This is a genomic window from Halomonas sp. 72, assembly GCF_052379785.1.
GTDB lineage: Bacteria > Pseudomonadota > Gammaproteobacteria > Pseudomonadales > Halomonadaceae > Vreelandella > Vreelandella citrativorans.
This window is the reverse complement of the sequence record NZ_JBQSYY010000003.1, coordinates 170,916-282,569: the sequence shown is the minus strand read 5'-3', so window position 1 is coordinate 282,569 and position 111,654 is coordinate 170,916. Positions and strand designations below refer to the sequence as shown.

Here is a 111,654-nt window from a genome sequence, read left to right as displayed (position 1 = left end):
TACACGGCCGTAGTGCAGGCCAGCCAGAACGATGTCGCCTTTCTGCAGCGTACCGTTTTGAACCAGTACGGTGGCAACGGGGCCACGACCTCGGTCAAGGCGCGACTCAACGACAACGCCTTTAGCAGGTGCCGACGGCACTGCTTTCAGCTCAAGCACTTCAGAAACCAGCTGAATCGCCTCCAGCAGCTCTTCAATACCGTCACCGGTCTTGGCGGAAACGTGTACAAACTGCGTATCACCGCCCCACTCTTCGGAAATCACGCCGTGCTGCGAGAGTTCGTTACGAATGCGGTCAAAATCAACACCAATCTTATCGACCTTGTTCACCGCAACGACCATGGGTACTTCAGCCGCTTTGGAGTGCTCGATCGCCTCAATGGTCTGGGGCATCACGCCGTCGTCAGCAGCGACCACCAGGATAACCACGTCGGTTGCCTTGGCACCACGAGCACGCATGGCGGTAAACGCCGCGTGGCCAGGGGTATCCAGGAAGGTCACGCCACCATGGCTGTCTTCAACGTGGTAGGCACCGATATGCTGGGTGATACCACCCGCTTCACCGGTGGCCACTTTGGCACGGCGAATGTAGTCCAGCAGTGAGGTCTTACCGTGGTCAACGTGACCCATAACGGTCACGACGGGAGAGCGGGTGATCTCTTCGCCTTCATAGGAGATGCCTTCAAGCATTTCCGTTTCCAGCGCATCATCTTTCACCAGCTTGACCTTGTGGCCCATCTCTTCCACTACGATGGCCGCTGTATCCTGGTCAATCGTTTGGTTGATGGTCACGGCCGCGCCCATGTTAAACATGGCCTTGATGACTTCGTTGGCCTTGATCGACATTTTGTCGGCAAGCTCAGCCACGCTGATTGACTCAGGGATCGATACTTCACGTACAATCGGCTGAGTCGGCTTTTGGAAGCCGTGCTTGCCATTGCCGCTCTGACTTGGGCCACGGCGGCCGCCACGACGCTCGGCACGTTTTACTTTCTTCGCCCCGCCGCCGCGCTTACGCTCTTCGCGATCACCACGGTCATCTTCGTCATCACGACCTTTTTTCTTCGCGACAGCTTTCTTGGGCGGTGCAGTACGACGGTCGGTACGGCCTTCTTTCGGCGGTGCTGGCGGCATTTCCTCTGTCGCTGGCGCAGCTTCGATCTGAAGTTCGGGCACTTCAAGTTTAGGCTCAGCCGCTGCTTTCGCTTCGGCTTCTTTACGCGCGGCGTCTTCCGCTGCCTTGGCTTTAGCGGCGGCTGCTTTCTCGGCAGCTTCACGTGCTTCGCGCGCTTTACGCTCGGCTTCGGCTTCGGCCATATCGCCTACCAACTGACGCGGACCTGAATGCTTAGGCTCAGCGACTTTCGGCTTATCCTCTTCGGCGCTTTTGACGTACGTTTTTTTCTTACGTACTTGCACTTCAATCGTTTTACCGCGTTCGCCGGTTTTAATACGGCTGCGCGTTTTACGGGTCAGCGTGATACGGTTTTTGCTTGTATCAGTGTCGCTGTCGCCGCCATGGCTTTTCTTCAGAAAAGTCAGCAGTTTCTGCTTGTCTTCTTCAGACACGGCATCGCCTTCAGAGGCGTGCTTCAAGCCAGCTTCTTTCATCTGTTCTAGTAGGCGGGGCACATCACGGCCCACCTTTACTGCAAAATCTTTAACTGTCATATCTGACATAGTGACCCTCCTCAGCCCGTGACCTGTTTACTGTGTGTTCGAATCCGATGCGTTATCGTCTTCAAACCAGGGCGCACGGGCAGTCATGATCAGTGCCGCTGCGCGCGCTTCGTCCAACTCCTCGATATCGACCAGATCGTCGACAGACTGCTCGGCGAGATCTTCCATAGTGACAATGCCACGGCTAGCCAGAATGAAGGCCAGATGGCGCTCCATGCCGTCCATTTCCAGCAGATCAGTTGCTGGCTGGGCACCGTCTAGCGCTTCTTCCGAGGCAATCGCCATCGTCAGCAGCTCGTCTTTCGCACGTGCACGCAGCTCTTCAACCAGATCTTCATCGAACTCTTCGATCTCGAGCATTTCTTCAAGCGGCACGTAGGCAACTTCTTCCAGGGTAGTAAACCCTTCTTCTACCAGCAGGCGGGCCACGTCTTCGTCCACTTCAAGGTGCTGAACGAACGTGTCCACCAGGCTATCAATCTCCTGCTCGCGCTTGGAGTCAGCTTCTTCTTCGGTCATCACGTTGATACGCCAGCCGGTAAGCTCTGACGCCAAGCGTACGTTTTGACCACTACGCCCAATTGCCTGTGCCAGGTTATCCTGAGCAACCGCCACGTCCATTGCGTGGGCATCCTCGTCGACAAGGATAGACCCAACATCAGCGGGCGCCATGGCATTAATGACCAGCTGGGCGGGATTGTCGTCCCACAGCACGATATCGACACGCTCATTTTGCAGCTCAGACGAAACAGCCTGAACGCGTGAACCACGCATCCCCACACACGCCCCTACCGGGTCGATGCGGCGATCATTGGTCTTAACGGCAATTTTGGCACGTGAGCCAGGGTCGCGCGCAGCCCCTTTAATCTCAATCAGCTGTTCAGCGATTTCAGGTACTTCAATTTTAAACAGCTCGATAATCAACGCCGGGTTGGTACGCGACAGCTGCAGCTGGGCACCCCGTGCATCCGGGTCAACTTTAACCAGCAGTGCGCGAACCCGCTCGTTCATGCGGTAACGCTCGCCGTGGATCATCTCATTGCGCGGCAAGAAGGCTTCAGCATTCTCGCCCAAATCGATAATCAGGCCGTCGCGAGTGGTCTTTTTGACAATACCGGCCACCAGCTCGCCTTCACGGTCCGCATATTGGCGAACCACTTCAGCGCGCTCAGCTTCACGCACTTTTTGTACGATGACCTGCTTGGCAGTTTGGGCGGCAATACGTCCAAACATCGCGTTTTCGATCTGCTGTTCAACAACGTCGCCAAGCTTCAAAGGCGGGTCGCGCTGCTCGGCGATGGTCTCTTTGATTTCGTAATCTGGCGTTTCGAATTCGTCATCTTCAACCACTGTCCAGTAGCGGAAGGTGTCGTATTCCCCTGTACGGCGGTCGATACGCACCCGTACATTGGCTTCTTCATTTTCAAAACGCTTGCGTGACGCGCTCGCAAGAGCCGCTTCTACCGCCTCGAAGATGACATCCCGGGGGACGCCTTTTTCGTTGGAGATCGCGTCAACGACCATTAAAATTTCTTTACTCATGCGTTTGCCTCGCCAGAAAACCTGTCCTTTTGTGCATCACCCCGGCAGCCTGCCGGCAGCGCCGCCACCCGGTTAATCGTCGAACTGCGGTACGATGTGCGCTGAATCAATGCTTTCAATCGGAAAGCAGAACTCCTCGCCATCCAGTTGTAGCAGTACTTCATCACCCTCGACACCTGCCAAGAGCCCCTGGTATTTGCGCCGTCCATCAAACGCCACGCGCAGCTTAAGTGCGACATGGTGGCCTTGATAGCGGGTAAATTGATCCAGGGTATATAAAGGGCGTGCCATACCGGGCGAAGAGACTTCCAGCCGGTACTCACCGGGAATGGGATCTTCCACGTCCATCACAGCACTGACTTGGCGACTAATATCAGCGCAATTTTCCACACTGACACCGCTTTCGCTTTCGATGTAAACCACCAACCGCGAATGCTTGCCTTGGGAAACATGATCGATGCCCCATAGCTCAAAGCCCATGGCGGCGACGACAGGTTCAATTAGCGCATGTAGCGCTGCGTGTTTAGTGGCCACAGACAAAGCTCCTATAGCCGTTGCATCAGGCACCTGGCCAGGAGTTATTAGAGAAGCCAGGAGGCTGATTGGCGTTACCCGGAATGTGTCTCCGGCAACTCGGACGATATCCGCTCTTGAGACACGCTTGTTAACAAAAAGCTTGCTAACAAAAAGCCCCTTCACAGGAAGGGGCTTTTCATAAGAAACCTGTAATACCAACCAGGAAACACAGCGCAGGATTTACCTACTTGGCAATTAACCCTTATCGACATCTCATTACCATGATCTGTCAGGCTAGTCGCCTATCTAACGTGCTACCAGGAAATGGTAGCGGGGACCGGATTTGAACCGATGACCTTCGGGTTATGAGCCCGACGAGCTACCAGACTGCTCCACCCCGCATCAATCTAGGTCGACGATAATAGACACTTGAACCACTTACGTCAAGAACTCTTTTCGTCTCAGGCGCTAAACCTGGGTTTCTTTATCAAAACGTTTTTTGACGAACGTTGTTTGATAAAGAGTCTGGGAAGCTGGCGAGCCAGCAAAACAGATGGTGCCGAAGGCGGGACTTGAACCCGCACGACCATACGGTCACTACCCCCTCAAGATAGCGTGTCTACCAATTCCACCACTTCGGCATCAGGGGAGGCTAAAGAAAGCGACATCAAGCATTTACTCGCTGCTTTCCTCTAGCACTGGCGCGGTATTATCCACACTTGCAGGGCTATCGTCAAGCGTTGGAACGCTTTGCTGTTGCTCGATCAGGCGTGAATCAGGAATACCCGCTTCCGGCGCCTGGCCTGCTTGCGTTGCAAAGTACGCCAGCGCCATAGAGGTTACGAAAAAACCTGCTGCCAGAACCGCGGTGGTACGCGACAAAAAGCTACCGCTACCGCGCGAGCCAAATACCGTTTGCGAGGCACCGCCTCCAAACGCGGCACCCGCTTCGGCACCTTTACCCTGCTGAAGCAGGATCAATACAACCAGGGCGACCGCAATCACCACGTGGACCATAAGAATTGCAACTTGCATGGCGTTATCCTGCTGACTGACAAATGGCGTAAAAATCATCGGTTTTGAGCGAAGCACCGCCCACTAAACCGCCGTCGATATCCGGCTGGGCAAGTAGCTCAGCCGCATTTTTTGCGTTCATACTGCCGCCGTAGAGCAACCGCATCTGCTCAGCGAGCGCTGCACTAAACTCTGCGAGGTAGGCGCGGATTCCGGCCATTACGTCCTGCGCCTGCTCGGGCGTTGCTGTCCGCCCGGTACCAATCGCCCATACGGGTTCATAGGCAATCACGACCGCTTGGCGCTGCTCGGGCGCTAAACGCGTCATCGCATAGCCTACCTGGCGCAATACCACATCCATGGTCTTCTCGGCATCGCGTTCGGCAAGTGACTCACCCACACACAGAATGGGTGTCAGGCCATTATCCAGCGCCGCCAATAAGCGATCAAACACCTGCTCATCGCTTTCACAGTACAGCTCGCGACGCTCGGAGTGACCCACCAGCACATACGCCACTTCGAACTCTTTGAGCATACATCCGCTCACTTCACCCGTGTGTGCACCAGACTCGATAGGATTGAGCGTCTGGGCGCCTAACGCTAGCGGTGTATTGCGAAACGCCTGACGCGCCGCGTCCAGATAAGGAAAGGGGGGAATAAGCACAACGTCCAAGGCTGCAGGTAACGAGACATCAGCAAACGCGCTGCCAAAATCATTTATCAGTGCAGCGGACCCGTTCATTTTCCAATTACCGGCAATTAATGGCGTACGCATGAACTCTCCTCACTCAAGGTGGAGCGAAATGGTATAGGAGCGGCCTTGACAAGACAACCGCTGACAAGCACAGCTGCCTTATTTGAGCAAGGCTTGAACACGATCAGCCAGCCCCTGAGTCAACTGATCAACATTCAAGTGACCGCAGCCTTCTACCATCACGCGAATCAATGGCTCGGTGCCGGAGGGCCGCAACAGCACCCGCCCTTGATCACCCAGCTGTTTTTCAACGTCAGCAACAGCGTCCTGCAGGGCGCTTAATGCCATGACATCATGCGCCAAGGTCCCAGCGGGCAAGCGCACATTCACCAAGGCCTGCGGGACTTTCTCAAACCCTTTCAGCAATTCCGGCAGCGATGCTTGCTCACGGATCATCAATGCCAACACCTGTAGAGCAGCGACAATGCCGTCTCCAGTGGTTTGCACATGACCGCATACAATATGCCCCGACGCTTCGCCACCCAGCTCCCACTCGTTAGCCGCCATCATCTCCATGACAAAGCGATCGCCCACCTTGGCCCGTTTAAAGGGGATACCCAGCTTTTCAAGCGCGACAGCAAGGCCAAAGTTACTCATTAAGGTGCCGACCACGCCGCCTGCTAACAGGCCTCGCTCATGACGGTCACGAGCAATCAAATAGAGAATATCATCGCCATCAATTTCGCGGCCATCACTATCCACCATCAACACTCGGTCCCCATCACCATCAAATGCGATGCCTAAATCGGCCCCCCGGTGGATGACCGCAGCACGTAGCGCCGCAGGATGTGTAGAGCCTACTTGATGGTTAATATTCAAGCCATCAGGTGACGCGCCGATAACGCTGACCTCTGCGCCTAGCTCGCGAAACACGTTTGGCGCAATGTGATAGGTCGCACCGTGGGAGCAATCCAGCACAACGTTTAGCCCATGCAGGCTTAAGCGGTCTGGCAGTGTCGATTTGCAAAATTCAATATAGCGACCAGCGGCATCACCGATCCGAGTTGCCTTGCCTAGCTGGGCCGCTTCAGCGGTCGTTAACGGCGCCTCCAGCATGGCTTCGATACGGTCTTCTGTCTCATCGGGGAGCTTTTTACCCTCTGCCGAGAAAAACTTGATGCCGTTATCATCAAACGGATTATGTGATGCTGAAATCACGATCCCTGCATCGGCACGAAACGTGCGGGTGAGATACGCAATACCTGGTGTCGGCATGGGCCCCAAAAGCGACACATCAACGCCTGCTGCTGAAAGCCCGGCTTCTAACGCCGACTCAAACATGTAACCTGAAATACGCGTGTCTTTACCAATCAACACCCGCGTCCGCCCCTTTTCGCGGCGCAATACCTGGCCCGCTGCCCAACCAAGCTTGAGCATAAAATCGGCAGTGATTGGTGCCTGTCCGACCGTGCCCCGAATCCCGTCGGTACCAAAATAGCGTCGTGTCATGAATATTTTTCCTCGTTTAGCGGCATGTCGCACCCCTCCTGGAGTACCGCCCAGGCCATATTAACGGCATCGACCGTCGGCCCCACATCGTGCACACGTAGAATTTTAGCGCCACGCTCAACGGCCATGGCAGACAGCGCAAGACCACCCGCCAAACGCTCTTCAACCGGACGCCCCAGCACTTTGCCAATCATGCTTTTACGCGACATTCCCACCAACAGCGGCAAACCAAGCGCCTGCAGGGCATCCATATATTTTAGCAGGCGCAAATTGTGTTCAACCGTTTTACCAAACCCAAAGCCCGGGTCGAGCAGCAAACGGCTGCGACGCAGGCCAGCAGCCTCGCACTCCGCGACACGCTGCGCTAGATAATCAGCGACAGCCGCTTCCACCGGCTGGTCATAAGAAGGTGACTGCTGCATATCCTGCGGCTCACCCTGGCGGTGCATTAAACAGACAGGAAGCCCGCTGCCAATGGCCGCCATTAAGGCATCTTCACGCTCAAGCGCACGCACGTCGTTAATCATTCCAGCGCCCAGCGCGCTTGATTCGCGCATCACCAGCGAGCAGCTGGTATCGACTGATACCAACGCATCCAGCTCACGAACCAGCGCTTCAACAACCGGCCCGACCCGATCAAGCTCCTCTTGAGCACTTAGCGGCTCAGCCCCGGGGCGCGTCGACTCACCGCCCACATCAATAATCGCGGCACCTTCGGCAAGCATACGCTCGGCATGACGCAGCGCGTCATCCAGCGCTACGTGCCGACCACCATCAGAAAAAGAGTCGGGCGTAACATTTAAAATCCCCATAACGCGAGGAAAAGAGAGATCCAGTACATGGCGCCCGCAACGCATGTGCACATTCTCATTCATTGCGGGTGATAAAGAGGGGTCAATTATTGATTTCATGCGGCTGCCTATTAAAAAGAAGCACTGCTACTGCCTGAATAACAGCATAACAAAAAGGCGCCCCATATTGGGGCGCCTTTGCAGTGGCCGGAGCGTATCAGGAGCCCGTTGAACCACCTAGCGGGTCAGAGGGGCGTCGGCGAGGCTTGTCATCATCCTCGTCACCCTCATCCCCTGAAGCACCACCACCAGACGCATGATCAGTGGCGTTCGGTGAATCGTTCTGCGTCGTCGGTGCGTCATCGCTAACGGGCGTGCCACCACCAGGTGAATCACCGTCGTTCCAACCTTCCGGCGGACGCGGGTCACGGCCCTCCATGATATCTTTCAACTGGTCGGCATCGATGGTTTCGTACTTCATCAACGCTTCGGTCATGGCTTCCAGCTTATCGCGATTATCGGTCAGGATCTGACGCGCCTGCTCATAACAATCGTCAATAATCTTACGTACTTCTTTATCAAGACGCGTCGTTGTGTCACCCGACTTCATCTTGCTGCCGCCCTGGCCCGGGCCACCGAGAAACTGATGTGACTCATCTTCGTCGTACATGATCGGGCCCATCTCGTCTGACAGCCCCCATTTCGCGACCATGTTATGAGCCAGTTCGGTAGCGCGCTTGATGTCATTAGAAGCGCCGGTGGTGACACCGTTGGCCCCCAGCGTCATCTCTTCGGCGATACGGCCACCGAACAGCGAACAAATCTGGCTAAGAATCTGCTGACGCGACAGGCTATAACGGTCTTCCTCGGGCAGGAACATGGTGACACCCAATGCCCGACCGCGCGGAATAATCGTTACCTTGTAGACCGGGTCGTGCTCAGGCATCACCAGGCCGATAATCGCATGGCCCGATTCGTGATAAGCCGTATTCAGCTTCTCTTTATCGGTCATGACCATCGATTTGCGCTCAGCACCCATCATGATCTTGTCTTTGGCAAGCTCTAGCTCTTCCATGCTGACCAAGCGCTTGTTACGGCGCGCGGCGAACAGTGCTGACTCATTCACCAGGTTAGCCAAATCGGCACCTGAGAAACCTGGCGTTCCACGCGCAATAATCGACGGTTTAACGTCTTCTGCCAGCGGCACCTTACGCAGGTGAACGCCCAGAATATGCTCACGGCCACGGATATCTGGTAAGCCAACGGTCACCTGACGGTCAAAACGGCCTGGACGCAGCAGCGCTGGGTCAAGTACGTCCGGACGGTTGGTCGCGGCAATCACGATAACGCCTTCGTTGGCTTCAAAGCCGTCCATCTCAACCAGCAACTGGTTAAGCGTCTGCTCACGCTCATCATTACCGCCGCCCATACCGGCACCGCGTGAACGACCTACCGCGTCAATCTCATCGATAAAGATAATACAGGGCGACTGCTTCTTGGCCTGTTCGAACATGTCACGTACACGCGATGCACCGACACCCACAAACATTTCAACGAAGTCGGAACCGGAAATCGAGAAGAACGGCACCTTGGCTTCACCGGCAATCGATTTTGCCAGCAGCGTTTTACCGGTACCCGGCGGGCCCACCATCAATACACCGCGAGGGATCGTACCGCCCAGGCGCTGGAACTTGGTTGGATCGCGCAGGAAGTCGACAAGCTCCTCCACTTCCTCTTTCGCTTCATCACAACCGGCTACATCGGCAAACGTGGTTTTGATCTGGTCCTGAGAAAGCAGCTTGGCCTTGGACTTGCCAAAGCTCATCGGGCCGCCTTTACCGCCACCAGCGCCGCCCTGCATCTGGCGCATAAAGAACATAAAGATGGCCAGGATCAACAGAATCGGGAAGCTTGCGATCAGCAGGCGCATCCAGATGCTTTGCTGCTCTGGCGCTTTACCCACCACCGTTACATTATTGCTTAGCAGGTCATCCATCAGCTTGGGGTCTTCAGCCGCCGGACGAATCGTCTGGAACTGCGAACCGTCCGTACGCTCACCGTTAATGGTATAGCCATCAATGGTAACGCTACGCACCTGCTGATTTTGCACCTGCTCCACAAACTGGGAGTAATTGGTGCTTTGGGGAGCACTTTCGGTACTAAAATTGTTGAACACTGTCAGTAGCACAGCCGCGATGACCAGCCACAAAATCAGGTTCTTCGCCATATCGTTCAAGGGGCTACCCTCATTACAAGAATCCGTCAGTTAAACGCCAATACTGAGACCTTACACCAGTACCTGGCGTTCAACCATTGCCAAAGCACTATTAACTTTGGGCCATCTGTATCACGCTTATCTCATGCGTATAATGTGACACACCTTGCGCCTGCCTGTCTGGCAATCGCGATGATAAATCTTTGCTATGCACGACCTGTCAGTTTAGCCGCGAAACCCCTCCGCTAAAAAGTAGACTTCCCGCGAACGAGCCCGCGAGGCATCTGGCTTACGGATCACGACACGATCAAAACTGCCGCGCAATTCTTTAAGGTAGGCGTCAAATCCTTCCCCCTGAAACACCTTGGCCAGAAAGCGGCCTTTGGGGGGCAGTGTCTCACGGGCGAGCTCTAGTGCCAGCTCTACAAGGTACATAGCCTGAGGCTGGTCAATCGCAGCCATACCACTCATATTGGGGGCCATGTCGGACATCACAAGGTCTACCTGACGATTTCCCAGCCGTTCAAGAATCGCATTAAGCACCGACTCTTCCGTAAAATCGCCTTGAATAAAGTCCACCCCTGCCAGCGCGTCCATCTCCAGTATGTCAGAGGCGATCACCACACCGTCCATACCGACTTTTTCAGCGGCGATCTGACTCCAACCGCCAGGCGCCGCGCCTAGATCAATGATCGTCATGCCCGGGCGAAGCAGCTTATCTTTTTCATCCAGCTCCAGCAGTTTATAGCTTGCGCGAGAGCGATAACCATCCTGCCAACTCTGTTTCACGTACTGGTCGTCAAAGTGCTCTTTCTTCCAGTTGTTGCTGGTTTTGCTCACTGAATGTTTACGACTCGGGGGCTTTTGCTGCATATCAGAATCTAACACTGCAATATAGAGATGGGCGCGTTAACGCGATAGCTTTCACTTGGTGGCATTTCACCGTAAGATGGAACGTTAAGCGCTAACCGGGATACCGCAAGATACCATGAGCTTGTCACAGGCACAAAAGAAAGCATTTCGCAGCATTGGCCACCATTTGAACCCAGTGGTCACCGTTTCTGAAAACGGCGTCTCCGAAAATTTGCTCACAGAACTCAACCGCGCGCTCAACGATCACGAGCTTATCAAGGTGAAACTTGCCCTGCCTGAGCGTGACGACCGTGCGGCCATGCTAAACGAACTGGTCACCGGCAGCCGCGCCGACGTCGTGCAAACGATTGGCAAAATGGCACTGCTTTATCGCAAAAACCCTAAAGCCAATCCGAAGCTCTCTAACGTTTCACGCTTCGAGGGTCACCACGGCCGCCACTAACGCGTTACTGTCTGGCTGTTACAAAGAGCGATAAAAAGCCCGCGATTCGGTTGATATCAACCTGATAAGCGGGCTTTTTTTATGGGCGCCCATTAAGTTGGGCACCCACTAGCTCTATAGACCTAGCGCTTAGGCATATTCAACGCTTTCGATCTCATACTCAACGTCGCCACCGGGTGTTTTCACCACGGCAACGTCGCCCTCTTCTTTACCGATCAACGCACGTGCAATAGGGGACGTGACAGAAATGCGGCCAGACTTAATATCTGCCTCATCTTCGCCCACAATGCGGTAGGTCACGCTGGCATCCGTATCCAGGTTGAGCAGAGCGACCGTGACACCAAAGATCACTTTCCCTGTATTCGGCAGCTTGGTGACATCAATCACCTGCGCTACCGAAAGCTTGCTCTCGATTTCCTGAATACGGCCTTCGATAAACCCCTGTTGTTCACGGGCAGCGTGGTATTCGGCGTTCTCCTTAAGGTCGCCGTGCTCACGCGCTTCGGCAATCGACGCAATCACTCGCGGGCGCGCTTCGCCCTTCAAATGATTGAGTTCTTCGCGAAGACTTTTTTCACCCGCAACCGTCATCGGGACCTTGTTCATTGACTTGCTCCTGCATGCAGATCCTGAAGGCGACGCACCGTAATCTCCCTACCGTACTCAAGTGCCATACAAACGGCATTAGCGCCCGCCAAGGTGGTTGCATAGGGCACCTTGCGCGCAAGAGCAGTACGGCGAATGACCGAAGAGTCATTAATAGCCTGACGACCTTCGGTAGTGTTCACGATGTAGGCGATTTCGTCGTTCTTAAGCAGATCGACGATATGGGGACGACCTTCATAGACTTTATTGACGTGCTCGACCGCAAGCCCAGCGGCTTCCAGTGCTTCGGCTGTGCCGCGTGTCGCGCATAGTGTGAAGCCTAATGTTAGCAGAGAACGAGCGACTTCGATAATCCCCGCCTTGTCCGGCTCACGCACGGAAAGGAACGCCTTGCGGTCACCCTCAAGCGCCGGGATTGCTTCGCCAGCACCCAACTGCGCCTTAAAGAATGCTTCGGCAAAGGTCTCGCCTGAACCCATTACTTCACCGGTGGACTTCATTTCTGGCGACAGAATCGGGTCAACGCCCTGGAACTTATTGAACGGGAAAACCGCCTCTTTCACGCTATAGAAGTGCGGAATGATTTCGCGCTCAAAGCCCTGCTCGGCAAGTGTCGTGCCCGCCATGCAGCGTGCCGCAATCTGGGCCAGCGAGGTACCAATGCACTTGGAGACAAACGGTACGGTACGCGACGCACGCGGGTTAACTTCAATCACGTAGATCTCGCCATCCTGCCAGGCCAGCTGCACGTTCATTAAGCCCTTTACGCCCAGCTCCACGGCCATCTGCTTGATCTGCTCGCGCATCTCATCCTGTACATCGGCGGGTAGCGAGTAAGGCGGCAGCGCACAGGCGGAGTCACCGGAGTGAACGCCCGCTTGCTCGACGTGCTGCATAATGCCGCCAATGACTACCTGCTGGCCGTCTGAAACCGCATCAATGTCGATCTCAATGGCAGCACTCAGGAAGTGGTCCAGCAGCACCGGTGAGTCGTTGGAAACCTTGACCGCATTGGTCATGTAGTTCTCAAGCTCAGAGGCGTCGTAGACGATCTCCATGGCCCGACCGCCCAACACGTAGCTCGGGCGCACGACCAGCGGGTAACCAATGGTTTCCGCCTTGGCGAAGGCTTCTTCAAAGCTGCGTGCGGTAGCGTTAGGCGGCTGTTTCAGGCCGAGCTTGTCGATCATCACCTGGAAGCGCTCGCGGTCTTCAGCACGGTCAATCGCATCCGGTGTGGTGCCGATAATTGGCACACCAGCCGCTTCCAGCTCACGAGCCAGTTTCAGCGGCGTTTGACCACCGAACTGAACAATCACGCCAACCGGCTTCTCTTTGTCAGCAATTTCAAGCACGTCTTCAAGCGTCACCGGCTCGAAGTAGAGGCGATCAGAGGTGTCATAATCCGTCGACACGGTTTCCGGGTTGCAGTTGACCATGATGGTTTCATAGCCGTCATCGCGCATGGCGAAGGCGGCGTGCACACAGCAGTAGTCAAACTCGATGCCTTGACCAATACGGTTCGGCCCGCCACCCAGCACCATGATCTTCTGGCGATCAGATACGTCCGCTTCACACTCCTCTTCATAGGTGGAGTACATGTAGGCGGTATCAGAAGCGAACTCAGCGGCGCAGGTATCCACGCGCTTGTAGACCGGACGAACACCAGCGGCCTGACGCGTTTGGCGGAACTCTTTTTCGCTCACGTTCAGCAGCGTGGCCAGGCGCGCATCGCCAAAGCCTTTGCGCTTGAGCTGATAGAGTTCGCGCGCAGAGAAATCGCTTAGTGAGCGCTTGGCAACGGCGGCTTCGGTCAATACCAGGTCTTCCATCTGGACCAGGAACCAGGGGTCGATATTGGTCAGTGCGAAGACGTCATCCACGCTCATACCTGAACGCATGGCATCGGCCACATAGAAGATACGCTCAGCGCCTGCCGCCTGAAGTTCTCCCTTGATCAGGGCCATATTTTCCGGGTTGAAATCGGTAATAATCGGGTCGAGACCGTCGTTACCGGTTTCCGTACCGCGCAGCGCTTTTTGCAGCGACTCTTGGAAGGTACGGCCAATGGCCATGACCTCGCCCACCGACTTCATCTGAGTCGTCAGGCGATCATTGGCCTGCGGAAACTTCTCAAATGTGAAGCGCGGGATCTTGGTGACCACGTAGTCGATAGACGGCTCGAACGACGCTGGCGTGCGTCCACCGGTAATATCGTTTTGCAGCTCATCCAGGGTGTAGCCAATCGCCAGCTTGGCGGCAATTTTGGCAATCGGGAAGCCGGTGGCCTTGGATGCCAGTGCGGAAGAGCGTGACACCCGCGGGTTCATCTCGATCACGACCAGGCGGCCGGTTTTCGGGTCCATACCGAACTGCACGTTGGAGCCACCGGTTTCTACGCCAATCTCGCGCAGCACCGCAAGGCTTGCGTCGCGCATGATCTGGTACTCTTTGTCCGTCAGCGTTTGCGCCGGTGCGACAGTAATCGAGTCGCCGGTATGCACACCCATCGGGTCAAAGTTTTCAATCGCACAGACAATGATGCAATTATCTTTTTTGTCGCGAACGACCTCCATTTCGTACTCTTTCCAACCCAGCAGCGACTCATCAATCAGCAGCTCGTGGTTGTTGGAAAGCTCGAAACCACGCGTACAAATCTCTTCAAACTCTTCCTTGTTGTACGCCACGCCGCCGCCGGAGCCGCCCATGGTGTAGGAAGGCCGAATAATGGTCGGAAAGCCAAGCTCGGCTTGAATTTCCCACGCTTCGTCCATGGTGTGCGCGACTTTCGCTTTCGGGCACTCAAGGCCAATACGCTTCATGGCCTGGTCAAACAAGTCACGGTCTTCGGCCATGTTGATGGCGTCGGCGTTGGCGCCGATCATCTCCACGCCGTGCTTTTCCAACACGCCATGTTTTTCCAGATCCAGCGCACAGTTAAGCGCGGTCTGACCACCCATGGTGGGCAGAATAGCATCGGGCTTTTCAGCCTCGATGATCTTCTCAACGGCCTGCCAGGTAATCGGCTCAATGTAGGTAGCATCCGCCATGGCCGGGTCGGTCATGATGGTGGCCGGGTTGGAGTTCACCAAAATAACCCGGAACCCCTCCTCGCGCAGCGCCTTACACGCCTGGGCGCCGGAGTAGTCGAATTCGCAGGCCTGGCCGATAACAATCGGGCCAGCGCCAATGATCAAAATACTGTTTAAGTCGGTACGCTTAGGCATAACGGTTCCCGCAAAAAATGGTGACGAAGAGCGACAAAAGCGGCATACAGTGATGAAGCAGAGCCTGCGTTAGCGGCGTGCCTGCATCATCGTGATGAAGCGATCAAACAGCGGCGCTACATCACGCGGGCCGGGGCTGGCTTCCGGGTGACCCTGAAAACTAAATGCGGGTCGGTCGGTGCGCTCAATACCCTGCAGCGTGCCGTCGAACAGCGAACGATGGGTGGCGCGCAAATTGGCCGGCAGGCTCGTTTCATCGGCGGCAAAACCATGGTTCTGGCTGGTGATCATCACAGCGCCCGTGTCCAAATCCTGAACCGGATGGTTAGCACCGTGGTGGCCATGGTTCATTTTGACGGTTTTGGCACCCGAGGCGAGCGCGAGCAACTGGTGGCCCAGGCAAATACCGAACACCGGCGTGTCCGTTTCGAGTACGTCCTGAATGGCTTTGATGGCGTAATCGCAGGGTTCGGGGTCACCTGGGCCGTTGGCCAGGAAAACGCCGTCCGGATTCATCGCCAGCACATCAGCGGCGGGCGTTTGCGCGGGCACCACCGTCAGGCGGCAGCCGCGGGCAGCCAGCATGCGCAGAATGTTGAATTTCACGCCGTAATCAAACGCCACAACATGGTAAGGGCGCTCGCCTTTCGTTGCATCCGCATAGCCTTCGCCCAGCGTCCACTCACCTTCTGTCCACTCATAAGCCTCTTTGCAGGAGACTTCTTTGGCCAGGTCCATACCTTTCAAACCAGGAAAGGCGTTGGCGGCCGCCAACGCGCGCTCAACGGCGTCATCACCCTGTGCGTCTTCGCCTGCCAAAATCGCCCCGTTTTGGGCACCTTTATCGCGCAAAATACGCGTCAGGCGGCGGGTATCAATATCAGCGATACCCACAACGTTTTGGCTTGCCAGGTAGTCAGACAGCGTTTGCTCAGAGCGGAAACTGCTGGCCATCAGGGGCAAGTCGCGGATAACCAAACCGGCGGCGGCAATAGAAGCTGACTCAATGTCTTCAGCGTTAATGCCGGTATTGCCGATATGGGGGTAAGTGAGCGTTACGATTTGGCGGGTATAGGAGGGGTCAGTCAGGATTTCTTGATAGCCGGTCATGGCTGTATTGAACACTACCTCACCGCTTGTTAATCCGTCCGCGCCAATGGCGATTCCATGAAACACGCTGCCGTCTTCCAGGGCCAAAATCGCAGGTTTGCTCAATGCGGGGTTATTCAAGTCAAGGTCCTCCCATGCTGGTGGGAGCCTGTGGGCGCAGGCTCAGCGATGCTGGTTGAAAACATCCGCAGGATGCCCTCACCAGAATCGAGATTAATGTTTGAAGTCTGGTTTTTTTAAACCCGGCGTTGAAACCCAGCTACCAAAACTTCAGTATCAAATGCTTAAAACTCGGGTCGTAAAAAAGCGGGACGAAGCCGATAAAGAAAAAATCGGTTTCATCCCGCTTGTTGTTCTGGGCATCTCAGGTCTGTGATCAGGCCTATATGCCAAAGGCAATACAGACGCTGTAGCTAATTTCGCTGTCACTAAATTCGCACTAACGAACCTGAGCAGGCAGTGGGCTGACCAACGCAACAAGCGCGCCGTCTGTTTTTCATGGGCCACCCGGCCAAAATTTATGGAATGTTACAGCATATTCTGGCCTTTGACTACCCATAAAAACCCGCAACGCGTGGTGCGCTTCTAAAGCGGGCCAAGATCGATGCGATGCTTCTCACTAAAGCCCTAACACATCCTGCATGTCGTAACGGCCATGCTTTTGGCCTGCGACCCAGCGCGCCGCACGTACAGCGCCTTTGGCAAACGTCATGCGGCTGGAAGCCTTGTGGGTAATTTCGATGCGCTCGCCTTCGGTGGCGAACATCACCGTGTGCTCGCCGACGATATCGCCCGCACGTACAGTGGCAAAGCCAATCTCTTTATCGGTACGCGGACCACACTGGCCTACTCGCTCAAACACGCCGTGCTCTTTTAAGGTACGACCGAGGCTATCGGCCACCACTTCGCCCATTTTAATCGCAGTGCCGGAGGGCGCATCCACCTTGTGGCGGTGATGCGACTCGATAATCTCGATATCGTAGCCTTCATCGCCCAGCGCTTTAGCGGCGGTTTCCAGAAGCTTGAGCGTGAGATTAACCCCAACGCTCATATTAGGTGCGAACACCATCGCCACTTTATCGCGGTAGCTATCCAGCTGGGCAAGCTCATCATCGCTCATGCCCGTGGTGCCGATCACCATGCACTTATCGTGCTTGGCACAAAATGCCAGATTCGCCAGCGTTACCTGGGGCGCGGTAAAGTCGATCAGCACATCGAAGTCGTTAACGATTGCGTCAAGGGAGTCGACTGCGCTAACACCGCACTTGCCCACGCCCGCTAACTCACCAATATCCGCACCTGCCAACGAGCTGCCTGGCTCGACAATTCCACCGGCGAGCGTCGCGCCAGCATCCTGTTCAATAGCGCTTACCAGCGTACGGCCCATTCGGCCAGCCACGCCTACAATGGCAACTCGGGTCATGCGAACTCCTGCATTTTGCGATCAATTACGTCGAATCAAACTGAATAGTAACCAAGCGGTGATTATAACAGACGCTTCAAGCAGTGCTGTGCTTGTGTTTCAGGCGGCCTGACTTTCCTTGCCGCTGGTTTTCAACGCTCTAGCATCTAAAGGCATGTCTTCTAAAAGCGTCAGTTTTGCCAAACGACAATCAGTTCCTCGTCTTTCGCCATGCGCACAAGGTGATTTTCCACCACGCCTTCCAACTGATCCAGATGCTCCTCTTCCAGGGCTTCGATAGACACCAGCAACTTGTCAGCTTCTGCGTGCAACAAGCAGGTGCCTTTGTCAGGAAATACAATCCTGCCCTCCTGCTGGCTGTGCTCAACCTCCAACTTATGCGCCCAGTGCTTGCAAAGCCGGTTAATGATGCGCTCGCCTGATGCAGTCGCAATTTCAGCACGTGATAAAGGCATAGTATTCTCCACTGGATAAAGGGTGTTACCTCTAGCTTATGGGTAACAGGGATAGCCGCCAAACAGTTAAATGCCTTGATAGCGCAACAGCGTGTTCAGCACCGTCTGAAAAATGTTCTTACCGTAACAGATGTCATCTCGACAGCTACATCGGATTCCATGATAATGCATCACTATGAGAATGCGAATTATACCCAAAAACTTCATATTCGATGCTATGCGCTGACACCAGCTCCAGCTTGGCGCACTGACAACCGACCCACCCACAAGTGATCAATACGCTTATGACGTCCTCTCTTTTAAAAACGCTGATAGGTACGGCAGCGGTTGTGAGCTGCACTACGGCAGCGGCAGACCCTGTTACCGTTACCGATGTTACCGGCCGTGAAGTCACACTGGAGGCGCCCGCTGAGCGTGTTATCCTGGGTGAGGGTCGTCAGATCTACATGCTCGGCCTACTGGAGCCTGAAGCCCCGTTTGCGCATATCGTCGGCTGGCGCGAAGATTTTTTCCAAGCAGACCCTGATAACTACGCCCGCTACGCGGAACGCTTTCCTGAAATTGAAGCTCTGCCAACGTTTGGCGGCTTTAAAGACGGCACCTTCGACGTTGAGCAGGCCGCCTCGCTTAACCCTGACGTGGTCTTTATGAACCTTGAGGCCAAAGCCGCCACCGAAGATGCCGCCTATGATGACAAACTTGCTCAATTGGGCATTCCGATCATCTACGTCGATTTTCGTGAAGACCCCATCGAGCACACCATCCCCTCCATGCGCATCATGGGCCAGGTCATGAACGACGAAGCGGCGGCTGAGGAGTTTATTGACTTCGCTGAGGCGCAGCTGGCGCGGGTGACCGATGTCATTAACGAAGCGAACCCCGAGCGCCCCAGCGTCTTTATCGACCGCGCGGGCGGCTACTCGGATGAGTGCTGCATGAGCTTTGGGCCCGGTAACTTCGGCGAGTATGTGACACTGGCAGGCGGCACCAATATTGCCGACGGCATCATTCCCGGCAGTTTCGGCACGCTAAATCCTGAGCAGATCATTGCTGCAAACCCTGATCACGTTGTTGTGACCGGCGGTAATTGGGACGCCTACGTACCCGGCGGTGCCTGGGTAGGCGTAGGGCCCGGCTCTGATATGCAAGCCGCTCACGCCAAGCTTGAAGCGCTGACCTCGCGTACCGCCATGACCGGTATCCAGGCGGTGGAAGATGGTAACTTCCACGCTATTTGGCACCAGTTTTACAACAGCCCCTACTACTTCGTAGCCATTCAGCAGCTCGCCAAATGGCTGCACCCAGCGCTGTTTGAAGATTTAGACCCTGAAGCCACCCTGCAAGAGCTTCACGACCGCTTCTTGCCTATTGATTACGAGCCGGGTTACTGGGTATCGCTCCATGACGACTGAGACTATTGCCGCCGACAGCTACTCACAGGGGCGCGCCTTCTACCGCACTCAGGTATTCCGCCGCCAGATGATTCTCTTGGTGCTGGTGGTGGCGCTGTTATTTAGTCTCTGCGTTGATTTGGCACTGGGGCCAGCCCGCTATAGCTTGGGCGAAGTGGTCGCCGCTCTGCTGACACCCCAAAGCGTCAGCCAGCAGGCACGTGTCATTCTCTGGGAAATCCGCATGCCGGTGGCGCTGATGGCCCTGGTGGTGGGCGCCAGCCTTTCGGTAGCCGGCGCGCAGATGCAAACCATTCTAAGCAACCCGCTGGCCAGCCCCTTTACGTTGGGCATTTCCGCTGGGGCAAGCTTTGGCGCCGCCCTTGGGCTAGCCTTCGGCGTGGCGATTGTGCCCACTGCCATTGAGTTCGTGGTGCCGCTTAACGCCTTTATCATGGCCATGTTCACCGCGTTTCTCATCCACGCGCTGAGCCTTAAACGCGGCGTGACGGTGGAAACCATCGTACTGCTCGGCATCGCCATGGTGTTCATCTTCAACTCACTAATGGCGCTGATCCAGTTTTTTGCAAGCCAGGAAGCCGTCTCGGCAGTGGTGTTCTGGACCATGGGCAGCTTAACCAAAGCGACATGGCCCAAATTCTGGATTGCGCTGGGCATTCTTGCCGCCGTTATGCCGCTGCTTGCCCGTCACGGCTGGGCGCTTACCGCCATGCGCCTGGGCGATGCCAAGGCCGAAAGCATGGGCGTTAACCCACGTGCGCTGCGGTTGGAAGTGCTGGTGCTGGTATCGCTGCTTGCCGCAGTGGCCGTGGCGTTTGTGGGCACTATCGGTTTTATCGGCCTGGTAGGACCGCATATTGCACGCATCCTGCTGGGTGAAGATCAACGCTTCTTCCTGCCGGGTTCAGCACTTTGCGGTGCACTGATTCTTTCGGTGGGCTCGGTGATCTCCAAGATTATTATTCCAGGCACGATTATTCCCATCGGTATTATCACGTCGCTGGTGGGCATTCCCTTCTTCCTGTTTCTGGTGCTCAACCACAAGAAGGCTTCATGGTAACCCTACAGCTAACCCGCGTCTCGGCCCGCTACGGACGCCGCTCAATTCTGGAAGATATCACGACGCCCTGCTTTCAAGGCGGTCAAGTCGTTGCCCTGCTGGGCCCTAACGCTGCCGGGAAATCGACGCTTTTCAGGCGTATTCTAGGCCTGCTGAAAGGCGAAGGTGACGTCGCTATTCGCCATACAAGCGCCGGGCGCCCGGTGGCCTATATGCCCCAGGACACCGGCGCCAAAGCGGTATTGACGGTTTATGAGTCGGTGCTGCTCGCACGCATGCAAGGACGCAGCCTGAAAGTGCAGCCAGAGGATCTGGCCCAGGTGGACCGGGCACTTGAAGAGCTTAATATCACGCCACTTGGCGAGCGTGACATTGGCGATTTAAGCGGCGGCCAACGCCAGTTGGTCAGCGCGGCGCAGGCACTGGTACAAGAGCCCGAGATTCTGATGCTGGATGAACCCACGTCGGCGCTGGACCTTAACCGCCAGATCAACCTGCTAACGGTGTTGCGCCGCTTGGCAGATGAGCGCCAGATGCTGATTCTGGTGGCACTCCACGATTTAGGCCATGCGCTGCGCTTTACCGATGCCTCCATGGTGCTTGAAAACGGCCGCCTGATCGCATGCGGCCAGACCAAAGATGTCATTACCCCTGAGCTTTTGCGCCAGGTGTACAAGGTGGCGGCGCGTATCGAGCCGTGCTCGAAAGGCCGCCCCCAGCTTATCGTCGAAGAAGCTGTCTAAACCGCCGCCCTTCCAGGGCGGCGAGCGCCACCCCACTGAGCATCAAGGGAAGCGCCAGCAAGAAATTACTTGATACCGGAATACCGAACAGCACCCAGTCGGCGGCTACTGGCCAAATCAGTGCAATGTATTCAAACGGTGCAAGCCGCGATGCCTCGGCATAGCGCAGTGCCAGCGTCATGGCAATATGCGCCGCACCACCAAACAGCCCCGAGAGCACCAACAGCCAAAGGGCCTTTGTATCCAGCGCCGCCCACCCCAACGGCAGCGTGGCCAGCCCCGCAAGCGCAGACACCAAAATAAAGTAAAAAGCGATAGAAGCTGCTGTTTCAGTGCGTGAAATGCGCCTAACGGTAAGCAGCGCCCCTGCCGTTAAAAGTGCGCTTAGCGCGCCCAACACATAGCCGGTCATCAGGCCACTTTCAGAGCTGGCATTAAGGCCTGGCAACACCAGCACCGCCATACCGGCAAGCGCCAACAAAATAGCCCCAGCGCGATAAAACGAGAACCGCTCACCCAGCAATAGCACCCCGCCCACTGCCATAAACACCGGCGTTAGCTGAGCCAACAGCGTTGCCTCGGCAACGGGCAGCAGTGCGACCGCCGCAAACGAGGCAAACATCGCCGCCGCCCCCAACCCCGAACGCAGCGCATGGCCCAACGGACGACGCGTCGCCAGTCCTCCCGGGAATTCCCGGCGAATCATCAGAAAAACCATAATCGGCAACAGCGCAAACAACGAGCGGAAAAACACCGACTGCCCCACCGGCACGTCATCACTCACCGCTTTAATACACACCAACATGCCGGTAAACAGCAGACCGGAAAGAATTCTGAGCCAAATGCCCAACGTGGGTTTGTCCTGCAAGCTATCCATTACGCTTTATGTTCCTTAAACGTCAAAAACCCCCGGCCTGGGCCGAGGGTCTACGGAACCTAACATTGTACAATTACGTTAGGGCAGTCACACTAATATCAGGACTTCATCTCTTCAAAGAACTTCTTCACGCTGTCGAAGAAGCCAGTTTTCTTGGGTGAGTGGCTATTGCTGCCTTCCAGGCTTTCCTGGAATTTACGCAGCAAATCGCGCTGCTCTTCACCCAGGTTGACCGGGGTTTCGATAACGACTTTGCAGAGCAGGTCGCCCGGCGCACCACCGCGCACTGGTTTGACACCTTTGCCGCGTAGACGGAAGAGTTTGCCGGTTTGCGTCTCCGGTGGAATCTTCAGCTTCACACGGCCATCAAGCGTGGGCACTTCAAGCTCGCCACCCAGCGCGGCATCAACAAAGTTGATCGGTACGTCGCAGTGCAGGTTTTTACCATCGCGCTGGAAGATATGGTGCGCTTTGATAGAAACCTGAACGTAAAGGTCGCCCGCTGGGCCACCATTAACGCCGCTTTCGCCTTCGCCGTTCAGACGAATGCGATCACCGGTATCAACACCCGGCGGAATCTTCACAGAGAGCGTACGCGTTTCACGCACACGGCCTTCGCCGTTACATTTGTGGCACGGCACTTTGATGTGCTGGCCGCTACCGTGACAGGTCGGGCAGGTTTGCTGTACTGCGAAAAAGCCCTGCTGCATACGCACTTGGCCGTGGCCATGACACGTGGGGCAGGTTTCCTTGGAAGAACCTGGCTCAGCGCCATCGCCATCACAGCGGTCACACTCAATGTGGCGTGGCACACGGATGTCGACAGTGGTACCGGCTACCGCACTCTCAAGGTCCAACTCCAGGTTGTAGCGAAGGTCGGAGCCACGTGCGGGCGCATTAGGACCACGACGGCGGCCGCCGCCCGCGCCACCGAAAATATCACCAAACACATCGCCGAAGATGTCGCTAAAGTCACCCGCGCCACCACCACCGAAACCGCCGCCGCCAAAGCCACCGCCCTGGCCATCAACACCGGCATGACCAAACTGGTCGTACGCCGCACGTTTTTCGCCATCGCTAAGCACTTCGTAAGCTTCTGACACTTCACGGAATTTTTCCGAGGCAGTATCATCGTCCGGGTTTCGATCAGGGTGGAATTTTTGCGCCAGGCGGCGGTAGGCCTTTTTGATCTCTTTCTGATCGGCCCCTTTATCGACACCCAGGACTTCGTAATAATCGCGTTTGGACATGGGTCCTACGCCTCCTGGTTAACTATGCTCTTGATTAGGCGTCTTGACCGCGGAAACAGCAACGCGGGAGTCTCCTCCCGCGTTACCTTCTTCCTTGGTAGAAAGAGGATGTTACGACTGTTTTTTGTCGTCGTTGACTTCTTCGTACTCGGCGTCAACCACGTCATCTTCCTGCTTGGTGCTGGCATCCTCAGCACCTTCATCCGCCTGCTGAGCAGCTTCCGCCTGTTCGGCGTACATCTTCTGCGCCAACTGACCAGACGCTTCGGTCAGTGCATCCAGTTTCTTCTGGATGTTGTCCGTGTCGTCAGTCTTGACGGCTTCTTCCAGCTCGCTGATGGCGGTTTCGATGGCCTGTTTCTCATCATCCGTCGCTTTGTCGCCCGCTTCTTGAACGGTTTTGCGCGTTGCGTGGATCATGCCGTCAGCCTGGTTACGCAGCTGTACTAACGCTTCGAATTTTTTATCTTCGTCAGCGTGGGCTTCAGCGTCGCGTACCATTTGATCGATCTCTTCATCCGTCAGACCGCTGGACGCTTTAATGACAATCGACTGCTCTTTACCGGTCGCTTTGTCTTTGGCAGAAACGTTCAGAATACCGTTGGCATCCAGGTCAAACGCCACTTCGATCTGCGGAACACCGCGCGGCGCAGGCGGAATATCAGACAAGTCGAAACGACCGAGCGACTTGTTCTGCGTCACTTGCTTACGCTCACCCTGAACGACGTGAATGGTCACGGCCGTCTGGTTGTCATCCGCCGTGGAGAAGGTTTGCGTCTTCTTCGTCGGGATGGTGGTGTTCTTGTCGATCAACGGCGTCATCACGCCACCCATCGTTTCGATACCCAGAGTCAGCGGGGTAACGTCCAGCAGCAGTACGTCTTTCACGTCGCCGCCCAGAACGCCACCTTGAATCGCTGCACCTACGGCAACCGCTTCGTCAGGGTTAACGTCTTTACGCGCTTCTTTACCGAAGAAATCAGCGGCTTTCTGCTGCACCATCGGCATACGTGTCTGGCCACCGACCAGGATCACTTCGTCGATTTCAGACGCAGACAGACCCGCATCTTTCAGCGCCATTTTGCAGGGCTCAAGTGAACGCTGAACCAGCTCTTCTACCAGCGATTCCAGCTTGGCACGAGTCACCTTAACGTTAAGGTGTTTCGGGCCAGTGTTGTCAGCCGTGATGTAGGGTAGGTTAACGTCGGTCTGCTGGGCGCTTGAAAGTTCAATTTTGGCTTTTTCAGCGGCTTCTTTCAGACGCTGCATGGCCAGGTTGTCACCCGACAGATCAATACCGCTGTCAGACTTGAACTGGTCGACCAGGTAGTTGATCAGCGCCAAGTCGAAATCTTCACCGCCCAGGAAGGTGTCGCCATTGGTGGCGAGTACTTCAAACTGGGTTTCGCCTTCAACGTCGGCAATTTCGATGATCGAGATATCGAACGTACCGCCACCCAAGTCATAAACGGCGATGGTTTTATCACCGCGTGACTTGTCCATACCGTAGGCGAGTGCGGCTGCGGTCGGCTCGTTGATAATACGCTTAACGTCCAGACCCGCGATGCGGCCTGCATCTTTAGTGGCCTGACGCTGGCTGTCGTTGAAGTAAGCCGGTACGGTGATAACCGCTTCCGTTACCGCTTCGCCGAGGTAATCTTCGGCGGTTTTCTTCATTTTCTTCAGCACTTCCGCACTTACTTGCGGCGGCGCCATTTTTTTACCTTTTACTTCTACCCACGCATCGCCGTTGTCTGCTTCAGCGATTTTGTAGGGCACCATCTTGATGTCTTTCTGAACAACGTCGTCTTTAAAGCGACGGCCGATCAGACGCTTGATGGCGTAAAGCGTGTTTTCCGGGTTGGTAACGGCTTGGCGCTTGGCGGCCTGGCCTACCAGAGTTTCGCCGTCATCGGTGTAAGCGATGATCGAAGGCGTGGTACGGCCACCTTCAGCATTCTCGATAACTTTAGCACTGTCGCCATCAAGTACTGCCACACAAGAGTTGGTAGTACCCAGGTCAATACCAATAATGCGTCCCATAGCAAAAACCTCGAATTCAGTTGTCTCAATACTTAAAACGTGTGCGGGATTTCCCCGCGGGGTTGACCTTTATCTGGGGGCCGCCAGTGACTTTTCAAGGGCTTTTTTACGCTTTACGTCACTAAATCGGCTTAATTTGCCTTCTGACTGACCACGACCATCGCAGGACGAACCAAACGACCATTGAGCAAGTAACCTTTCTGCATCACTTCCATTACGGTGTTGGGCTCAAGTTCGGGGTTCGGCACCATCGCCATGGCTTCGTGCACTTGGGGGTCAAAGGGCTCACCTTGGGGCTCAACGCTTTCAACACCAAACTTATTGAGCACCCCTAGCTGCATGTTGAGCGTCATGGAAACGCCCTCGCGGTGCGCCTCAGAGGCGTCGTCCTGCATGGATTCAAGCGCTTTTTCCAGGCTATCCACCACCGGCAGCAGCTCTTTTACAAATTTTTCCAAGGCAAACTTACGCGCCTTGTCTGCTTCCTGTTCGGCACGGCGGCGAACATTCTGCGCTTCAGCGGCGGCGCGCAACGCCTGGTCCTTGGCTTCTGCCAGGTTTTGCTCCAGCTCATTTACCTGAGCGGCGAGTACATCGGCCTCCGGGTCGGCGAAGCTGCCTTCAAGCGGCGCCTCGTCGTTAATCAGGCCTTCCAGTTCCCCATCAATCAAGCGCTCTTCAGACTCCTGGTCCATATCGGCCTCACGCTGTTGGCGAGCGAGTTCGTCATCTAATGGAGTTTGCGGTTCTTTTGCCATGCCATGCTCCTCAAAAGGGTTCGGGCTTTTTCTGCCCAACACTGCTCATAAAAAGTAATCAATAAATCAGTTTTAAAACAGCCTTAAACACGTATAGAGGCTATATGGGGGCCATAAAAGCCATCTCAAGAGGAGCATTGAAGTCAGTTATCGACTACTGTATAAAACAACATTTATTGGATAAGTATCCAGCTTCTGTGTCGCACCGCCTCAGGAGGCATCATGCTTACTCAGCTAGCGATTCAAGATTACGCCATTGTCGACCGCCTTGAGCTTGACCTGACCCACGGCATGACGGCCATTACGGGGGAAACAGGTGCAGGCAAATCCATTCTCCTAGGCGCACTGGGCCTGTGCCTGGGTGAGCGTGCCGATGCTGGCAGCGTGCGCCACGGCTGCGAGCGCACCGACCTATCGGCGCGTTTCGACATTCAACACCTGCCCGCCGCCGTCGAGTGGCTAACGGCCCGCGAGCTCCCCACCGACGAATGCCTACTGCGCCGTGTAGTGACCGCCAGTGGACGTTCAAAAGCGTGGATTAACGGCCAACCAGCGACCATTTCGGACTTAAAATCGCTTGGCGAGCAGCTCATTCAAATTCATGGCCAGCATGCCCATCAAGCGTTAATGCGTGAAGAGGTGCACCTGGCCCTGCTGGATGACTATGCCGGGCTACGGGAGGCTCGCCAGCAACTGGCAGAAACCTTCCACGAATGGCGCAATGCGCGCCGACGGCTTAAAAAGCTCAGTGAAGAAGGCAGTGAAGTAGAAGCCAAGCGCCAACTGCTGCGCTACCAGGTTGAAGAGCTGGACCAGTTGGACCTGGGCGAAGGCGAACTACAGACGCTTGAAGAGGAGCAACTGACCCTTGCGCATGCCGAAGAGACGCTGCGTGAAACCCAGTTGGCTGCCGACTGCTGCGCCAGCGATGACGGCGGCGCGCTGTCGCTTCTTAATCAAGCTTATGCACACTTAAGCGCCCTACCGGGCAGCGATAAGGGCACACTTGCCAATACGCTCGCCATGCTCAGCGATGCGCGCATTCAGGTGGAAGAGGCCTCAAGCGAGTTGCAGCGCTTTGCCAGCAGCACCGAGCTCGACCCAGAGCGCCTGATGTGGGTGGAAGAGCGTTTGACGGATATACACCGCATTGCGCGCAAGCATCACGTCGCCCCTGAAGAAATTTACGCCCTGCATAGCACCCTTCAACGTGAAGTGGCTCAGTTGGAAGCCAGCGATGAGGACCTTGAAGCGCTGAGTGGACAGGTCGCCGAGTATCGTGAGCGCTACCGCAGCGAAGCCAAGAAAATCAGCGATACACGTCAAAAAGCTGCCCTGCGGCTGGGCAAAGAAGTTCAGCAGCAGTTGGCCTTTTTGGCCATGGGTAAGGCGCGCTTTGAAGTGGCCGTTGCTTCGCGTGAAACGCCTACGCCTGAAGGGCTGGATAGCGTACAGTTTTTGATCAGCGCCAACCCAGGCCAGCCTGCTCGCCCGCTCGCCAAAGTTGCCTCTGGGGGTGAGCTTTCGCGTATCAGCTTGGCGATTCAGGTGGTGGCCGCCTCGCACTCGACGATTCCAAGCCTGGTGTTTGACGAGGTGGATGTGGGTATTTCAGGCGCCACGGCGGAAATTGTCGGCCAGTTACTGCGCAAGCTAGGTGAGAACGGCCAGGTAATGACCGTGACGCACCTGCCCCAGGTGGCCGCGCAGGCGCATCAGCACCTGCATATTGAAAAGCGTGCCAAGCGGGATACTACGCGTACCTATATGGCCTTGCTGGACGAGCGAGGCCGCATCAGCGAGCTTGCACGCATGCTAGGCGGAGTGACGCTCTCTGACCAAACACTGGCTCATGCCCAGGAAATGCTGCATGCCAGCCAGCGCCCGCCTCATTAAGAGCTTTCTCAAATCACTATCTAATTAACGGCTACCACGCAAAATACCCCCATGCTGCTCCCTGTAGTAACAAGGAGCGGCATGAGGGTTTGCATCACGGCCAAAACAGGTTTTGCGGGAAACCCTATTTTTTATTGATCGGCACGTTAACCTGGCGCGTTACGTCCGACCCGCGAGGGCGTACGTAGAGTACCAGAGCGTGATCGACAAGCTCGTAGCCGTGCTCTTCTGCAATTTCTTGCTGGCGTCGTTCAATGATGTCATCAAGAAACTCGATGATTTCACCACTTTCTAAACACACCATATGGTCGTGATGATCTTCTTGCGTCATCTCAAAGACTGCGTGGCCACCGTCAAAATTATGACGAATTACCAAACCTGCTGATTCAAATTGCGTCAGCACGCGGTAAACGGTTGCCAAGCCAACATCCTCGCCCGCATCAATCAGTGTTTTATACACTTCTTCTGCGCTAAGGTGGTGTTGACCCGAAGCATTTTCGAGAATCTGAAGGATCTTGACGCGCGGCAGGGTCACTTTCAGCCCGGCTTTGCGCAGTTCATGGTTCTGATCGGCCATGGTTGCTCTTCGCAGTAACAGGTTAGGTCGGGTATGATCGACCGAAACCACGATAGTGAAGAACAGGTCCAAATGCAAAAATTGACTCGCATCATTACGCTTTCCGTTGCCCTTACTGTTGTAAGTGGCTGTAGTTACGTCGGTGTTTACAAACGTGACATCCCTCAAGGCAATCTGGTAACCGAAGAAATGGTTAGCCAGCTTCAGCCGGGCATGACGCAGGAGCAGGTCACCTACGTTATGGGCCGCCCTTTGTTGGAAGCCCCGTTTGATTCAAACCAGTGGGATTACGTCTATCGATTGGACGAAGCGTACGGTGGCGTTGTACAGCGACGCGTCACACTTACCTTTGACCCGATGGGCCGCTTAGCCAATGTTCAGCAGCAGGGCGATTTTTCCACCGATCTTCCGCTAAGCACCGACACCAGCCTGGGGCCTGCCGTTGAAGGCGCTGACCCGCTGAATGCGCTTCCCCAGGAGAATGTAAGCACGCAAACACCGGAGACAGCACCCGCGCCTCAGCCCGTATTGCGCGCTGAGTAACAGCGTTACTGGCCGCTTGCTTGGCGTTTGGCACGTTCCAGACGGGCGGCTTTAGGGTCGATCTCAAGCGGGCGATAGACTTCGACACGATCCCCGGTGCGCAATGTGTGCGTCTCGGGGTTGCGTAGCGCTTTGCCAAAAATACCCAGCGGCGCCTTGCTGAACGTGTCTTCGGGCAACTCCGGAAATAGTTGAGGCAGGTTGGCAAGTGCTACCGCCTGCCGGGCAGTGGTGCCCTCAGGCACTTCCAGCGCCACCAGGCGCTGTTTGGCAGGCAACGCAAAGGCAACCTCTACCTGAAGTCGATCACCGCCCATACAGCTCGTCAGCACGCTTAGTGAAGGCATCTACCAATTGACCGGCGATTTGCTGGAACAATCGACCAAAGGCCATGCTGAGCAGGCGGCTGGCAAACTCAAATTCCATTTCCAGACTCACCTTGCAAGCATCATCTCCCATCGGAGTGAACCGCCAGTGGCCTTTCAAGCGCTTAAATGGCCCTTTTACCAGCGACATCTCGATTTGCTCGGGGGCAAACAGGTCGTTACGTGTAGTGATCGTTTGCTCTATCCCCGCACGGCCCAGCGTCATTTCCCCAATTAAATGGGTGGCGTCACGCTCTACCAGACGCGCCTGACGACAGCCTGGTAAAAACTCGGGGTAGTGTTCGAAATCGTTGACCAGATCGAACATTTGCTGGGGGGTGTGCCGCACCAAGGCGGAACGATTGACGGTTGGCATTGACCTCTCCGCTGACTTCACAGTGCCCAAAGCGTATCATGGGAAACATTTATTCAGACCTTGAATGGTATCACGCCTCCCCATATAACGAAGGGGGTGCCACCGACAGATTATAGATGAGGTTTCATGGCCACTAAGAAAGGTAACAGCAAGGGCCCCGGCAGTAGCGTTATTGCCCAGAACAAGAAGGCAAGATTCGAATACCATATCGATGAGACCTTTGAAGCAGGGTTGGCACTCGCCGGCTGGGAAGTCAAAAGCCTGCGTGCGGGTAAAGCTCAGCTTACCGACACCTACATTCTGGTGCGTAACGGCGAGGCCTTCCTGCTTGGCAGCCACATCATGCCGCTTAATACAGCAAGCACTCATGAAATTGCCGACCCTACCCGCACACGCAAACTACTGCTGCATCGTAAAGAAATCGCCAAAATCTTTTCGATTACCCAAGACAAGGGCCACACCTGCGTACCGCTCAAGCTTTACTGGAAGCGCAATAAGGTGAAGTGTGAATTGGCGCTGGTGACCGGTAAGCAGCTGCATGACAAGCGGGCGACAGAAAAGGATCGTGACTGGAGCCGTCAAAAAGGACGAATTATGCGGGAACATAACAAGGCTTAACTGGTCAATCAGGTGTGAGCACGTTAGAATGCTCATCTGAAAGAAGGGGGCGACATGGTTTCGACGCCGGTGACAACCCTTGCGGTGCATGCCGAGAGCGTGATGTATCTCGTAAATCCCACATCACGAAAAAATAGTCGCAAATGACGAAAACTACGCTCAAGGCGCGCTAGCAGCTTAAACTGTTAGCTTCTTGTCTGGCCCCAAGGTGATGTGCCTATTCATCATTGAGGGGATACGAGCTAAAGCTGATAGGACCGCGTTTGGTGGTGTCTTCTCGCCAAGCGTTAAACTTTAGAAGGCTCGCGTTGCTGAATCCTGATCGTCGGAGTCAGTGGCGTTAAAACAAATGACGAAATCTAAGCATGTAGAGCCAATAGGCGCGTGCTGGCGGACGCGGGTTCAATTCCCGCCGCCTCCACCACCTACCTAAATTCAGATGCTTCCATATAGGTCTGAATGACGCTGAAAAGCCCGCCCCGTGCGGGTTTTTTTGTGTCTGTATGCTTTCACATATACCCATACAGCATTGCGCACCGTGTATGCCTGTGTGTATGCTTTACGATATTGTGAACCAGAGGCATACAAGCATGAAACGCTCACAGATTAAGCGCCGCCCGCTGGCTGATACGGTATTGGCGACACTGGAACCAGAGGCCAAGGCATACAGGGAACTGGACGGCAGCGGCCTTTACTTCAGGGTGAAGCCCAATGGCTCCAAGTCTTGGGAACTGCGTTATAAGAAGCCAGACGGCAAGTGGTCGTGGATTGGCCTTGGAGGGTATCCAGAGACTAGCGGCAGCTTAGCGCGTGAGAAAGCCGACCAGCTTAGGGCAGACGCAGCGAAGGGAGAGAACCCCATCGTCTCCAAGCGTACAAGGGAAGCTGCAACCCTAGAGGCAGCTAACAGCACCTTTGAAGCGCTGGCGAGGGAGTGGCACACCAACAAGCGCCAGAACTGGACGGACGGCACCTCTACCCGCGTCATTGGCTCGCTGCAAAAGCACGTATTCCCCAAGTTTGGTAAGCGCCCTTTCACCGACATAACGCCGATGGAGTGGCTAGAGTTCCTGCGCAGCCTGGAAAAGACAGGCATCGTTGAGCAAACCAGCCGCATACGCGCTATCTGCCGGGAAGTGTACGACCTGGCGCTAGTGAGTGGGCGCATCCAGTACAACCCATTGGAGAGCCTGCATAAGCACCTGACCACCCGCCGAGCGGCCAACTATTCCCACGTTAGCCAAGACGAACTGCCCGCCCTACTTCGCGCCATTGGCTCTTATCCCCATGCTGAAGATGTACGCCTTGGCCTGATCCTGCTATCACGCCTCGCTGCCCGTCCTTCAGAGCTAAGGGAGGCCCGCTGGGAAGAGTTCGACCTAGACAAAGCACTATGGACGATCCCCGCCGAGCGGATGAAGCGCCGCCGGGAACATACCGTTCCACTACCCAAGCAAGCCATAGAAGCCCTTCAGAGCCTTCATCTACTGACCGGATACCAGCCCCTTCTATTCCCAGGACGCAGCGACAAAACAGCGCCACGCTCCAACACGGTATTCATCATGGCGCTACGTCGCCTTGGCTATGAGGGACGCCAGACCGCCCACGGCTTCCGGCACATCGCTAGCACGATCCTGAATGAGCACGGCTATAACGCTGACCACATTGAGGCCCAGCTATCACACGTTAAAGACGGTGTGGCAGGCGTCTACAACAAAGCACAGTACATCGAACAGCGCCGCGTAATGATGCAGTGGTACGCCGATCACCTGGACAACTTGCAGCGTGGAAACGTGGTGGAGATGAAACGGGCATGACAGAAAGTAATTGGTGGGCAAGCACACCGGGATGGGCCACCCGGCTCCCAACCCGCTTATCAGATACTTGGCGCTGGTTTGAAGCAGTGTGGTCTTACGATTATGGAGACCCGAGACAGCTTACTGAGCTGGTTCGGAGCGAGCCTATACCACCGGAATACACCAACGCGGTTGCAACAATAATTGCAGGTGAACGCTTACCTAATCGCAAGGCAGTAGCTAAAGCTAAAATACCTGCTAAAGAACGAGCGGAAACCGCTGTGTTAGTTTCAGTATGTCTTGGCATCCGCGATGAGGTGAAATATCGAGCATTCGATCCTGACCTAGACCCCGACAGGGAGCATGGAGTCGGCGCAGCGGCTGTAGCAAGTAGTATCGAACCAATAGAGCTGATGCGTAATGCTGACGAGCTTGGAAGAGAGTGTATTCAGATCGCTGCCGATGCATGGGGAGTAAGTACCGAAACTATTGAAAACCTAATACGCGAAGCCAAAACCAGACTAGCCGCTTGGCCTACTGTGTAGAACAACGGGCTTTGTACTACACGGGCAGTTTTTGGCGAACAATTGATATGTGAATAATTAGGTATGTACCCACGACGAGTGCATACCTATGAATATCGAAGCCCTACCCCAAGACCAAAAGCTAATCACCAAGCCCAATCTATGCCGCGCTATGGATATGACCCGTAGCGGCATCGACAAGTTGCTGAAGAATGACCCCGGCTTTCCCCGCCCTCTGAAGTTCAGTGATAGCCAGCAAGCACAATGCTACTTCCCTATTGCCGAGGTTAACGCCTGGCTAGATGCCAAGCTGGCCGAGCGAGGTGCAGCATAATGACCTTGCAACGCTCACCAATGCCGTTATATGCTTCAAGGGCTGGCGCAAAATCGTCAGCCGGGTTTAGCGGCCCGAATACTTCTAGGCGCACTAGCGCCCCCATTGACGGCGCTTTTTTAGTGCCCGTCAGTTATGGCGGCTGTGCGTGGGACACCTTCGGGTGTGCCGGTTTCCTAGAGTGCCGGTCCGCTAACCTGCGTACAGTCGCCCCCATTAGTTGTTTAGCGGCAACCGGGGACGACTCCACAACTCTAGGAGTCACACCCATGAAGCTATTCCCTACCCGCAATCCGTCTGCACGCGCCGCCGCCCATCGGGCAATGGCGAAATCTGCGCTGTTTTCAGACTCAAGCGCCGCCGTCCGGCTCAAGCGCTACAACCACCACATCGAAAAAGCCCGCGCCCTAGAGGCCGAGCAAGTCCATATTCGTCGTAGCCGTCTGATGAAGGCTTACGACACCTTACGCGCTGAAAACGCGGAGGTGAGCCAATGAGCCTATTCAAAATCACCTTCGCCCGCACTGGTCAAGAAACCGTCGTTGAAGCTACCGATTGGCGTGATGCTGTGCGCCAAACTGGCCGTAGTGACGCTTGCTATATCACCCACCACGAAAAGGCCGTTGTTCCGGTGGCTGCTTGGTTTGACGCCGATGTGCCGCAAGGTATCGGTGCCCACACCGTAGAGAGCGCGCTGGCTGGAGCTGTTGCCTACCTGGATTCTCAGGAGGTGGCCCAATGATGCCCATAGCCATTAACTGCGACCTACGCACCCGAACTATTCGCTTCCAGTTCACTAACCCGGATCGCTTCTTAACAGCCGAGCAGGCGCTTGCTAGCGGTTTAGTCAATCACCTTGAGTTCAAGGAGATGCAGCGCGAAGCCCAAGCATTTAGCAAGGAGACAGGTCTATGACACCTCAAGATCAAACCTACCTGCTGAAAGCCGCCCTTACGGGTGACGTTCGCCAGATGGAACAGGCGTCCAAAATCCTCGCTGGCGTGGCGATGTTGCTGAACGACCATGACCTTGATGGCCTGAAACGTGAGGGACTGATTGAAACGCTGTGGCTGCTATCCAGCACCTTTGAGGAGCGCCGTGACTGGCTTCAAGAGGAGGGCTATTTATGCAGCGAGCAATAAAAACGCCCGACCGGAGCCGAGCGCAAAATAATACTGTTCAAGCCAATAATAGCATCCGCGCTGACGTTCACGCCATATTGAATCGACTCGACAAGGTAAAGGAAAACGGGCTGGGCCGCTGGCTGGCATGTTGTCCTGCACACCAAGACCGCTCGCCTAGCTTGGCGGTGCGTGAAACCTCAGACGGCACAATCCTGATGAAGTGCTTTGCAGGATGCCCGACTGGGGACGTGCTAGCCGCTATCGGCCTTGAGCTTAAAGACCTGTTTCCTGAGCGTGACAACGACGCATACACCGCTAGCAAGCGCCCTGGTGAACGATGGGTTCCCCGTGACGTATTGGCAGCGGTGGCGCGTGAAGCCCTGATTGCGCTGTTAGCGGCTGAGGATGTGCATAGAGGGGTGCTGTTATCTGATGACGACCGCAACCGCTTGGCGGTGGCCGCTGGTCGTCTGAGGGCTGCCGCAAAGGAGGTGGGCGCTTATGTCTAACACGGCTGAAACTTGCTGGCTAGATCAGAGAGTTGATGAAGTTTATAGCAACTTTGACCCAATCCCCTTGGTTGATCGCATCGTCGCGCCAGAGTATCCACTGGAAGCGTTGGGGTCGATTCTCGGTGAAGCTGCCGAGCGCTTGCGCTATTACGTGCAGACGCCGCCAGGGATGGCCGGGCAATCCGTACTTGCCGCCGCTGCGTTGGCGATACAAGGCACCACGGACGTACAGCGTGGCCCTATCGGTGATGGGCCGGTATCGCTCATGTTGATGACGATTGCCGAATCTGGCGACCGTAAATCAAGTATCGACCGCCTAGCATTATCTCCAATCAGGGCTTGGGAAGCCGAGCGCCGCGAAGCCTTGCCCAATCTGCTGGCTGATTATCGCGCCGCTATCGAAGCATGGCAGTTGCGCCGCGAGTCAGTCGTCAATGGCGCAAAGCCCAAAAGCAAGGAGCCTATGAACCATGACCAGCAAATGCGGCTGAGAGACCAGTTGCTAATGCTGGATGCCGAGAAGCCCGAGCCGCCACCGCGCCCAAACATCACCTTCGAGGAACCTACTGCTGAGGGAAGCTGGAGGCACTTCCACGAAGGCGAGCCCAGTGCCGGGCTTTTCTCTGACGAGGCCATAGGGTTCTTTGGCGGTCACGGTATGAGTGAGGAATCAAGAGGCCGTACCATCGCTATGCTGTCCAAGCTGTGGGATGGCTCACCTATCACTCGCACCCGAGGGACATCTGGCGAATCCGGCATTATGGCAGGCCGTCGCCTATCGGCTCACTTGATGCTGCAACCCGTGGTATCCGCCAAGGTGCTGGGCGACCCGCTGCTAATGGGCCAAGGCTTTCTTGCTCGGTTCTTGGTGTGCCATGAACCCAGTATGGCCGGAACCCGGTTCTTAAAAGGCCGCGACTTGTCCCGAGGTGCGCAGCATGACCCGGCGATAGGCCGCTATTGGCAATCTCTATCTGAGACGATCCGCACCCCACTGGATGTAGACGATCAGACCGGAGAGCTGCGTTTACGCATGGCTAAGATTGAGGGCGACGCCTTCACTGCTTGGTGTGCATTGCATGACAGCATCGAGCACCACTTATCGAGCAATGGCCGTTTTATCGAAGTTAAGGCGTTCGCCTCGAAGGCTGCCGACAACGCCGCCCGCATCGCCGCCGTACTGGCGTTAGTAGAAGGTCACGATTCACCGCAACGCGAGCATATCGAGCGTGCTGGCAAGCTGATGGCGTACTACCTCGAAAGCATGGCGGTACGCACTGCCGAGGCCCAGCAAGATATGCAGGAGGTGAAAGCCCGTGAGCTACTGGAGTGGATTACTGACCATGGGGGAGAGTTGCACGCTGGCGACTTCAAGCGACTACCCAACGCTTATCGCAGCGCCAGTAAGGCACGGCCATTACTCACCTTTCTGATGGATATGGGGCACATCGAAATTAGCGCGACGAATCACCATGGCAAGCCTAGCGCGTGGCGTATACGGGAGATTCATCATGATTGATCTGATGGCCGAAGGATACCGCCTATGGGGACTGGAATCGAAATCCGACAAACAACCTTCTGCGGAAGTTGCGGAAATTGCGGAAAACGCTCAACCACGGGCTTTGCCGCTTGCGGATGAGTTGCGGACAACTTGCGGATTACCGCAACCCGCAGCCAATCCGCAACCGATCCGCAGCCAATCCGCAACCCACAACCCGCACGGTTACGGGAAATCCGCAGAATCCGCAGAATCCGCAGCCCCCTCCCCTAGAAATGCTGATGGTTGGCTAGAGTGGATCGCTGAACGCTGCCCCCTGGTGCCGGAAGATCGCCGCCATGTGGCTACTGGTCTTCTACGCCTTCACCCACGAATGCAGCAACGCCTGGCTGAACGCTATGTAGAAGAGTGGCGCGCCGCTGCCGACGATGAACCTACCTATCACAAACGCGACAACGCTGGCCGTCATGCCGCCAACTTGATTATCACTCGACTAAAAAGAGGTGCCGAGTATGTCTGAAGTCACTATTGAGCAACTACAAGCCAATAACGAAAACCTGACCGCTGAACTGGAAAAGGTGAAAGCCAAAAATGCCGAGCTATTGGGCAAGGTTAAGAAGGCCCAGCAAGGTAGCGGCGAAAACTCTGAACGCCTGGAAGCCCTGGAAGCGGAAAACGCAAACCTCAAAGGTGAGCTACGCACATACACTTATGACGCCCCGGTTAACGCTGTGTTTAAGGAAATCAGCGGTGCTGGCTCAATCTTCCGAGAGTCGTTTGAAAAGCACTTCAGCATTATTCAGGATGAATGCGAGGGCCGTTTCTGGATTCACGATAAAGATGGCAATCCCGTTTATAAAACAGTGAAGCAAGGGAAGTACGGCAATAAAGAGGAGCCGCGAGAACTAACGTTTAACGATATTCGAGATGTAATAGATGAACATGGCTTAGAGGAGCTAGATTTTTTCCTACCCAAGCCTAAGGGCGGTGGCGCACTAGGCAGTAATGGCCGTCATTATTCCCGCCCCGCTCCTACAGATGAAAAGCCTAAAGAAGCATCGGATAACGTGCCAACCTTTGGTATGCGGTGATATAATGAACGGGTAGCCCTAATGGGGCTGCCCTTCTCGCCCTAATGGGGCAAAGCCCACTAACCGCTTAGCGTTAGTAACTTAGCCCTGATGGGGCACCCTCCAAGACTAATGGTCTGTGAGAATCACTTAACCCATATTTTATGGTGATTCCATGGCTACTGTACGCCTAACCGATATTATTGAACCCGCCGTTTTTACTGGCTACACCCTGCAAGAAACCATGCAAAAAACCGCCCTGGTGCGTGCTGGTGTTGCAGTACAAAACAACGTGATTGCCGAGCAACTTAAAGCTGGCTCCCATAGCTTCACCGTGCCTTTCTGGCGTGACCTGGAAGACGACGAAGCCAACATTGTTAACGATGACCCGGATACACACTCCACCCCCAAGAAGATTGGCAGCGGTAAGCAGCTAGTCCGTAAAAGCTACCTGCACCAGAGCTGGTCTGCCATGAACCTAGCGTCTGAAATCGCCGGGGATGACGCCCTAGCGAAGATTCAGAGCCGTGTAGTGGCCTACTGGGATCGACAGCTTCAAAAGCGCCTAGTAGCGTCTCTGCGCGGCATCATGGCCGATAACATCGCCAACTTTGACGGTGATATGGTGCTGGATATTAGCGCCGAGACCGGGGCTACTGGTGTGTTTGGTGCTGAAGCAGTGATTGATGCTACTGGCACCCTTGGCGACTCGATGAGCAACCTAGTCTCTATCGCCATGCACAGCGACATTTACCGCCGCGCCCTCAAGAATGACCTGATCGAATTTATCCCCGATTCCCAAGGCGGAACGATTGCCACCTTCCGAGGCTTGGCGACCGTAGTTGATGACGGCTTACCAGTAAACGAAGGCGCTTACACCTGCGCGCTGTTTGGTGCTGGTGCCGTGGGCTATGGCGCTGCTGAGCCGAGCATTGCTGATGGTACGGAAGTTGAAAATCTACCGTCTGCTGGTCGTGGTGGCGGTCAACAAATCCTGCACAGCCGCATGAACATGGGTATGCACCCTGCTGGCTTTACGTGGGTGGAAGATACCGTTGCCGACGAATCCCCCAGCCTTTCCGAGCTAGCCCTTCCCGCCAATTGGAGCCGCGTAGTAGAGCGTAAGGCCGTACCCCTGGCCTTCTTGATTGCCCGCGCTGAGTAACCGACCTTGGCCCCTACGGGGGCCATTTAGGAGGCAAGATATGGCGAAGTGCGCCGGAACCCAAAAGAAGCCCCCCAAGGGCACCAAAAAGAAAATTCTTGATATGAGTCAGCGGGGCTTGTCACTCAAAGCCATGGCCCGTGGGCTAGGTATCAGCACCGCTTTATTCCAAGCATGGCGGGAAAATCACCCCGAGCTACAAAATGCGCTAGATGAAGGGCGAGAGATTGAGCATACCAAGCTAAGAAGCGCCCTAATGGATCAAGCCGAAGGCGGCAACGTAACAGCCGCTATCTTCCTGCTGAAGTGCCGTCATGGCTACCGTGAAGGCGACCAAGGCGAATTGGCCAACCGTGTAAGCGTGACCTTTCAGCTACCGGGGCCGCAATCACTGGAAGACTTCAGCCGCACAATAGATGGGGAGGTGGTGCGTGGAAGCGATTGAGCTTAACGACTTTCAACAGCGAACCCTTGCCGCCCCTGAAGAGCTAGACCTGTTTCTAGGCGGCGGTCGTGGTGGTGGTAAGTCTTACGGCTTGGCCCTACTGTGCTTACGTCACGTTGAAATGTACGGGGATCAGGCCCGCATCCTCTACCTTCGCAAGACCTATAAGGGGCTAGCTGACTTCGAGCTGATAACCCGCACGCTGTTTGGCATGGTGTACGGCACCAGCGCCCGGTATAACCAAGGCGAGCATGTTTGGAAATTCCCCAACGGGGGATATTTAGAACTTGGCCAGCTAGAAACCCAAGGCGATTATGCCAAGTACCAAGGCCGTAGCTTCACGCTGCTGATTATTGATGAAGCGGGACAGTACCCAACCCCTGACCTTCTCGACCTGATGCGCTCCAACTTGCGCGGCCCTAAAGACATGCCTATCCGCGTGGTGGTGGCTGCTAACCCTGGCGGCCCTGGCCATCATTGGATCGCCCGCCGCTATGTGTTTCAGGCTGAGCCCTGGAAGCCGTTTTACGAGGAAAAGAGCAAGCGCCAATGGCTGTACTGCCCTTCCACCTTCCAAGGCAACCACCTGATAGACCGTGAGCAATACCGCGACCAGCTAGAAAGCGCGTGCCCTGATGATCCAGAACTATTGAGGGCATGGGTAGAGGGAGATTGGGCCGTTAACCGTGGCGCCTACTTCGCGTCTGTGTTGGAGGAGAGCCGCAACGCCGTACCCACCTGGCAGGAAATCCCCGACGATTGGACGGTATACCTTACCCACGACTTCGGAAGCAGCGCCCCCAGCGTGACGTATATCTGTGCTGTATCACCGGGTGGCTTTGGGCCTGATGATCGCTTCTACCCGCGTGGCTCTATTGTGCTGGTGGATGAAATGCACACCGCCAGACGTGAGAACCCAGACCGGGGACTAGGCTGGACAGTGCCCGTGCTTGGTGAGGAGATCGTCAAGTGGTGCCAGCATTGGGACGTGAAACCCGAAGGCGTGGCCGACGATGCGATATTTGCCAAGACAGGATCAGGAGCTGGCAGCATTGCCGATGAATTCCAGAAAGCTGGCGTTGCCTTTCACCCTGCGAAGAAGGCTGACCGTATCACCGGGTGGAACATCATGCGCCGCCTACTGGGGGATGCTGGCAAGCCCGACCGCCCCGGCCTGTATATCGCCCGGCACTGTGAGTATTTCTGGGATACCGTGCCTTACTTAGCCCGTGATCAAAAGCGGATAGAGGATATGGAAACCACGGGGCCAGATCACGCCGCCGACGCTGTGCGTTATGGTTGTTTGAGGAAGGAGCCGCAAAGGGCAAGGATGGTTCGAGTGCCTGGATTCAGATAGAAGCATAGGGGATTAGTCGGAGAGTGCCCCTGACATGTAAAACCCCGACAGCCTGCGCGTCAACGTTCCGAGTAGTAGTGACGGTGGTAGGCACTTCAAGCCTTGGCTAACGCTGGGGCTTTTTTCATGTGAGTCTGAGTCACTTCTAGCCGTGGTCAAGCTGACCACCCGAGACGGTCGCACTGACCTTCCCGGCGATATCCGATAATTGGATAACGCTAATGGGCTTGGAACCTAGCCGATTGCACAGGCACTAACAGAGTCGCTTAAAGACACTCTGTCCTAATGTGAGGAGGTTACTCGATCTAATCCCCCCCAATGCCGGGTATTACGAAAGTTTCGTAGTGCTAGCCTTCCCGCGCTTCCCCCGACTTAAAAAAAGGCTGTGATTCTGTCAATTCGATTCCCATTTTCTCCACCGAATCACCGTTGAAAGTGCCCCAGCAGCCAGCACCGTGTATGCCCTGGTGTATGCCTAACTGATAAATAAAAACAAAAACCATTTAAAAACAGACGCTTAACAAACCAGTTCAAACGACGCCGCCCCACCACCTTAAGGTTTCAGGAGTTATCAGAACTTCTCACGAAACCAGCAATCAAGCGCCTCAGGGCGCTTTTTTGTTGTCAGGAGTATTCACCCAATACCTTGACATGCCCCCATCAAAGGGGGCATATCTGGGGGCACCAAGAGCCTACACCGATGAGGTGCCCCCAAATGGCCCACGTTAGCAATAAGCTGTCGGCTACCGCCGTGCGCAGCGCCAAGCCCCAAGATAAAACCTACCGCCTTACCGATGGTGGGGGCATGTATTTGGAAGTTACCCCAACTGGGGGCACCTACTGGCGCATGAAGTACCGTTTCCACGGTAAGGAAAAACGCTTAGCGATTGGCGTTTACCCGGAAGTAAGCCTTGCCGCCGCCAGAGAGGCCCGCGACCAGGCACGTAAGTTGCTGGCGCAAGGGCTAGACCCCAGCACCACCAAGCGCGTTACTAAAGAGCTTGGCAAAACATCAGCGGGAAACACTTTTAAGGCGGTGGCCACAGAATGGCTTGAGCATATCCACCGTCATGAAGTGGTACCCGATCACTACGCCCGTAATAAGTCACGCCTTACCCGTGATGCCTTTCCAGCGCTGGGCCATCGGCCAATCACCGATATAACGTCGCCTGAACTGCTGGAGTGCCTGCGCAAAATTGAGAAGCGCGGCCACTTGGAAACCGCCCACCGGGTAAAAACGCTATGCGGGCAAGTCTTCCGTTACGCCATATCCACGGGCCGTGCTGAACGCGATTTAACCCCCGATCTGAAAGGTGCACTGCGCACCCCGAAAACAAACCATCATGCAGCGATCACCGACCCGGCAGAGCTTCCCCCACTGCTGAACGCTATCGAGGGTTACGGCGGTATGCCCGTTACCATTACCGCGCTCAAGCTATCGCCGCTGATATTTGTGCGCCCCGGCGAATTACGCCAAGCTCGCTGGGAGGACTTCGACTTGGAAAGCGCAGAATGGTCTTTTAAACCCAGCAAAAACGCCGACCCGCTGATAGTGCCCCTACCCCGCCAAGCCGTTGCTATGCTGGCCGAACTTAACCGCCTAACGGGCCGGGGTGAATACGTGTTTCCCAGCGCCCGTAGCAGCAAGCGCCCCATGGGCAACACCACCATCAAGGCAGCACTTGACCGCATGGGCTTCAAAGGCGAAATGACCGCCCACGGTTTCCGGGCCATGGCCCGCACTATATTGGCTGAACGCCTTGGCTACCCAGAGCAGTACATTGAGCAGCAGCTAGCCCACAAGGTAAAAGACAGCAATGGGCGCGCCTATAACCGCACCACTCACTTGGAACAGCGCCGTGAAATGCTGCAAAGCTGGGCTGACTACCTGGACGCCTTGCGTGATGGCGCAAGTAACGTGGTACCGATCTACCAAGGGGCCAGAGCATGAATAAGAACCAAGGCGGGTGCTACGAGATAGAAGACGGGGTACTTACTCAAAAGCGCCCCCCAACTAAAGACCGGTTCCGAGAGGTGTACAGCGAGGAAGAAGAAGCAAGGGATAACGCTTTAGTGAAGCAAGCAATCGACGCTTTAAGAGCATTAGAAAAGCGAGCCGAAGAACTAAAGCCCGGCATCACAAACGATCCTGATAACGCACTGCCAGAACTTGCAGGTTACTGGAAGCATGATGGCTTTCCCAAGGTGGGTCTGGCCATGCTTCACAACATGATGACAAAAGGTGGGAGCGACTTACCAGGAGCTGCTACTGCTTGGGAAACACACCGCAACGCTATTAAAAATGCTCGCGCTTTCTACCCGATTGAATATCCAGATGAACCGCTGAGGCTGGCGCTTTGGGAGCATGGAATAGCACGCTTTCAAAGCTTCCCTGCCCCATCCTCTAGCGCCAATGTAATAGAGGAATGCTTGAGCCAGTTTAGTGAGCTAAAGGTCGTCCAATTCGGCGGGAATCACCTAAAACCTAATGATTCAAAGCAAGTAAAGGCTAAAGCTATAGAAGATAGAAACACTCATTTTGCCAACTTGTTTTTTAATCTTTATAGAAGCGCTCCCAAATACACTAAAGACGATTCTGGTTACGAGGAAGCTGCGACCGAGCTTGCTAAGCAAGGCATATACGTTAATGGAAAAACGCTTGGCGACGCGGTAAAAAAATCAAAAGGCTCTATATTCAGTGACCTTAAGGCTTGGGGAGTTCCCAACAGCACAATCAGAGGGAAAAAGAAAGCTAAAAATTGAAGTCAAAATTTAGCCTTAATAGTTAGGTTATTGCGACCATCCTTCCAGCCATGTCCAAAGCAATCAGGAGCTACAACGACATGGCAAACCTAATCAAACTCCCCGCCGTCAAAGCTAAAACCTCCCTTAGCACCAGCACCATCTACCGTGGCGTTGAGCGCGGCGACTTCCCCAAACCTGTGCGCCTTAGCCCACGCTCCGTGGCTTGGGTAGAAAATGAGGTTGAAGCGTGGATTGAACAGCGCATTGAAGCGAGCCGCCAAGAAGGGGTCGCCTAATGTTGACCCCACGCCTACCTACCCGCTATGCTTCGATTGCTGGCGCAAAATCGCCAGCCGGGTGTGCAAGCCCGAGTTCAAATAGGCGCGACAGCGCCCATCATGACGGCGTTTTTTTTATGCCCGTCAATTATGGTGGACTGTGCGTGGGAGGCTTCGGCCTGCCGGGTTCCTATTTGTCCGGTCTTGCACACCTGCGTACAGTTCGCCACCCATCATGTGCAAGTGATCTGGCGGACTCCAATCAAATAGGAGTCACACCCATGGCACAACTACGCCTACCCAATCCAGATACCCGCAGTTTATCCAGCCGTGCCGACGCGCATAGAGCAATGGCGAAAGCCGCTTTGTATGCCGATTCCAGCACGCGCACCCGCCTTAAGCGTTACAACAACCACATTGAAAAAGCACAGCAACTTGAAGCCCAAGCCCTAGAAACTGCCAAGCGCAGTGCTGGGGGTGTGGCATGAAATTATCCGCCCGCCAATTAAAGCGCCTGACTGAATTGCTAGCGCCCTACCGTACCGATCCCATCACCAAGCCCACCATTGAACTGGCCTTACGCCTTGTGCGTAGCGAGGTGCCAGCATGAGCCAATATCAGATACCCCAAGCTCACCGGGACGCTATCGCCCATATTCAAGCGCTGGCGCTGCCTGTCAGCACCCATAGCCAAGGTGGCCATTGGGTTAGCGTCGATTTTTCGGGAATGCTACTTCAACTGAATGTCACCGTGGGGCGTCGTAGTGACCTGCACAACCCTACCGCCGTTTCCACGACTTACAGTGTGTACCTGCCGCCTTGCCAGCGCGCTGCACATGACAGCCTTGAAAAACTTCAATCTATTGCCCGAGATCTGGAAGCCCTTCTTCCCAAGGCGGTGTGCGCATGAGTCATATAAACGATCTATCCGTAAAACAACTGGTAGAGCTGCGCGACATTGCCGAAGCCAACGCCACGCTTGCAACTGTATTGGGTGATATCGCTTATCTAAGTGAGGGAGTCACAGAACAGCAGGCGCTTGCCTGGTCAACGGCGTTCCGCTGCATGGGGGATCGTGCCGCCACCTTGGCCAATGCCTTGCTTGATGAAAGCATCGACCCTGCTGGCGCAGAGCTGGAAGGGGGCCACGATGCTGACTAGCACCCATGAAAAAGCCCAGCACAATGGCTGGGCCTTCTCCGCGCCGCCTACCAAAGCAAACGCTAAGCCTGAGAATATCACACGGCATGGGGCGCGCCTATGCCTTACCGGCCCATCACGCCAACCCGTTGGGGTTCGTGCTGGCGCTGAGAAGTCACGCCCGGTAAGTAGCAAGGGGGCCGCGTGAGTAGTCCGTTTAGGCGTCAAGGCGGTGACGAGTGCAGCCCGGCACTAGAAAAGCGCACGCTGTTGGCGGGTGTTGCTGGCGCGTCCATGCCCGACATTATCAAAGCCCGCAATGCCCTGGCTGAGACCCAGCTAGATTGCGGGCCGTGGAAATGCAGCAACGATGAACAAGCACTGATCGACCACGCTAACGCTGTAGCACGTGCTGTTGAAGTGGACGCCGCGCAACTTGGCCCAGAGAAAGCGCTGGAGCTGGCGCTGCATCGGGTGAGGGAACGCCACTTAACGCCACCCAATAAGCATGGCATGAATATCATGCTTGAAAGCCTTAAGTGCCCAAGGTGGTGGGGCAAGCGCCTTAGAAAACTGACGAACCGACGCCTAGAACAGCGGCAAAGGCTGCTAGGCCGCACCCAGAAGAAAGACGAGATCTATATTAGCGATCCGGTCTACCGTCGCATGATTGACCAAGCGAACCGCAACGCTCGCTACTTAGAAGAAAGCATTGCCGTTAACCAGGACGGCGATGAATACACGCTGGCCGAATTAGTAGAGCTGGGCACTTCTAATCCCAAGAACCGTTATGCAGAGCTGATGGTGCGCATCAGCGGCCTTGAACACTGGGGAGAAAAGCAGGGCTTAACGTCTGCCATGTGGACTATTACGCTCCAAAGTGCAAAGCACCCAATGCGCCATAACGGCAGTCCCAACCCTAAATACGATGGGGCAACCCCGAAGGAAGCGCAGGCGTGCTTACAAAAGCAGTGGTCGAAAACCCGCGCCGCTTGGGATCGTGCGGGCCTGCGCGTGTATGGCCTTCGTATCGTAGAACCACACCACGACGGCACGCCCCATTGGCATATTCTGATATGGATGCGGCCGGAAGATGAAGCCCAAGTAACGGCCATTATGCGCCGCTATGCCCTTGAGCACTGCCCGGAAGAAGTCGCTCACAATCCAAGCATTCGTTTTAAGTCAGTCAGGATAGACCCCAGTAAAGGCAGCGCCACGGGGTATGTGGTCAAGTATGTGTGCAAGAACGTTAACGGCGAACAGCACGCACGGAAAAACGTTGAGGGCGATGACCTCGACTTATACGGCGAGCCGTTAGCAACAAGCGTGCCCCGTGTTGAAGCGTGGTCGCGCTGTTGGGGTATTCGCCAGTTTCAATTCTTTGGCGAACCGACCATAGACGTGTGGCGGCAACTGCGCCGCACCGATGAGGAACGCCTAGCCGATTGGGAAGCCGCCATACGCCCAGAACCAGAGGCCGCCGCTATTCTGCATGACGCACGTAAGGTGGCTATTGCTGGCGACTACTACAAATATCTCTGCTTAATGGGCGGGCCAATGCAGCCCCGTGATGCTGCACCCATTCGCCCGTGGCGTGTAGTACGCCAAACCACCGACATAGCGAACTTCGACCGTATTACCGGTGAGTGGACAAGCGACAAGCTAGGCCGCTATGGGGAGCCTGTTGCTAGCACTTGGGGCTTAGTCGTGAACAGCCAAGTGGGCCAGACCGAATACCTCACCCGGTATTACCGCTGGACGATTGAACGCAAGGGAGAGGCTGACGCCGTGGACGTTCAGCGCGTCACGGAAACGGCCACGCCCCTGAACTTGGTTGGGGGTGGGGTTGGGGTGGATTTTCAGCGCGTAGGCGAAGCCGCAGCGCCTTGGACTTGTATCTCTAATTGTACGGACGGCGATTCAGCCGCCCCGTTAGACGAGTGGGAAAGGCAAGTAACCGGGTCATTTGGTGAACATGATAGGCACCTGCGAAGTGAAAGGCAGCGGCGAATCACGAATATCCAACAGCAAGCCAAGATAGATGCCAAGCAGTACCGCGCCATGTCAGTTAGGCGACGCCTTGAGCATGAAGAACGTGAGCGCTTGCGGGCCTCCCTTGAGGAAGGCCGTGAACTACTGATAGCCATGCTGGCGCGTGGGGAGCTGTCGCCCGCTGATATTCCACCGGGAGCCATTGCATGAACGGTGAAGCCCTACTTGCCCGCATTGCCCAGATGCAAGCCACCGCTGGCGCTGCCCGGCCGCACGGCCAGCCAGGTGCCCGAGCCAAACAGCATCAACGGCGTGCAACCGTGACCACCCGCATTGAGCCATGGCTGGCGATGATAGAAAAACGATGCGGCCTACTGGCTGAAGACCGTCGCTTTATTCGCTTGAGGCTGGCCACCCAGCAACACGCCGAAGCCATGCGGTTAGCCGAAGGGTACAGCGTCGCTTGGGAACACGCCGCTATGCAGGAACAGCGCGCCCACGTGAAGAACAACGCAGGCCGTCAAGCGGCTAACCGTTGGCTAAAACGGCAGCTTGATCAATGAGCGCGCTAACGTGGTCAACCGGGCATCACTTGGATGACGTCTTCTCGATACCCTGCTGGCGCTCACGCTTGCTAATGACCCTTTGTAGGCTGTCTGGTAGCGCGTCAGCCATCCGCCGCATGCGTGCAACCTCTGCCCCGGTCAACTCCCTGACTTCACCACCGCTGTTCGTTAGCTGTTTTTTCATAAAGAACACCCCTTGTTTAACGATGCCCCGCCAAAAAGCCAATTTATATCAGCACCTTGCGTTGCTGTATTTATTCTAATATCTATTATAAACTGTATATATATACAGTATTTTGATTAAACACTTTGGAGTTAAAGCAATGCCTAAATCACAGACCAAAAGCACGCACCTTACCATTCATCTTGATGAGCACACGGTATCAATGCTAGCGCAGCTTAAGCGCCAAATTGATGCAGAGCGTCACCCCTCAGCACCACCTTATTCAATGGCAGAGCTGGCGCGCTTATCGATCCGCAAGTGGTGCGACAATCAAGCCGCCCCGGTGCCACACCCATGGCTAGGTAAAGAGAGCGGGGAAGCGTAACCGTGGATATTCAGATTTATGATGTTATCGACGGTGTGACCGCTGCCACCGTCAAGCGGTTGTTAGCCAGCGGAAGCAACGAACCTATCACCCTGCATATCAATAGCCCCGGTGGCAACGTCACCGATGCCCTAGCGATCTTCAATAACCTGCGTGCCTATGCTGGCAACGTGACCGCGTTAGTGGATGGCCTTGCGGCAAGTTCTGCAACGCTGGTCATGCTGGCAGCGGATGAAGTGGTAATGGCTGCGCATAGCCTCATCATGGTGCATAACCCGTGGTCTGTGGTGATGGGCGATGCAAGCGCAATGCGCCGAAGTGCAGACACGCTTGATAAAGCCGCTGGCGAAATGGTCACGCTCTATGCTGAGCGCACCGGGCAGAGTGCCGAAGCCATCACGGCAATTATGGAAGCTGAGACTTGGTACAACGCAGAAGAAACGGTAGCGGCTGGATTTGCCAAGCGGGTGGAAGCCAGCGAGCAGGACAAGCCCCGCATGTCAGCGGTGGCCATGGCCTACTTGGCCAACATAACCAACCGACCAGAGGCAGCCGCCCAGCGCCGTGAAACGCAGATAGCCGCCCTATGGAAATTCATGCCCGACGACCCCGCCGTTGCCCAACTTAAAAACAGTCAGGACATTAACACTATGTCAGTCGAACAGATCCGCGCCGCTGCCCTTAACGCCTTAGGCCAAGGCACCACACCCACAGCACCACCGCGCCAAGATGTTGGCGCATTTGCTGATAATGGTAACGCCGTACAGGATGGCATGATTGAAGCGCTGCTGGATCGTGCAGGCGTTGCCAAGTCACAAGACAAGAGCAACCACTTCCGCACCATGAGCCTGGCAGAGATGGCGCGGGCATCGCTTACTGAGAAGGGCGTAAGCGTGAATGCTTTCGGTACCAAGATGCAGATGGTGGGCGCAGCCTTCACTCATACCTCTAGTGACTTTGGCCATGTGCTCATGAACGTGAGTGAGAAGGCTATGCTAAGAGGCTGGGAGAACAGCGGCGAAACCTTCAACCGCTGGGCCAAGAAGGGCACACTCTCCAACTTCCACACCGCGCACCGTGCGGGCCTGGGTGGTTTCCCCTCACTGCCTAAGGTGAAGGAAGGGGCAGAGTACCAGTATGTAACAGCAGACGACCGCTCCGCACCTATCGCGCTGGCCACTTATGGCGGGCTATTCAGCATCACCCGGCAGGCCATCATCAACGATGACATGAGTGTCTTTCAGTCGATCCCGGCCAACATGGGGCGGGCGGCAAGCCGTACCATTGGTGACTTGGTTTACGCCATCTTGATGAGCAACAACAACTTCACCGACGGCAAACCACTGTTTCACGACGACCATGGAAACATCGTTACCAACGCTGAGGGCTTCGTACCTGCCGCGCTGGGTGAAGCGCGTAAGCAAATGCGTATGCAGAAGGATAGGCACGGCAACACACTAAACATCGCCCCCGGCTTTGTTATCGTGCCCGCCGCCCTTGAGTCTATCGCTATGCAGGTGCTGCGTAGTACCTCAGTGCCGGGCGCTGAAACCAATAGCGGTATCATGAACCCGGTCAATAGCCTGGGTGAGCTAGTGGTTGAAAGCCGTCTCGATGCTCACTCCCCGGATAGCTGGTATGTAGCTGCTGAACAGGGAAGCGATACGGTAGAGGTAGCTTACTTGGATGGCGTTGACACCCCTTACCTTGAACAGCAAGAGGGCTGGAGCGTGGACGGCGTAAGTTACAAGTGCCGCATTGATGCAGGCGTTGCACCGCTGGACTATCGCGGCATGGTGCGCGGTGGTAAGGCATAACCCTTAGGGGGATCATCAAGGCAGCCAAAGCCGTGAGGGGGCTAACCCTTCACGGCTTTTTCATGCCTCGCGCTGGCGCTCACATGCGCTAGAAAATTAAAAGGTACTCCCCCACCCACCCCCACTACTACGGGGGCAAGCAGTCCCGGAATTTGCCTATGTACGGCAAATTTTCAGGGGTTGGTTGTTGTTTCGTTATCACCCCATCAAGCCCTATGCCCGGCATACCGTGACCACCGCGCTACTTTTGAGCCGACATAAGCCACTTATGAGCTATTTAGATGTTTTATAAGGCTTTTAACGCCACTGAGGCTTTGCCTCACCACCACGCGATAACCGTTAAAGTGGGCACCCCATCACCCCGCCCAAAGGCACGCGATACAACAACCCAAGACAACCCAGCGGCATGACTTGAAGCGCGCCGGGCTGGCGCTGCGTATTCAGGTGATTTTGTCACGCTATGGGTTAGGCAAAGGGGCCTAGGTAGGCACCTGGTCAATGGGGTATGGGGCGAAGCCCCATGCAGCGAAGCGGTAACGACAATGCAGAATAAGCGCGGTGGCTGATTGGCCAGCCGTCCACCACCCAGCCGCAAACACCACCGGGCCTTTCATTGCCAAACAGGGTTTTAATAAACGGTACTTGCTGGATAGTAGGCTGCAAATTTAATTACCCTCACACCTCTACCTGAGTTCAAAGCACGGGTTAATAGGGGTAGCGCCCCATAAAAGGGGGCATAATTGGGGGCACATTTAAAACTAACCCAGCAACATGTAAAATAAAAACAATGACTTAAATTAACTTTAAGCGAGACGCCGCCTCCACCAGACACCCCTACAAATCAAGCACCTAGCGGTGCTTTTTTTGTATCTGGAATATACAAAAACTCCCAATAAATATTTAACACGTGTTAGACGTAGCTGCCCAATCACCTCGTATCGACATTAGCCCCTGACCACAAGGTTACGTGTAGCCAAGGGCAACGCAGATATAAAACAGTCGCTGCTACTTACAACAGTATCAACGATAGTCCGTAAACCAGGAGCATTGCAGTAACACCCTGAACGAGCGTCGCCATCGTCTGTGCCCGGTAGGCTAACCCTACGCTCATACGGCTAAAGCGCGAGACGACCCAGAAGAAACTATCATTGGCATGCGAGACCGTCATGGCGCCTCCCCCGATGGCCATCACCGTGAGTGTACGGCCGATATCGCTCCCCAAGCCTAGCGAGTCGAGCATTGGGGCTACTAATGCAGATGTCGTCACGAGCGCAACGGTTGAAGAGCCCTGGGCTGTTTTCAGCCCGGCCGCGACGATAAACGGCATCAAAATACCGATACCCAGCGTTGATAGCGTACTGCCCAAGTAATCGCCCAGCGGCGAAGCGCTGAGCACGGCACCAAAGGCACCACCGGCACCGGTAATCAGCAAAATCGGCGCCGCTGCCAGGATACCTTCGCTAATACGCTCGCTGAACTCCGCGACCTTGTCATCGCTTTTTAACAGCGCGCAGGAAAGCAGTAGACCAATCAGCAAAGCCGTTAACGGTTGGCCAAGCAGGCTGAGTACTTCCATTGCCGTACCTTCGCCAACCGGTGCTGCCGGTAGGCGGGCAATCGTTCCGATACAAATGAGTAAAATAGGCACGGCGATAGGGGCAAACGCTGCCATAGGCTTGGGCAAGCGGCCATAACTGGCTTTAAGCGTTTCCCAGTCTTGCCACTGCTCATCTGGCTTCTGAGACATGTCGTGCAGGTCGGGAGCCGTATGCGCAAAGCGCTTCGCCCAAAACATACCCGCAATGGCGGCGACCGCAGCAATGGGAATACCCGCAGCAATGACTAATCCAAGGTTAGACTCAAGTCCCAAGTTGCCTGCCGCTGCAATAGGACCCGGCGTTGGAGGCACAAAGGTGTGCGTGGCATAAAGGCCGGTAGCCAGCGCTACGCTCATCGTAATCGACGAGGTATGCAGCTTTTTAGCCAGCGACTCCTTGAGCGAATTGAGAATGATAAATCCGGAATCGCAAAAGACCGGGATCGAGACAATATAGCCAATTATCGACATCGTAAGCGTAGGAAAGCGGTCCCCTAGCCGGGCAATAATGAAATCGGCCATGGTAATAGCCGCCCCGCTTTTCTCCAGAATCACTCCGATGATAGTTCCCAACACGATTACGAGGCCTATATAGCCCAGAATTCCGCCAAATCCTGAGGTGATCGTACTGACGACCGTATCTATGGGTAACCGATACGCAAAGGCAGCGATAAAGGCCGCGCCCAGCAGCGCCAGGAAGGGATGTATTTTCCACTTGCTGGTGGCAAGTACAATGAGCCCCACCACTATGAGTAATATTAAAACCAGCCCCATGATATTCCCCTAAGCAGTTGTTTATTCAACGTGACGCATATCCCTGCTTACCTAAGCAAGCCAGCACAATGTACCCGAAGCGGCGCGAGGGCGTACACAATAAGGAGAGGAGTAGGCTGTCGCAGAGAACGATATACCTCAACAACCGCTATTTACCCCCCCTCAGCCGAGGTGCTTTTCCGTATCGAACAACCGCCTTGGCACTTACTTACCTTACACAGCTAAGGTCGCCCTCTTCGCAGCTGGCATGCTCTTGCAGGCTTTGCGTACGTGCTTTGGTGAGCGCTTCAAGGCAGCTATTACGTACTATGGGCTGGGCGCTTCCCCCTTCGACCGCGCTACTCTCGAACGCACATTCGGCGTCACGAAAATCAATCCACTTGCGCTGGGCCACTCTGAGCTTTTCAAGCGATAAAGCATTACTATCAAGCCTTCCAATCAATGTCTGATAAGCCTCATTAAGCGCATCATCGGCCGCTTGATACGTTTTCGCTGAACACTGCGTCATTTCCGCTTGGGTTTCAGGGCTAACACACTCTTCATTAGCGCTTACCAAGCCGCTGAGGATCAAAATCCCCATGCCTGCCCATCGTGAAAGTAGTCGCATCGTCGTACCTATTCTGGTGGATAAAGCCAACGTGGTAACAAGAACGCTATCTGCCTTACAGGTTAGCCTCTTTTCATGCGCCCATAACGGCAAAACGCCAGCATTTCTGCTGGCGCCCGTCGACTAGTTATAAAAAAGGTGGCTCGACCTTAATGAGCGGTCATTTCTTCAGCGATTTCATTACCGTCTAAATCGGACGGGTAGTAGGTCGGCCAGTGAGAGACTTCTTCCAGCAGTGCTTCGCGATCATTGCCCCAGTAAAGGTGAAAGTGATGCGCGTCGGTTGGGTAGATAGCGTGGTCGCTGAATTGAATGTACTGAGGAAGATTTTCAGCGCTCTCACCCTCTAACTCGAAAATAAACCGCACGCCACGATTGCCTGCGTCGTAGGTTAAAATCTCGTAGCCGTCGTATTGATACTCGCCCGTGCTCTCTTCGCCGTTTTCGTAGAAGGTAATGTTATTGCCTTCAATAATGATACGGTCAACCGCTGTTTGGTAACCGGTGTCGTAGTACTCCTTGTACTCTTCAGCCGTTTTATCGCCATGCTCGGCTTTATGAGCAAATACCTCATCCAGCGTACCATCTTCTAAATAGGGATAGACGGACTGCCAATCGCCTTCCCAGTCGGATAGCGGGCGGTCCGCCACTTGGTCATCACTGAAATGTCCGGAGTAGATATCGCTGTTGTGGTCGTGGTCATGAGAGTGATCGTGCGAATGATCATGAGAGTGGCCATGATCATGGTCGTGGTGTTCATGCTTGTCATCTGCAACCACCGGCTGAATACCCGCCAATGCCAGCAAGCTGATGGCTAAGGCGCTGAGTGCTTTTGATGAAAGTAATGGCATTTTTCAGACTTCCTTTTTCAGAGAATGAATGGTTCTTAAATCAGCACAAAAGATACACTATAACATAACATAAATCAAACAAAGCATGTTGGCCTGAAACGTTAAAGCACCTAACGCTTCTTGGCGGCAAGCGGGTCGACCATCATCGTACCGGCCATGCCAGGTCCAGCAAGCACAACGGAGCAATTATCACTAGTCAACCAGTCGCCAAACTTGGTCGAAGTAGAAATCATTTTCGAAGAAGTTATGCGTTATATAGCTTTTATTAAAACAACATAAATTAGAAGTCGGCGCCATTTCATTGACAGTCAAAACAGCTTAACTATAAAGAGCTTAACGCTCTCTTTATTTGGCGAGACATTATATATGGTGCTCTTAACAATCATTGTTATTTTAACTATTTCCGCTTCTTTCCTTTGTTCGATACTTGAAGCCTCATTGCTGTCGATTACACCAAGCTATATTGCTCAGCTTAAAGAAGAGCGTCCTAAATTACATAAAGCACTTGATACATTAAAAGCCAACATCGACCGCCCGCTTGCGGCCATTTTAACGCTTAACACTATCGCTAATACGGCGGGCGCGACGGGGATAGGCGCTCAGGTAGCCGCTGTATTTGGGGATGTGTATGTCGCTGTCGCCTCGGCAGTTATGACCATTCTCATTCTGGTATTTTCAGAAATTATCCCTAAAACGTTAGGTGCCAACTACTGGCGCCGTTTGGCTCCTTTTCTGCCTCCTATTTTGAATACCTTAATGGTGGTGTTAATGCCCTTTATCTGGCTATCAAAAATGATTACTCAACGGCTGGGTGAGGCAGATGAAGGCATTGATGTGCGCAGTGAAATAAAAGTATTAGCGCGCGCAGGCCTGGAGGAAAAAGTGATGGATAATGATGAAACACGCACGATCACTAATATCCTTAATCTGCATGAGATTCCGGTGACCAAGGCGATGACACCACGCGCCGTCAGTGAAACGGTCACCCCAGAAATGACGGTGAGCGCTTTCGATGATCGCTTCGGCAAGCTCTCTTTTACGCGCTACCCTGTGATGGATGCAAACGAGCAGGCGTTAGGCTATGTACACAAGCTTGATGTTTATCACGCCGAGCCAGGCCAAACCATGCAAACGTTGATGCACCCAATGGGGACCATCGCCGATAGCGCAAGCGTTGAGCAGGTATTTACCGACATGCTAACCAGCCGTCACCATATGCGTGTGATCCATGATGAACATGGGACATGGCTTGGCATTATTACCCTTGAAGACGTTATCGAAACGATCTTGGGTCAGGATATTGTGGATGAAACGGATAAAATTCAGAACCTTAGAAACCATGCAAAGCAGCGTTGGCTCAAGCAAGTAACGTCCGATACGCCCCTTCACTAGCTGACCCTTAGCGAATATTTTAACCCCCTATGGCTGAAAAATAATGTGTCTCGCCACGTACCGAGTTTACGCTTATAGTCACTAACAATAAGCGCTTAGGCTACATGGTGGAGGCCCTTTATGCTGCTTTATGGACTGAGTTTATTAGCCGGTATTGTGCTTTTAACGCTAGGTGGCGAAGGATTGATTCGCGGCGCCGTCGCCGGGGCCAAACGGCTGGGCGTATCACCGCTGTTTACCGGATTGGTGATTGTCGGCTTTGGTACCTCATCGCCTGAACTGGTGGTCTCGATCCATGCCGCCATGAACCAGCAGCCCGACATTGCGATTGGCAATGTGGTCGGCAGCAATATCGGCAATATCCTGTTGATTCTGGGCCTTTGTGCACTTATCTGCCCGCTGACCACCCAGCCCCAAGCGCTTAAGCGCGATGGGTTGGTAATGATGCTCGCCACTGGGCTGTTTATTCTTTTAGCGTTTAACGGCAGCCTGGGGCGTTTCGATGCAGCGGTGCTACTCGCAAGCCTGGCGGCTTATCTGGTATGGGCCTACCGCAGCGAAAGCGGCCAGCACTCCCCTTCTGCCGAGCTACACACGGCCGAGGCAGAAGAAGTGACCCAACTGCCCAGCAGCACGATGTTTATCGTGGTGGCTTTAATCGGCGGGTTGGCTCTACTGATCGGCGGCTCCCAATTGCTGCTTTATGGCGCCGTCGGCATTGCTCAGGCGCTGGGGATTTCAGAAGCGGTTATCGGGCTTACCATCGTGGCTATCGGCACCTCACTACCTGAACTCGCGGTATCAGTGATCGCGGCGCTGCGGCGTCATGCTGATGTGGCAGTGGGCAACATTCTGGGCAGCAATATCTTTAATTTACTCGGCATACTAGGCATCTCCGCCTCTCTTCAGCCGCTACCGCTTGTTGAGCGCATGGCATCCTTTGACCAGTGGGTAATGCTGGGCGCCTCTGCGCTGCTGATTGCTTTCCTCTATACCGGCCTACGTTTATCACGTGGTGAGGGGTTATTGCTCCTGGTAGGATATATAGCGTATTTAGCGGCCAGTTTTACGGTGATTAGTTAGGCTTTTTACGACAACGGCTTGCGCTCGACTATAACGGCATTAAAGGCATAAGGAAGCACAATGATCCTTGGTACTCTGGGGCCTGAAGGCAACAATCATGCGTTGATTGCTGGGCACTATCTCAAGCGTCGGGCACCGCAAGGCGGCCAATGCATTTTCTTCGACACGTTTGAGGCGGCTTTCGAGGCACTGCTGGCCGGAGAACTAACCCATGTACTGCAATGTACGGCCCACTTCAGCCATGCCGACTGCGTAGGTCGCTATATGCATCGCGCCTTTCCAGTCGATACGTTTATTGCGGGCAGTAAGCCGCTGGCGCTGCTCGCCCGTCGTGATGCTTCCGAACCAGAACATATCGCGCTTCAGCCTGCCACGCGTTACTACACTGATTTAAGCGCGTTCAAGACGATCATTGAGGCACCGACAACCGTCGACGTTGCCAATGGATTGATTGAAGGTCGTTATCAGGCCGGTATTTGTGCAGAAGAAGCACTGGCCCAGGCACCTGATACGCTAACCTTGGTACGCTCGCTAGGACCGGCCATTGATAGCTGGGTTATCTACGCCACCGAAGCGCTGAATGAGGATTCGCCGCTGCATTTATAGCGTGTATTGGCAGCGGCGAACCCGGCAAGCTAGAGTGCGAAGATAATCAGCGCGCCCACCACCACAAGCGCCAGGCGCAGCCAGAGCGCTTTATGGGCAATGATGCCAAAGGAGATCGCCCCCAAGCCTATGGCCACCTTGGCGGTATCGAACAGCGCACCAGCGGGGTCAAAGGCAAGCCGAATCATGTCAGGATTAGCGACCATTGCTAACGGAATGATATAAAGCCCAATGCCCAGCGCCATGGCCTTCAACGCTACCTTAAGCCAGTTCTCTCCCACCATGCCCGCCGCGATAAAGACACCACCACACACCGGCGGTGTAATCGTCGACAGTAGCGCATACCAGAAGACAAACAAGTGCGCGAGTAACGGCTCAAGCCCCAGCGATGTCAATGCAGGCCCCGCCACCGAGACACAAATGACATAGGCGGCCGTGGTGGGGACTTCCATGCCCAGAATCAAACACGCCAGTGCCGTCAACAACAGCGCCGGCCACAGCATATCGTTGGAAAGCGACAGGATACCGGAGGTAATTTTTACCCCAAGCCCAGTCAGCGACAGCACGCCTATCACCAGCGAGGCGCAAATAATAATCGCGCCAATCATCGCAATCTGCCGCCCAGCGGTCACCATGGCAAGCATAAATCGGGTTATAAAACCGGAAAGAGAAAAACGCAGTGTGACGTTAAAAAACAGCAGGGCCAAACTGGCGAAAATGGCAATGCTCGCCGCATACTGAGGGGTGTATCCGCTGATAAAAATACACGCCAGCAGCAACACAAACGGGACCGCAAAAAATAGCGAGGTAATCAGCACCTCTTTACGGCTGGGCTGATCGCTTTTATCCAAAGGCTGCAAATCATGCCGAGTCGCGTAAGCATTAATCCCCATCCAGACCGTTAGAAAGTAAAGAAACGCCGGTAAAACAGCCGCCGCCATAATCTGTGTGTAGGGGGTTCCAGTGAGCTCCACCATGACGAAAGCCCCCGCTCCCATCAAGGGCGGCATGATTTGCCCACCCGAGGAGGCCACGGCTTCCACCGCCCCTGCCAGGGATTTCGGATAACGCAAACGCACCATGGAAGGAATGGTAATGGCCCCGGTAGACGCCACATTGGCGGAGGCCGACCCGGAAATGGACCCCATCAGCGCCGAAGAGATCACCGAGACTTTCGCCGCGCCACCGGTTAATCGGCCCGCCACAGCACTTGCCAGATTCATAAACCCTTGGCCTGCCTCGCCCGCGTTAAGCACCGCGCCAAAAATAACGAAAATCGCGACGACGCCCACACTGACACCGGTAAGCGATCCCCACAGCCCGCCTTCGGCAATGGTCAGCGAGCCCACCATGCTTGGCAGGGGAATACCTGGGTGACCAAACGTGCCAGGAACATACTGTCCAAAAGCGCCATACAGCAAAGCGAGCAACGCAACCAACGGTAAGGGCCAGCCAATAGCACGGCGCGCCGCCTCAAGCGCCAGAGCGATCAAAAAAAGCCCAATTCCCATCTGCAGATGGCTATCGATAAAACCGTACTGGTTGGCCAGTGATGCTTCGTTAAGGGCGATATAGCCACAGGCCGCCACACCCAGTAGTGTCAGCACCCAGCCGCTCGCCTGCTGCCAAGGCGTTTTGGCCATAAATATCAGCACCCAGGGCAGCAGTAATGCCATATGCAGCGGTCGACTAATTAACGCAGGCGTTAACCCGTAAAAGATAAGTCCCATGTGGAAAACCACGCTTAAGGTGCCTAGCGCTACCCAGCCACGCGCAGCGGGCGCCTCGTCGTCTAGCGTCGAAGTTGAAAAAAGTGTCATGCCCTATGCCTATCAGAAACGAGTCAACAACAAATAGCGACGCCACGAAGCGGACCTCGTGGCGTCGGCACTGCCTGGGAGAGAATTAACGCAGCGATTCGGGAACGTCGATGCCGGCTTCCTCGTAATAGCGCAGAGCACCGGGGTGCAGCATACCTGCCATATTGTCGAGCTGGTCCGGAGTAATACCGCCCCACCACGCGGTCTCTTCAGCCATGGCGTCACGGCGTTCCCAGAAGGTTTTGGTCAACGTATACGCGGTTTCGTCATCCATTTGTGACGTGGTATACGCCATGACCGGCAGCGACGTGGTTTGTACGTCCTCATCAATACCTGGGTAGGTGCCGCCAGGAATTATCTGACGCGGTGCGCCGGTCATGTCGATCTGCTCGTCAGTGAGACTCCCCATCGAAATCGGCATGCCCGCAGCCACTTCGATAATATTGGGCGTTGGGTAAGAGCTGGCGGTTACAAAGCCGTCAATCTGCCCATTTTTCAACGCGTCGGGGCCGCTACCCAAGGCAGCATCGGCGACCTGTACACTCTCTTCCAATCCAAACAGCGCCAGGTAACGCGCGGCTTCACGTGCGCCGAACGTGCCCCGGCCAATCAGGATATGCTTATCTTCAAGTTCCTCAATACCCACGACACCTTTATCCTCACTTAGGATGAAGTGCATGGTAATCGCTGGAATGGGAAACAGGCCGCGGATCTCCTGAAAACGTGGGTTCTGACGTTCAGCAAAAGGCCCTTCACCCGCCATGGCCTGGTCAACCAATGCAGGCGGCGTGGTAAAAACATAGTTACCCTGGCGCGCCATGACTTCCATCACGTTTTGCACCGAGCCTTGGCTCTCCTCCAGGGTAAGAATAATAGCGTCATCCGTGCCTTGGCGAATGGCTTCTGATAACTCGACGCCCATCTGATAATAAGCCGTTCCCGCCGTTGCCGACTTATAGGTAACGCGGGTTTCCGCTTGGGCAGCCAGGCTAAGTGAAAGCGTGGTGGCTACGAGTAAGGGCGTGCATAAAGCAGAGCGTATAAAGGGGAGCATGTGTCAATTCCTGGTATCCAGCGACCTCAACGGCCTGATTTTTTTGTCGCGCTGAAAGAATAATAAACGCCAGCGGGCCAGGTCGTGCACAGTGCCCCGCCTAGCGCCGCTAACATTAGCATGTAATACGCCGAGCAGGAACGCTGTGCCTCAACGGAGTAGCCCGATCAAGACAGCCCGAATTCGATGCATAGGCAGCACCGACGGGCAATAATGGCAAACAGAGTATGGCACTCATCGTTCGTCTTACCGCATCGCTTATCGCTTGCAACTTTGGTTTATTACCATAAAGATTAATCGCTGTTAAAATGTATCGCACTTTATCAACAAACTTACTATTAGCTAAATGGGTAATTTGCTAAAAAAAGATGCCATAGCGAGTTAATAAACGATCCTTATTCGGTTTTATTCTTTATTTAGAAAACAGGCAATTTGTTATACTTAACGCCGCTTATTAACCCTTCCTACCACCTTTAAATAAGGATAAACGCATCATGTTGACGCAGGATTGCGACCCAGGCCAGCCGAGATTTTCTCGTCGCTGGCTTTTTTTGTTAGCCCCCTTACTATTTTTCTATAGCGTGTCGACCTTTGCTGTGACAGGTGAGATTGATTTAACGACATCTTTTATCGGTTTTTTTGCTGTCGCCATTTTTGTTTTGGCATATGCCTTGGTGATGGCAGAAGAAAAGATTCATATGCGTAAATCAAAGCCAGTGCTAATAGCGGCAGGTATTATTTGGAGCCTCATCGGCTGGGTGTATGTTCAAAACGGCATGTCAGAAACCTCAGAATATGCGTTTCGCATGACCCTTTTAGAGTTCACCGAGCTGATGCTGTTCCTGCTGGTGGCCATGACGTATATCAACGCCATGGAGGAGCGTCGAGTATTTGATGCTCTGCGCTCCTGGATGCTGCGTAAAGGATTTAACTATCGCACGCTTTTCTGGCTGACCGGCGGCTTGGCATTTATTCTTTCACCGATTGCCGATAACTTAACCACCGCGCTGCTAATGTGTGCCGTCATCACCAAGGTGGCCGAAGGTGACAAGCGCTTTATTAACCTGGCGTGCATTAATATTGTGGTCGCCGCCAACGCGGGGGGCGCCTTTAGCCCATTTGGAGACATCACCACGCTGATGGTATGGCAGGCAGGCATTCTTCAATTCCAGGAGTTTTTTACTCTTTTCCTCCCTTCGTTGGTTAACTTCCTGATTCCGGCCATGATCATGAGCCTGTTTATCAAGGACCAAAAGCCCGGTAGCGTGTATGAGGATGTGCAACTGAAACGCGGTGCACGACGGATTATCGTGCTTTTCTTACTGACCATTTTAACCGCCGTCATCTGCCACACCTTCTTACACTTGCCGCCCGTGCTTGGCATGATGACAGGGCTTGGTTATCTTCAGTTCTTTGGCTTCTACCTACGCAAGAGCCTGCCCCGTTCGCTGGAGCGTAAGCGTGAACGCTACAGTCGTCGTGGGGATAACAAGAAACTGGCGCAGTTAGGTAGCGTGGTACCGTTTGACGTATTTAACCGCGTGGCGCGGGCCGAGTGGGACACACTGCTGTTTTTCTACGGCGTAGTGATGTGCGTAGGTGGGCTTGGCTTTATGGGCTACCTTGGCTTGCTGTCCGAGGCGCTTTATACCAACTGGGATGCTACGTGGGCGAACATTGTGTTGGGTGTGGTCTCCGCTGTGGTGGATAACATTCCCGTGATGTTTGCGGTGCTCACCATGCAGCCTGAAATGTCTGACGGGCAGTGGCTATTGATCACCCTAACCGCTGGTGTTGGAGGCAGCCTGCTCTCTATTGGTTCAGCAGCTGGCGTTGCGGTTATGGGCCAAGCACGCGGCGCTTATACCTTTATGGGCCACTTACGCTGGGCGCCGGTTATTCTATTGGGCTACATCGCCAGTATTGCCGTTCATTTATGGCTTAATGCAGGAAGCTTTACCGCCGCTTAAGACAGCTTGATACGCTGCTTTTAACACACCTCCTCACCACAATAGATAACGCCCTTATCCAGGGCGTTATCGTTTAGCTTTTAATAGCTTTCAAACAAGCGATCAATGGATGTCGGGCGGCCAAACAGGTAACCCTGATAACGATAACAGCCATGACCTTTTAGCCAATCCAACTGCTCCTGCTTCTCGACCCCTTCGGCTACCACCGTTAACCCAAGACTCACTGCCAACAAGATGGTGGTATCGACGATGGCCGCATCCGCTTTATCGGTTAAAAGCTCGCGGATAAACGACTGGTCAATCTTTAGCTCATCCAAGGGCAGTCGTTTAAGATAGCTTAACGACGAGTAGCCAGTACCAAAGTCATCAATCGCAAAGCGAACCCCTTGCGCGCGCAATTTGAGCATTGTATTGCGCACGCGTGTTGGATCTCGCATTAACAGGCTTTCGGTGACTTCCAACACCAGCCGCCCAGGTGGCGCTTGGGTCTGAGCAAGAAGACCTTCCAAATTGCGTACAAATTCAGGCTGCTGAAACTGTACCGAGCTCACGTTAACGGAAATCGTCAGCGCAGCATAAGGGGCCTGGTTGGCCCACTTAGCAAGCTGCTCGCAGGCAGAATGAAGCACCCAATAACCAATGGGTATAATTAACCCATTCTCTTCTGCTAGAGGAATAAAGGTCGAGGGCGGCACCCAGCCACGCTGGGGGTGATACCAGCGTAAAAGCGCCTCCACACCGGTGGTAATGCCTTGATGGTTCACCTGAGCTTGATAGTGCAACGTCAGCTCATGACGTGCCAGCGCATGGTGTAAATCGGCCTCAAGGTTGGCCCGCTCGATCAAGCGTGTTTGCATACTGCGATTAAAAAAGCGCAGCGTATTCCCACCCGCTGCTTTCGCCTGCTGAAGTGCCAAATCGGCCTGTTGGAGCACGCTGTTCATACTATGATCAGCGCCATCGAATAGCGTAATACCAATACTGGCGCTGACGGGCAGCGAACGACCCGTACGCAGTTTGGCGATAGTGTCCAACAGCTGCTTGGCTGTGCGTTCAGCGCTTAACGCAGCATCCGCTTGGTGCTCGCCCAGCTTTGCCAGGAGCGCAACAAACTCATCCCCACTAAAGCGGGCCAACACAGCCCCTTCCGGTAACAACGGCCGCACCTGCTTGGCCACATCAATTAACAACTGGTCGCCACTTTCATGGCCCTGAATATCGTTAACGAGATGAAAGTTATCCAGATCAATGGTCAGCAGTGCGCTATAGAGATGGGGCGTATTCTTCTGCTCAATTTTCCCGCTTAACGACTCCATCAATAAGCGTCGATTAGGCAGGCCTGTCAGCGCATCGTAAAACGCCAGATGATTGGTACGCGATTGCAGCTCAAGGTAATCGGTTAGTTCAGTGGAAATACCGCACAGACTCGCGGGCTCGCCTGGGGAGAGGGACAACGGCATTTTAATAGTAACAAACGTGCGAACCTTATCGTTGTGCCGTAGTACGTTACTCTCTTCGAGCGTTATTTTTTTGCCTGATTCCATCACACTGCGGTCAATCTGGGCTATTTCATTCGCGGTTGTGCGATCAAAAAATGCCTCGTCGCTCTTACCCAGAATTTGCTCTTTCGGCAGCCCAAAGAGCTCAACCACCCGCTGGTTGACAAACTGGTAATGTAACGAGGGTGTTTTGATATAGATGTAGGCGTCCACGTTATTAAGAATAGTGGCCAGCATGGCCTCATTAGCATCGAGCTGTGCCCTATTTAGCGTGACACGCCGTTTAAGCCACCATGCACTGCCTAGTGCCACAGCAAGTAGCGCCGTTAACAGGCCAAGCCCGCCCCATAACCAGCTAGAGATCGTATCGGGTGGCGTTTCGGCACGCCAGGAGCGCAGTATCCTAAAATAGGCTGAACGTGGATTTTGCTTCCAACCAAGCAGCACATCGTCGATACGGTTCAATATGGTTGCCGACAAAGTAGGCGACCCGGCATAGAACAGCCGGATAGGTTGAAAGATGATGGGCGTTTCATATAGCCCATAGTCCTGCGCGCGCCAGTCTCCGAAGATATGGTCGGTAACCGCCAGGTCCGCATCCCCCATAGCCACGGCTTGAAAAGCATCCGCATAGCTATCAACGGGCAACCAGGTGACCGCAACACCAAAGCGTTCTGCCACGGCGCTCAGGTAGTTCTGTTGAATAGAGCCATCTACAATGGCGACGCGTTTTTGTTCAAGGTCAAGAATCGCCTCGACCCGCTCGTTTTCGCGCTGATAAATCTGCGACCAGCTTTGGATAATCGGTTCACGATGAAACGCGATACGTTCACCACGCTCTTCACCCCAGGCAGTCCCGGGCAATATATCGATATCACCCTGTTCAAGCAGGGTAAGACAGTGGTGGAATTCGCAGGCAATACTCTCAAGCTGCCAACCCTCTTCTTGTGCAATCGCTGCAAGCAGCTCACCCAAAATACCGCGCAAATGCCCCTGGTCATCCACGAATATTTTTGGCGGATTGTTATAAACGCCCACCAATAAGGTGTCGCTGGCCATGCTTGAAAAAGCCAAACTCCAGAGGCCCAGCAACGCAGCGGCCTTAATAGCGCCTCTGCGTGTACGAGCAAGCAGTCGTCCTGACATCAACCACAGCGGGTGAGTAACGTATCCAGCCTTATCCTGCATCGTCCTGTTACTCGCCTGGCATAGTGAGCGGGCCTGCGCGCTCGACGACACGCTGCCAGGCAGGGTCAGCATCAATACGCGCTACAAACCGCATAATGGCGGGATACGTTGTCAGCGTTTGGGTGGCAGCTATGGCCTGAAGAGGAAAGCTCATTTGAATATCGGCCCCGCTTGGCCACTCTCCTGCAAAGTTCTCTTTACGCGCTAAATGATCTTCGATAAAGCCCAGATGCTGTTTAAGCTGAGGCGCTAAAAATTGCTGACTAACCTTATCGCCAATGCCTTTAGCGAGCGGTTTAATTAACCAGGGAGACTGTGCGGGTATCTTTTTAAACACCAGTTGCATCACCAGCAGTGGCATTAAAGAGCCTTCGGCATAATGTAGCCAATAGCGGTAATCAACCCAGTCGGCGATATTATCGGCAGAGGGTTGCAAGCGCTCTTTTCCGTAGGTGTGTATTAAGTAATCAATGATTGCCCCTGACTCTGCAATCACTAACTCGCCATCCATAATGACTGGGGATTTACCTAAAGGATGAATGTTTTTTAGTGCTTCAGGCGCCTGATGAGTTTTACGATCACGCTGATATACATGGATGTCATAGTCCAACGCAAGCACTTCGAGAAGCCATAAAATTCTATGTGAGCGTGACTTTTCCAAATGATGGACGTGAATCATAAAGTACTCCATGAAGGCGATGTAATACGCAGGCGCTAGGCCTGCAGCAGTTGTCCTTTTACTGCAAGCTTAGTTAGCGTAGCAGCGTTGCCCCTCATGGAGTACATATATCCAGGTAAAAAAAGCCTTATGTTCGATTAATGCGCCGCACATGTATCCACCTATCCATTGGTGACCACTTCCCTTGCAGCCAAGGCGACAGTAACCGTGTGGAGAGTGGAATAAACACAAACACCATCACTGGCGTTAATATCAGAGTGCTCACTAACACGCGCGGGATCAGTGCCCAATCGGCCAACATACCGCCAAATACCCACTGAAAGAGTAACGAGATAGGAAAAAAGGCCAACCAAACGGCAACGGCCTGCTTCCAGCGAGGCGGCACACTGCCTGAGCCGGTTTGAAACCAGGCATCCAACCCCGTGGCACGGTGCTCATGAGGCGCATCATAAAGCCCCTTGCCGCGCACAAGCCAGGCATGACGTGAAGCCGAGTGCTCCCATGCATGAAGCGTTTCACTGCTGCTAAAGCGGAAAATAATCTGATATTCATCGTGATGCTCGGGTGGCGCAAGCACTCCTGAGCCCAGATAACCTGGAAAATCAGCCGCTAGCTCGCGACCTTCGTTCAACCACCGATTAAAATCATGGTAACGGCCACTGGCAATGCGCCGAGCTACCATCAATGTGACAGGTGAGGCAGACATGGTATATCTCCTGATATAACCACAACCAATGCTGGGTAAGCAGGTTGTAAACGACCCGGCGGATAAGCCTGATCGCGTTAACGGCATAAGCGAGGGATACCGCTTATGAGATGACGTAATTATATAGACAATAGCAATGCCATGTGGGTTATTTAACAGGTGACGTTAAGCACTCTAAGCGTGCAGCCTATGCATTAACGATAAGAGAGCGGATGGATGCTCATAAAGCGCCCTTGCGCTGAGAACTCCAGCCGGAAAACACCATGAACACCGTTTTTTCCTACCACACGTCGAATAGCGTCGGAGGGAAACACCACCCAACGCCCATCCACGCTGCGGGTACGCACGTTGGCAACGCGCCCTTCATAATGGGCCAAGCATTCATCGGGACTAAGATGGAGAATCACATCAATGGACGGCATAGCGGTATCAGTTAAAAACGGTTATCCAGCAAGTGACATGCCCTTGCACGCTTCTATTGGTTTACGAATGCGCTATAGTAACGCAACCGTACAATAACGTAATGACTCAAACGGCGGTAACTGCTTATGGATGCGACCATCAGTGCTTTTTCCCCGGTTGGGGCAGCATATACCACGGCCTCCCATCGTGGGTCGTCGACTGACGACACCGAGGACACGCTAAAAGCGCCTTCCACCTCCGAAGACGAAACGGCCAAAACAGATAATGAGGTGGCTGCCCCTACGCGCCCCGATGGAACGCCTCTAGCGCCGGAAGAAATCAAGCTGATTGAGCAGTTAAAGCAGACCGACCGGAATGTTCGTCAGCATGAGATGGCTCACCAGATTACTGGCGGGGCCTATACTGGCGGCGCCACTTACGAATATGAAATAGGCCCGGATGGAAAGAAGTACGCCGTTGCGGGTGAAGTGCCTATCGATTACGGCCCTATCCCGGGGGACCCACAGGCCACCATCGAGAAAATGCAGACGGTAATTGCTGCCGCGCTGGCGCCAGCCGACCCGTCGCCAAAAGACGTGCAGGTAGCCGCTCAAGCCCGCCAATACTTGCTGGAAGCCCGCCTTGAGGCTTCCCAGCAAGAGAGCGCCACAAGATCTGCGCAGAGTGAACCTGAGCAGAACGAGCCTGAAGCGGCCGACTCGGGACAAGCCGCTTAACCGCTGCCCCGAAGCCGCAGTGCTTATGGAAGTTGTGTAAGCGACTGCCAATCGGCTCGTAACGGCCATCGCAAAAGCCAAGCATTAGGGCTACTTTTTTCGGCCCGGAGAGAACTCATTAAAAAGCGACCTTACGTCCCATAAGGTGGGATGTAATCGTAAGTAGGTGCGTTAAAGGTGCAGGCCAGGTATCAAGGAGCAAGTGCAGCGGCGCCTAAAAAGCGCTGCTGCCAGTAGTCGACATCCAAGGGAACGCTGACCACGGCGCGACCACTTCCCGGTGCGTGGATCATCTGCTGGTTGCCGCGATAGATGCCTACATGCGTGGCCTTGCTACGCTCTCCAAAGAAGAGCAGGTCGCCAGGTTTGGGGGTATTGGCTGAAGGTAGCGCACGGAACTGTTCGTCTGCGGTGCGCGGTACGCGCATACCGGCCGCGCGATACGCCATTTCAACAAGCCCCGAGCAGTCGAGGCCGTCGGGCGTATTGCCGCCAAAGCGGTAAGGCGTGCCAATGGCCTGCTGAGCGTGGGCCAGAATCAGCACGCGCTCCATGGAGAGCCCTTCGCGGGATTCGGCAGGCGATGAGGGGGGTGCGATAGCGACATCACGGCTGGCACAGCCCGAAAGCCACATTAACATCATCAAAGCGAACGTAAACCTTCCCAACGTGATGGGCATTAGCAGCTCTCCTTGTGGCAATGCCCTTATCATGGCGCAAACGGGAGGGCAGCGCCAAGTTCAACTAACGGCCAATCCACTCAATAAAGCTGGTTTCGCCTAACGCATGGCGTTCGTGGCGTACACGACTCATCGCAGCGTAAGGCAAATCCATCGCCAATACGCGCCCTAACGGCTGCCCCAGTACCTGGCGCAGCAGGCCATTGCAAACAAACAGATGCGCCACTACCAGCACATGCTTACCGGGCGGATTCGCCAGCACGTTTTGCCATACCTCAGCAAGCCGCGAATCAAAAACATCCATCGCCTCGCCCTGCGGTGGTGATACAGCCTCAGGGCTGTTCCAGAAAGCGCTCATCGGCGCGGAGCCCTCCTCGCTAAACACCTCAGCGTGGGTTTTGCCCTCCCAGCGCCCCAAGTGCAGTTCAGCGAGATCGTCTTCAATCTGTACTGGCAATTCAAACTCTTCACCTAACCACAACGCAAACTCACGACAGCGCATAAGCGGCGAGGTAAGCACCGCATCGTAAGGCGGCCTGCCGTCAACGGTATGGCGCATGATGGCATCCGTTACCTGCTGCCAGCCGGTTTCACTCAGCGGATGGTCAGTAGAACCGCGCAGCATACGCCCGCCAACGGGTTCGCCATGGCGCAGCAAATCAATGGTGGTGACATCAGCATCAGGAAACCGCATTCAGAACTCCTCGCTTGGCGATTTATCAATCCATGGGTTAAATAATCGCGTGGCGGACACGGGCGGATATCCATTCCGAGACCAATACCGTGGCGAAGATCATGACAAAAATAACGCTGACCTGATTCCAGGCGAGCATATTGATAGAGGCATTCAACTGAAGACCGATCCCCCCTGCACCCACCAGGCCAAGCACGGTGGATTCACGAATATTGATATCCCACCGGTAAACACTGATACCTGCAAACGCTGGCATGATCTGAGGCAGAACACCATAGTTCATGACCTGTAAACGGCTGGCACCGGTTGCGCTGATGGCCTCGACAGGCGTCGGGTGAATTTCCTCAATGGCCTCATAAAGAAGCTTGCCTACAAACCCGATAGAGCGCAGCGCAATGGCGATAATGCCCGCCAGGACGCCTGGGCCCAAAATCGTTACCAACAGCATGGCCCAAATCAGCGAATTGATAGAGCGTGACGACACGATCACCATCAACGCCAGGCTTCGCACTAACGGATGCGGCGTGGTGTTACGCGCAGCGAGAAACGCCACAGGAAACGCCATAACAATCCCCAAGGCGGTGCCCAGCGTGGCAATGTTCAGCGTATCCCACATGGGTTTCCACAGCACATTGGCGTATTCCCATTTGGGGGGCATCATCCGGCTTAAAAGATCACTGCCCTGGCGTCCAGCATCCTCAACAAACACCCACATGGTGTTGTCGGAAATCACCTTCCAGCAGAACAAGAACAGGCTAATCCCTACTAGCCATGCACTAAATTGCAGCCACTGAGCACGCGAGGTACGTAGCCGCCATACCGGGATCCCTTGCCGGGAGGTTGAAACAGGCATATAGATTCTCCGGAGATTACTGCGTCCAACGGCGGACGTGGCTTGAGCTGTATTCGCACAACAGCACAATAGCGATGATGATCAACAAAATGGCGGCTGACGTGTCGTACTCATAGCGGCTAAGCGAAGTATTCAGCGTGGCGCCTATCCCGCCTGCACCGACAATGCCGATCACTGACGATTCGCGGAAGTTGATATCCAAACGGTACATGGAAAGGCCAATTAAGCGCGGCATGACCTGGGGTTGAATAGCGTGATTCATGGTTTGCCACCAACTGGCGCCGGTCGCTCTCACCGCTTCTACCTGGCGCCAGTCCAGGTCTTCAACATCTTCGGCCAACAGCTTGGCCATAAAGCCGATAGTCGCGAACGCCAGCGTAATCATCCCCGCCAGCGGGCCAAAGCCAAACATCACCACAAACAGGATCGCAATAATGATCTCTTGAAAGGTACGTGACACGGCAATGATGCTACGGCACACGAAATAAATCGGCAGCGGCGCAATGTTGCGTGCAGCGCCTAATCCCACGGGGATCGCGAGCGCCACCCCAATGACCGTGGAGGTAAGCGTCATGGTCAAACTCTCGACCAGCCCATTGATAATATCGTTACCACGGCTGAAAAAATCAGGCTGCGCAAACGCGCTGATAAAACGCAGGCCACGGCTGGTGCCTTCCGCCACACGTGCCCAGTTCACCTCAACAGAGGCCAGCGCCAACACCAGGTAAGCCACCACACCCAAGGCAATAGCCCAACGCAACCACTGGCTATGCACAAGGGGCAACCGACGCCAATGCCCCTGGCGGGCCGCGTGTTGGCGGGCTTCAAAATACGCAGAGCTCTGCTCACTCATGGCGCTACCCCAGCCATCTCACCTGCGATAGAGCGACGCTCACAGGAAACGGCCTCACTGTCAGGCTCGTCGGCAGGTTCAGGAGAGGTATCCCAATCCTCTTCGCCATAAATGGTGGTGAGAATATCGCTGGTTAGCTCATCAGGACGGCCATCAAACACGATCTGGCCTGCCCGCAGGCCCACAATGCGGTCCGCAAACTGCTGGGCGAGCGCCACGTCATGAATATTGATAATCGTCGCCAACTCGCGCTCAGCACACAGCTCACGAATCAGACGCATAATCTGGCGTGAAGTTTTGGGGTCCAGGCTTGCGGTTGGTTCATCTACCAGTAACAGTTTAGGGCTTTGCAACAGTGCCCGCGCAATCCCCACTCGCTGGCGTTGGCCACCGGACAACGCATCGGCGCGCTTATCAATAGCGTGAGGCAGGCCTACTCGCTCAAGCAGACGAAACGCTTCAGCGACGGCATCCTGCGGATAGCGGCGTAAAAAGCTACGCCAGAAGCCCACGTAGCCAAGCCGTCCAGAAAGCACGTTCTCCATCACTGTCAGGCGGTCAACCAGCGCATACTCCTGGAAAATCATTCCCATCGAGCGACGTGCCTTACGCAGGCCACTGCCCGAAAGCCTGGTAAGCTCAGTCCCTTCCAGACGAATGCTTCCCGACGTAGGCTCTACCAAGCGATTTACACAGCGAATCAGGGTGCTTTTACCCGCACCAGATGGGCCGATAAGCGCCATCACCTGGCCTTTAGGCAGGGTAAGTTCGATATCGGTAAGCGCACGGTCCCCGGTTGGATAGCGCTTGGTAACGCCGCTGAGTGTCAACATCGCTCTACCTCATCTACATAATGTAACGGCCAGAAGGGATTAACCTTCTGGCCGAGTAACCGCAAAAATTAAGGGCTTACTTAGTCACATTCGTACGTCACACCGTTAGCATCGGCGATCGTGCGGATAACGGACCAGTGCTCTTCATAGGTAATCGGCATAAATTGCGCTTCACCCGAGTTGGCAAACTCAGCCTGTAGCGCAGACCCTTCCCAGTCGTAGCTGAAGAACGCGTCTTGAATCTGTTCAGCCAGTTCAGGCTTCAAGTTATGCGCCAAACCGTACGCTGTGGTGGGGAAGGTTTCTGAGGTGTAGATAATGTCGTAATCGCCTTCATTAACTACGCCCCGGGCAATCATGCGCGTGCCAACGGAGTTAGCAATGGCCGCTGCGTCGTAGTCTTGATTCACAACGCCCAGAATGGAGTTATCGTGGGAACCAGAGAACGCTGTCTCGAAGGCTTCCCCTGCTTCCATGCCATATTCAGAACGTAGCAGCGCAGAAGGTGCCCGGAAGCCTGAGTTAGACGTCTCAGAGGTAAACGCCAGTTGGCGGCCTTCGAGGTCTTCAACCGACGCAATACCGCTATCTGGATAGGTGATGATTTCCATTTCATAGCCATAGCTGCCGTCGTCTGCTGCCATAATGGCAAACGGACGGAAGCCACCGCAGTTCACGGCGACCGGTACACCACCGGTGTTAAAACCCGCTACATGCAGACGGCCAGCGCGCAGCGCTTCTTGCTGTGCCGCGTTGGACTGCACCGGGAAGAACTGAACGTCTTTGCCCGTGGCTTCACTCAGATGGTCCAAAAAACCGGCCCACACATCCGCGTAAACAGCCGGGTCTTCGACCGGTGTATAAGCAAATACCAACGTATCGGGGTCGACCCACTGCGACTCATCCGTGGGTGCATCCGCTACCATGTCACCGTCGTTATCAACATAGCGCGCAGAGAGGTCTGCCGATGCATTAACGGCAACCAGAGCAAAGGCACTGACAACAGCAGCGCTGATCAAGGTACGGGGTAGAGACACAGTATGCATACGTCACCTGGAATGTTGTTCGAAGATAGCGCTATCCTGCCGACGCTAGATGACAACGCCACGACACTTAAATGACCACTTGATGACGGTTTCAAAAACTTAAAGCAGCTCTACCAATAGCCCTGCCTGCATGGCCACATCAAACAAGTGCAGCGGCGATGTTTTAGGCCCACGGATCAGTGCTTCATAGCCGTAAATAGAGTGCTGGCTGGCATCCACGATGGGCTGAAACAATACGTGCAGATCTTCTGATTCAATAATACGGTTAAGCCATTGCGCTTCCTGGGCGGTCATATGCCTGCTGCCTTATCAAACGTCGTGATAGCTATTGAAAAAGACTCTTACAGGTTCGTGAAAGCACCTTATTAAACGGCTGAATGCCTATTATGTTAGAGACGGCGTTAGAGGCGGTTTGCAAAGGCTTTTTACGAAGACTGTCTAGTTAGCAAGCGTGCGACTTTTTTATGACACTGGCGTGACAGTTAGCGCGCTAAAATAGCTTACGAGTGAAGGGTATTGGATGGACGAGCCTCAGGGAATAGCCTCTAAAGGGGACGTGCTTGATGTCATGGCGCCAAGCGTGAACGCAAGCGTCGATGCGGCAATCAGGCTTGCCGCATGTGCCTCGGAGCGTGCCAGCCTTGCATCCAGAAGGCCGGACTCCGCCACAGTAGCCTCAGTGATAGTGCCTACCCCGTTGCGATAAGCATCAAAGGCCGCGTCGTAAGTCACCGCAGCCGCTTCGGTCAACGCGTCAGCAGCGTCAAAAGCCGCCAGTGAGGAGCGCAGTGCATCAGCAGCAACGACCATCTCGCGCATCGCCGTGTTGCGAATTTTCTCGAATGCCGCTTCGGCTGAAGCCGTGACAGAGACTGCCTGCTGGCGTTTGGCGGCAAGAAGGCCGCCATCATAGATAGGCATTATCACCCCCAGGAACACCCCGGTGCCTGTGGTCTGGTTGCCAATACTGGGCAAATGACCAATGCTCAGATTTTGCTTGTTGGTTCCCATGGCGGCGGCAACAAATACCCTAGGCATGAAGTCGGCATCGGCGGCACGCTCTGTCGCTTTGGCAGCTTGCAGCTCAGCATAGCTGGCCAGCACATCCGGCCGCTTGCTGAGTGCCGCCTCAATCGCAGAATCCACCGATGCCAACTCGTCAATACCCGGTAGCGGGCGATTCGACGCGCCGGCCACCTCGACCTGTGTCGTCGGCGAAGCACCGAGAGCACTCAACAACTCCTGATACTGATCGCGCAGCATACTCTGTGCCTGCACCATCCGCAGGTTGGATTGGGCGACAAGCTGACGGGCTTGAGCAACAGCGATGCTGGTGCCGGTGCCATTGGCGTAGCGGGACTCAGCCGCATCCTGCAGAAGGCGGTTGTTGACCAGCACCTCCTCAGCAATCGCCAGCCTGTCCTTGGCAGCACCGTACTGGTAATAGCTACGCGTCACGTTGTAGATCACCGCCTGGTGGGCACCATTGAAGTTGACGTTGGCCGCATAGGCATTGTGCCGGGCGGCATCGCTGAGCGCTTCGCGTCGGCCAAAATCAAACACTAGCCACTGCAAAGCAAGGTTTGGCGCCACACCGCTGACGGTGGTATCGACATGGTGAGTGTCACCATCCAGCAACCCGCGATAAGGAATGCTGGTTTGCTGTCTGCCCGCAAACACATTGGCGGTCAGGATCGGCAGAAACGTGGCTTCCACCATTCCAGAGGCCAGCGCCAGCTGGCGCGCCTGTTCCCAGGCAATTCGGGTTGACGGGTTATGACGTTGCGCAAAGTCTATCAGCTCGGGTAACTGATACACCTTGCCCGGCTGTAGATCCTGTGACACCGGGTCTGGCAGCAAGCCGATATCAGTTGAACCTGACACGGAAAAATCGCCAGGCAGCGCGGGCTGACCTTGAGGCACCCAGGGCGTGCTGGGGGAGGCGGAAGTATTCTTCAGTGCATCCGTTGCACAGCCCTGCAGGCCCCCTATAGTGCCAAGAACAACGCCCAGAGCAACACAGGCCCTGAGCTTGGCTAATCTAAACACGCTAGCTTTTCTCAACATGCACAATCCGCTCTATCCGAGTGAGTTGCCGCTCTATATCACTAAATGCGCTGTCGTCGTGGGGAGAACCCTCGTAAGCCGAAGGTACTGGCCTGCTACGTTGGTTTTCAAGCTCAGTGGCCAACTGTGACTTGAGTCGCTGCAGGCGCTCTTTGATAGTGCCGTCATCCTGTTCTGCCATGTAAAGCTGGCTGGTGAGGTCATTGAGCTCTTCAACAATTCTCTCCACGCGCTTCAGCTCATCAGTGCTGGCACGCAGACGCGACGGCTCGAAAGGCACCATATCGAGAAGTTCTTCGGCTTGGCCCAGTGCAAAATATGCAGTAGAGGCCGCTTGGGTGCGCAACTGTTGATCCTGCCTGGAAAGCGTACTGAGATCGCTCAAGGCATCCAACGCATCGTTGAGCTGCCGTGCCACCTGGTTGATCACGCTACGCGGCCAGAACTGGGTGAAGATCACATAGATGACAAAAATACCCAGCAGGATGCCGTAGATACGGTTGCTGGCCTGGGAGATATCAAAGCTGGGACCAAATCCATTGAGGGTGGTCAGCAAGAAAGCCAAGGCGATCTGCACGCCAGCATAATAGATCCGCTCAGTACCTGATGACACCCAAGCACCGATCAGCACACCAAAGAATACCAGCCCCATCAGGCCACCGACGGAGCTCAGGTGCGGCATGATGAAAGCCAACGAAAAAATCCCCATCGCTGCGCCAATCAGACAACCGACGATCCGCAACGTCAGCTTACGCAGTGTTTCCCCCGTAGTGCCGAGCGCGGCAACATAACAGGTGATCATCGCCGTATGAATGCCATCCCACTGCATGCCGGTATAAATCAAATAGCAGAGCACCGCCGCGGCGGATGTCTTTAGCGCATAGCGCTGATGTATCGGATTGGAAAATGCATCGGCAGCCAGCAAAGGTATTTTTCTCGGACGCGGTGGCTGTGCAGCCCCTCCATCCGGCTGTGACAAACCATGCAATGCGACATAAAGCGGCTGTAAGCCGGTTTCTGCCGCCTCCGGCGCAGCCTGTAGCGCCGGGCACTTACCGTTGGCGATAACATCCGCCGCTTGGCGTAACTCAACCGCCAAGTCACTCCTTGCTGCGCGGCTCAGGCTTTCAGGCAGGGCCTCAGCGATAATCAGGATGCGATAACTTGTCTCAGTTGCTCCGCTGAGCCAGCGAGACCGTACCGTCGATATCAGGTGCAGCAGCTTGACGATCTGCATTTGCTGCAACGAGTCATCATTACCTTCGCTCACCAGAGTGTTGAAAGCCGTTGACGCTTGCTGTGTCTCGATGCGGTCTGCCGCACAGCGCAGTCTTTCGACAATCCGGTTACGCACCAGTGTTTGCGAAGGGGTGCCGAACAGCAGGTTAAAAAGGATCATCAAAAACATCGGCATACAGGCCATTTTCCATGCCATGAGCAAGCCTTTGTCAGCGACCTCACCAACCGGCACCATGGTCACCAGCGTCATGATAAAGGCGATCACCAAGCCAACAATGGCCGCCTGCTCGCCCAGCGGAGTCGCTGAGCTGAGAAACAGGAAAATATACGAGGCGAAAAACATGACCGCTAGGCGCATGGCAGGGCTGTCGATGCTAACGTTGATGATCGGAATCATCAGAAGTACCACGGTTGATGCCATCAGAATCACGCCCAAGGCCATGATGCAGTTCTTTACGGCATCCTGCTTGGACAAAAAAATGATCAAATAGCAGCTGATCGAGGCCTCAGGTATTTTCAGCATCATGGCCGTTGCAGACACCAGAGCACACAGTAGCGCCACGCGCCAAGTCAGGCCAATCCTTCCAGGAAAGGGCTGGAGATCCGCCCACGCCTGGCGGGCGATTTTCCCCCACGGAGATTCAGCAGCCATCGTTTTGGTGAACCGTTGCTACCGCCGATGCGCCGACACGCATCAATTCCGCCGGTGGGTCATCCAGCAGAATGCGGACGGGAAAGCGCTGCTGAACTCTCACCCAATCAAGGGATTTTGGCACAATCGGCAGTGTTAACGGCAGGTCGATCAGGTCTTTCGAGGCCACGCCCCAGCCTATTCCCACCACCGTGCCTTTAATGGCACGGTCGCGGTTAGCCAGCGCATATACCGTGGCGCAGTCACCGACAGCGATATTGCCCAGCATGGTTTCGGTGAAGTTGGCCGAAGCATACCAGGTGTCCGTCTTGATCAGATTGAACTGGGACTGGGCAGGCAGCGCGTAGTCCCCCACAGAAACGGTCACTCCGACAACCCGGCCGTCAGCCGGCGCATAGACCCGAGTACCGTCCAGCTCATGCTGGGCAATGCCCTGAGCGGCCTGGCGCGCTTCAATCAACGCCTGGGTTGCTTCATCATTACCCACCAGCGCCTCAGCAGCCTGACGCTGCTGAATCGCTTCCTGTAAGCTGATTTCGGCATTGCGTTTAACAGTGCGCGCGTCGTGGATCTGCTGCTGAGAAACATAGCCCTTGGACTCCATCGGCAGCAGGCGGTCAAGGGTCTGGTTCGCCAGCGCCAGGTTTGTCGTGGCTCGATTGATCTGGGCCTCGGCAATTTCCGCATTGGCCTGCTCCGCGCGGATAGTTCGAGACTGATCGCCACTGGCCGCCGTTGCCATGGCCAGGTCGGCCTGTGTCTGTTTCAAGGCCAGCCGATAGGCAGTGTCATCAATTTCCAGCAAAAGATCGCCCTTGCGGACAAAGTCGTTTTCCTCAACATGCAAGGCCACGATGCGGCCCGCTACCGACGGAGCAATGTGGACAATATCGGCCCTCAGAGTGGCATCATCTGACAGCGGATTGGCGCGCGCATTCTCGTAGCTTTGGTAAGCCAGAACAGCAGCGCCAGCAATGATGGCAATGGCGATCACGGCTCCGACAATGGATGCTACCCGCTTGGAAGCATGACCTTTCATGATTCAGCGTCCAAAAAAAAGATGAGAAGATAACAGCGTCATGGCCAGCGTCAGAGACAGATATACTAGGACACGCCACGGAATGATGTCATCAAGCTTCGTCACCACGAAAATGACACGGATAAAAATCGTTGCCACCACACCGATAAACAGCGAGATTAGCCAGTAAGGAAAGAAGCTACCAAACATGCCGACAGCCGGAGCGGCTGACAAGGCCGGAGTGGCGGCCATCAACAAAAGGATCGCCAGAAAGATTCTGTTCAGCAGCCGTTCTTTCCTGGCAGCGCCTGCTCTCAGCACCAGAGCCTCCTATTCATTGCAGTCTGCCCCTATCAAATCTGCCCCTATCAAAATAGTGCCCAACAGGGCCTTTTACTTTTGTTCGATCTTGATGAGGCGATGCACCTGGTGCATGCCGTCCCCTAAGCATGCTTACTATGGCATGCGCGGTTCGCGGCTGTCTATGCCGCCGCCCGCGCTACACGCTATTCCAGCGAACAGCCCTGTTGTTTGCCATGCACTGACGTCAGATACATGTCATCAGATAAAGGGAAGGTCAGCGGGCGGGGGAAAGACAACGTCATTGCCGTTGGCGTCCAACTGGCGAATATCCACCGGGCGGCCCTCAATATCCAGCGTTACAAGGCCTATACCGCTGGCGTTCCAAAGCCGCTCGCCCGCGCTTGCCCCGCTGGGGTCACGCGGGTGGATACTCAGCTTGCGACGTTTGGTAAACCAGTTAAGCGGCGACCAGGGCGCGTAGAGCCACCGATTAAGCCGGTCAAAGGTATTTAGCAGTTGCACGGGGAAAGTGTTCTTGATGCCGCTGGAGGTCACCTGCCATAAATGTGGCGCACGCTTTTGGCGACGCACAATAATGTCGTAAGCAAACGAGTAGTGCACATCGCCAGAGAGAATCACGTAATTGCCCGGCGTTTTGGAATGACGCCAGATTTGCAGCAATGTATTGGCGGCGCCACGGTGGGCCATCCAGTTCTCGGCATCCACCACCAGCGGCTTGCCCGCCCAAGTGAACATCTTCTGAACGCCTTCAATCAGCTTTACCCCAAACATGGGGGCTGGCGAGACGATGACAGCGCTTTTGCAACCCAATAGCGCCTGCTGCATTTCCATCAGCGCTTCCCAATCCATTAAGCCGGACGGCTGTTGGGGGCTGCGCTCGCTACGCCAGCGGCGGGTGCGGGTATCCAAAACAATCAGGGCAGGCGTGCCGGGCACCTGAAACTCCCACCCTTGAAAACGCAGTAGCCGTTCGATCAATGCATCCTGCCTGGAGCACGAAAGCAGCCCTTGCTCACGGAACAATTCGGCCGCCTGCTCGACCAGCGGGTTAAGCTTATCCGGTGCATTGCCCCACCCCTGGCAGAACAAATAGGCCACCAGCGCATTGCCAATAATGCGCTTTGAGAACGGATGGCCATACGCGCAGCGCTCCCAATCGGCGGTCAGATTCCAATCGTCGGTAACATCGTGGTCGTCAAAGATCATCAAACTGGGCAAATGCGCCATTAACCGAGCGCACTGCGGTAACCCGGCCACAAAATCATCTAAAGCCGCCTGCTCCTCGCGATAACGTTGGGCTACTTTATCGTTAAGGGCAGGCATCGCTGGGGCAATCATTTGCCAAGCAACCGGCGACCACACTAAACAATACATGGCGAGCATTTCCGCCAGTGTCATTAGATGATTGGAGGCGTTCGCCGAAGTAAACACCGGCTTTTTAACACCGCCGAAAAATCGCTCGCGCAGCGCCACGTTACTGGTGACATCGGGCAGCAGCGACTCGCGCTGGTAATAGCTATCAGGCGAGGCATAAAGCGCTTGGCTATCCTCCACCGTGGCGCCCTCCAGCCGCTCATCGACTAGCCCTAGGCGTTCAATAAGCGCATGCACCGCACGCAGCATGGGGCCTGCGACATCATCCACATACACCTGGTCGCCCGTCATTAACAACCATGCTGGCCACTCTTTCGGCGCTTGCTGCTTGTCCGCCAGCCAGCTGTCGGCGCGCACTAACCCATCGGCGCTCGCATGGTGAGGCTTACGGCACGAACCGTGCATCAACCGGTGGTGGCGTGAGGCGATGACAAAGGCAGGATAAGCAGCACCTTCATGGCACAGCCAGGGCGCCCACTCGGGCAGCGCCTGCCACTCCCCCGTCGCCGTTTGAAGTCGCAGGTCGTATTCGATGCGTTCATCAGTGGGTAGCGCGTGCGGCAAGCGCAGATCAATCAAGTGAATAAACGCGTACCGACCGATAGGCAGGCACTGATGATGATCATTTAAGTGGAAGCGCTGCTCATCGCTGCGGCCTGGGAAAAGCACCAGCGACATATCAAGCGGGCGCGTTGCCACTAACCACAACACCAGGCGTGTGGGGCTAATGCGGCGCAATAGCGGGCCGACCAATACATCCGGCAACGCATCATCCATTGTCATTGCATTTGTTCTCCCTTAGCCATGCGCCACCACCGGCAGTTCGACAGTGACCTCAAGCCCCCCGGCCTCTGCGCGCTGAAGGCGCATTTGGCCATGATAGAGCGTGATCAGGTCCGCCACGATGGCAAGACCCAAGCCACTTTGGGAGCGCTGCTCATCCAAGCGCTTGCCGCGCCCAAGTGCCTCCTGGCTCTCTTGTTGCGTCATCCCTGGGCCATCATCACTGACGCTCAACCAAAGCATCTGGTCGACGACCCACACCCTAAACGTCACTTCATGGTTTGCCCAGCGTAGTGCATTATCCAGCACGTTGCCGATAAGCTCCTGAATATCCTGGGCATCCAAGTGCACACGCGGGTAATTTTCCCAGATTTGATGCAGGGTAAGCATGCGACGCTGAGCCAGCCGACTCAGCCCGCTTAACAGCGGTGAAAGCGTGTCGTGCAGCGAAATTGGTGCAAAGCGGCCACCGTCACCTGCGGCAGATGCCCGTGCCAGGTGATGGCGAACGGCACTGTCCATTCGGGTTAACTCGGCTTCCCAAGCAGCGCGATGCGCGTCAGGCAACTGGTGGACCAGCAAGCGCATAACACTTAAGGGGGTTTTCAGGGCATGGGCCAAATTACCTGCCGTGTGACGGCCACGCTCAATCAGGCGCTGGTCGCGGGCCAGTACGGCGTTCATGGAAGCCGCAAGCGTAGCAAGCTCGTTAGGCAGGTCCGTCGTCATTTCTACTGCGCGCCCCTGCTCAACGTCTTTTAAGTTGGCCTGCATACGCCGCAGCGGCGCAAGCCCCCAGCGCACCTGTAGGCCCAACACGCCTAACAGCAATGCTCCAAGACTGACCAAGCCCAGCCAGAGCAAGCGCTGGAACTCGCGTATATCGGCCTTCAGCTCGTCATCGCGGGCCGCTACGCTAATATGCAAAGGGGCTTCTAAAGGGGCCAGGTAAATATCTCGCTCGACGGTACGCAGTGATTGCCCACGTGGGCCGGGCAACGAGCGCGCGCTCACCTCTTCGTTATCGATGACCGGCAGGCGTTGATCCCACAGCGAGCGCGAGGTGATCGTGTGCACCTGTTGATCGGTAATTTGCCAGTACCAACCCGAGAAGACCTGGTCAAAAAGTGGGTCCCCAAGAGCGCGGTCATAGCGCAACTGTTCACTGAGCGGGTCAACGGAAACGCCCGCAATAATCACGTTCAGCGTTGCTTCAAGGCGTTCATCAAACGCCTCGGTCGCCGCGTTTCGATAATGATGCGCGAGCAGCATTCCGGCGAGCGGCAAGGCCAGCCCGATCATGACTAAAACGGCCAGCAGCAGGCGAAGGCTAATCGAGCGACCTGACCAGCGCGTTCGCCAGGAAGGCGTTACGTTGCTCATTCGCCGCTAGGCACTTCTGCCAAGAGCCGGTAACCCTGCCCACGCAGGGTGGCAAACCGCCAGGCTCCCAGCTTGCGACGTAGTCGGCTGATTTGCACATCAATCACGTTTGAGTCGGGCTCATGGTCGCGGTCGTAAACGTGTTCAGAAAGCTCGCTTCGGCTGACGACCCTGGGAGCGGCATGCATCAGGTAGCCGAGCAGACGTGTCTCCTGGGCAGTCAAGCTTACCGGGCGGCCCGCCAGGCTTACGTGCTGCGTATGAGTATCCAGGCTGAGTTCACCTACTTTGAGTACCGGATGAGCATGGCCGTGGGTACGCCGCACTAGTGCCCGTAGCCGAAACAACACCTCACCCGGCTCGAAAGGCTTGGTAACGTAGTCATCTGCGCCTGCGGTAAAGCCCGCAGCTTTGTCCGCCCAGCGCTCTCGAGCAGTCAGAATAAGCACAGGCAGATCAATGCCGTCTTCACGCCAGGCAGCCAGCCAGCGCGTGCCGTCACCGTCGGGCAAACCTACATCAAGTATTACCGTATCGTAGGTTTCGGTACGCACCAAAAAGTCGGCCTCTTGGCCATTTTCGGCATGCTCAACGACCCAGTCACCGTCACGCAGCGCTTGGCTCAGCTCGCGGGCAATCGCCTGATCATCCTCTACCAGCAAACACTTCATGGCGTCATACCTTGTGGGCGGCGCATCTCATTGATACGCACACCCTCTATTTTCATTAACTGACCATTGTGACCATCAAATTCAAACTCAACCACTTGACCTTGTGGGCCCAGCAGCTTGATTTCATACTCTACCAGACCCTGCTCGCGCTCTACCTCCACTTCCAGCACGTCTCCCAGATAGTTCGCTTCCAGCCAGTCTAAAATGGTTTCCAAGGGCACCACCTCCCCACGGCGCACTTCACTGTGCAGTGTTTCCCAGTGCTGATCACCTACAGCGCTGCCTATCAATATGGCAGCCAGCAGCGCCCCCCCCATCCACTTGACAGAGGAGAGGAAGCAGTAAAAGAGTCGGTGCGTGAATCGATGGCGGAGTGACTTCATTGGACTAGAATGCCAGAAGCAACATGAACGCTAGATGAATGGATTGTTCAGCTTGGGGAAATAACCGAAGTGCTATAAATCCTCTGTCGCATTCGCTGAGTGATCTATATCAGACCACATTCATCGGGCAATGCCATTCATTAAGCAAAGAAGGAATTTGATATGAACGTCATGAAAAAAATGCTGTTGATACCCGCCTCTGCTCTGCTACTCACCGCGGCAGCAGGCAGCGCTCAAGCAGACGCGCTGTCCATGGATCGGGTTGACGAGGTGCTGGTACCTGCCGTCGATTATAGATTCACCCATTATGAAGAGATCAGTATTAAAAGCCGTGGACGCTCAGAAGTAGAAGGCTGGCTGGATGATGAGTGGTACGCCGACGTTGAATTTTCACTGGATAATGGCGAAACCCTGAAAGAAGAGCGTAAACGCTTAATTACCGGCGCGTGGGGAATGAGTGAAGAGGACGTACGCCAGGCGTTGGAAGTGGCGCGAAAAGAGGGCATGAGCGAATTTGAGGATATCGACATCGATAAGGGCGGCGTTATTGATATCGAAGGCCGGGATGAGAATGGCCGCGAGCTGGAAATAAGCCTGCGTCAAGGCTCTTACGAAATTACTGAAATTGACCGCGATTAATAACTGCTAGCGGTAGCACCCTATCGCTGGCTATGTGTTATCACACGGTGCGGGCCCTACGGGGTCCGCTTGTGTTTTTACCACTATCTAGCGACAGTTTTGCCAAGGGGAGAACATCGTGGAACTGATAACGTGGAAGTAAGAAGGCATCGCGCAGAGAAAATCGAAGAGATGACAGCGCCAGGGGTGTCTCAAATAGCGCATGATTTGGCGTGGCTGATAACAGCGCCCGATCTGGTCACGCTCCCGCCGCCCATGCCAAACGGCGGCCGCCCGACGTGTCAGGAGTTGGGCCTGGCCACAGGCACTGCTGACTGGCTACAGCAAATAACGCCGCTACTCGCAGGCGTTAACCGCCAACAGACAGGCCGCATGGGACACTACCACGAGCGGCTGTGGCATTTCCTGCTGGATAACGCGCCTAATACGCGGCTACTCGCCAAAAATGTGCGCATCTTTAAAAAGCGCACGACGCTTGGCGAGCTGGATATGCTTTACCGCACCCGCGATAACCCGGCGCCCGTGCATCTGGAAGTGGCGATCAAGTTTTATTTGGGCCTGCCTGAAGGCCCCGGCCCGGCCGACAGCCCAAGCCGCTGGATAGGTCCTGGTGGGCTGGATAGCCTGGCGCTAAAATGCGCTCATTTATGCCAGCACCAACTGCCGCGCTCCATAACGCCCGGGGCACTGGCCACGCTGGCTCACTGGCTAACACCCCGCGACATCGACACCTGCTCGTCCACGGTAGGAGAGCTTCTTACTCATCGCCTCGCCATGCCGGGCGTCTTGTTTTACCCGTGGCATACGGCGCTACCTTCCCCCCAGCACGCCACATTGGACCATCACCGCGGCAGGTGGTGTTTTTTGCGTGACTGGCCTGCGCTGCGCGATAGCCTGGGTGCGTCGTTACGCATAGTCTGGTTACGAAAACCGCACTGGCTAGCGCCGCCCAAAGCGGAAGATTTTCAACCAGTGGCCGCCGTGATACCTGGCATTGAGCGACTCATCGAACAGTACGGGCCCCAGCAAATAATGCTCTACCGGCCCCATCAGCAGCGCATTGAGCGGGTATTTATTGTGCCCAACGACTGGCCCCGCCAAGTGCCTATCGCCCCCAAGGCAAAGTAGCGCACGCATAAAAAAGCCGCTTACTGATCACAGCAAACGGCGTTTTGATGATGTTCTATTTCAACCAATACCCGGGCAAAAACCAAGCGCTAGATCACGACCAGGTTATCGCGGTGAATCAGTTCATGGGCTTCTACGTAGCCCAAAATAGCCTCAATTTGGTGACTCGGCTGCCCCGCCAACTGACGCGCTTCATCCACGCCGTAATTGACCAGCCCTTTGGCAACCGGCATGCCCTGCTCATCGATACACACCACCATATCGCCCCGCTTGAACGTGCCTTTTACACCCCGCACCCCCACCGGCAACAGGCTGGAGCCTTTTTCGCGCAGGACTTTTACCGCCCCGGCATCCAGCGTCAGCGTGCCACGCACTTGAAGTTGCCCCGCCAGCCAGCGCTTACGCGCCGCCATCGGTGCCTGCTCCGGATGCAGTAGCGTTCCCAACGCTTCACCACTCATAAGCCGGGTAATGACATCTGGCTGGCGACCACTGGCAATCACTGTAACGGCGCCTGAACGCGCAGCAAGTTTGGCAGCACGTACCTTGGTGCTCATGCCACCCCGCCCCAGCGCCCCGCCGCTGCCCGCCACCGCTGCCAAGCGCGGGTCATCTGCGCGCCCTTCGGCGATCATCTGGGCATTGGAGTTATGGCGTGGGTCGGCATCGAACAGGCCTTCCTGGTCGGTCAGCAGCAGTAACGCGTCCGCTTCCAGCAGGTTGGCTACCAACGCACCCAGCGTATCGTTATCGCCAAAGCGTATTTCGTCAGTCACCACCGTATCGTTTTCGTTGATGACCGGCACCACGCGCATCTCCACCAGCGTGCGCAGGGCCGATAACGCATTGAGGTAGCGTTTGCGGTTGGAAAGGTCGTCATGAGTGAGCAGAATTTGCGCAGTGAGCATTTCGTGGCGAGCAAAATGTTGCTCATAGCACTGAGTAAGGCCGTTCTGGCCCACTGCCGCGGCGGCCTGCAGCTCATGCACCGCGCTCGGGCGTGCTTGCCAGCCTAACCGCACCATGCCTGCTGCCACGGCGCCCGAGGAGACCAGCACCACCTCAACACCCTGTTGATGAAGCTCGGCAATCTGGTCAACCCAGCCGCCAATAGCGGCTTCATCCAGGCCACGGCCATCGTTGGTCAGCAGTGCGCTGCCGATTTTCACTACCACACGGCGCGCACGGCTTAACGCTTCACGGCCCATCCCCTGCTCATGACTCTCCATCCGTCTCTACCTTATCAGGCACGTTGTTAACACTATTCAGCAACGCTATTAAGCGATGATATTCGACAACAATATTCAACGTCGGCCATTACTGGCAGGCTGAGCAAGCCTGCCGGTTTCGGCCGTTAGGGCGCGTACTCGATCTCAACGTCGTAATCATCATCATCGAAGTCATCGTCGTCGGCTTCTTCAGCAGGCCGCTTACGGCGACGCCCCAGACGCTCTTCGATACGGGCGACCGACTCATCTTCCATGCGGCGGCGCATTTCCTGCTCGCGGGCCAGCGCCTCTTCGTCTTCGTTCTCAAGGCGACGCTGCTCGGTCAGCCAGCGGTACGCGGCCTGAACCAGCTTGTCCGTGCCTTCATTGCTAATCGCCGAGATACGGAACACCGGGCCTTCCCAGCCAAGCGCGTCAATGATCGCCTGGGCGCGTTCTTCGCGCTCCTCTTCCGGCAGCAGATCAAACTTGTTCAACACCAGCCAGCGCGGGCGCTCGGAAAGCGCCGGAGAGAACTGGCCAAGCTCATGCACGATCGCTTGAGCGGTTTCCACCGGGTCAGACTCATCAAAGGGCGCCACGTCGACCACATGAAATAGCAGTCGCGTGCGGGTCAGGTGCTTAAGAAAGCGCAGCCCCAGGCCCGCACCGTCAGAGGCACCTTCGATCAACCCCGGCACGTCCGCCATCACAAAGTGCTCGTGCATACCCAGCTTCACAACACCCAGGTTAGGCACCAGCGTGGTAAACGGGTAGTTGGCTACTTTAGGTTTGGCCGCCGATACCGAGCGAATCAGGGTGGATTTGCCGGCATTGGGCATGCCCAACAGGCCAACATCCGCCATTACCTTCATTTCCAAACGCAAGTTGCGACGGTCGCCTTCGGTACCTGGCGTGGTGCGCCGCGGTGCACGGTTAGTGGATGACTTGAAGTGGATGTTACCCAAACCACGTCGACCACCTTCCGCGACCAGTACCACCTGGCCAATTTCGGTGACATCCGCGATGACTTCCAGCGTATCAACGTCCACAACGGTGGTGCCTACCGGCACCTTAACGTGCAGATCTTCACCGGCTTTACCGCTCATCTGGCGGCCCATGCCACCTTGGCCGTTTTCAGCCTTGTAAAAACGCTGAAACTTGAAGTCGACCAGCGTATTGAGCGCATCGTCACCGATCAGGTAAACGCACCCCCCGTGCCCACCGTCACCACCATCGGGGCCACCTTTGGGCACATATTTTTCGCGGCGAAAGCTCAGACAGCCATTGCCGCCATTTCCCGCCTCAACAATAATCGAGGCTTCATCGACGAACTGCATAGTTTCTCCCGGCCGCTTCCGCCGCCCTATATGCAACGCTCCTGCCTCCATTCATTGGGCAAGAGGGTTTAAACAGACAAAAAAGCCCCGCCATAGCGGGGCTTTTTTTCATTAACTACGTTCTACGCAACCAGAGTTGCTTATTCAGAAACGATGCTAACGAATTTGCGGTTCTTCGGGCCTTTGGTCTCAAACTTCACAAAGCCTTCGTTCAGTGCGAACAAAGTGTGATCACGACCTAGACCAACGCCAGTACCCGCGTGGAAACGCGTGCCGCGCTGACGAACGATGATGCTACCTGCGTTCGCTGCTTGGCCACCGAAAAGCTTAACACCGAGGCGTTTGGATTCGGAATCGCGACCGTTACGCGTGGAGCCGGCTGCCTTTTTATGTGCCATTGCAAAATTCTCCTTTCAGGGAATGAACCGCTTACGCGGAAATTCCGGTAATTTTGACTTCAGTGAACCACTGACGGTGGCCCTGACGCTTCATGCTGTGCTTACGGCGACGGAATTTAATGATCGTCACCTTGTCACCGCGGCCGTGGGAAACGATTTCAGCGGAAACCTTGGCGCCACTCAACAGCGGTGCACCAATGTTTACGTCGTCGCCGTCTGCAACCAGCAGCACTTCATCAAACTCAATCGTTTCGCCGGTAGCGACTTCGATTTTCTCGAGTTTAAGGGTCTGACCTTCTTGAACGCGGTACTGCTTGCCACCGCTTTTGATAATTGCGTACATGTCGCTCTCCGGACTTATCGGTAATGCCGTTATGCGTTGCATAACCAGCGCTCATCGCCTGACGCTCTTATTGACCTGCTGCGAGTGGCGCCCCTTTTGGAGCCATCTGACAGGGAGCATGATGAGTGGGTCGCGGATTATAACGACAATCGCCTTCTACCACAAGACGACAGGCCGTTGTCAATTGATGATTATTGTCGCACGCCGAATGGATGCCCTCCACGCGCCTTGACGCTTTCCCGGTAGCCCCATAGCATGACCTCAATTCAGGGGCGTACCCCTCCACCTGCCGCGATGAACGGAACCCATGACCGCCAACGTCTCCCCAACCCCGACTGCCAGCCCTACGCCCTCACCGCTGCACGCCGTGGTGGCGGATGACTTTGAAGCCGTCAACCGGACGATTGTTGAGCAGCTCACCTCGAAAGTCCCGCTCGTCGAGACCATCAGCCAATACATTATTGAAAGCGGCGGCAAGCGTTTGCGCCCCATGCTGGTACTGCTGGCGGCTCGCTCACTGGGCTACCAGGGCGACAAGCATATTACCCTGGCCACGTTGATTGAGTTTATGCACACCTCGACGCTGCTCCACGACGACGTGGTGGATGAATCTCACATGCGGCGGGGCAAAAAAACTGCCAACGATGCCTGGGGTAACGCGCCATCGGTGTTGGTCGGTGACTTTCTCTATTCGCGCTCATTTCAGCTCATGGTCGATGTTGGGTCGATGCAGATCATGGCGATCCTCTCCAGCGCCACCTGCACCATCGCCGAAGGCGAAGTGCTACAGCTGACCAATATTGGCAACCCCAGCATCTCTGAAGCGGATTACTTTGAAACCATTCAAGGTAAAACCGCCATGCTGTTTGAAGCTGCCAGCCACAGCGGTGCCGTACTTGCTGATGCCACACCCGAGCAAGCCCAGGCGCTACAGTTATATGGCCGTTACCTGGGCCTTGCCTTCCAGTTGATTGATGACCTGTTAGATTACCAGGGCGATGCCGACGCCATGGGGAAAAATGTCGGCGATGACCTGGCCGAAGGCAAGCCCACCCTGCCGCTGATTCACGCCATGGAGCAGGGCACGCCTGAGCAGGCCAAGCTGATTCGCCAGGTGATCCGCAAAGGCGGCCTTGAGCAGTTGGATGACGTACTGGCCATTATTCATGCCACGGGCGCGCTTGAGTACACCCGTAAACGCGCCGATGAAATGGCCGGTAAAGCACTGGCGCAATTAGAGGTACTTTCGCCCAGCCCGTATCGCGATAGCATGGCGCAACTCGCCCGCCTGGCCGTTGACAGGGAAGCATAAATTCGCACAACAGAGGCGCTGAGGCTTGATAAAAAGCGTCTACTTGTGTAAGATACGCCCCGTTGTCGAGCACCGCTCACAACCTTCGGAATATAGCTCAGCTTGGTAGAGCGCTGCCTTCGGGAGGCAGAGGTCGTAGGTTCGAATCCTGCTATTCCGACCAAAAATATACAAAAACGGCCACTTAGCTTTTAAAGCAAGTGGCCGTTTTTTTAATCTACACTTCCGCTAGCCTATTCTTCGAGCAGGTCAGGCGCGATACTGACAATCTCGTTTCTATAGTCACTCAGTGCATTTTCAATGATTTCAATCCAAGCGCTTTCCGTTGCGACTTGTCGACGCTGAAGGGCATGAACAGAGACATTTTCTTGTGCTTCGCTAGACCGAAGCTCCAAGACAGTTGCGATGCGGGTATTCAAAGTGATGGCCCAGAACCCCGGGTTGAACCATGCCCAAAATTCATCGATGTAAACATCGATTATGGGAGTATCTGCGACGACGCCAGTTGAATGAGTGAGGACATTATAACCAGACTCACGCAACGCGAGCGTCAAGCTGCTACGCACGACTTCATCAACGGTCTGTCCATTCTCTAAAAGAACATCCCCCATCGCCATACCGTAAGAGTTTCTTTTTCGACCAACCGCTCTTGCCTTGGTCTCATCGGACGCTTTGCTTACCCCTCCTTTTCCAAGCGAAGGAGTACTCGGCTCTCTTGGCGCCTCCTCAAAAACCCTGCGATCTATCACCTCGCCTATTATTACTTCTTGCCCTTCACTAATATATTGACTCGTATTTTCTTCTGGCAGTGTCAGCGCTATTTCGCTGCGGCTAGTAGCACACCCTGACAGCAACGCCAGACAAAAAACCGCCACTACCCCTGAATATATGTTAAGTCTCAATGCCTTATCCCCTTTGATTAGTTTTTATCTAATAAAGTTATTTACCAGGAGTTAAAGCTTCCCCCTTGGAGGGGGCTATGTCAACTTAGGCAAAGCCAGCATTATTACCTCAAGCCTTGAACGATCTGCCTATTGAGATCACCTCGCCGTTTCGCATCATTTGAGCCGCATTCCTTTTCCACACCCTATAATTAAGTTAAAGTAGCCGCCTTTTTTGAGCAGGCTGCTAAGTGGTGTCCTTTTCTCTATATATCGAAGACTGGCGGGGCTGGCTTCCTGAAGAGGCAATGGCAACCGTTAAGCCAAATCGTCTTATTTCGGCCCAGCTGAGTAGCGAACTGCCTGCTATGCTGCGGCGGCGGCTCGATGATACAGGGCACGCCACTTGCGATATTCTGCGAGAACTCGACCCACAGGCTAATGCCCCCTTAGTGCATGCCTCACGGCATGGCGATACGACGCATACGCTCGCGATGCTGGAGAGCCTGCAGCGGGGCGACCCGATCTCACCTACCCGCTTCTCGATGTCAGTGCATAACGCTATTCTGGGCGTTCACTCTATTGCGCGATCGCATCACCGCCCCTTGCAGGCGTTAGGCGCTTGTGGTGATGAGTTTGAGGCGCTTCTTCATGAGTCGTATGGGTATCTGATGGCAGGCTACCCTGCCGTGGTTGCGGCATTTTCAGAAAGTTGTCTTCCTGCGGCCTATCAGGGCGTAACACAGCATCCAGGCACAGCCTGTGTTATTGGCATGCGCTTAACTCTGCAACGAGGTCGCGCCATCACGGCATCTACATCAGCCCACAGCACTTCTCCGACACCGGTCAATGTGCTGCAGTGGCTTAGTGGGGAGACCGCTTTCCTAAACGGTCGACAGCGCTGGCATCTGGAGCAGGAATGAGTATCAACCAACTGTATCGCGGCTTGGGTACGGCTATTTCCTTCACAGTCTTCGGGATCGGTGGCCTTTTCATTGGCTTGGTGATTGCGCCACTGTTGAACCTCTGCGTGCGTAATACTGAGCGGCGCCGCTACCTGGCGCGCCGCCTTATCCGCGTCTGCTTTCTCGGGTTCATCAATTTGATGAAAGGCCTTGGCGTGCTTGATTACCGCGTTGACAATTCTGAGCGCCTCAAACGCCCTGGATTGCTTGTGATTGCCAACCACCCCTCGCTCATCGACGTTATTTTTTTAATCGCTTACACGTCTCATGCCAACTGTATTGTAAAGGGTCGGCTGACCCGCAATTTTATTACCCGCGGCCCTATTCGTGCTGCGGGCTATATCACCAACGATGACCCCGAGTCAGTGCTGGAGGCTGCCCGTCAGAGCCTGCAACGAGGTGACTCACTGATTCTATTTCCTGAAGGCACTCGCACTAGCCCGAAACGCCCGATCAAATTTCGTCGCGGGGGAGCAAATATCGCCCTACGCACCGGTACAGCGCTCACCCCCGTCCTGATACGCTGCACGCCGACCACACTGACAAAACACGAACCCTGGTACCACATCCCCGCTACCAGGGTGTTAATGGAGCTTAGCGTACTTGACGACCTGCACGTTGATTCGACTAGCCAACAACCAACCGGCCAGCTCGCTAGACAACTAACTCAATGGCTGAGCGACCACTTCAACAGAGAACTGGAACACTTCCATCATGATAGAAACCTGCAATCAGGCGCTGGAACTTGAACTCAAGCGTCTCATCATTGGCGCGCTAGAGCTTGAAGATATTACGCCTGCCGATATTGACCCAAACGCTCCTCTGTTTGGCGAAGGGCTAGGGCTTGACTCTATCGATGCGCTTGAACTCGGGCTGGCACTGCAAAAGCAGTACGGTATCAAGCTTGATTCCGAAGCCGATGAGACGCGTCGCCATTTCGAAAGCCTGGCGGCGCTGCAAGCACTCGTGGAGGCCCGCCGTGTCAATTGAAACCGCTGATCACCAGCGCGCAGAGATACTCGCCCATATTCGCAAGACACTGGTTGATCTGTTTGAGCTCAATGCCAGCGAAATAGAGCCTGACGCCCGCCTCTATGAGGATCTGGATATCGATAGCATCGACGCGGTAGACCTTGTCGTCGAGCTAAAGCAATTCACTGGACGACGCATCAAGCCTGAGGATTTCAAATCAGTGCGCACGATCAGCGATGTTGTCACTGCCGTCGAACACTTGATGCAGCGGTAACCATGCCCAAATACGCAAGCATGGCGTGCGCATTGATGTGGCCACTACTGGTGCTTCTTTTGCATGATGACGTTGGCAGCTGGCCGTTATTGATCATAGGTGCGGCACTACTCGCCTGGAGAATGCCGCAAGCCCGCTACCTGGCAGCCGCTGCGGCGGTCCTGCTGGTCGCCCTGGGCGGGCTGGGGCACGCGGAACTCGGCATGCGCGCATACCCTGTGGCCGTAAACGCGGTCATGCTGGCTATTTTTCTCTCCAGCCTGTGGCGAGGAATGCCGGTCATCGAACGTTTGGCGCGCCTACGCGAGCCCGAGCTGCCCGCCGCTGGCGTACGCTATACCCGAAATGTTACCTGGGCATGGTGCGGCTTTTTCATACTCAACGGTGCCATCGCAAGCTGGACAGCACTGTACGCGAGTTTGGCAACATGGACACTGTACAACGGTGCCATCAGCTATGGCTTAATCGCCGTCATGTTTACCGGTGAATGGTTAGTACGTCATCAGTTGCGGAGCCGCCTGACATGACCTTTATCTCGCTTACTCAGTTACCCTGGCGTAAATCCACTCCCCGTCATGCGTCACTTCCCAGCCACTGGGTGTGTGGCGCTTCGCTTACGGCGCATATTGATGCATGGCACCACTGGCTGACGGACAAACCCAACGGCCGCTGGCTACTATGCCAGCAGCAGCCGTTAGCGTTCTGCGCCGCATTGATCGCCTTGTGGGAAAGCGGCCGGGTCGCCGTGCTGCCCGCCGATGATCGCCCCGAAACGCTCTCCCGACTAGCAAACGAAGTCGACGGCACCCTGCCCGATGCGCCTGAGCCGCGGCTCCCGCAGGGCGCTGAAACACGCCCCCGCACGGCATTTCTGGACCCAAGCGCTACTGCCGTCGTGCTATCCACCTCAGGCTCCACCGGCAACCCTGTTCAGTTAGCCAAGCGTTTTGATCAATTGGAGGCAGAGTTATCAGCTCACGCCAGGCTTTGGCCACTGGCAGACAGCGGGGTTATTTCCCAGGTCAGCCACCAGCATATTTACGGGCTGCTCGCCGGCATACTGCACCCCTTATGCACAGGCGTGCCGTTCTGTGGTGGTGAAAGCCGTTATCCCGAAGCGCTTATAGCCCGTTTGCAGGAAGCCGATGCTGCAGGCCTGCACCCGGTCGTGGTTAGCTCCCCTGCTCAGCTCTCGCGCTTGCCTGAACACCTCCCCTGGCACACCGCTACGCCGCCTGCCCGCGTGTTCTCATCTGGTGCGCCCTTGGCACTGGCACATGCTCAGCTTGCTGAACGCCTGTTACAGGCGCCGGTCATCGAGATTTATGGCAGTACCGAAACGGGCGGCATTGCCCAGCGTCGCCAAACACGCCGTTCCAGCTGGCAGCCGCTGCCCGGCGTGGAGTTATCGTTTCAAAACGGCAGCCTGAGTTTGCGGTCGCCGTTTCTGGAGACGCCTCAACAGTGGTGGCATCAGCCAGACCAAGCGGCGCCAGCAGATGACGGCTTCACGCTGCTGGGTCGGGCGGATCGCCTGGTCAAGATTGGCGGCAAGCGTGTCTCGCTCGACCATGTGGAGCGCATTCTTACGGCAGTGGAAGCGGTCAGCGAGGTACGCTGTGTCGACCTTGACCGCGCCGACAGCCGCCTGGGGGCGGTGGTCGTGCTGGATAAACCATCGATTCCGCACCAGCGTGATGCTCGGCAGAATTTGATCCAGCGCATGCGCGAAAACCTTTCCGACCACTTGGAGCCTATTGCCGTGCCCCGTTATTGGCGCTTTGTCGAAACGCTGCCGAGCAATGCCCAGGGAAAGCTGGACCGCACGCTAATCAACCGCCTGTTTGCCGATCTGGACGACCCGAAAGCGCCGCGCTGGTTGGGCGAGCATCCTCTGGATGCCAACAGTTGCGTACTGACACTGGAAGTCCCGGAACGGCTGGTGTTTCTGGAAGGCCATTTCGATCAGTACCCGATCGTCCCGGGCGTGGTGATGGTGCAGTGGGCTATCGATTACGCTAACGATATCTTTGGCCACAGAGGCCTGTTTCTCGGTATCGAGCGCTTGAAGTTTACGCGCGCGCTGCTGCCCGGCACTCGTTTCACCCTACAGCTGACCCGCCGCAAGGATGGTATCGCGTTTAGCATTGACTCCCAGGAAGGGCGCCACTGCACCGGGCAGGTTCGCCTGCAAGCACCCAAGGAAGATCAGCATGGCTGAGCCAAGGCCCTGTATCCTTATCCCTGTGTATAACCACCCAGCGACAATCACCCCGCTATGCGAGGAACTGACTGCGCTGGAGATACCGCTGTTACTGGTCGATGACGGCAGTGATCAGCAGTGCGCCGCCGTTTTGGATCGCCTGGCTGAACAGGGCCATCACCTGCTGCGTCTTGAGACTAACCAGGGCAAGGGGGCGGCGGTGCGTGCCGGACTACGCTACGCCGAGCAGTTGGGGTTCAGCCATGCACTTCAGGTCGATGCCGACGGCCAGCACGGGGTCGACGATCTGCCCGCGTTTCTCGCCACGTTAACGGTAGCCCAGCACACGCTGGTAGTGGGTTATCCTCGATATGACGCCAGCGTACCCAGAGTGCGCTTCTATGGCCGCTACGCCACCCATATCTGGGTGTGGATAAATACCTTATCGCTGGATATTCGCGACTCGATGTGCGGTGTCAGGCTCTATCCGGTGGCGCCGCTCAACCGAATGCTGGCCCGCCACCCCTGCGGCAATCGCATGACCTTCGATACCGAAGTGCTGGTGCGCTGGCACTGGGCACAAGGCGCCATGATGCACCGCCCGGTACGCGTGCACTACCCCCGCGACGGCATCAGCCATTTTGCCGTATGGCGCGATAACCGGCAGATATCGCTGATGCATACGCGCCTGTTTTTCGGCATGTTGTGGCGCCTCCCACGCTTGCTCACCCGGCGCAGACAGCCACACCGCGTGGCGAGCCCATGAACTACCACTGGGCGCGGATCGGCGAACGCGGGACGCTGCTGGGAATGACCCTGATGGTGGTCATACAGCGGCGCCTGGGACGCTGGCCTTTTCGGCTGGCGCTATGGCCGGTGATGCTTTGGTATTTTCTCGTCCACACCACGGCGCGACGTGCTTCCCAGGCTTTTCTGCAACGCCTTGACCCCACGCTCAAGCAGCAGCCTGTCGCCCGTTGGTGGCACAGCTATCGCCACTTTCTGGCCTTTGGCGAAACGCTGATGGACAAGGTCGAAGCGTGGAGTGGCCATATTGCCGACGAGCGCCTGGTGGGTAGCGGGGTCGAGCGCTTCACTCAAGCGATCGCTGGCGGTCAAGGCGGATTGATCCTTGTCGCCCACCACGGCAATCTTGACGTAGTGAATGCGCTGACCGAACGCCATACCAATCTCGACCTAACGGTGATGATGCACACCCGCAATGCACGCAAGTTCAATGCTCTGCTTGAACGCGTCACAGGCAAGCCGCGCCCACAGATTCTCGAAGTCAGCGAAGTTACCCCGGCAACTGCCCAGACGCTGGCCGAGCGTATTAACGCCGGTGGCTATGTGGTCATCGCTGCCGACCGCCTTCCCCTGTCAGGAGAGCGAACCCAGTCGTTTGATTTTCTCGGCGACCAGGCAAGCTTCCCGGAAGGCCCTTTCCGCCTGGCCACCTTGCTGCGTTGCCCCCTCTATACGCTGGCCTGCGTACGCGATGATGACCACTTCAGAATCGACTTTGAGCTTCTTGGCGACACCCGAGACCTGCCTCGTCGTCAGCGTGAAACGTGGATTACCGATACCATGCAGGCGCATGCCGACCACCTGGCCGAACGCGTTCGGCGGCACCCGCTGCAATGGTTCAATTTTTATCCCTTCTGGATAAATGACACTGGATACCTTCATGACGATACTGCGTGACCCGACGGCGGGCCCTCTCACTAGCGCGCCGCTCATTCTGGATGGATCGATGGTCAGCCTTGAAGACGTGCTGGCGGTTGCCGAAGGTCGCCGTCGCGTCATTCTGTCGACGGCACCCGATTTTCGTAAGCGTATTGCCAAAGGCAATGCCTTTCTTGAGCGCCTGCTTGAGGAAGAGGGCGTCGTCTACGGCGTTACCACCGGCTATGGCGACTCCTGCACCCGCGAAGTCTCCGCCTCCGACCTGGAGCAACTGCCCCGCCAGCTATACACCTTTCATGGCTGCGGGCTGGGCGAGGCGCTGACAGTTGAGGCCGCACGGGCGGTGATCATGGTACGCCTTGTCTCGCTTTGTCGCGGCGTTTCGGGGGTCAGCGTCGAGCTTCTTGAGCGCTTGGCATGGTTGCTTGAACACGATGTGATACCGGTCATTCCTGAAGAAGGTTCTGTCGGGGCCAGCGGGGATCTCACGCCACTATCTTACCTGGCCGCCGTCTTGTGCGGTGAGCGGGACGTATTTCATGACGGCCAGCGGCGGCCTACGGCGGAGGTGTTTACCGAGCACGGGCTGACCCCCTATCGCCTGAAGCCCAAGGAAGGCCTGGCGCTGATGAACGGCACCGCGGTGATGACAGCGCTGAGCGTGTTCGCCTTCGCCCGCACCACTTATCTGGCGCGGCTGGCCACGCGCATCACAGCGCTCTCCGTGCATGCGCTGAACGGCAACCCCTACCACTTTGATGCCGAGCTTTTCGCCGCCAAACCGCATCCGGGGCAGAATAAGGTAGCCGAACGCCTGCGCGAGGATCTCCACGCGCCCGATACGCCGCGCAACTCATCGCGCCTTCAGGATCGCTACTCGACGCGCTGCGCCCCGCACGTGATCGGCGTAGTGGAAGATGCCCTGCCCTGGTGGCGCCAGTTTCTCGAGAACGAACTCAACAGCGCCAATGACAACCCGTTGATCGACGCCGAACAAGGCAAGGTCATGCACGGCGGTCACTTTTACGGCGGCCATGTCGCCTTCGCCATGGATAGCCTCAAGCAGGCCTGCGCCAACCTCGCGGATTTGCTCGACCGCCAACTGGCGCTACTGGTGGATGCTCGTTTTAATCATGGTTTGCCCAGCAACTTAAGCGGTGCCGCCCCCGAGCGAGCCAGCCTTAATCATGGCTACAAGGCCGTGCAAATCGGCGCGTCAGCATGGACCGCCGAGGCGCTGAAGCTGACCATGCCTGCCAGCGTTTTCTCGCGCTCCACCGAATGCCACAATCAGGACAAGGTCAGCATGGGCACGATCGCCGCCCGCGATGCGCTGCGTGTGCTCACTCTGGTAGAACAGGTCGCGGCCGCCACACTGCACGCGGCCTGTCAGGGTGTTGAGCTACGCAGCCAGATAGGCGATGCGCCACCGCTGCCCGACCGCCTGGCTGAATTTCTGACCGACTGCCGCCAGATCTTTCCGGCACTTGGCGAAGACCGCGCCCTGGAACACGAACTCCGCACTCTGTGTGACGTGATTCGCCAACGCCACTGGAGCCTATATGACGCTTGATGATGGCAAACTGCCCCGCTACGAGACCGAACTGACGATACCGTTTCACGATATCGACATGATGCAGGTGGCCTGGCACGGCCACTATGTGCGCTACCTGGAAATTGCCCGCTGCACGCTGCTCGATGCGCTCAATTACAACTATCCCCAAATGCAGGCCTCAGGATTTGCCTGGCCGGTGATCGATTTACGCCTGCGCTACGCGGCACCGGTGCTATTCGCCCAGCGAATCGCAATCGAAGCGCGCCTGAGCGAGTGGGAGAACCGCCTCAAGATCGACTACACCATTCGCGATGCACACACCCGCAAACGCCTGACGCGCGCCTGGAGCGTACAGGTGGCCGTCGGAATTGAAGATCGAGAAATGCGCCTGGAATCGCCCCCCGTTCTACTGGAACGTCTGCTCGCCTGGCAGGAGGCCAACCAATGATGCGCGCTATTCACCAAGCGGCTTTTTTTGTCTTTACCCTTCTAGCCATCAGCGCCAGCGCCACCGCGTGGGCAGCTCCCGACGCTGACGAGCTTGCCGCACGCCTGGCCGACAATGCACCGCAGTGCGGGCGATTCGAGCAGACACGCTGGCTAGCCGATCTCGACAGTCAGCTAGAAAGCCGTGGAACCTTTGAACATCAAGACGCAGGGCTTGTCTGGCAAACGACCTCCCCCATTAATGACCGCGTGGTGATGAGCGCGGACAACGACGAGCTGCCGATGGGCTTTCAGGCGGTCGCCCCGGTGCTTGGTGGCCTGCTTTCAGGCGACTGGCAGGCATTGGAGAGATACTTCACCATCGAACTCAGCGGCACCCAGGAAGAGTGGCAGGCCAAGCTGACGCCCAGTGAAGCGAACATCGCCCAACGGCTTGACCAGTTGCTGGTTTACGGCAACCAGCAGGTAGAGCGTGTCGAGATCATGTTCACCAATGATGACCGCCTTGAGCTTACCTTGAGCGGTGCGGCTTGCGAGCGTCTTGAAGACGATAAGCATACATCGTGAGTGAAGCAACGCGTCCCGGCCGCCTGGAGCGTCTGGCAGCTATCGGCTGGGCGGGGCTGCTGCTGGGCTGCGCCTTGCTCTTGGCGAGCCTGCTGAGCAGAGGCGCAGCACTGGATACGCGCATTACCACGCTGTTGCCGGACACCCGGCAGGGAGCGCTGCTCGAACACGCCGAACAGCGCCTGACGCAGGCCTTCGAGGATCGCTTCGTGCTGCTGTTGCGGGACGAATCGCCGGCTCAGCTGGTTGCGGACCTCAAGACCCGTCTTAAACAATCGGCCAGCGTCACAGCCTTCGACGATGACCTTCTGCACACCCCCGACAGCGACTTGTCAGCGTACCGTTATCGGCTGCTATCGCCCTCGTTGGCCGCTGCCGATAACGACGCTTGGGTGCAACGAGGCCTGCGCCAGCTATTCACGCCAGGCAGTGGCGCTGACCCACGCCAGGACCCCTTTGGCCTGCTGGATGCCTGGCAGGACCAACGCCTGGCGGGCCCCATTCGCCTGATCGACGGCCTGCCTGCCGTCAGGGATGAGAGCGGTAACTGGTTCATCGTAAGCGGTCAACTCACGGCCAGCCCCTACGATATGGCCATGCAGCAACGCCTTGTCACAGCGCTTGCGGAGTTTAGCGATGCTCACCCAGAAGCCGAGCTGTTGCGAAGCGGGCTGGTGTTTCACGCCGCCGCCGGTGCCGAGCAAGCCAAGCGCGAAACCTTGACCATCGGCATTGGCTCGCTGCTGGGTATCGCCTTGCTACTCTGGGTCACCTTTCGGCGCGGTTCGATACTGGCCAGCCTGTTGCTGCCGGTGGCGTGTGGCGTTCTGTTTGCACTGCCCTTGACCTGGCTACTTTTTGGTACGCTCAACCTGCTGACGCTGGCCTTTGGCGCTAGCTTGATCGGCATTGCGATAGATTACGCCCTGCATTTTCAATGCGCTCGCCAGCTGGCGCCCGAACAGCCGCTCGCCAGGCTTTGGCCGGGGCTATTACTCGGCCTGATATCCAGCCTGGTCGCCTATCTTGTCCAGCTTGCCACGCCGCTGCCGGGGCTGCGCCAGATGGCCACGTTCGTGGCACTGGGGCTAATTGGCGCCTGGCTAACGGTGCGGCTTTGGCTGCCGTGGTTCACCCCGCGCCCTCATGCCGCCACCACGCGGATTGCCACTCAGTTGAACCGTCTACGTTTACCGCCTCACGCGCCCAGGTATTGGGGGCTACTCGCTCTACTTGGGGTTCTCGCAGTCGTCATGATCGCCACGCGGCTGTCCGCTGACGATGATCTTCGCCAGCTCAATCCTTCACCGGCCGAGCTGATTAGCGAGCAGCAACGCGTGCAGATACTGCTGGATAGCCCGACCGCCAGCCGCTACCTGCTTGTCACCGCCGAGCAGGAAGACGAACTATTGGAGCGCCTTGAAGCTCTGGACGCGGACCTTGCCGATTTAGAGGCACAAGGGCACTTGACCCACTACCGCCACCTGGCCCAGGCGGTGCCCTCTCCAGCGACGCAAGACGCCAACCTTGAGCGTGTGCGCCAGGCCTACCGCAACGCCCTGCCCGAGCTGATCGCCCAAGCAGGCCTTCCCTCAACGTTGCAGGAAGCCGCGCAGCGCTCGCTTGAAAGCGTGCCGCTGCTGACGATCACTGCGTGGCTCAACACCCCCGCGGGGCAAGCCGATGCCATGCTCTGGCTAGGCACAGCCGCCGATGCCGAGCGTACAGATATGGCGGCGCTGATAACGCTGGGTGATGCCGACAGTACTGCTCAGCAAGCATTTACTCACCTTGCTGCACCGCAATACGTACTCTACCAGAACCGCGTGGCAACGTTATCTAGCCACTTGTCGCAGCTCCGCGACCAGATCGCCCTGTGCCTGGCCATCGCCGTGGCGGGGCTTGCGGTGATATTTGGCGTTCGCTATCGCAGGCGGGCCTGGCGCGTATTATTGCCCCCGCTGGGCGCACTGCTGTCAACCATCGCGCTGTTGAGCGCCTTTAATATCGGATTGACGCTTTTCCACCTGCTGGGATTGCTGCTGGTACTGGGTATCGGTCTCGACGCGGGTATATTCAGCACGGAGCACCCAAACAGCCCAGCTGCCTGGCTGGCCATTAGCCTGTCGTGTGCCTCAAGCCTGTTGGCCTTTGGCCTACTGGCGTTCAGTGCCACCCCGGCGCTTCACTACCTGGGGCTCACTTGCCTCATTGGCCTTGCATCAGCTTGGGCGCTTGTACCGTTTGCCAGGGCAGGCACTTGGTCTTTATCTTCTCGACAGGACACTCCCTGATGGCTATAGAAACAACGCAACACATGAACATCCAGGATACCACCGATGTCGCCATCATCGGCGCCGGGCCTTCCGGCGCGGCAGCGGCGGCCTGGCTTGCCCAGCGGGGTCTGGACGTGCGGGTGATTGAGCGCAGCCGCTTTCCGCGCTTTTCCATCGGCGAAAGTTTGCTGCCACAGTGCATGGTCCACCTTGAAGCCTGTGGCCTGCTGGATGCCGCCAAGGCAGGCGGATTTCAAACCAAGAACGGGGCGGCCTTCACTTGGCGGGACCGCTATGCGGCCATCGATTTTCGCGACAAGTTCACGCCAGGCCCAGGCACCACGTGGCAGATTGAACGCGCTGATTTCGACCAGCGCTTAATCGAAGGCGCGCGCCAGCTGGGCGCCCAGGTTGAGTTTGATACCCGCGTTGAAGCCTTTGTCGCCGATCCCGAACGCCCCAGCCTTACGTTGGTCGATGCCAACGGTGAGCAGCGCTCGTTACACGCACGCTTTGTGCTCGACGCCAGTGGTTATGGTCGCGTCCTGGCGCGCCTCACCGGCCTTGCCCGCCCCTCGACGCTTGAATCACGCTGCGCGCTGTTTACCCATATTGACGATCACATTGATTGTTCGCGTTACGACCGCGAGAAGATCCTGATCGGTTTGCACCCTGAGCATCCCGGCATCTGGTACTGGCTGATTCCCTTCACGAATGGGCGGGCATCGGTTGGCGTAGTAGGTGACCGGGCAACACTGGAAGCTGCAGGTATCAATGATGAGGAGCGCCTCTGGCACTTCATACGTGCCGAACCGAGGCTCGCCGAACTACTGGCCAATGCGAACGCCATTCGCGCGGTTAGCCGCTTAGAGGGTTATTCAGCAGATGTCGAGCAACTGCACGGCCCCGGTTTTGCCCTGCTGGGTAACGCGGGCGAATTTCTTGATCCGGTTTTCTCTTCAGGGGTCACCATTGCCCTGGATTCAGCCCTGCGTGCCGCCCCCCTGGTCGAGCGCCAGCTCGCCGGTGAGCACGTCGATTGGAATAGCCAGTTTGAACAGCCCCTACGACGCGGCGTTGCCACCTTCCGTGAATTCGTGGAGGCCTGGTACGATGGCCGCCTACCGCGCATCATCTTCAATGACCAACAGATACCACGCATACGCACCATGATCAGCTCAGTGCTCGCCGGCTACGCCTGGGATGAAGAAAACCCGTTCGTTGCCGCCAGCCGTCGGCGGTTAGACAGTCTGGCAGAGGCCTGTACCGATATGCACTGCGATACCGCAGGGAAGGAAAAATGACCACCACGTTGTTTCGCTTCGCATGTCAGGCAGGGCTGCTCAGCGCCCTGCTTCTGCTGTTCGGCTGTGCCGGGCGGCCGGTAGCGACCGTACCCAGCCTCGCGACACTACCGGCGATGGAAACGCAGCGGCAGCGCCTGACGTTTGAACATGATGACCAGCGTCATGAGATGATTGGCGTTCTGCGCCACGACGACAAGACGTTGCGCCTGGTCATACTAAGCCCACAAGGCCAGCGCCTACTGACTCTGATACACGACGATAGCGGCAGCCGCTTTCTACAGGATGCCGCCTTTGAGCCGCCCTTTACCGCTGAGTGGCTGGCCAGCCGTTTGAGCTGGAACCTGTGGCCCGCACCGGCGATTGAACAAGCCTTTGGGTCCAACGCCTGGTCAATCCAGGAGGATGAGACGGGCCGCACGATGCGCTACCGGCAGCGTATCGTGGCGCGGATCAGCGGTAACTCGGCATGCACGTTAATTGACGACGTTGAGGCAGGTTACCGCCTGTATATCATGCCCCTTAGTGACACCGACCAGACAACCGCCCCATGCTTAACCCCTTGATAGCGTCTCAGATGCCTCCTTGTCGCCTCCTGCCACCGGCCCTGGTCTGTTCGATCGGTGACGATCTGGCCACCATTGCCGACGCCCTGTTTACTGGCCGTCGTGGGCTTGAGTATGGCGACGTGTTTACCCCCGGCCGGCCTTTACCGTTAGGCCGAGTCACTACCTCCCTGCCCGATGCCCAGGCGTTACCGCCAGTGCACCGCTCGCGCAATAACCAGCTGCTGGCCGCCGCCCTGGAGCAGTTGGCACCGACGCTTGAGGCTTTTCGCAAGCGGCACCCGCAGGCGCGTATCGGCGTGGTGCTCGGCACCAGTACCTCCGGCATCGGCGAAACCGAAACGGCGCTGGCTGAGCGTCAGCGCGAAGGCCACTGGCCCGACGACTTTCATTACCAGCGCCATGAAATTGGCTCACCAGCCCGCTTTGTTGCCGAGTGGCTCGGCCTTGATGGGCCAGCCTACACGCTCTCCACCGCCTGTACGTCAAGTGCGCGCGCCCTGGCAAGCGCCAAACGCCTGCTGGCGAGCGGTATGTGCGATGCGGTCATCGCCGGTGGGGCTGACAGTCTTTGCGGGTTGACCGTCAACGGGTTTGCCTCGCTTGAGGCGCTTAGCGACCGTCCTTCTCAGCCTTTCTCGGCCGAGCGTGACGGTATCAACCTCGGAGAAGCCGCCGCGCTGTTTCTGGTAACGGCAGAAACCGGCGGCATTCAGCTCAGTGGTTACGGTGAAAGCAGCGACGCTTACCATATTTCCGCCCCACGGCCAGATGGTCTGGGGGCCATCCAGGCGATGCAAGCCGCGCTTGCCATGGCGCAGCTGCCCGCCACGGCCATTGATTATCTCAACCTGCACGGCACCGCCACGCGCCAGAACGACAGCATGGAAGCCAAGGCAGTCGCAACGCTTTTCGGCAATACGCTACCGTGCAGTTCAACGAAGGCCCTGACCGGGCATACGCTAGGCGCCTGCGGCGCGCTCGAAGCGGCGTTCTGCTGGCTGACGCTCAATGAGGGGCGCCTGCCGCCCCAGGTTCACGATAGTGACGTCGACCCAGAACTTCCGTTACTGAATTACGCCAAGGCGACGACCCATCACGGCCGTCGCGCGATCAGCAATGCCTTCGCGTTTGGGGGTAATAACATCGCCTTGTTGCTGGAACGTTTCAATGAATGATTCACTTATGCCCGCACGGCTTGACCTGCCCTGCGATATCGCGCCGTACGTGCCACACCGCCTGGGCATGTGCCTTCTGGATACGCTACTGGCCGTGGGTGATGAACACCTGCATGCCCGCGTCGTACCCCAGCCCGACGACCTGTTTGCCACACCAGACGGCATTCCCGGCTGGGTCGGGTTAGAGTGGCTTGCCCAAGCCGTTGCCGCGTGGGCGGGTGTGCAGTCCGTGACGTCAGGCGATACGCCGAAAATTGGCTTTCTACTCGGCACGCGCCGTTATCAGTGCCAACAGCCGTTTTTTCACTTCGACCAGCCGATACGCATCGAAGTAGAGCTCGATTTTCGGGCAGATAATGGCCTGGGCGCGTTTCAGGGGCGCTTGCTAGACGCTCAGCAACAGTTGATCGCTAACGCCACACTCAACGTGTTTCAGCCCGATACGCAACAGGCGCTGGAAATGATGCAACAAGGAAAAACTCAATGACGAACACCGTCCTGGTTACCGGTTCAAGCCGCGGTATCGGCCAAGCCATCGCCTTGCGCCTGGCGCGGGATGGCTTCGATATCGTCGTACATTGCCGTCAGCGTCAGGCAGAGGCAAAAGCCGTCGCAAACCAGATTCGTGATATGGGCCGCAACGCCCGCGTGCTGTGCTTTGATGTTGCCGACAGGGCCGCGGCGCAGCAGGCGCTGGACGCCGATATCGAAGCGCATGGCGCCTACTACGGTGTTGTCTGCAATGCGGGCATTACCGCCGACGCCGCCTTCCCCGCGCTCTCTGATGAGGATTGGGACAGCGTGATCCACACCAATCTCGACGGTTTCTATAACGTTGTGAAGCCCCTCGTCATGCCAATGATTCGCCGCCGGGCGCCCGGCCGCATCGTCGTGATGTCCTCGGTTTCAGGCATGATGGGCAACCGTGGTCAGGTCAACTATAGCGCTGCCAAGGCCGGACTGATCGGTGCCATGAAAGCCTTGGCCGTGGAACTGGCGAAACGCCGCATTACGGTCAACTGCGTTGCCCCAGGCTTGATCGACACCGACATGACCGACGACCTGGTTACCGAGGAAGCGCTCAAGCTGATTCCCATGCAACGCACCGGTACCAGCGAAGAAGTCGCAGCCACGGTGGGCTTTTTATGTTCAGCCGATGCCGGCTATATCACTCGGCAAGTATTCGCCGTCAACGGAGGAATGTGCTGATGGCAAGCAATGTACAACGCCAAGACAGTCTGGGGCGTCGTGTGGTAGTGACCGGCATGGCCGGTTTCTCGCCGATCGGCAACGACTGGCCAAGTATCAAGGCACGACTTGAGCGTTTGCAAAACGGTGTTATCCACATGGATGACTGGGAAAGTTATGACGGCCTCAATACGCGCCTTGGGGCGCCCGTGCGCGACTTTACTTTGCCTCCTCACTATCATCGCCGTGCTCTGCGCAGCATGGGCCGCGGAGCGCAAATGGCCACGCGTGCCAGTGAACTGGCCCTGGAAGACGCAGGACTGATGGATACGCCGCTATTAGGTAGTGGTCAGATGGGGATTGCATACGGCGCCTCCGCAGGGGAACCCGACGCCGTCGCTGACTTTGGCAACATGTTAATCAATAAATCGACCGATGGACTGAATGCCAACTCCTATATTCGTATGATGGCCCACACAGCCCCCGTCAATATCGGCGTTTTTCTCGGTGTGCGCGGGCGGATCTATACCACCTCAAGTGCCTGCACGTCAGGTAGCCAAGGCATTGGCTATGCTTACGAGGCCATCCGTTTTGGGCGCCAGACCGCCATGATTGCCGGTGGTTGCGAGGAGCTTTCGGCTTCAGAGGCGGCCGTCTTCGATACGCTGTTTGCGACCAGTACTCGCAATGACGCGCCGCACACCTCGCCGCGCCCCTTTGACGCCGAGCGCGACGGTCTGGTGATCGGAGAAGGGGCAGGCACGCTGATCCTTGAGGAACTGGAGCACGCCCAGGCACGGGGAGCCACCATTCACGCAGAGCTTGTGGGCTTTGGTACCAACAGCGATGGCCGTCACGTCACTCAGCCGGATGCCAACATGATGGAGCAAGCGATTCGCCAGGCACTGGAGGATGCAGGCCTACAACCCGAGCAAATCGGCTATGTCAGTGCCCACGGCACGGCCACCGAGCGGGGCGATATTGCCGAGAGTCATGCGACACATGCCGTTTTCGGCTCGCGCCTTCCCATTAGCGCCTTTAAAAGCTTTACCGGTCACACGCTGGGCGCTTGCGGTGCGCTGGAAGCCTGGGTCGCCATCAAGATGATGCAGGAAGGCTGGTTCCACGGCACCGCCAATCTTGACCGCCTTGATGATGCCTGTGCAGAACTCGACTACTTGAACGGCCCAGGACGGAACATTGACTGTGACTATGTCATGAGCAATAACTTTGCTTTTGGAGGCATCAACACCTCGTTGATCTTCCGCCGCTGGCCCTGATATCGCTTACGACTCAGTGCCACTCACACTACCTGCTCTCAGGTACTTAAACCCAGCAAGAAGGAACGCTAAATGAGCCGAGGAATGATGTTAATGGGGGTGCTACTAGGCGCTCTACTAGTAAGCACGACGAGCCATGCGCGCGACACGACACACATGCTCTCTATTGAGGACGCAATGAACACGCCCGATGCGAGAGCACGGCTTGATTCCAATATTCAATTTATCTTTGGCGACACCCCGCACGGCGAGATTACCGCTGAGTATGGTCCTGCCGTCACAAATAAAAAGACCAATGCTTTCAACAAGTCTGATGTAGAAGCCTGCGAGTGGGTCATGCTCTCGGCGCTTCTTAGCTTGCAAGACCGCGTCAAAGCGGAAGGCGGTAATGCGGTGGTTAACATTGAGAGTTTTTATGACCGTCAGCCGATGTCCTCGACCAGTGAGTATGAGTGCCATGCAGGGGCGCTTATGGCCGGTGTCGCGCTGCGAGGTGACGTTGTCACGCTAGCCGACTAATGACCGCGTATTTAGACATTGTGTTGGCCCAAGCCCCCGCTCACAGCAGCGGGGCTTGTTTATCGGCGCTGGGCAGAGAGCTTCTCTCCCAGCTTGCCGACGCTCGCGGCTACCACTGCCCCGTTAGTGAGTGGTCTCCAAGAGGCAGCGGTGTGCCGTGGCACCCAGCACTTCCGCCTCCGTGGAAAGCATGTCTAGCCCACCGCGACAACCGCGTGATTGCCGGTATCGCCACGGTCCCTGTGGGCATTGATATAGAGCATGTTCGCCTGCGGCATAAAAACGCTTACCCGAGCTGGTGGCGTGCCTGCCTGAAGCCGACGTACGCCGCAAGATACATCAATCCGCTGTACCTCTAGACGCCTTTTACCGCGCATGGACACTCCACGAAGCGCTGTTCAAGCTGGATAGCCTGTCCGGCACTCCTTCAAGCCATGTATTGAGCACCCGTCTTGAGCGGCTAGCCCCGAGGGGCAATGTTCATGCCTGGCAATGGCAGCAACAAGGCTGGACCATCAGCCTCTGCGCACACGCAAGTTCGCTTGAAATTCGCAGCCTCCCCAACCTCTCTTTTATGCAACTCGACTAACACTCGCCAACGCGGGCCGCACCCTCCCTTACTTCCTGACGTAAAATAGTAGCTTGCTAACGACAGTGCTATTATCAGTGCCTTTGCCATCTCGATGTTCATCTAGGGAAGCTCACCATCAACCATTTAACCCATACCAAAGCCGTACTGCTATTTGCAAGCACCATGACGGTGATGTCGGGCGCGATTATTGCGCCTGCTTTGCCGGGTATCAGCCGCCATTTTTCGGATCAGCCTCAGGTGTTGATTCAACTGATCCTGACACTTCCTGCACTGATGATTACGCTGTTCAGCCCGCTGATGGGCTATTTGGCTGACCGGTTTGGGCGCAAGCCGCTACTCCTGATGATGTTGTCCATATACGGGCTGGCGGGTGGGGCAGGCTTCTTGATTGATAGCGTGAACCTGTTGTTAGCATCACGGGCGCTGATGGGCATCGCCGTGGCCGGTATTTTAAGTATTAGCACCACGCTGGTTGGCGATTATTTTGATGGCCCCGAGCGGGTGCGCTTTTTGGGTCTGCAAAGTAGCTGCATGGCGCTCGGTGGCGTGGTGTTTATTAATTTGGGCGGTCTGCTCTCCGACTGGAGTTGGCGGGGACCTTTTCTGCTCTACCTGACTGGGGTTTTTCTACTGCCTTATGCCTGGGCGATGCTCAAGGCGCCTAAGCTCCAGAGCAATGAGCAGGCAGGCAGCGTCAACGCGCCGGTCAAGGTCGACTATATGCGCACCGGGATTGCCTATTTGGCGGGCATGCTGAGCATGATGATGTTTTATATGTTCCCCGCGCAGCTGCCTTTTTTACTTTCAGAGCAGGGTGAGGTCAGCGGGTTGGCTATCGGCATTGCGCTCTCCACCGCTGCCTTTACCGCCAGCATCGTGTCGTTCTGCTATGGCTACTACAAACCCTTTTTGTCGGTCATGACGATCTATATAGCGGGCTTTGTACTGGCCGCGCTGGGCTTTCTGGTGGTGGGCCTTACGCAGAGTTATGCCATGGCGATTGTCGGTGCGGCCATTTCGGGGCTTGGCCTGGGCGCTTTTATGCCCAACACCACGGCCTGGCTAATGCGTATTACGCCACAGCGAGTGCGTGGCCGCGTGTTTGGTGGCTTTACCGCCACCTTCTTTCTTGGTCAGTTTATCTCGCCCATTGCGGTCGCCCCTGCGGTTACCTGGCTTGAGTCACTGCGCAACGTCTATACCGGCATGGCCGTGCTCTGCTGCGTGTTGGCGGTGATACTGGCTATCCTGAGCAGGACGCTGCTACGCGCTGACAGCACGCTTTAAGCGGTAGCAACGTTTTCATGCCAAGCCGATCATCAAGAAGGCGAAAATACCAACCCAATGATGCTGACAAAGATCAGCACCGCGCCCAGCACCCGGAAAAACACGCCCGTATCGGCTTTGATGATATAGCGGTGCGCCCGCTCACCCACCAGGTGCCCGGCATACGCGCAGGGCAATAGCCATAGCTGATGGATCAGCTGTAGGTCCACACCGGCAAACACAAACGAGATCATCTTGATCACGACCAGAATGAACCACAGCACGAACATGGTATCGCGCAACTGCTCCTTGGCGACATGTGAGGCAAACACCGCCACAATCAGCGGCGCACCAATCAGCGACGTACCGCTGACATAGCCGCCCAGGGCCAGCAGCACATAGTCGACGTACCTGTTGTTGCTTTGAAACGGCTTATTGAGCACATAGCCAACAGCGTAGACCAGCACGATGCCGAAAATGATGCTGGTCATGATAGAGGCAGGCAGCGTTAACAGGCCCACCACGCCAACCAGCTTGGGGATGATCATAATTTTCAGGGCCTTGCGTAAATAGGCCCAATCAATATTGCTCTGTGCCGACGCGTTGCCACTCTCTCGCTTTATTTGGCGGTTACCCTGCCAAGCGATCCAGCTGGAGAAGATCAGCAGATGAATGGCGATAATTGGCAGGAAAAGTAGTGGATCGTTAACCACCAAGAGTAGAAACGGCAACGCCAGCACCGCGCCGCCAAACCCCAGGCTGGTTCTGACAAAACCGCTCCAGGCAAAAATCAGCCCGATCAACGCATACTGATACCACAACAAATCCGCCATTCACTTGCGTCCCTGGTTATCACGTTGGTTATCAAAATGATGATCCGCCTACCGCCCACCAGCTGGGTAATAGCGCCTGCACGCGGGTGTGGGCAAAACGATCATCCATTAATACCACAACCCCTTCATCAGAGGGGCTGCGGATCACCCGTCCGGCGGCCTGTACCACCTTGATCATCCCCGGAATGCGGTAGGTGTAGTCATCGCCCTGGCCAAACCGTGCCGTGAGGCGCGCTTTAAGGGCTTCGTTGAAAGCATTAAACGGCGGCAGCCCAAGCGTTGCGATAAACGCACCAATCAGTCGGTCGCCGGGCAGGTCGATACCTTCAGCAAAGGCGCCGCCCAGCACCGCAAAGCCGATGCCCTGCCCACCCGGCGTAAAACGCTGCAAGAACGCTTCGCGCTCGGCTTCACGCATGCCCGGCGTTTGGGCAAATGCAGGGATGTCAGGGTGCTGTTCACAAAACAGCTTAAGCGCGGCATTGAGGTAGGTGAAACTGCTAAAAAATGCTAGATAGTGGCCCGGCGCCTGCTCATACTGCTGGGCCATTTCGGCCACCATCGGCGCAAGCGATGCCTCCCGGTCGCGAAAGCGGGTCGAGATATCCCGGCGAATGCACACTTCAAGCTGGCGGGCCACAAAGGGCGAGCACACTTCGCGCCACACCGTGTGCGCTGGCAGGCCCAGCAAATCACGGTAATAATGGGCAGGCGTTAGGGTGGCTGAGAACAGTACGGCACTATGCGCAGCGTTGAAGCGTGGCGCTAAAAAGTCTGCCGGTATCAGATTACGCAGACCGATTAGCGCCTTCCCTCGGCCTTTTAATGTGAGATCACACAGCGAGTGATCGCCGAAATTCTCCGCCAGGCGGCAAAATGCCAGCGCCTCAAACAGCAGCTCCTGCAGCTCATAAGAGATATCTTCGGGGTGCTCGCCCAGGTGGTTGGTGATCGAGGCGGCAACGTTCTGAAGGGCGCCCACCAGCTTATCGGGTAGCGACTCAAGCAGGTGATAGCCTTCCCGCTCAGCATCATCCGGCTTACTTTCGGCGACATCTTTCACCACGGCCTGCCACTGCCGACCCAGGCTTGCCAATGAGCGGCTCAGGGCTTTCGGGGCGCTACGCTTAACGCGATTAAAACGCTGCTGGTCAAGCTCGGCGCTATACATGCCACGTGCCCGCTCAACCAGGTTGTGCGCTTCATCCACCAATAATCCCACTCGCCAATCATTAGCTTGTGCCAGGCCATGCAGCAGCGCATGGCGATCAAACCAGTGGTTAACGTCGCCCACAATCACATCGGCCCAGCGCGCCAGTTCCTGGCCCAGGTAATAAGGACAAACACTGTGAGTAAGCGCTAACTTGCGCAGCGTTTCGCGGTCCCACCCGCTTTCAGCCACGGCGGCCTGGCGTGCAGCGGGCAGGCGGTCATAGAAGCCCGCCGCTAACGGGCAGGCATCACCATGGCAGGCGGTTCCGGGGTACTCGCAGGCTTTTTCACGGGCAATGAGTTCCAGCACACGCGGCGCGCTGTTATCAGAATGTTCGGCGGATTGTACAGAAGAGCGAAGCTGAGCCAGGGCGTCCAACGCCAAGCGGCGCCCGGGTGTTTTCATGGTCAGAAAAGCAATCCGATCAAGCTGCTGACGAGGCATGGCGGTGAGCATGGGAAACAGCGTGGCCAACGTTTTGCCGATCCCGGTAGGCGCCTGGGCCAGCAGGCAGCGCCCGGTGCTGGCGGCCTTATAAACATCTTCGGCAAGCTCACGCTGGCCGGGGCGAAACGTGGCATAGGGAAAGCTGAGTGTTGTTAACGCTAAATCACGCGCCTTGCGATGCACCGCTTCCTGTTCGGCCCAGGCAATAAAGCGCTCGCACTGGGTGATAAAAAACGCCTCAAGCTCAGATGCTCGCGCTTTCTGGCTAAGCAAAGTCTCTTTTTCAGTGGCGATATCCAGATACACCAACGTCAGCGTAACTTCATCCAGGCCGCGTTCTTTGCATAACAGGGCGCCGTAGATTTTTACCTGCGCCCAGTGCAGCGCGCGCTGGTTGTCGGCCATGCGCTCAAGGCTACCGCGGTAGGTCTTGACCTCCTCCAAACGGTTTTCGGCAGGATCGTACCCATCAGAGCGTCCGGTGACGGCCAGGCTTTTGTAGGTACCGGAAAGCGGCATTTCGGCAATATAGTCATCGCCTCGGCGGCTGGCCACCAGGCGATGCCCGGCCATGCCTTCCTGAGCACTGGGCGAAGGGGTAAAGCGGTGATCCAGGTCACCCTCGCGGGCGGTAAAATCACACAGTGCGCGAACGGCTATCCGATACTCCGCAGCGCTACTCATAACGTACCTAGCGAGTCAGCCAGCCACTGCACGTAACATACTGCAACCGGAATACGATGCTGATGAAAAAATGCCAGCCAGCGGCGCTGGTTATCCTGAAGCCGGTCACCAGGGCCTTTCACTTCAATAAGCCGATAGCGGGGTTCATTCTTCGGTGCGTTGGGTAAAAACTGGATCAAGTCGGGCAACCCTGCCCGGTTAGCTTTAAGGTCTTGTAAAAGCCGTTCAAAACAGGCTTTCAAGTGGGCGGCAGGCAGGCACTCAAGCGCCAGCGCTAAAAGCGTTTCATCCAGCAATGGCCAGTGCACAAAGGGGGACGCCAGGCCGTGTTTTTGCTGCCTGGTTGTGTGAATCGTCTGCCGGTAGCTGCCATCCTCTAGCTGTGCCAGGCACTTATCAAACAAACCACGCCGCCGAGCGACGAAATCTTCACGATAAAGATCCGCAGGCCCGCTATGAAACGGATGAAAAAACGCCCCTGGCAGAGGAGCAAAGATAGCGGGCCAGCAGAGCAGGCCAAACAAGCCGGTGATTAGCATGTTTTCCGCATAGTACACCGGCGCTTCAGGTGTGCCGACGTGCTGCCCAACGGCGCGCTCTACCGGCTGAGGGCCGGGAAGCATTAACTCCCAGCGCGTGTAGGCGGGCTCATGCACCGGCGGCTGCGCCTCCATTTTCAACTTTTTACGCAGCCGAGGCAGCAACCGAGCGAGTGCCTGAGCTTCGGTTTCATTGGGCGTAAGTCGCTGGGCATTCGTTGCCAGCTCAAATGCCTCCTGATACCTCCCCAGCCGCTCCAATACGCGCAGTTGGCGAACGCGGGCTTCGCTGCTACCCGCTTGTGCATAAAGTAAAATGGCCTGCTCGGTTTGGCCACTGCGCTCCGCTTCGCGGCCCATCTGCAACACCACGCGGGCATGCCGAGTCGCTAACCAGGCGTTAGCGGGTTTGGGCGGTAGCTCATGCTGTAGATGTTCAAGTGGCTCGCCCTCTTCAAGACGCTGCCTAAGCCTATGCAAGACGAAGTAAGCATTCACTTCTTCGCGT

116 protein-coding genes, 3 tRNA genes and 1 other RNA gene (2 of these 120 running past the window's edge) are annotated in these 111,654 nt (G+C 55.9%); 62 read left to right on the top strand and 58 right to left on the bottom strand.

Annotated features, from left to right (window positions below):
* The 11 genes from infB to rlmE form a co-directional block, all read right to left on the bottom strand.
* On the bottom strand, positions 1-1,680 hold the 5' portion of the coding sequence (infB, locus tag ACT3T6_RS05285; protein ID WP_172117593.1) for a translation initiation factor IF-2. 852 nt of this gene lie to the left of the window's left edge; the window shows 1,680 of its 2,532 coding nt (coding positions 1-1,680); its start codon is at positions 1,678-1,680; its stop codon lies beyond the left edge, outside the window.
* A 27-nt stretch (positions 1,681-1,707) separates the two neighbouring features.
* On the bottom strand, positions 1,708-3,222 hold the full coding sequence (gene nusA / locus ACT3T6_RS05280; RefSeq protein ID WP_172117594.1) for a transcription termination factor NusA: 1,515 nt from the start codon (positions 3,220-3,222) through the stop codon (positions 1,708-1,710).
* 72 nt (positions 3,223-3,294) lie between these two features.
* The gene (gene rimP / locus ACT3T6_RS05275) at positions 3,295-3,756 is read right to left on the bottom strand and encodes a ribosome maturation factor RimP (RefSeq protein ID WP_172117595.1); all 462 of its coding nucleotides are present in this window, start codon (positions 3,754-3,756) and stop codon (positions 3,295-3,297) included.
* Positions 3,757-4,063: 307 nt separating this feature from the next.
* A tRNA-Met gene (locus ACT3T6_RS05270) sits at positions 4,064-4,140 on the bottom strand.
* Positions 4,141-4,292: 152 nt separating this feature from the next.
* A tRNA-Leu gene (locus ACT3T6_RS05265) sits at positions 4,293-4,379 on the bottom strand.
* A 34-nt stretch (positions 4,380-4,413) separates the two neighbouring features.
* On the bottom strand, positions 4,414-4,773 hold the full coding sequence (secG, locus tag ACT3T6_RS05260; RefSeq protein WP_172117596.1) for a preprotein translocase subunit SecG: 360 nt from the start codon (positions 4,771-4,773) through the stop codon (positions 4,414-4,416).
* Between the two features lie 4 nt (positions 4,774-4,777).
* The gene (gene tpiA / locus ACT3T6_RS05255; RefSeq protein ID WP_193053249.1) at positions 4,778-5,527 is read right to left on the bottom strand and encodes a triose-phosphate isomerase; all 750 of its coding nucleotides are present in this window, start codon (positions 5,525-5,527) and stop codon (positions 4,778-4,780) included.
* Between the two features lie 78 nt (positions 5,528-5,605).
* The gene (gene glmM, locus ACT3T6_RS05250; RefSeq protein ID WP_172117598.1) at positions 5,606-6,955 is read right to left on the bottom strand and encodes a phosphoglucosamine mutase; all 1,350 of its coding nucleotides are present in this window, start codon (positions 6,953-6,955) and stop codon (positions 5,606-5,608) included.
* Complete coding sequence (folP, locus tag ACT3T6_RS05245; RefSeq protein WP_226912055.1) at positions 6,952-7,866, bottom strand: dihydropteroate synthase; 915 nt, start codon at positions 7,864-7,866, stop codon at positions 6,952-6,954. The genes glmM and folP overlap by 4 nt, the downstream gene beginning before the upstream one ends.
* 97 nt (positions 7,867-7,963) lie before the next feature.
* Positions 7,964-9,982, bottom strand: coding sequence for an ATP-dependent zinc metalloprotease FtsH (ftsH, locus tag ACT3T6_RS05240; protein ID WP_193053248.1), 2,019 nt, complete (start codon positions 9,980-9,982; stop codon positions 7,964-7,966).
* 204 nt (positions 9,983-10,186) lie between these two features.
* Entirely contained in the window at positions 10,187-10,834 is a 648-nt protein-coding gene (gene rlmE, locus ACT3T6_RS05235) for a 23S rRNA (uridine(2552)-2'-O)-methyltransferase RlmE (protein ID WP_172117600.1), read from the bottom strand.
* 115 nt (positions 10,835-10,949) lie between these two features.
* Here rlmE and yhbY point away from each other — a divergent pair, with 115 nt between their 5' ends.
* Entirely contained in the window at positions 10,950-11,276 is a 327-nt protein-coding gene (gene yhbY, locus ACT3T6_RS05230) for a ribosome assembly RNA-binding protein YhbY (RefSeq protein ID WP_087108709.1), read from the top strand.
* A gap of 129 nt (positions 11,277-11,405) precedes the next feature.
* On the opposite strand, the gene greA is transcribed toward yhbY, so the two are convergent.
* The 5 genes from greA to ACT3T6_RS05205 all read right to left on the bottom strand — a co-directional run bounded on the left by greA (position 11,406) and on the right by ACT3T6_RS05205 (position 18,097).
* Positions 11,406-11,882: a transcription elongation factor GreA gene (gene greA, locus ACT3T6_RS05225; RefSeq protein WP_172117601.1), complete on the bottom strand. Its 477-nt coding sequence runs from the start codon at positions 11,880-11,882 to the stop codon at positions 11,406-11,408.
* Positions 11,879-15,109 carry a carbamoyl-phosphate synthase large subunit gene (gene carB, locus ACT3T6_RS05220; protein ID WP_193053247.1) on the bottom strand — a complete coding sequence of 1,077 codons (3,231 nt, stop codon included), beginning with the start codon at positions 15,107-15,109 and terminating at the stop codon, positions 11,879-11,881. Before carB ends, greA begins: the two co-directional genes overlap by 4 nt.
* A gap of 69 nt (positions 15,110-15,178) precedes the next feature.
* The gene (gene carA, locus ACT3T6_RS05215) at positions 15,179-16,324 is read right to left on the bottom strand and encodes a glutamine-hydrolyzing carbamoyl-phosphate synthase small subunit (protein ID WP_172117790.1); all 1,146 of its coding nucleotides are present in this window, start codon (positions 16,322-16,324) and stop codon (positions 15,179-15,181) included.
* 514 nt (positions 16,325-16,838) lie between these two features.
* A complete protein-coding gene (gene dapB, locus ACT3T6_RS05210) occupies positions 16,839-17,642 on the bottom strand; it encodes a 4-hydroxy-tetrahydrodipicolinate reductase (RefSeq protein WP_193053246.1) in 804 nt (267 codons plus the stop codon).
* Positions 17,643-17,812: 170 nt separating this feature from the next.
* Positions 17,813-18,097 carry a DUF2218 domain-containing protein gene (locus tag ACT3T6_RS05205; protein WP_087108719.1) on the bottom strand — a complete coding sequence of 95 codons (285 nt, stop codon included), beginning with the start codon at positions 18,095-18,097 and terminating at the stop codon, positions 17,813-17,815.
* Positions 18,098-18,381: 284 nt separating this feature from the next.
* Between ACT3T6_RS05205 and ACT3T6_RS05200 the strand changes: the two genes are divergently transcribed.
* Genes ACT3T6_RS05200 through ACT3T6_RS05190 form a run of 3 tightly spaced genes read left to right on the top strand, consistent with a single transcriptional unit; the run spans position 18,382 to position 21,312 of the window.
* Positions 18,382-19,509, top strand: a complete 1,128-nt coding sequence (locus ACT3T6_RS05200) for an ABC transporter substrate-binding protein (protein ID WP_193053245.1) — start codon at positions 18,382-18,384, stop codon at positions 19,507-19,509.
* On the top strand, positions 19,499-20,569 hold the full coding sequence (locus tag ACT3T6_RS05195; protein WP_193053244.1) for a FecCD family ABC transporter permease: 1,071 nt from the start codon (positions 19,499-19,501) through the stop codon (positions 20,567-20,569). Before ACT3T6_RS05200 ends, ACT3T6_RS05195 begins: the two co-directional genes overlap by 11 nt.
* A complete protein-coding gene (locus ACT3T6_RS05190; protein ID WP_193053243.1) occupies positions 20,563-21,312 on the top strand; it encodes an ABC transporter ATP-binding protein in 750 nt (249 codons plus the stop codon). Before ACT3T6_RS05195 ends, ACT3T6_RS05190 begins: the two co-directional genes overlap by 7 nt.
* On the opposite strand, the gene ACT3T6_RS05185 is transcribed toward ACT3T6_RS05190, so the two are convergent.
* From ACT3T6_RS05185 to grpE, 4 genes are all read right to left on the bottom strand, one after another.
* Positions 21,290-22,189, bottom strand: a complete 900-nt coding sequence (locus ACT3T6_RS05185; RefSeq protein WP_193053242.1) for a DMT family transporter — start codon at positions 22,187-22,189, stop codon at positions 21,290-21,292. The two genes, ACT3T6_RS05190 and ACT3T6_RS05185, sit on opposite strands and share 23 nt — an antisense overlap.
* Positions 22,190-22,287: 98 nt before the next feature.
* The gene (gene dnaJ / locus ACT3T6_RS05180) at positions 22,288-23,439 is read right to left on the bottom strand and encodes a molecular chaperone DnaJ (protein ID WP_172117607.1); all 1,152 of its coding nucleotides are present in this window, start codon (positions 23,437-23,439) and stop codon (positions 22,288-22,290) included.
* Positions 23,440-23,550: 111 nt separating this feature from the next.
* On the bottom strand, positions 23,551-25,482 hold the full coding sequence (dnaK, locus tag ACT3T6_RS05175; RefSeq protein ID WP_172117608.1) for a molecular chaperone DnaK: 1,932 nt from the start codon (positions 25,480-25,482) through the stop codon (positions 23,551-23,553).
* A gap of 131 nt (positions 25,483-25,613) precedes the next feature.
* Positions 25,614-26,240 carry a nucleotide exchange factor GrpE gene (grpE, locus tag ACT3T6_RS05170; RefSeq protein WP_193053241.1) on the bottom strand — a complete coding sequence of 209 codons (627 nt, stop codon included), beginning with the start codon at positions 26,238-26,240 and terminating at the stop codon, positions 25,614-25,616.
* Positions 26,241-26,462: 222 nt separating this feature from the next.
* On the opposite strand from grpE, the gene recN reads away from it, so the two are divergent.
* Entirely contained in the window at positions 26,463-28,136 is a 1,674-nt protein-coding gene (gene recN, locus ACT3T6_RS05165) for a DNA repair protein RecN (protein ID WP_193053240.1), read from the top strand.
* Positions 28,137-28,260: 124 nt separating this feature from the next.
* On the opposite strand, the gene fur is transcribed toward recN, so the two are convergent.
* Positions 28,261-28,713, bottom strand: a complete 453-nt coding sequence (gene fur / locus ACT3T6_RS05160; protein WP_172117611.1) for a ferric iron uptake transcriptional regulator — start codon at positions 28,711-28,713, stop codon at positions 28,261-28,263.
* A 72-nt stretch (positions 28,714-28,785) separates the two neighbouring features.
* Between fur and ACT3T6_RS05155 the strand changes: the two genes are divergently transcribed.
* The gene (locus tag ACT3T6_RS05155; RefSeq protein WP_193053239.1) at positions 28,786-29,256 is read left to right on the top strand and encodes an outer membrane protein assembly factor BamE; all 471 of its coding nucleotides are present in this window, start codon (positions 28,786-28,788) and stop codon (positions 29,254-29,256) included.
* Positions 29,257-29,261: 5 nt separating this feature from the next.
* Here ACT3T6_RS05155 and ACT3T6_RS05150 read toward each other — a convergent pair whose 3' ends face one another.
* Positions 29,262-29,573: an RnfH family protein gene (locus ACT3T6_RS05150; protein WP_172117612.1), complete on the bottom strand. Its 312-nt coding sequence runs from the start codon at positions 29,571-29,573 to the stop codon at positions 29,262-29,264.
* On the bottom strand, positions 29,563-29,997 hold the full coding sequence (locus ACT3T6_RS05145; RefSeq protein WP_087108740.1) for a type II toxin-antitoxin system RatA family toxin: 435 nt from the start codon (positions 29,995-29,997) through the stop codon (positions 29,563-29,565). The genes ACT3T6_RS05150 and ACT3T6_RS05145 overlap by 11 nt, the downstream gene beginning before the upstream one ends.
* A 126-nt stretch (positions 29,998-30,123) precedes the next feature.
* Between ACT3T6_RS05145 and smpB the strand changes: the two genes are divergently transcribed.
* The 25 genes from smpB (at position 30,124) to ACT3T6_RS05020 (ending at position 47,157) form a co-directional block, all read left to right on the top strand.
* Complete coding sequence (gene smpB / locus ACT3T6_RS05140; RefSeq protein ID WP_087108742.1) at positions 30,124-30,615, top strand: SsrA-binding protein SmpB; 492 nt, start codon at positions 30,124-30,126, stop codon at positions 30,613-30,615.
* A gap of 45 nt (positions 30,616-30,660) precedes the next feature.
* Positions 30,661-31,039, top strand: a transfer-messenger RNA (tmRNA) gene (gene ssrA / locus ACT3T6_RS05135).
* Between the two features lie 166 nt (positions 31,040-31,205).
* A complete protein-coding gene (locus ACT3T6_RS05130; RefSeq protein WP_193053238.1) occupies positions 31,206-32,432 on the top strand; it encodes a tyrosine-type recombinase/integrase in 1,227 nt (408 codons plus the stop codon).
* Positions 32,429-32,956, top strand: a complete 528-nt coding sequence (locus ACT3T6_RS05125; RefSeq protein WP_172419681.1) for a hypothetical protein — start codon at positions 32,429-32,431, stop codon at positions 32,954-32,956. The genes ACT3T6_RS05130 and ACT3T6_RS05125 overlap by 4 nt, the downstream gene beginning before the upstream one ends.
* 88 nt (positions 32,957-33,044) lie before the next feature.
* Positions 33,045-33,269 (top strand): helix-turn-helix transcriptional regulator, encoded by a 225-nt coding sequence (locus ACT3T6_RS05120; RefSeq protein WP_193053237.1) that lies wholly within the window; start codon positions 33,045-33,047, stop codon positions 33,267-33,269.
* Between the two features lie 269 nt (positions 33,270-33,538).
* Positions 33,539-33,766 carry a hypothetical protein gene (locus ACT3T6_RS05115; protein ID WP_193053236.1) on the top strand — a complete coding sequence of 76 codons (228 nt, stop codon included), beginning with the start codon at positions 33,539-33,541 and terminating at the stop codon, positions 33,764-33,766.
* Complete coding sequence (locus tag ACT3T6_RS05110; RefSeq protein WP_193053235.1) at positions 33,763-34,011, top strand: hypothetical protein; 249 nt, start codon at positions 33,763-33,765, stop codon at positions 34,009-34,011. The genes ACT3T6_RS05115 and ACT3T6_RS05110 overlap by 4 nt, the downstream gene beginning before the upstream one ends.
* The gene (locus ACT3T6_RS05105; protein WP_193053234.1) at positions 34,008-34,184 is read left to right on the top strand and encodes a hypothetical protein; all 177 of its coding nucleotides are present in this window, start codon (positions 34,008-34,010) and stop codon (positions 34,182-34,184) included. Before ACT3T6_RS05110 ends, ACT3T6_RS05105 begins: the two co-directional genes overlap by 4 nt.
* Entirely contained in the window at positions 34,181-34,411 is a 231-nt protein-coding gene (locus ACT3T6_RS05100) for a hypothetical protein (RefSeq protein ID WP_193053233.1), read from the top strand. Before ACT3T6_RS05105 ends, ACT3T6_RS05100 begins: the two co-directional genes overlap by 4 nt.
* A complete protein-coding gene (locus ACT3T6_RS05095; RefSeq protein ID WP_193053232.1) occupies positions 34,396-34,902 on the top strand; it encodes a CHC2 zinc finger domain-containing protein in 507 nt (168 codons plus the stop codon). The genes ACT3T6_RS05100 and ACT3T6_RS05095 overlap by 16 nt, the downstream gene beginning before the upstream one ends.
* Positions 34,895-36,424 carry a YfjI family protein gene (locus ACT3T6_RS05090; protein WP_193053231.1) on the top strand — a complete coding sequence of 510 codons (1,530 nt, stop codon included), beginning with the start codon at positions 34,895-34,897 and terminating at the stop codon, positions 36,422-36,424. Before ACT3T6_RS05095 ends, ACT3T6_RS05090 begins: the two co-directional genes overlap by 8 nt.
* Positions 36,417-36,923 carry a hypothetical protein gene (locus tag ACT3T6_RS05085; protein ID WP_193053230.1) on the top strand — a complete coding sequence of 169 codons (507 nt, stop codon included), beginning with the start codon at positions 36,417-36,419 and terminating at the stop codon, positions 36,921-36,923. Before ACT3T6_RS05090 ends, ACT3T6_RS05085 begins: the two co-directional genes overlap by 8 nt.
* Positions 36,916-37,494, top strand: a complete 579-nt coding sequence (locus ACT3T6_RS05080) for a hypothetical protein (RefSeq protein WP_193053229.1) — start codon at positions 36,916-36,918, stop codon at positions 37,492-37,494. The genes ACT3T6_RS05085 and ACT3T6_RS05080 overlap by 8 nt, the downstream gene beginning before the upstream one ends.
* A 154-nt stretch (positions 37,495-37,648) precedes the next feature.
* Positions 37,649-38,638 carry a hypothetical protein gene (locus ACT3T6_RS05075; protein WP_193053228.1) on the top strand — a complete coding sequence of 330 codons (990 nt, stop codon included), beginning with the start codon at positions 37,649-37,651 and terminating at the stop codon, positions 38,636-38,638.
* A 40-nt stretch (positions 38,639-38,678) separates the two neighbouring features.
* Positions 38,679-39,083 carry a hypothetical protein gene (locus tag ACT3T6_RS05070; RefSeq protein ID WP_193053227.1) on the top strand — a complete coding sequence of 135 codons (405 nt, stop codon included), beginning with the start codon at positions 38,679-38,681 and terminating at the stop codon, positions 39,081-39,083.
* Complete coding sequence (locus ACT3T6_RS05065; protein ID WP_193053226.1) at positions 39,070-40,440, top strand: phage terminase large subunit; 1,371 nt, start codon at positions 39,070-39,072, stop codon at positions 40,438-40,440. The genes ACT3T6_RS05070 and ACT3T6_RS05065 overlap by 14 nt, the downstream gene beginning before the upstream one ends.
* Before the next feature lie 715 nt (positions 40,441-41,155).
* Positions 41,156-42,391 (top strand): tyrosine-type recombinase/integrase, encoded by a 1,236-nt coding sequence (locus ACT3T6_RS05060; protein WP_193053225.1) that lies wholly within the window; start codon positions 41,156-41,158, stop codon positions 42,389-42,391.
* Complete coding sequence (locus ACT3T6_RS05055) at positions 42,388-43,203, top strand: hypothetical protein (protein WP_193053224.1); 816 nt, start codon at positions 42,388-42,390, stop codon at positions 43,201-43,203. Before ACT3T6_RS05060 ends, ACT3T6_RS05055 begins: the two co-directional genes overlap by 4 nt.
* A gap of 80 nt (positions 43,204-43,283) precedes the next feature.
* Positions 43,284-43,481 (top strand): helix-turn-helix transcriptional regulator, encoded by a 198-nt coding sequence (locus ACT3T6_RS05050; protein ID WP_193053223.1) that lies wholly within the window; start codon positions 43,284-43,286, stop codon positions 43,479-43,481.
* A gap of 263 nt (positions 43,482-43,744) precedes the next feature.
* Positions 43,745-43,951, top strand: a complete 207-nt coding sequence (locus ACT3T6_RS05045) for a hypothetical protein (protein WP_193053222.1) — start codon at positions 43,745-43,747, stop codon at positions 43,949-43,951.
* Positions 43,948-44,073 (top strand): hypothetical protein, encoded by a 126-nt coding sequence (locus ACT3T6_RS05040; RefSeq protein ID WP_264298626.1) that lies wholly within the window; start codon positions 43,948-43,950, stop codon positions 44,071-44,073. Before ACT3T6_RS05045 ends, ACT3T6_RS05040 begins: the two co-directional genes overlap by 4 nt.
* A complete protein-coding gene (locus ACT3T6_RS05035) occupies positions 44,070-44,372 on the top strand; it encodes a hypothetical protein (protein WP_193053221.1) in 303 nt (100 codons plus the stop codon). The genes ACT3T6_RS05040 and ACT3T6_RS05035 overlap by 4 nt, the downstream gene beginning before the upstream one ends.
* Positions 44,369-44,623 (top strand): hypothetical protein, encoded by a 255-nt coding sequence (locus ACT3T6_RS05030; protein ID WP_193053220.1) that lies wholly within the window; start codon positions 44,369-44,371, stop codon positions 44,621-44,623. The genes ACT3T6_RS05035 and ACT3T6_RS05030 overlap by 4 nt, the downstream gene beginning before the upstream one ends.
* Positions 44,624-44,806: 183 nt before the next feature.
* On the top strand, positions 44,807-46,804 hold the full coding sequence (locus ACT3T6_RS05025) for a replication endonuclease (RefSeq protein WP_193053219.1): 1,998 nt from the start codon (positions 44,807-44,809) through the stop codon (positions 46,802-46,804).
* Complete coding sequence (locus ACT3T6_RS05020; protein ID WP_193053218.1) at positions 46,801-47,157, top strand: hypothetical protein; 357 nt, start codon at positions 46,801-46,803, stop codon at positions 47,155-47,157. Before ACT3T6_RS05025 ends, ACT3T6_RS05020 begins: the two co-directional genes overlap by 4 nt.
* 25 nt (positions 47,158-47,182) lie before the next feature.
* On the opposite strand, the gene ACT3T6_RS05015 is transcribed toward ACT3T6_RS05020, so the two are convergent.
* The gene (locus tag ACT3T6_RS05015) at positions 47,183-47,344 is read right to left on the bottom strand and encodes a hypothetical protein (RefSeq protein WP_193053217.1); all 162 of its coding nucleotides are present in this window, start codon (positions 47,342-47,344) and stop codon (positions 47,183-47,185) included.
* A 139-nt stretch (positions 47,345-47,483) separates the two neighbouring features.
* Between ACT3T6_RS05015 and ACT3T6_RS05010 the strand changes: the two genes are divergently transcribed.
* Positions 47,484-47,708: a hypothetical protein gene (locus ACT3T6_RS05010; RefSeq protein ID WP_193053216.1), complete on the top strand. Its 225-nt coding sequence runs from the start codon at positions 47,484-47,486 to the stop codon at positions 47,706-47,708.
* Between the two features lie 2 nt (positions 47,709-47,710).
* Complete coding sequence (locus ACT3T6_RS05005; protein WP_193053215.1) at positions 47,711-49,525, top strand: ClpP-like prohead protease/major capsid protein fusion protein; 1,815 nt, start codon at positions 47,711-47,713, stop codon at positions 49,523-49,525.
* 495 nt (positions 49,526-50,020) lie between these two features.
* Here the strand turns inward: ACT3T6_RS05005 and ACT3T6_RS05000 are convergent, their stop codons facing one another.
* The 4 genes from ACT3T6_RS05000 to ACT3T6_RS04985 form a co-directional block, all read right to left on the bottom strand.
* Positions 50,021-50,188, bottom strand: coding sequence for a hypothetical protein (locus ACT3T6_RS05000; protein WP_193053214.1), 168 nt, complete (start codon positions 50,186-50,188; stop codon positions 50,021-50,023).
* 346 nt (positions 50,189-50,534) lie between these two features.
* A complete protein-coding gene (locus ACT3T6_RS04995; protein WP_192537983.1) occupies positions 50,535-51,896 on the bottom strand; it encodes a GntP family permease in 1,362 nt (453 codons plus the stop codon).
* 208 nt (positions 51,897-52,104) lie between these two features.
* Positions 52,105-52,503, bottom strand: a complete 399-nt coding sequence (locus ACT3T6_RS04990; protein WP_192537984.1) for a lysozyme inhibitor LprI family protein — start codon at positions 52,501-52,503, stop codon at positions 52,105-52,107.
* Between the two features lie 149 nt (positions 52,504-52,652).
* The gene (locus tag ACT3T6_RS04985) at positions 52,653-53,354 is read right to left on the bottom strand and encodes a metal-binding protein ZinT (protein WP_192537985.1); all 702 of its coding nucleotides are present in this window, start codon (positions 53,352-53,354) and stop codon (positions 52,653-52,655) included.
* Positions 53,355-53,720: 366 nt separating this feature from the next.
* Here ACT3T6_RS04985 and ACT3T6_RS04980 point away from each other — a divergent pair, with 366 nt between their 5' ends.
* The 3 genes from ACT3T6_RS04980 to ACT3T6_RS04970 all read left to right on the top strand — a co-directional run bounded on the left by ACT3T6_RS04980 (position 53,721) and on the right by ACT3T6_RS04970 (position 56,435).
* Positions 53,721-54,746, top strand: coding sequence for a CNNM domain-containing protein (locus ACT3T6_RS04980; RefSeq protein ID WP_192537986.1), 1,026 nt, complete (start codon positions 53,721-53,723; stop codon positions 54,744-54,746).
* A 123-nt stretch (positions 54,747-54,869) separates the two neighbouring features.
* Positions 54,870-55,829: a calcium/sodium antiporter gene (locus ACT3T6_RS04975; RefSeq protein WP_192537995.1), complete on the top strand. Its 960-nt coding sequence runs from the start codon at positions 54,870-54,872 to the stop codon at positions 55,827-55,829.
* Between the two features lie 60 nt (positions 55,830-55,889).
* Positions 55,890-56,435 (top strand): hypothetical protein, encoded by a 546-nt coding sequence (locus ACT3T6_RS04970; RefSeq protein ID WP_192537987.1) that lies wholly within the window; start codon positions 55,890-55,892, stop codon positions 56,433-56,435.
* Positions 56,436-56,464: 29 nt separating this feature from the next.
* Here ACT3T6_RS04970 and ACT3T6_RS04965 read toward each other — a convergent pair whose 3' ends face one another.
* A complete protein-coding gene (locus tag ACT3T6_RS04965; protein WP_193053213.1) occupies positions 56,465-58,255 on the bottom strand; it encodes a TRAP transporter permease in 1,791 nt (596 codons plus the stop codon).
* Positions 58,256-58,340: 85 nt separating this feature from the next.
* Positions 58,341-59,309, bottom strand: a complete 969-nt coding sequence (locus ACT3T6_RS04960; protein WP_193053212.1) for a TAXI family TRAP transporter solute-binding subunit — start codon at positions 59,307-59,309, stop codon at positions 58,341-58,343.
* 494 nt (positions 59,310-59,803) lie between these two features.
* On the opposite strand from ACT3T6_RS04960, the gene nhaD reads away from it, so the two are divergent.
* Positions 59,804-61,279: a sodium:proton antiporter NhaD gene (nhaD, locus tag ACT3T6_RS04955; protein ID WP_193053211.1), complete on the top strand. Its 1,476-nt coding sequence runs from the start codon at positions 59,804-59,806 to the stop codon at positions 61,277-61,279.
* A gap of 80 nt (positions 61,280-61,359) precedes the next feature.
* Here nhaD and ACT3T6_RS04950 read toward each other — a convergent pair whose 3' ends face one another.
* From ACT3T6_RS04950 to ACT3T6_RS04935, 4 genes are all read right to left on the bottom strand, one after another.
* The gene (locus tag ACT3T6_RS04950; RefSeq protein ID WP_226912056.1) at positions 61,360-63,966 is read right to left on the bottom strand and encodes an EAL domain-containing protein; all 2,607 of its coding nucleotides are present in this window, start codon (positions 63,964-63,966) and stop codon (positions 61,360-61,362) included.
* A 7-nt stretch (positions 63,967-63,973) separates the two neighbouring features.
* Positions 63,974-64,645 (bottom strand): glutathione S-transferase, encoded by a 672-nt coding sequence (locus ACT3T6_RS04945; RefSeq protein WP_193053210.1) that lies wholly within the window; start codon positions 64,643-64,645, stop codon positions 63,974-63,976.
* Positions 64,646-64,772: 127 nt separating this feature from the next.
* Positions 64,773-65,351, bottom strand: a complete 579-nt coding sequence (locus ACT3T6_RS04940) for an antibiotic biosynthesis monooxygenase (protein WP_172117621.1) — start codon at positions 65,349-65,351, stop codon at positions 64,773-64,775.
* Between the two features lie 194 nt (positions 65,352-65,545).
* A complete protein-coding gene (locus tag ACT3T6_RS04935) occupies positions 65,546-65,773 on the bottom strand; it encodes a DUF2835 family protein (protein ID WP_193053209.1) in 228 nt (75 codons plus the stop codon).
* A 126-nt stretch (positions 65,774-65,899) separates the two neighbouring features.
* Between ACT3T6_RS04935 and ACT3T6_RS04930 the strand changes: the two genes are divergently transcribed.
* A complete protein-coding gene (locus tag ACT3T6_RS04930) occupies positions 65,900-66,490 on the top strand; it encodes a putative metalloprotease CJM1_0395 family protein (protein WP_193053208.1) in 591 nt (196 codons plus the stop codon).
* Between the two features lie 191 nt (positions 66,491-66,681).
* Here the strand turns inward: ACT3T6_RS04930 and ACT3T6_RS04925 are convergent, their stop codons facing one another.
* From ACT3T6_RS04925 to ACT3T6_RS04855, 15 genes are all read right to left on the bottom strand, one after another.
* Positions 66,682-67,170 carry a C40 family peptidase gene (locus tag ACT3T6_RS04925; protein WP_193053207.1) on the bottom strand — a complete coding sequence of 163 codons (489 nt, stop codon included), beginning with the start codon at positions 67,168-67,170 and terminating at the stop codon, positions 66,682-66,684.
* Positions 67,171-67,234: 64 nt separating this feature from the next.
* Positions 67,235-67,864 carry a histidine phosphatase family protein gene (locus tag ACT3T6_RS04920; RefSeq protein WP_087108773.1) on the bottom strand — a complete coding sequence of 210 codons (630 nt, stop codon included), beginning with the start codon at positions 67,862-67,864 and terminating at the stop codon, positions 67,235-67,237.
* Between the two features lie 37 nt (positions 67,865-67,901).
* Positions 67,902-68,717 (bottom strand): phosphonate ABC transporter, permease protein PhnE, encoded by an 816-nt coding sequence (gene phnE, locus ACT3T6_RS04915; protein WP_087108775.1) that lies wholly within the window; start codon positions 68,715-68,717, stop codon positions 67,902-67,904.
* Between the two features lie 16 nt (positions 68,718-68,733).
* Positions 68,734-69,570: a phosphonate ABC transporter, permease protein PhnE gene (gene phnE / locus ACT3T6_RS04910; protein WP_087108777.1), complete on the bottom strand. Its 837-nt coding sequence runs from the start codon at positions 69,568-69,570 to the stop codon at positions 68,734-68,736.
* Positions 69,567-70,403, bottom strand: coding sequence for a phosphonate ABC transporter ATP-binding protein (phnC, locus tag ACT3T6_RS04905; protein WP_193053206.1), 837 nt, complete (start codon positions 70,401-70,403; stop codon positions 69,567-69,569). The genes phnE (ACT3T6_RS04910) and phnC overlap by 4 nt, the downstream gene beginning before the upstream one ends.
* Positions 70,404-70,483: 80 nt before the next feature.
* A complete protein-coding gene (phnD, locus tag ACT3T6_RS04900; protein WP_193053205.1) occupies positions 70,484-71,449 on the bottom strand; it encodes a phosphate/phosphite/phosphonate ABC transporter substrate-binding protein in 966 nt (321 codons plus the stop codon).
* Between the two features lie 99 nt (positions 71,450-71,548).
* The gene (locus tag ACT3T6_RS04895; protein ID WP_412767862.1) at positions 71,549-71,743 is read right to left on the bottom strand and encodes a hypothetical protein; all 195 of its coding nucleotides are present in this window, start codon (positions 71,741-71,743) and stop codon (positions 71,549-71,551) included.
* A gap of 237 nt (positions 71,744-71,980) precedes the next feature.
* On the bottom strand, positions 71,981-73,516 hold the full coding sequence (locus tag ACT3T6_RS04890) for a TolC family protein (RefSeq protein ID WP_193053204.1): 1,536 nt from the start codon (positions 73,514-73,516) through the stop codon (positions 71,981-71,983).
* Complete coding sequence (locus tag ACT3T6_RS04885) at positions 73,500-75,407, bottom strand: FUSC family protein (protein WP_193053203.1); 1,908 nt, start codon at positions 75,405-75,407, stop codon at positions 73,500-73,502. Before ACT3T6_RS04885 ends, ACT3T6_RS04890 begins: the two co-directional genes overlap by 17 nt.
* Positions 75,397-76,446, bottom strand: a complete 1,050-nt coding sequence (mdtN, locus tag ACT3T6_RS04880) for a multidrug transporter subunit MdtN (protein ID WP_193053202.1) — start codon at positions 76,444-76,446, stop codon at positions 75,397-75,399. Before mdtN ends, ACT3T6_RS04885 begins: the two co-directional genes overlap by 11 nt.
* A gap of 3 nt (positions 76,447-76,449) precedes the next feature.
* Complete coding sequence (locus ACT3T6_RS04875) at positions 76,450-76,746, bottom strand: YtcA family lipoprotein (RefSeq protein ID WP_287077328.1); 297 nt, start codon at positions 76,744-76,746, stop codon at positions 76,450-76,452.
* 240 nt (positions 76,747-76,986) lie between these two features.
* Entirely contained in the window at positions 76,987-78,906 is a 1,920-nt protein-coding gene (locus tag ACT3T6_RS04870) for an alkaline phosphatase D family protein (protein ID WP_193053201.1), read from the bottom strand.
* A 15-nt stretch (positions 78,907-78,921) separates the two neighbouring features.
* Complete coding sequence (locus tag ACT3T6_RS04865) at positions 78,922-80,289, bottom strand: sensor histidine kinase (RefSeq protein WP_193053200.1); 1,368 nt, start codon at positions 80,287-80,289, stop codon at positions 78,922-78,924.
* Entirely contained in the window at positions 80,286-80,960 is a 675-nt protein-coding gene (locus ACT3T6_RS04860) for a response regulator transcription factor (protein ID WP_193053199.1), read from the bottom strand. Before ACT3T6_RS04860 ends, ACT3T6_RS04865 begins: the two co-directional genes overlap by 4 nt.
* Entirely contained in the window at positions 80,957-81,277 is a 321-nt protein-coding gene (locus ACT3T6_RS04855) for a PepSY domain-containing protein (protein ID WP_087108801.1), read from the bottom strand. The genes ACT3T6_RS04860 and ACT3T6_RS04855 overlap by 4 nt, the downstream gene beginning before the upstream one ends.
* A 228-nt stretch (positions 81,278-81,505) precedes the next feature.
* On the opposite strand from ACT3T6_RS04855, the gene ACT3T6_RS04850 reads away from it, so the two are divergent.
* Complete coding sequence (locus ACT3T6_RS04850) at positions 81,506-81,982, top strand: PepSY domain-containing protein (protein WP_444625937.1); 477 nt, start codon at positions 81,506-81,508, stop codon at positions 81,980-81,982.
* 132 nt (positions 81,983-82,114) lie between these two features.
* Entirely contained in the window at positions 82,115-83,110 is a 996-nt protein-coding gene (locus ACT3T6_RS04845) for a DUF1853 family protein (protein WP_412767861.1), read from the top strand.
* 89 nt (positions 83,111-83,199) lie between these two features.
* Here the strand turns inward: ACT3T6_RS04845 and proB are convergent, their stop codons facing one another.
* The 4 genes from proB to rplU all read right to left on the bottom strand — a co-directional run bounded on the left by proB (position 83,200) and on the right by rplU (position 86,399).
* Positions 83,200-84,339, bottom strand: a complete 1,140-nt coding sequence (proB, locus tag ACT3T6_RS04840) for a glutamate 5-kinase (protein ID WP_287077335.1) — start codon at positions 84,337-84,339, stop codon at positions 83,200-83,202.
* Between the two features lie 125 nt (positions 84,340-84,464).
* Positions 84,465-85,658 (bottom strand): Obg family GTPase CgtA, encoded by a 1,194-nt coding sequence (cgtA, locus tag ACT3T6_RS04835; RefSeq protein WP_192527349.1) that lies wholly within the window; start codon positions 85,656-85,658, stop codon positions 84,465-84,467.
* A gap of 140 nt (positions 85,659-85,798) precedes the next feature.
* On the bottom strand, positions 85,799-86,056 hold the full coding sequence (rpmA, locus tag ACT3T6_RS04830; RefSeq protein ID WP_018917617.1) for a 50S ribosomal protein L27: 258 nt from the start codon (positions 86,054-86,056) through the stop codon (positions 85,799-85,801).
* 31 nt (positions 86,057-86,087) lie between these two features.
* On the bottom strand, positions 86,088-86,399 hold the full coding sequence (gene rplU, locus ACT3T6_RS04825) for a 50S ribosomal protein L21 (protein ID WP_087108812.1): 312 nt from the start codon (positions 86,397-86,399) through the stop codon (positions 86,088-86,090).
* A gap of 307 nt (positions 86,400-86,706) precedes the next feature.
* Here rplU and ispB point away from each other — a divergent pair, with 307 nt between their 5' ends.
* Positions 86,707-87,711, top strand: coding sequence for an octaprenyl diphosphate synthase (ispB, locus tag ACT3T6_RS04820; protein WP_193053472.1), 1,005 nt, complete (start codon positions 86,707-86,709; stop codon positions 87,709-87,711).
* Positions 87,712-87,797: 86 nt separating this feature from the next.
* A tRNA-Pro gene (locus tag ACT3T6_RS04815) sits at positions 87,798-87,874 on the top strand.
* A 70-nt stretch (positions 87,875-87,944) separates the two neighbouring features.
* On the opposite strand, the gene ACT3T6_RS04810 is transcribed toward ACT3T6_RS04815, so the two are convergent.
* Positions 87,945-88,613 carry a flagellar biosynthesis protein gene (locus tag ACT3T6_RS04810; protein ID WP_193053471.1) on the bottom strand — a complete coding sequence of 223 codons (669 nt, stop codon included), beginning with the start codon at positions 88,611-88,613 and terminating at the stop codon, positions 87,945-87,947.
* 233 nt (positions 88,614-88,846) lie between these two features.
* On the opposite strand from ACT3T6_RS04810, the gene ACT3T6_RS04805 reads away from it, so the two are divergent.
* The 19 genes from ACT3T6_RS04805 to ACT3T6_RS04715 all read left to right on the top strand — a co-directional run bounded on the left by ACT3T6_RS04805 (position 88,847) and on the right by ACT3T6_RS04715 (position 105,572).
* On the top strand, positions 88,847-89,515 hold the full coding sequence (locus ACT3T6_RS04805; RefSeq protein WP_287077342.1) for a beta-ketoacyl synthase chain length factor: 669 nt from the start codon (positions 88,847-88,849) through the stop codon (positions 89,513-89,515).
* Positions 89,512-90,306 (top strand): lysophospholipid acyltransferase family protein, encoded by a 795-nt coding sequence (locus tag ACT3T6_RS04800; protein ID WP_193053470.1) that lies wholly within the window; start codon positions 89,512-89,514, stop codon positions 90,304-90,306. Before ACT3T6_RS04805 ends, ACT3T6_RS04800 begins: the two co-directional genes overlap by 4 nt.
* A complete protein-coding gene (locus tag ACT3T6_RS04795; protein WP_193053469.1) occupies positions 90,272-90,547 on the top strand; it encodes a phosphopantetheine-binding protein in 276 nt (91 codons plus the stop codon). Before ACT3T6_RS04800 ends, ACT3T6_RS04795 begins: the two co-directional genes overlap by 35 nt.
* Positions 90,537-90,803 (top strand): acyl carrier protein, encoded by a 267-nt coding sequence (locus ACT3T6_RS04790; RefSeq protein ID WP_193053468.1) that lies wholly within the window; start codon positions 90,537-90,539, stop codon positions 90,801-90,803. The genes ACT3T6_RS04795 and ACT3T6_RS04790 overlap by 11 nt, the downstream gene beginning before the upstream one ends.
* Positions 90,804-90,805: 2 nt before the next feature.
* Positions 90,806-91,330 (top strand): hypothetical protein, encoded by a 525-nt coding sequence (locus ACT3T6_RS04785; RefSeq protein WP_226913424.1) that lies wholly within the window; start codon positions 90,806-90,808, stop codon positions 91,328-91,330.
* Positions 91,327-93,024 carry an AMP-binding protein gene (locus ACT3T6_RS04780; RefSeq protein ID WP_193053467.1) on the top strand — a complete coding sequence of 566 codons (1,698 nt, stop codon included), beginning with the start codon at positions 91,327-91,329 and terminating at the stop codon, positions 93,022-93,024. The genes ACT3T6_RS04785 and ACT3T6_RS04780 overlap by 4 nt, the downstream gene beginning before the upstream one ends.
* On the top strand, positions 93,017-93,772 hold the full coding sequence (locus ACT3T6_RS04775) for a glycosyltransferase family 2 protein (protein ID WP_193053466.1): 756 nt from the start codon (positions 93,017-93,019) through the stop codon (positions 93,770-93,772). Before ACT3T6_RS04780 ends, ACT3T6_RS04775 begins: the two co-directional genes overlap by 8 nt.
* Positions 93,769-94,710: an LpxL/LpxP family acyltransferase gene (locus tag ACT3T6_RS04770; RefSeq protein ID WP_193053465.1), complete on the top strand. Its 942-nt coding sequence runs from the start codon at positions 93,769-93,771 to the stop codon at positions 94,708-94,710. Before ACT3T6_RS04775 ends, ACT3T6_RS04770 begins: the two co-directional genes overlap by 4 nt.
* Complete coding sequence (locus ACT3T6_RS04765; protein WP_226913423.1) at positions 94,694-96,265, top strand: HAL/PAL/TAL family ammonia-lyase; 1,572 nt, start codon at positions 94,694-94,696, stop codon at positions 96,263-96,265. Before ACT3T6_RS04770 ends, ACT3T6_RS04765 begins: the two co-directional genes overlap by 17 nt.
* Positions 96,255-96,695 (top strand): acyl-CoA thioesterase, encoded by a 441-nt coding sequence (locus ACT3T6_RS04760; protein WP_193053464.1) that lies wholly within the window; start codon positions 96,255-96,257, stop codon positions 96,693-96,695. The genes ACT3T6_RS04765 and ACT3T6_RS04760 overlap by 11 nt, the downstream gene beginning before the upstream one ends.
* Positions 96,692-97,261 (top strand): LolA family protein, encoded by a 570-nt coding sequence (locus ACT3T6_RS04755; protein ID WP_193053463.1) that lies wholly within the window; start codon positions 96,692-96,694, stop codon positions 97,259-97,261. Before ACT3T6_RS04760 ends, ACT3T6_RS04755 begins: the two co-directional genes overlap by 4 nt.
* Positions 97,258-99,555 (top strand): MMPL family transporter, encoded by a 2,298-nt coding sequence (locus tag ACT3T6_RS04750; protein WP_193053462.1) that lies wholly within the window; start codon positions 97,258-97,260, stop codon positions 99,553-99,555. The genes ACT3T6_RS04755 and ACT3T6_RS04750 overlap by 4 nt, the downstream gene beginning before the upstream one ends.
* Entirely contained in the window at positions 99,555-100,841 is a 1,287-nt protein-coding gene (locus tag ACT3T6_RS04745; RefSeq protein ID WP_287077353.1) for an NAD(P)/FAD-dependent oxidoreductase, read from the top strand. Before ACT3T6_RS04750 ends, ACT3T6_RS04745 begins: the two co-directional genes overlap by 1 nt.
* On the top strand, positions 100,838-101,407 hold the full coding sequence (locus ACT3T6_RS04740; protein ID WP_193053591.1) for a DUF3261 domain-containing protein: 570 nt from the start codon (positions 100,838-100,840) through the stop codon (positions 101,405-101,407). Before ACT3T6_RS04745 ends, ACT3T6_RS04740 begins: the two co-directional genes overlap by 4 nt.
* Before the next feature lie 11 nt (positions 101,408-101,418).
* Positions 101,419-102,585, top strand: a complete 1,167-nt coding sequence (locus ACT3T6_RS04735; protein WP_193053592.1) for a beta-ketoacyl-ACP synthase — start codon at positions 101,419-101,421, stop codon at positions 102,583-102,585.
* Positions 102,578-103,072, top strand: a complete 495-nt coding sequence (locus ACT3T6_RS04730; RefSeq protein WP_193053593.1) for an ApeP family dehydratase — start codon at positions 102,578-102,580, stop codon at positions 103,070-103,072. The genes ACT3T6_RS04735 and ACT3T6_RS04730 overlap by 8 nt, the downstream gene beginning before the upstream one ends.
* Positions 103,069-103,794 (top strand): 3-oxoacyl-ACP reductase FabG, encoded by a 726-nt coding sequence (fabG, locus tag ACT3T6_RS04725; protein ID WP_193053594.1) that lies wholly within the window; start codon positions 103,069-103,071, stop codon positions 103,792-103,794. Before ACT3T6_RS04730 ends, fabG begins: the two co-directional genes overlap by 4 nt.
* Positions 103,794-105,053, top strand: a complete 1,260-nt coding sequence (locus ACT3T6_RS04720) for a beta-ketoacyl-ACP synthase (protein WP_193053595.1) — start codon at positions 103,794-103,796, stop codon at positions 105,051-105,053. Before fabG ends, ACT3T6_RS04720 begins: the two co-directional genes overlap by 1 nt.
* A gap of 72 nt (positions 105,054-105,125) precedes the next feature.
* Positions 105,126-105,572: an excinuclease ATPase subunit gene (locus ACT3T6_RS04715; protein ID WP_226913440.1), complete on the top strand. Its 447-nt coding sequence runs from the start codon at positions 105,126-105,128 to the stop codon at positions 105,570-105,572.
* Between the two features lie 194 nt (positions 105,573-105,766).
* Here ACT3T6_RS04715 and ACT3T6_RS04710 read toward each other — a convergent pair whose 3' ends face one another.
* On the bottom strand, positions 105,767-105,949 hold the full coding sequence (locus tag ACT3T6_RS04710) for a hypothetical protein (protein WP_193053596.1): 183 nt from the start codon (positions 105,947-105,949) through the stop codon (positions 105,767-105,769).
* A 329-nt stretch (positions 105,950-106,278) separates the two neighbouring features.
* On the opposite strand from ACT3T6_RS04710, the gene ACT3T6_RS04705 reads away from it, so the two are divergent.
* Positions 106,279-107,451 carry an MFS transporter gene (locus ACT3T6_RS04705; protein ID WP_444625938.1) on the top strand — a complete coding sequence of 391 codons (1,173 nt, stop codon included), beginning with the start codon at positions 106,279-106,281 and terminating at the stop codon, positions 107,449-107,451.
* Between the two features lie 32 nt (positions 107,452-107,483).
* On the opposite strand, the gene ACT3T6_RS04700 is transcribed toward ACT3T6_RS04705, so the two are convergent.
* The 3 genes in view from ACT3T6_RS04700 to ACT3T6_RS04690 are tightly spaced (at most 31 nt apart) and all read right to left on the bottom strand, a layout consistent with a single transcriptional unit that may run on beyond the window.
* Positions 107,484-108,263, bottom strand: a complete 780-nt coding sequence (locus tag ACT3T6_RS04700) for a sulfite exporter TauE/SafE family protein (RefSeq protein WP_193053597.1) — start codon at positions 108,261-108,263, stop codon at positions 107,484-107,486.
* 31 nt (positions 108,264-108,294) lie between these two features.
* Complete coding sequence (locus ACT3T6_RS04695; protein WP_193053598.1) at positions 108,295-110,607, bottom strand: ATP-dependent DNA helicase; 2,313 nt, start codon at positions 110,605-110,607, stop codon at positions 108,295-108,297.
* Positions 110,604-111,654: the 3' portion of a VRR-NUC domain-containing protein gene (locus ACT3T6_RS04690; protein WP_193053599.1), read on the bottom strand. The gene runs 644 nt beyond the window's last position; the window shows 1,051 of its 1,695 coding nt (coding positions 645-1,695); its start codon lies beyond the right edge, outside the window; its stop codon occupies positions 110,604-110,606. The genes ACT3T6_RS04695 and ACT3T6_RS04690 overlap by 4 nt, the downstream gene beginning before the upstream one ends.

What these genes read in the sequence shown, in the direction of transcription:
- nusA (WP_172117594.1), bottom strand. Translation starts at nt 3,222, where the DNA reads ATGAGTAAAGAAATTTTAATGGTCGTTGACGCGATCTCCAACGAAAAA.
- secG (WP_172117596.1), bottom strand. Translation starts at nt 4,773, where the DNA reads ATGCAAGTTGCAATTCTTATGGTCCACGTGGTGATTGCGGTCGCCCTG.
- tpiA (WP_193053249.1), bottom strand. Translation starts at nt 5,527, where the DNA reads ATGCGTACGCCATTAATTGCCGGTAATTGGAAAATGAACGGGTCCGCT.
- glmM (WP_172117598.1), bottom strand. Translation starts at nt 6,955, where the DNA reads ATGACACGACGCTATTTTGGTACCGACGGGATTCGGGGCACGGTCGGA.
- folP (WP_226912055.1), bottom strand. Translation starts at nt 7,866, where the DNA reads ATGAAATCAATAATTGACCCCTCTTTATCACCCGCAATGAATGAGAAT.
- rlmE (WP_172117600.1), bottom strand. Translation starts at nt 10,834, where the DNA reads ATGCAGCAAAAGCCCCCGAGTCGTAAACATTCAGTGAGCAAAACCAGC.
- yhbY (WP_087108709.1), top strand. Translation starts at nt 10,950, where the DNA reads ATGAGCTTGTCACAGGCACAAAAGAAAGCATTTCGCAGCATTGGCCAC.
- greA (WP_172117601.1), bottom strand. Translation starts at nt 11,882, where the DNA reads ATGAACAAGGTCCCGATGACGGTTGCGGGTGAAAAAAGTCTTCGCGAA.
- carB (WP_193053247.1), bottom strand. Translation starts at nt 15,109, where the DNA reads ATGCCTAAGCGTACCGACTTAAACAGTATTTTGATCATTGGCGCTGGC.
- dapB (WP_193053246.1), bottom strand. Translation starts at nt 17,642, where the DNA reads ATGACCCGAGTTGCCATTGTAGGCGTGGCTGGCCGAATGGGCCGTACG.
- ACT3T6_RS05205 (WP_087108719.1), bottom strand. Translation starts at nt 18,097, where the DNA reads ATGCCTTTATCACGTGCTGAAATTGCGACTGCATCAGGCGAGCGCATC.
- ACT3T6_RS05200 (WP_193053245.1), top strand. Translation starts at nt 18,382, where the DNA reads ATGACGTCCTCTCTTTTAAAAACGCTGATAGGTACGGCAGCGGTTGTG.
- ACT3T6_RS05195 (WP_193053244.1), top strand. Translation starts at nt 19,499, where the DNA reads ATGACGACTGAGACTATTGCCGCCGACAGCTACTCACAGGGGCGCGCC.
- ACT3T6_RS05190 (WP_193053243.1), top strand. Translation starts at nt 20,563, where the DNA reads ATGGTAACCCTACAGCTAACCCGCGTCTCGGCCCGCTACGGACGCCGC.
- ACT3T6_RS05185 (WP_193053242.1), bottom strand. Translation starts at nt 22,189, where the DNA reads ATGGATAGCTTGCAGGACAAACCCACGTTGGGCATTTGGCTCAGAATT.
- dnaJ (WP_172117607.1), bottom strand. Translation starts at nt 23,439, where the DNA reads ATGTCCAAACGCGATTATTACGAAGTCCTGGGTGTCGATAAAGGGGCC.
- dnaK (WP_172117608.1), bottom strand. Translation starts at nt 25,482, where the DNA reads ATGGGACGCATTATTGGTATTGACCTGGGTACTACCAACTCTTGTGTG.
- grpE (WP_193053241.1), bottom strand. Translation starts at nt 26,240, where the DNA reads ATGGCAAAAGAACCGCAAACTCCATTAGATGACGAACTCGCTCGCCAA.
- recN (WP_193053240.1), top strand. Translation starts at nt 26,463, where the DNA reads ATGCTTACTCAGCTAGCGATTCAAGATTACGCCATTGTCGACCGCCTT.
- fur (WP_172117611.1), bottom strand. Translation starts at nt 28,713, where the DNA reads ATGGCCGATCAGAACCATGAACTGCGCAAAGCCGGGCTGAAAGTGACC.
- ACT3T6_RS05155 (WP_193053239.1), top strand. Translation starts at nt 28,786, where the DNA reads ATGCAAAAATTGACTCGCATCATTACGCTTTCCGTTGCCCTTACTGTT.
- ACT3T6_RS05150 (WP_172117612.1), bottom strand. Translation starts at nt 29,573, where the DNA reads ATGGGCGGTGATCGACTTCAGGTAGAGGTTGCCTTTGCGTTGCCTGCC.
- ACT3T6_RS05145 (WP_087108740.1), bottom strand. Translation starts at nt 29,997, where the DNA reads ATGCCAACCGTCAATCGTTCCGCCTTGGTGCGGCACACCCCCCAGCAA.
- smpB (WP_087108742.1), top strand. Translation starts at nt 30,124, where the DNA reads ATGGCCACTAAGAAAGGTAACAGCAAGGGCCCCGGCAGTAGCGTTATT.
- ACT3T6_RS05130 (WP_193053238.1), top strand. Translation starts at nt 31,206, where the DNA reads ATGAAACGCTCACAGATTAAGCGCCGCCCGCTGGCTGATACGGTATTG.
- ACT3T6_RS05125 (WP_172419681.1), top strand. Translation starts at nt 32,429, where the DNA reads ATGACAGAAAGTAATTGGTGGGCAAGCACACCGGGATGGGCCACCCGG.
- ACT3T6_RS05120 (WP_193053237.1), top strand. Translation starts at nt 33,045, where the DNA reads ATGAATATCGAAGCCCTACCCCAAGACCAAAAGCTAATCACCAAGCCC.
- ACT3T6_RS05115 (WP_193053236.1), top strand. Translation starts at nt 33,539, where the DNA reads ATGAAGCTATTCCCTACCCGCAATCCGTCTGCACGCGCCGCCGCCCAT.
- ACT3T6_RS05110 (WP_193053235.1), top strand. Translation starts at nt 33,763, where the DNA reads ATGAGCCTATTCAAAATCACCTTCGCCCGCACTGGTCAAGAAACCGTC.
- ACT3T6_RS05105 (WP_193053234.1), top strand. Translation starts at nt 34,008, where the DNA reads ATGATGCCCATAGCCATTAACTGCGACCTACGCACCCGAACTATTCGC.
- ACT3T6_RS05100 (WP_193053233.1), top strand. Translation starts at nt 34,181, where the DNA reads ATGACACCTCAAGATCAAACCTACCTGCTGAAAGCCGCCCTTACGGGT.
- ACT3T6_RS05095 (WP_193053232.1), top strand. Translation starts at nt 34,396, where the DNA reads ATGCAGCGAGCAATAAAAACGCCCGACCGGAGCCGAGCGCAAAATAAT.
- ACT3T6_RS05090 (WP_193053231.1), top strand. Translation starts at nt 34,895, where the DNA reads ATGTCTAACACGGCTGAAACTTGCTGGCTAGATCAGAGAGTTGATGAA.
- ACT3T6_RS05085 (WP_193053230.1), top strand. Translation starts at nt 36,417, where the DNA reads ATGATTGATCTGATGGCCGAAGGATACCGCCTATGGGGACTGGAATCG.
- ACT3T6_RS05080 (WP_193053229.1), top strand. Translation starts at nt 36,916, where the DNA reads ATGTCTGAAGTCACTATTGAGCAACTACAAGCCAATAACGAAAACCTG.
- ACT3T6_RS05075 (WP_193053228.1), top strand. Translation starts at nt 37,649, where the DNA reads ATGGCTACTGTACGCCTAACCGATATTATTGAACCCGCCGTTTTTACT.
- ACT3T6_RS05070 (WP_193053227.1), top strand. Translation starts at nt 38,679, where the DNA reads ATGGCGAAGTGCGCCGGAACCCAAAAGAAGCCCCCCAAGGGCACCAAA.
- ACT3T6_RS05060 (WP_193053225.1), top strand. Translation starts at nt 41,156, where the DNA reads ATGGCCCACGTTAGCAATAAGCTGTCGGCTACCGCCGTGCGCAGCGCC.
- ACT3T6_RS05055 (WP_193053224.1), top strand. Translation starts at nt 42,388, where the DNA reads ATGAATAAGAACCAAGGCGGGTGCTACGAGATAGAAGACGGGGTACTT.
- ACT3T6_RS05050 (WP_193053223.1), top strand. Translation starts at nt 43,284, where the DNA reads ATGGCAAACCTAATCAAACTCCCCGCCGTCAAAGCTAAAACCTCCCTT.
- ACT3T6_RS05045 (WP_193053222.1), top strand. Translation starts at nt 43,745, where the DNA reads ATGGCACAACTACGCCTACCCAATCCAGATACCCGCAGTTTATCCAGC.
- ACT3T6_RS05040 (WP_264298626.1), top strand. Translation starts at nt 43,948, where the DNA reads ATGAAATTATCCGCCCGCCAATTAAAGCGCCTGACTGAATTGCTAGCG.
- ACT3T6_RS05035 (WP_193053221.1), top strand. Translation starts at nt 44,070, where the DNA reads ATGAGCCAATATCAGATACCCCAAGCTCACCGGGACGCTATCGCCCAT.
- ACT3T6_RS05030 (WP_193053220.1), top strand. Translation starts at nt 44,369, where the DNA reads ATGAGTCATATAAACGATCTATCCGTAAAACAACTGGTAGAGCTGCGC.
- ACT3T6_RS05020 (WP_193053218.1), top strand. Translation starts at nt 46,801, where the DNA reads ATGAACGGTGAAGCCCTACTTGCCCGCATTGCCCAGATGCAAGCCACC.
- ACT3T6_RS05015 (WP_193053217.1), bottom strand. Translation starts at nt 47,344, where the DNA reads ATGAAAAAACAGCTAACGAACAGCGGTGGTGAAGTCAGGGAGTTGACC.
- ACT3T6_RS05010 (WP_193053216.1), top strand. Translation starts at nt 47,484, where the DNA reads ATGCCTAAATCACAGACCAAAAGCACGCACCTTACCATTCATCTTGAT.
- ACT3T6_RS04995 (WP_192537983.1), bottom strand. Translation starts at nt 51,896, where the DNA reads ATGGGGCTGGTTTTAATATTACTCATAGTGGTGGGGCTCATTGTACTT.
- ACT3T6_RS04990 (WP_192537984.1), bottom strand. Translation starts at nt 52,503, where the DNA reads ATGCGACTACTTTCACGATGGGCAGGCATGGGGATTTTGATCCTCAGC.
- ACT3T6_RS04985 (WP_192537985.1), bottom strand. Translation starts at nt 53,354, where the DNA reads ATGCCATTACTTTCATCAAAAGCACTCAGCGCCTTAGCCATCAGCTTG.
- ACT3T6_RS04980 (WP_192537986.1), top strand. Translation starts at nt 53,721, where the DNA reads ATGGTGCTCTTAACAATCATTGTTATTTTAACTATTTCCGCTTCTTTC.
- ACT3T6_RS04970 (WP_192537987.1), top strand. Translation starts at nt 55,890, where the DNA reads ATGATCCTTGGTACTCTGGGGCCTGAAGGCAACAATCATGCGTTGATT.
- ACT3T6_RS04965 (WP_193053213.1), bottom strand. Translation starts at nt 58,255, where the DNA reads ATGACACTTTTTTCAACTTCGACGCTAGACGACGAGGCGCCCGCTGCG.
- ACT3T6_RS04960 (WP_193053212.1), bottom strand. Translation starts at nt 59,309, where the DNA reads ATGCTCCCCTTTATACGCTCTGCTTTATGCACGCCCTTACTCGTAGCC.
- nhaD (WP_193053211.1), top strand. Translation starts at nt 59,804, where the DNA reads ATGTTGACGCAGGATTGCGACCCAGGCCAGCCGAGATTTTCTCGTCGC.
- ACT3T6_RS04950 (WP_226912056.1), bottom strand. Translation starts at nt 63,966, where the DNA reads ATGCAGGATAAGGCTGGATACGTTACTCACCCGCTGTGGTTGATGTCA.
- ACT3T6_RS04945 (WP_193053210.1), bottom strand. Translation starts at nt 64,645, where the DNA reads ATGATTCACGTCCATCATTTGGAAAAGTCACGCTCACATAGAATTTTA.
- ACT3T6_RS04940 (WP_172117621.1), bottom strand. Translation starts at nt 65,351, where the DNA reads ATGTCTGCCTCACCTGTCACATTGATGGTAGCTCGGCGCATTGCCAGT.
- ACT3T6_RS04935 (WP_193053209.1), bottom strand. Translation starts at nt 65,773, where the DNA reads ATGCCGTCCATTGATGTGATTCTCCATCTTAGTCCCGATGAATGCTTG.
- ACT3T6_RS04930 (WP_193053208.1), top strand. Translation starts at nt 65,900, where the DNA reads ATGGATGCGACCATCAGTGCTTTTTCCCCGGTTGGGGCAGCATATACC.
- ACT3T6_RS04925 (WP_193053207.1), bottom strand. Translation starts at nt 67,170, where the DNA reads ATGCCCATCACGTTGGGAAGGTTTACGTTCGCTTTGATGATGTTAATG.
- ACT3T6_RS04920 (WP_087108773.1), bottom strand. Translation starts at nt 67,864, where the DNA reads ATGCGGTTTCCTGATGCTGATGTCACCACCATTGATTTGCTGCGCCAT.
- phnE (WP_087108775.1), bottom strand. Translation starts at nt 68,717, where the DNA reads ATGCCTGTTTCAACCTCCCGGCAAGGGATCCCGGTATGGCGGCTACGT.
- phnE (WP_087108777.1), bottom strand. Translation starts at nt 69,570, where the DNA reads ATGAGTGAGCAGAGCTCTGCGTATTTTGAAGCCCGCCAACACGCGGCC.
- phnC (WP_193053206.1), bottom strand. Translation starts at nt 70,403, where the DNA reads ATGTTGACACTCAGCGGCGTTACCAAGCGCTATCCAACCGGGGACCGT.
- phnD (WP_193053205.1), bottom strand. Translation starts at nt 71,449, where the DNA reads ATGCATACTGTGTCTCTACCCCGTACCTTGATCAGCGCTGCTGTTGTC.
- ACT3T6_RS04895 (WP_412767862.1), bottom strand. Translation starts at nt 71,743, where the DNA reads ATGACCGCCCAGGAAGCGCAATGGCTTAACCGTATTATTGAATCAGAA.
- ACT3T6_RS04890 (WP_193053204.1), bottom strand. Translation starts at nt 73,516, where the DNA reads ATGTTGAGAAAAGCTAGCGTGTTTAGATTAGCCAAGCTCAGGGCCTGT.
- ACT3T6_RS04885 (WP_193053203.1), bottom strand. Translation starts at nt 75,407, where the DNA reads ATGGCTGCTGAATCTCCGTGGGGGAAAATCGCCCGCCAGGCGTGGGCG.
- mdtN (WP_193053202.1), bottom strand. Translation starts at nt 76,446, where the DNA reads ATGAAAGGTCATGCTTCCAAGCGGGTAGCATCCATTGTCGGAGCCGTG.
- ACT3T6_RS04870 (WP_193053201.1), bottom strand. Translation starts at nt 78,906, where the DNA reads ATGACAATGGATGATGCGTTGCCGGATGTATTGGTCGGCCCGCTATTG.
- ACT3T6_RS04865 (WP_193053200.1), bottom strand. Translation starts at nt 80,289, where the DNA reads ATGAGCAACGTAACGCCTTCCTGGCGAACGCGCTGGTCAGGTCGCTCG.
- ACT3T6_RS04860 (WP_193053199.1), bottom strand. Translation starts at nt 80,960, where the DNA reads ATGAAGTGTTTGCTGGTAGAGGATGATCAGGCGATTGCCCGCGAGCTG.
- ACT3T6_RS04855 (WP_087108801.1), bottom strand. Translation starts at nt 81,277, where the DNA reads ATGGGGGGGGCGCTGCTGGCTGCCATATTGATAGGCAGCGCTGTAGGT.
- ACT3T6_RS04850 (WP_444625937.1), top strand. Translation starts at nt 81,506, where the DNA reads ATGAACGTCATGAAAAAAATGCTGTTGATACCCGCCTCTGCTCTGCTA.
- proB (WP_287077335.1), bottom strand. Translation starts at nt 84,339, where the DNA reads ATGGAGAGTCATGAGCAGGGGATGGGCCGTGAAGCGTTAAGCCGTGCG.
- cgtA (WP_192527349.1), bottom strand. Translation starts at nt 85,658, where the DNA reads ATGCAGTTCGTCGATGAAGCCTCGATTATTGTTGAGGCGGGAAATGGC.
- rpmA (WP_018917617.1), bottom strand. Translation starts at nt 86,056, where the DNA reads ATGGCACATAAAAAGGCAGCCGGCTCCACGCGTAACGGTCGCGATTCC.
- rplU (WP_087108812.1), bottom strand. Translation starts at nt 86,399, where the DNA reads ATGTACGCAATTATCAAAAGCGGTGGCAAGCAGTACCGCGTTCAAGAA.
- ispB (WP_193053472.1), top strand. Translation starts at nt 86,707, where the DNA reads ATGACCGCCAACGTCTCCCCAACCCCGACTGCCAGCCCTACGCCCTCA.
- ACT3T6_RS04800 (WP_193053470.1), top strand. Translation starts at nt 89,512, where the DNA reads ATGAGTATCAACCAACTGTATCGCGGCTTGGGTACGGCTATTTCCTTC.
- ACT3T6_RS04795 (WP_193053469.1), top strand. Translation starts at nt 90,272, where the DNA reads ATGATAGAAACCTGCAATCAGGCGCTGGAACTTGAACTCAAGCGTCTC.
- ACT3T6_RS04785 (WP_226913424.1), top strand. Translation starts at nt 90,806, where the DNA reads ATGCCCAAATACGCAAGCATGGCGTGCGCATTGATGTGGCCACTACTG.
- ACT3T6_RS04780 (WP_193053467.1), top strand. Translation starts at nt 91,327, where the DNA reads ATGACCTTTATCTCGCTTACTCAGTTACCCTGGCGTAAATCCACTCCC.
- ACT3T6_RS04775 (WP_193053466.1), top strand. Translation starts at nt 93,017, where the DNA reads ATGGCTGAGCCAAGGCCCTGTATCCTTATCCCTGTGTATAACCACCCA.
- ACT3T6_RS04770 (WP_193053465.1), top strand. Translation starts at nt 93,769, where the DNA reads ATGAACTACCACTGGGCGCGGATCGGCGAACGCGGGACGCTGCTGGGA.
- ACT3T6_RS04765 (WP_226913423.1), top strand. Translation starts at nt 94,694, where the DNA reads ATGACGATACTGCGTGACCCGACGGCGGGCCCTCTCACTAGCGCGCCG.
- ACT3T6_RS04760 (WP_193053464.1), top strand. Translation starts at nt 96,255, where the DNA reads ATGACGCTTGATGATGGCAAACTGCCCCGCTACGAGACCGAACTGACG.
- ACT3T6_RS04755 (WP_193053463.1), top strand. Translation starts at nt 96,692, where the DNA reads ATGATGCGCGCTATTCACCAAGCGGCTTTTTTTGTCTTTACCCTTCTA.
- ACT3T6_RS04745 (WP_287077353.1), top strand. Translation starts at nt 99,555, where the DNA reads ATGGCTATAGAAACAACGCAACACATGAACATCCAGGATACCACCGAT.
- ACT3T6_RS04740 (WP_193053591.1), top strand. Translation starts at nt 100,838, where the DNA reads ATGACCACCACGTTGTTTCGCTTCGCATGTCAGGCAGGGCTGCTCAGC.
- ACT3T6_RS04735 (WP_193053592.1), top strand. Translation starts at nt 101,419, where the DNA reads ATGCCTCCTTGTCGCCTCCTGCCACCGGCCCTGGTCTGTTCGATCGGT.
- ACT3T6_RS04730 (WP_193053593.1), top strand. Translation starts at nt 102,578, where the DNA reads ATGAATGATTCACTTATGCCCGCACGGCTTGACCTGCCCTGCGATATC.
- fabG (WP_193053594.1), top strand. Translation starts at nt 103,069, where the DNA reads ATGACGAACACCGTCCTGGTTACCGGTTCAAGCCGCGGTATCGGCCAA.
- ACT3T6_RS04720 (WP_193053595.1), top strand. Translation starts at nt 103,794, where the DNA reads ATGGCAAGCAATGTACAACGCCAAGACAGTCTGGGGCGTCGTGTGGTA.
- ACT3T6_RS04715 (WP_226913440.1), top strand. Translation starts at nt 105,126, where the DNA reads ATGAGCCGAGGAATGATGTTAATGGGGGTGCTACTAGGCGCTCTACTA.
- ACT3T6_RS04710 (WP_193053596.1), bottom strand. Translation starts at nt 105,949, where the DNA reads ATGCGCGGTAAAAGGCGTCTAGAGGTACAGCGGATTGATGTATCTTGC.
- ACT3T6_RS04700 (WP_193053597.1), bottom strand. Translation starts at nt 108,263, where the DNA reads ATGGCGGATTTGTTGTGGTATCAGTATGCGTTGATCGGGCTGATTTTT.
- ACT3T6_RS04695 (WP_193053598.1), bottom strand. Translation starts at nt 110,607, where the DNA reads ATGAGTAGCGCTGCGGAGTATCGGATAGCCGTTCGCGCACTGTGTGAT.